This window comes from Microbacterium sp. NPDC079176, from assembly GCF_040686675.1.
Taxonomy (GTDB): Bacteria; Actinomycetota; Actinomycetes; order Actinomycetales; family Microbacteriaceae; genus Microbacterium.
In genome coordinates this window covers 128919-240451 of sequence record NZ_JBFBLM010000005.1, presented here as the reverse complement: position 1 = coordinate 240451, position 111533 = coordinate 128919, and the positions used below count along the sequence as shown (strand labels likewise).

The 111533-nt window shown below is 69.0% G+C and carries 112 protein-coding genes and 1 tRNA gene (2 of these 113 cut by a window edge); 52 read left to right on the top strand and 61 right to left on the bottom strand.

Features of this window, described 5'->3' with window-relative positions; translation table 11 throughout:
• The 3 genes from AB0P11_RS14190 to AB0P11_RS14180 form a co-directional block, all read right to left on the bottom strand.
• A protein-coding gene (locus tag AB0P11_RS14190) for a serine hydrolase (RefSeq protein WP_363522581.1) crosses the window boundary here: on the bottom strand, positions 1-305 show its 5' portion. Its footprint begins 619 nt before the window's first position; the window shows 305 of its 924 coding nt (coding positions 1-305); its start codon is at positions 303-305; its stop codon lies beyond the left edge, outside the window.
• Between the two features lie 179 nt (positions 306-484).
• Positions 485-2449, bottom strand: coding sequence for a M13-type metalloendopeptidase (locus AB0P11_RS14185; protein WP_363522579.1), 1965 nt, complete (start codon positions 2447-2449; stop codon positions 485-487).
• Positions 2450-2491: 42 nt separating this feature from the next.
• Positions 2492-3052 (bottom strand): DUF1992 domain-containing protein, encoded by a 561-nt coding sequence (locus tag AB0P11_RS14180; protein WP_072592016.1) that lies wholly within the window; start codon positions 3050-3052, stop codon positions 2492-2494.
• 112 nt (positions 3053-3164) lie between these two features.
• Here AB0P11_RS14180 and AB0P11_RS14175 point away from each other — a divergent pair, with 112 nt between their 5' ends.
• On the top strand, positions 3165-4484 hold the full coding sequence (locus AB0P11_RS14175) for an MATE family efflux transporter (protein WP_072592017.1): 1320 nt from the start codon (positions 3165-3167) through the stop codon (positions 4482-4484).
• Between the two features lie 74 nt (positions 4485-4558).
• Here the strand turns inward: AB0P11_RS14175 and AB0P11_RS14170 are convergent, their stop codons facing one another.
• On the bottom strand, positions 4559-5026 hold the full coding sequence (locus AB0P11_RS14170; RefSeq protein ID WP_363522576.1) for a VOC family protein: 468 nt from the start codon (positions 5024-5026) through the stop codon (positions 4559-4561).
• A 71-nt stretch (positions 5027-5097) separates the two neighbouring features.
• Positions 5098-5757 (bottom strand): TrmH family RNA methyltransferase, encoded by a 660-nt coding sequence (locus AB0P11_RS14165; protein ID WP_053098015.1) that lies wholly within the window; start codon positions 5755-5757, stop codon positions 5098-5100.
• Positions 5758-5826: 69 nt separating this feature from the next.
• Between AB0P11_RS14165 and AB0P11_RS14160 the strand changes: the two genes are divergently transcribed.
• Complete coding sequence (locus AB0P11_RS14160; protein WP_363522574.1) at positions 5827-7116, top strand: Nramp family divalent metal transporter; 1290 nt, start codon at positions 5827-5829, stop codon at positions 7114-7116.
• A gap of 99 nt (positions 7117-7215) precedes the next feature.
• Here the strand turns inward: AB0P11_RS14160 and AB0P11_RS14155 are convergent, their stop codons facing one another.
• Complete coding sequence (locus AB0P11_RS14155; protein WP_363522572.1) at positions 7216-9777, bottom strand: rhamnogalacturonan lyase; 2562 nt, start codon at positions 9775-9777, stop codon at positions 7216-7218.
• Between the two features lie 158 nt (positions 9778-9935).
• Between AB0P11_RS14155 and AB0P11_RS14150 the strand changes: the two genes are divergently transcribed.
• From AB0P11_RS14150 to AB0P11_RS14130, 5 genes are read left to right on the top strand one after another with little or no spacing between them, the layout of a single operon-like run.
• Entirely contained in the window at positions 9936-10238 is a 303-nt protein-coding gene (locus AB0P11_RS14150; protein ID WP_053098017.1) for a hypothetical protein, read from the top strand.
• Positions 10239-10252: 14 nt separating this feature from the next.
• Positions 10253-10885, top strand: a complete 633-nt coding sequence (locus AB0P11_RS14145; protein WP_230101043.1) for a metal-dependent transcriptional regulator — start codon at positions 10253-10255, stop codon at positions 10883-10885.
• Between the two features lie 55 nt (positions 10886-10940).
• Positions 10941-11750, top strand: coding sequence for an HAD-IIA family hydrolase (locus tag AB0P11_RS14140; protein ID WP_053098019.1), 810 nt, complete (start codon positions 10941-10943; stop codon positions 11748-11750).
• A gap of 1 nt (position 11751) precedes the next feature.
• A complete protein-coding gene (locus AB0P11_RS14135) occupies positions 11752-12321 on the top strand; it encodes a YdeI/OmpD-associated family protein (RefSeq protein WP_053098020.1) in 570 nt (189 codons plus the stop codon).
• A complete protein-coding gene (locus AB0P11_RS14130) occupies positions 12318-12485 on the top strand; it encodes a hypothetical protein (protein ID WP_171821950.1) in 168 nt (55 codons plus the stop codon). The genes AB0P11_RS14135 and AB0P11_RS14130 overlap by 4 nt, the downstream gene beginning before the upstream one ends.
• Before the next feature lie 18 nt (positions 12486-12503).
• Here the strand turns inward: AB0P11_RS14130 and AB0P11_RS14125 are convergent, their stop codons facing one another.
• Positions 12504-13661, bottom strand: coding sequence for an anhydro-N-acetylmuramic acid kinase (locus AB0P11_RS14125; RefSeq protein WP_072592020.1), 1158 nt, complete (start codon positions 13659-13661; stop codon positions 12504-12506).
• A 201-nt stretch (positions 13662-13862) separates the two neighbouring features.
• Here AB0P11_RS14125 and AB0P11_RS14120 point away from each other — a divergent pair, with 201 nt between their 5' ends.
• The gene (locus AB0P11_RS14120) at positions 13863-14246 is read left to right on the top strand and encodes an apolipoprotein A1/A4/E family protein (RefSeq protein ID WP_230101041.1); all 384 of its coding nucleotides are present in this window, start codon (positions 13863-13865) and stop codon (positions 14244-14246) included.
• Positions 14247-14265: 19 nt separating this feature from the next.
• Here AB0P11_RS14120 and AB0P11_RS14115 read toward each other — a convergent pair whose 3' ends face one another.
• Together AB0P11_RS14115 and pyrE are read right to left on the bottom strand one after the other, a co-directional pair.
• Positions 14266-15168 (bottom strand): ROK family protein, encoded by a 903-nt coding sequence (locus AB0P11_RS14115; protein ID WP_056280396.1) that lies wholly within the window; start codon positions 15166-15168, stop codon positions 14266-14268.
• The gene (gene pyrE, locus AB0P11_RS14110) at positions 15165-15725 is read right to left on the bottom strand and encodes an orotate phosphoribosyltransferase (RefSeq protein WP_053098023.1); all 561 of its coding nucleotides are present in this window, start codon (positions 15723-15725) and stop codon (positions 15165-15167) included. The genes AB0P11_RS14115 and pyrE overlap by 4 nt, the downstream gene beginning before the upstream one ends.
• 37 nt (positions 15726-15762) lie before the next feature.
• Between pyrE and AB0P11_RS14105 the strand changes: the two genes are divergently transcribed.
• Positions 15763-16608 carry an exodeoxyribonuclease III gene (locus AB0P11_RS14105; RefSeq protein WP_230101040.1) on the top strand — a complete coding sequence of 282 codons (846 nt, stop codon included), beginning with the start codon at positions 15763-15765 and terminating at the stop codon, positions 16606-16608.
• Positions 16609-16612: 4 nt separating this feature from the next.
• Positions 16613-17428: an HAD family hydrolase gene (locus tag AB0P11_RS14100; RefSeq protein ID WP_363522567.1), complete on the top strand. Its 816-nt coding sequence runs from the start codon at positions 16613-16615 to the stop codon at positions 17426-17428.
• A gap of 53 nt (positions 17429-17481) precedes the next feature.
• Here the strand turns inward: AB0P11_RS14100 and AB0P11_RS14095 are convergent, their stop codons facing one another.
• The 5 genes from AB0P11_RS14095 to AB0P11_RS14075 form a co-directional block, all read right to left on the bottom strand.
• Positions 17482-19182: an AIPR family protein gene (locus AB0P11_RS14095; protein WP_363522565.1), complete on the bottom strand. Its 1701-nt coding sequence runs from the start codon at positions 19180-19182 to the stop codon at positions 17482-17484.
• Between the two features lie 101 nt (positions 19183-19283).
• Positions 19284-19910: a dihydrofolate reductase family protein gene (locus AB0P11_RS14090; RefSeq protein WP_363522563.1), complete on the bottom strand. Its 627-nt coding sequence runs from the start codon at positions 19908-19910 to the stop codon at positions 19284-19286.
• A gap of 34 nt (positions 19911-19944) precedes the next feature.
• On the bottom strand, positions 19945-20256 hold the full coding sequence (locus tag AB0P11_RS14085; protein ID WP_056280383.1) for a helix-turn-helix domain-containing protein: 312 nt from the start codon (positions 20254-20256) through the stop codon (positions 19945-19947).
• On the bottom strand, positions 20253-20657 hold the full coding sequence (locus AB0P11_RS14080; protein WP_053098028.1) for a VOC family protein: 405 nt from the start codon (positions 20655-20657) through the stop codon (positions 20253-20255). Before AB0P11_RS14080 ends, AB0P11_RS14085 begins: the two co-directional genes overlap by 4 nt.
• Positions 20658-20688: 31 nt before the next feature.
• Positions 20689-21867, bottom strand: coding sequence for an MFS transporter (locus AB0P11_RS14075; RefSeq protein ID WP_363522560.1), 1179 nt, complete (start codon positions 21865-21867; stop codon positions 20689-20691).
• Between the two features lie 103 nt (positions 21868-21970).
• On the opposite strand from AB0P11_RS14075, the gene AB0P11_RS14070 reads away from it, so the two are divergent.
• From AB0P11_RS14070 to AB0P11_RS14045, 6 genes are all read left to right on the top strand, one after another.
• Complete coding sequence (locus AB0P11_RS14070; RefSeq protein ID WP_363522558.1) at positions 21971-23260, top strand: sensor histidine kinase; 1290 nt, start codon at positions 21971-21973, stop codon at positions 23258-23260.
• Positions 23257-23955, top strand: coding sequence for a response regulator transcription factor (locus tag AB0P11_RS14065; protein WP_053098030.1), 699 nt, complete (start codon positions 23257-23259; stop codon positions 23953-23955). The genes AB0P11_RS14070 and AB0P11_RS14065 overlap by 4 nt, the downstream gene beginning before the upstream one ends.
• A 26-nt stretch (positions 23956-23981) precedes the next feature.
• Entirely contained in the window at positions 23982-25154 is a 1173-nt protein-coding gene (locus AB0P11_RS14060) for a benzoate/H(+) symporter BenE family transporter (RefSeq protein ID WP_230101035.1), read from the top strand.
• 34 nt (positions 25155-25188) lie between these two features.
• Positions 25189-26406: a hypothetical protein gene (locus tag AB0P11_RS14055; RefSeq protein ID WP_363522555.1), complete on the top strand. Its 1218-nt coding sequence runs from the start codon at positions 25189-25191 to the stop codon at positions 26404-26406.
• Positions 26407-26521: 115 nt separating this feature from the next.
• Positions 26522-27418: an ATP-binding cassette domain-containing protein gene (locus tag AB0P11_RS14050; RefSeq protein ID WP_363522553.1), complete on the top strand. Its 897-nt coding sequence runs from the start codon at positions 26522-26524 to the stop codon at positions 27416-27418.
• Between the two features lie 47 nt (positions 27419-27465).
• Positions 27466-28521 carry an ABC transporter permease gene (locus AB0P11_RS14045; RefSeq protein WP_363522730.1) on the top strand — a complete coding sequence of 352 codons (1056 nt, stop codon included), beginning with the start codon at positions 27466-27468 and terminating at the stop codon, positions 28519-28521.
• Positions 28522-28611: 90 nt separating this feature from the next.
• On the opposite strand, the gene AB0P11_RS14040 is transcribed toward AB0P11_RS14045, so the two are convergent.
• Positions 28612-32094 carry a bifunctional proline dehydrogenase/L-glutamate gamma-semialdehyde dehydrogenase gene (locus tag AB0P11_RS14040; protein ID WP_363522551.1) on the bottom strand — a complete coding sequence of 1161 codons (3483 nt, stop codon included), beginning with the start codon at positions 32092-32094 and terminating at the stop codon, positions 28612-28614.
• A 149-nt stretch (positions 32095-32243) separates the two neighbouring features.
• Here AB0P11_RS14040 and AB0P11_RS14035 point away from each other — a divergent pair, with 149 nt between their 5' ends.
• The gene (locus AB0P11_RS14035) at positions 32244-33152 is read left to right on the top strand and encodes a LysR substrate-binding domain-containing protein (protein ID WP_053098034.1); all 909 of its coding nucleotides are present in this window, start codon (positions 32244-32246) and stop codon (positions 33150-33152) included.
• 119 nt (positions 33153-33271) lie between these two features.
• On the top strand, positions 33272-33859 hold the full coding sequence (locus AB0P11_RS14030) for a nitroreductase family protein (RefSeq protein WP_053098035.1): 588 nt from the start codon (positions 33272-33274) through the stop codon (positions 33857-33859).
• Positions 33860-33953: 94 nt separating this feature from the next.
• On the opposite strand, the gene AB0P11_RS14025 is transcribed toward AB0P11_RS14030, so the two are convergent.
• Positions 33954-36176 carry an AAA family ATPase gene (locus tag AB0P11_RS14025; RefSeq protein WP_363522548.1) on the bottom strand — a complete coding sequence of 741 codons (2223 nt, stop codon included), beginning with the start codon at positions 36174-36176 and terminating at the stop codon, positions 33954-33956.
• Between the two features lie 64 nt (positions 36177-36240).
• Positions 36241-37455, bottom strand: a complete 1215-nt coding sequence (gene coaBC, locus AB0P11_RS14020; RefSeq protein WP_363522546.1) for a bifunctional phosphopantothenoylcysteine decarboxylase/phosphopantothenate--cysteine ligase CoaBC — start codon at positions 37453-37455, stop codon at positions 36241-36243.
• 68 nt (positions 37456-37523) lie between these two features.
• Between coaBC and AB0P11_RS14015 the strand changes: the two genes are divergently transcribed.
• Complete coding sequence (locus AB0P11_RS14015; protein ID WP_363522544.1) at positions 37524-38225, top strand: NRDE family protein; 702 nt, start codon at positions 37524-37526, stop codon at positions 38223-38225.
• Positions 38226-38281: 56 nt separating this feature from the next.
• Here AB0P11_RS14015 and AB0P11_RS14010 read toward each other — a convergent pair whose 3' ends face one another.
• A complete protein-coding gene (locus tag AB0P11_RS14010) occupies positions 38282-39256 on the bottom strand; it encodes a helix-turn-helix domain-containing protein (RefSeq protein WP_363522728.1) in 975 nt (324 codons plus the stop codon).
• Positions 39257-39346: 90 nt separating this feature from the next.
• Here AB0P11_RS14010 and AB0P11_RS14005 point away from each other — a divergent pair, with 90 nt between their 5' ends.
• The 3 genes from AB0P11_RS14005 to AB0P11_RS13995 are packed head-to-tail and all read left to right on the top strand — an operon-like array spanning position 39347 to position 40651.
• Positions 39347-39508 (top strand): hypothetical protein, encoded by a 162-nt coding sequence (locus AB0P11_RS14005; RefSeq protein ID WP_171821952.1) that lies wholly within the window; start codon positions 39347-39349, stop codon positions 39506-39508.
• Positions 39509-39559: 51 nt separating this feature from the next.
• A complete protein-coding gene (locus tag AB0P11_RS14000) occupies positions 39560-40126 on the top strand; it encodes a hypothetical protein (protein ID WP_363522542.1) in 567 nt (188 codons plus the stop codon).
• A gap of 15 nt (positions 40127-40141) precedes the next feature.
• Positions 40142-40651 carry a hypothetical protein gene (locus tag AB0P11_RS13995; protein ID WP_363522540.1) on the top strand — a complete coding sequence of 170 codons (510 nt, stop codon included), beginning with the start codon at positions 40142-40144 and terminating at the stop codon, positions 40649-40651.
• On the opposite strand, the gene AB0P11_RS13990 is transcribed toward AB0P11_RS13995, so the two are convergent.
• Together AB0P11_RS13990 and AB0P11_RS13985 are read right to left on the bottom strand one after the other, a co-directional pair.
• Positions 40636-41880 carry a glycosyltransferase family 4 protein gene (locus AB0P11_RS13990; protein WP_363522538.1) on the bottom strand — a complete coding sequence of 415 codons (1245 nt, stop codon included), beginning with the start codon at positions 41878-41880 and terminating at the stop codon, positions 40636-40638. The genes AB0P11_RS13995 and AB0P11_RS13990 overlap by 16 nt on opposite strands.
• Positions 41877-43103: a glycosyltransferase gene (locus AB0P11_RS13985; RefSeq protein ID WP_053098039.1), complete on the bottom strand. Its 1227-nt coding sequence runs from the start codon at positions 43101-43103 to the stop codon at positions 41877-41879. The genes AB0P11_RS13990 and AB0P11_RS13985 overlap by 4 nt, the downstream gene beginning before the upstream one ends.
• Positions 43104-43224: 121 nt before the next feature.
• Here AB0P11_RS13985 and AB0P11_RS13980 point away from each other — a divergent pair, with 121 nt between their 5' ends.
• Positions 43225-43815: a hypothetical protein gene (locus AB0P11_RS13980; protein ID WP_053098040.1), complete on the top strand. Its 591-nt coding sequence runs from the start codon at positions 43225-43227 to the stop codon at positions 43813-43815.
• A gap of 117 nt (positions 43816-43932) precedes the next feature.
• Here the strand turns inward: AB0P11_RS13980 and AB0P11_RS13975 are convergent, their stop codons facing one another.
• On the bottom strand, positions 43933-45456 hold the full coding sequence (locus tag AB0P11_RS13975; RefSeq protein WP_363522535.1) for a DUF222 domain-containing protein: 1524 nt from the start codon (positions 45454-45456) through the stop codon (positions 43933-43935).
• Between the two features lie 163 nt (positions 45457-45619).
• Between AB0P11_RS13975 and AB0P11_RS13970 the strand changes: the two genes are divergently transcribed.
• Entirely contained in the window at positions 45620-46147 is a 528-nt protein-coding gene (locus tag AB0P11_RS13970) for a MarR family transcriptional regulator (RefSeq protein ID WP_363522533.1), read from the top strand.
• Positions 46144-46800, top strand: a complete 657-nt coding sequence (locus AB0P11_RS13965) for a hypothetical protein (RefSeq protein WP_363522531.1) — start codon at positions 46144-46146, stop codon at positions 46798-46800. The genes AB0P11_RS13970 and AB0P11_RS13965 overlap by 4 nt, the downstream gene beginning before the upstream one ends.
• Before the next feature lie 22 nt (positions 46801-46822).
• On the opposite strand, the gene AB0P11_RS13960 is transcribed toward AB0P11_RS13965, so the two are convergent.
• The 3 genes from AB0P11_RS13960 to AB0P11_RS13950 all read right to left on the bottom strand — a co-directional run bounded on the left by AB0P11_RS13960 (position 46823) and on the right by AB0P11_RS13950 (position 50916).
• Positions 46823-47233: a hypothetical protein gene (locus tag AB0P11_RS13960; RefSeq protein ID WP_230100949.1), complete on the bottom strand. Its 411-nt coding sequence runs from the start codon at positions 47231-47233 to the stop codon at positions 46823-46825.
• 69 nt (positions 47234-47302) lie between these two features.
• Positions 47303-47797, bottom strand: a complete 495-nt coding sequence (locus AB0P11_RS13955) for a hypothetical protein (RefSeq protein WP_072592039.1) — start codon at positions 47795-47797, stop codon at positions 47303-47305.
• A gap of 125 nt (positions 47798-47922) precedes the next feature.
• A complete protein-coding gene (locus AB0P11_RS13950; RefSeq protein ID WP_230100948.1) occupies positions 47923-50916 on the bottom strand; it encodes a glycoside hydrolase family 38 C-terminal domain-containing protein in 2994 nt (997 codons plus the stop codon).
• A 189-nt stretch (positions 50917-51105) separates the two neighbouring features.
• Between AB0P11_RS13950 and AB0P11_RS13945 the strand changes: the two genes are divergently transcribed.
• Positions 51106-52137 carry a LacI family DNA-binding transcriptional regulator gene (locus AB0P11_RS13945; protein ID WP_053098044.1) on the top strand — a complete coding sequence of 344 codons (1032 nt, stop codon included), beginning with the start codon at positions 51106-51108 and terminating at the stop codon, positions 52135-52137.
• A 30-nt stretch (positions 52138-52167) separates the two neighbouring features.
• Here AB0P11_RS13945 and AB0P11_RS13940 read toward each other — a convergent pair whose 3' ends face one another.
• A complete protein-coding gene (locus AB0P11_RS13940; RefSeq protein ID WP_053098045.1) occupies positions 52168-53478 on the bottom strand; it encodes a hypothetical protein in 1311 nt (436 codons plus the stop codon).
• A 212-nt stretch (positions 53479-53690) separates the two neighbouring features.
• On the opposite strand from AB0P11_RS13940, the gene AB0P11_RS13935 reads away from it, so the two are divergent.
• The 4 genes from AB0P11_RS13935 to AB0P11_RS13920 are packed head-to-tail and all read left to right on the top strand — an operon-like array spanning position 53691 to position 60147.
• On the top strand, positions 53691-54992 hold the full coding sequence (locus AB0P11_RS13935; protein ID WP_285363450.1) for an extracellular solute-binding protein: 1302 nt from the start codon (positions 53691-53693) through the stop codon (positions 54990-54992).
• A 42-nt stretch (positions 54993-55034) separates the two neighbouring features.
• On the top strand, positions 55035-55922 hold the full coding sequence (locus AB0P11_RS13930) for a sugar ABC transporter permease (RefSeq protein WP_230100945.1): 888 nt from the start codon (positions 55035-55037) through the stop codon (positions 55920-55922).
• Entirely contained in the window at positions 55919-56854 is a 936-nt protein-coding gene (locus AB0P11_RS13925; protein WP_363522527.1) for a carbohydrate ABC transporter permease, read from the top strand. The genes AB0P11_RS13930 and AB0P11_RS13925 overlap by 4 nt, the downstream gene beginning before the upstream one ends.
• On the top strand, positions 56851-60147 hold the full coding sequence (locus tag AB0P11_RS13920; RefSeq protein WP_363522525.1) for a GH92 family glycosyl hydrolase: 3297 nt from the start codon (positions 56851-56853) through the stop codon (positions 60145-60147). The genes AB0P11_RS13925 and AB0P11_RS13920 overlap by 4 nt, the downstream gene beginning before the upstream one ends.
• A gap of 19 nt (positions 60148-60166) precedes the next feature.
• Here AB0P11_RS13920 and AB0P11_RS13915 read toward each other — a convergent pair whose 3' ends face one another.
• The 8 genes from AB0P11_RS13915 to AB0P11_RS13880 all read right to left on the bottom strand — a co-directional run bounded on the left by AB0P11_RS13915 (position 60167) and on the right by AB0P11_RS13880 (position 70166).
• On the bottom strand, positions 60167-61375 hold the full coding sequence (locus AB0P11_RS13915) for an endo-beta-N-acetylglucosaminidase H (protein ID WP_363522523.1): 1209 nt from the start codon (positions 61373-61375) through the stop codon (positions 60167-60169).
• Between the two features lie 152 nt (positions 61376-61527).
• Complete coding sequence (locus tag AB0P11_RS13910) at positions 61528-63159, bottom strand: fucose isomerase (protein ID WP_053098049.1); 1632 nt, start codon at positions 63157-63159, stop codon at positions 61528-61530.
• Between the two features lie 89 nt (positions 63160-63248).
• Positions 63249-64250, bottom strand: a complete 1002-nt coding sequence (locus tag AB0P11_RS13905; RefSeq protein ID WP_363522521.1) for a LacI family DNA-binding transcriptional regulator — start codon at positions 64248-64250, stop codon at positions 63249-63251.
• 55 nt (positions 64251-64305) lie between these two features.
• Positions 64306-66003 carry a long-chain-fatty-acid--CoA ligase gene (locus tag AB0P11_RS13900; RefSeq protein ID WP_363522519.1) on the bottom strand — a complete coding sequence of 566 codons (1698 nt, stop codon included), beginning with the start codon at positions 66001-66003 and terminating at the stop codon, positions 64306-64308.
• Positions 66004-66066: 63 nt separating this feature from the next.
• Complete coding sequence (locus AB0P11_RS13895) at positions 66067-66936, bottom strand: dihydrodipicolinate synthase family protein (protein ID WP_053098052.1); 870 nt, start codon at positions 66934-66936, stop codon at positions 66067-66069.
• On the bottom strand, positions 66933-68588 hold the full coding sequence (locus tag AB0P11_RS13890; RefSeq protein WP_363522516.1) for a tripartite tricarboxylate transporter permease: 1656 nt from the start codon (positions 68586-68588) through the stop codon (positions 66933-66935). The genes AB0P11_RS13895 and AB0P11_RS13890 overlap by 4 nt, the downstream gene beginning before the upstream one ends.
• Positions 68585-69121 (bottom strand): tripartite tricarboxylate transporter TctB family protein, encoded by a 537-nt coding sequence (locus AB0P11_RS13885; RefSeq protein ID WP_056275260.1) that lies wholly within the window; start codon positions 69119-69121, stop codon positions 68585-68587. Before AB0P11_RS13885 ends, AB0P11_RS13890 begins: the two co-directional genes overlap by 4 nt.
• A gap of 76 nt (positions 69122-69197) precedes the next feature.
• Complete coding sequence (locus AB0P11_RS13880; protein WP_053098055.1) at positions 69198-70166, bottom strand: tripartite tricarboxylate transporter substrate binding protein; 969 nt, start codon at positions 70164-70166, stop codon at positions 69198-69200.
• Positions 70167-70329: 163 nt separating this feature from the next.
• On the opposite strand from AB0P11_RS13880, the gene AB0P11_RS13875 reads away from it, so the two are divergent.
• From AB0P11_RS13875 to AB0P11_RS13860, 4 genes are read left to right on the top strand one after another with little or no spacing between them, the layout of a single operon-like run.
• Positions 70330-71490, top strand: a complete 1161-nt coding sequence (locus AB0P11_RS13875) for a GAF domain-containing SpoIIE family protein phosphatase (protein ID WP_082586440.1) — start codon at positions 70330-70332, stop codon at positions 71488-71490.
• A complete protein-coding gene (locus tag AB0P11_RS13870) occupies positions 71487-73448 on the top strand; it encodes a glycosyltransferase family 2 protein (protein ID WP_363522513.1) in 1962 nt (653 codons plus the stop codon). Before AB0P11_RS13875 ends, AB0P11_RS13870 begins: the two co-directional genes overlap by 4 nt.
• Positions 73432-73764: an STAS domain-containing protein gene (locus AB0P11_RS13865; protein ID WP_053098057.1), complete on the top strand. Its 333-nt coding sequence runs from the start codon at positions 73432-73434 to the stop codon at positions 73762-73764. Before AB0P11_RS13870 ends, AB0P11_RS13865 begins: the two co-directional genes overlap by 17 nt.
• Positions 73754-74188 carry an ATP-binding protein gene (locus AB0P11_RS13860; RefSeq protein ID WP_053098058.1) on the top strand — a complete coding sequence of 145 codons (435 nt, stop codon included), beginning with the start codon at positions 73754-73756 and terminating at the stop codon, positions 74186-74188. Before AB0P11_RS13865 ends, AB0P11_RS13860 begins: the two co-directional genes overlap by 11 nt.
• A 51-nt stretch (positions 74189-74239) precedes the next feature.
• Here AB0P11_RS13860 and AB0P11_RS13855 read toward each other — a convergent pair whose 3' ends face one another.
• Both AB0P11_RS13855 and AB0P11_RS13850 read right to left on the bottom strand, forming a co-directional pair.
• Positions 74240-74905: a GntR family transcriptional regulator gene (locus AB0P11_RS13855; protein WP_053098059.1), complete on the bottom strand. Its 666-nt coding sequence runs from the start codon at positions 74903-74905 to the stop codon at positions 74240-74242.
• 73 nt (positions 74906-74978) lie between these two features.
• A complete protein-coding gene (locus AB0P11_RS13850) occupies positions 74979-75419 on the bottom strand; it encodes a DoxX family protein (RefSeq protein ID WP_363522510.1) in 441 nt (146 codons plus the stop codon).
• Positions 75420-75626: 207 nt separating this feature from the next.
• Between AB0P11_RS13850 and AB0P11_RS13845 the strand changes: the two genes are divergently transcribed.
• On the top strand, positions 75627-76271 hold the full coding sequence (locus tag AB0P11_RS13845) for a Pr6Pr family membrane protein (protein WP_230100937.1): 645 nt from the start codon (positions 75627-75629) through the stop codon (positions 76269-76271).
• Positions 76272-76334: 63 nt separating this feature from the next.
• Here the strand turns inward: AB0P11_RS13845 and AB0P11_RS13840 are convergent, their stop codons facing one another.
• From AB0P11_RS13840 to dnaK, 5 genes are all read right to left on the bottom strand, one after another.
• On the bottom strand, positions 76335-77756 hold the full coding sequence (locus tag AB0P11_RS13840) for an FAD-dependent oxidoreductase (RefSeq protein ID WP_363522508.1): 1422 nt from the start codon (positions 77754-77756) through the stop codon (positions 76335-76337).
• Positions 77757-77829: 73 nt separating this feature from the next.
• Positions 77830-78261 carry a MerR family transcriptional regulator gene (locus tag AB0P11_RS13835; RefSeq protein ID WP_053098063.1) on the bottom strand — a complete coding sequence of 144 codons (432 nt, stop codon included), beginning with the start codon at positions 78259-78261 and terminating at the stop codon, positions 77830-77832.
• 56 nt (positions 78262-78317) lie between these two features.
• A complete protein-coding gene (locus AB0P11_RS13830; protein ID WP_053098064.1) occupies positions 78318-79307 on the bottom strand; it encodes a DnaJ C-terminal domain-containing protein in 990 nt (329 codons plus the stop codon).
• 7 nt (positions 79308-79314) lie between these two features.
• Entirely contained in the window at positions 79315-79956 is a 642-nt protein-coding gene (locus AB0P11_RS13825) for a nucleotide exchange factor GrpE (protein WP_053098065.1), read from the bottom strand.
• Between the two features lie 2 nt (positions 79957-79958).
• Positions 79959-81821 (bottom strand): molecular chaperone DnaK, encoded by a 1863-nt coding sequence (gene dnaK, locus AB0P11_RS13820; RefSeq protein ID WP_053098066.1) that lies wholly within the window; start codon positions 81819-81821, stop codon positions 79959-79961.
• Between the two features lie 220 nt (positions 81822-82041).
• Between dnaK and AB0P11_RS13815 the strand changes: the two genes are divergently transcribed.
• Genes AB0P11_RS13815 through AB0P11_RS13800 form a run of 4 tightly spaced genes read left to right on the top strand, consistent with a single transcriptional unit; the run spans position 82042 to position 85237 of the window.
• The gene (locus AB0P11_RS13815; protein ID WP_056275282.1) at positions 82042-82767 is read left to right on the top strand and encodes a CbiX/SirB N-terminal domain-containing protein; all 726 of its coding nucleotides are present in this window, start codon (positions 82042-82044) and stop codon (positions 82765-82767) included.
• Positions 82764-83522, top strand: coding sequence for a uroporphyrinogen-III C-methyltransferase (gene cobA / locus AB0P11_RS13810; RefSeq protein WP_072592053.1), 759 nt, complete (start codon positions 82764-82766; stop codon positions 83520-83522). Before AB0P11_RS13815 ends, cobA begins: the two co-directional genes overlap by 4 nt.
• Before the next feature lie 34 nt (positions 83523-83556).
• On the top strand, positions 83557-84516 hold the full coding sequence (locus AB0P11_RS13805) for an NAD(P)/FAD-dependent oxidoreductase (protein ID WP_363522503.1): 960 nt from the start codon (positions 83557-83559) through the stop codon (positions 84514-84516).
• A 34-nt stretch (positions 84517-84550) separates the two neighbouring features.
• On the top strand, positions 84551-85237 hold the full coding sequence (locus tag AB0P11_RS13800; protein WP_056275289.1) for a hypothetical protein: 687 nt from the start codon (positions 84551-84553) through the stop codon (positions 85235-85237).
• A 13-nt stretch (positions 85238-85250) separates the two neighbouring features.
• Here the strand turns inward: AB0P11_RS13800 and AB0P11_RS13795 are convergent, their stop codons facing one another.
• Complete coding sequence (locus AB0P11_RS13795; protein WP_363522501.1) at positions 85251-85712, bottom strand: DUF3817 domain-containing protein; 462 nt, start codon at positions 85710-85712, stop codon at positions 85251-85253.
• 71 nt (positions 85713-85783) lie between these two features.
• Here AB0P11_RS13795 and AB0P11_RS13790 point away from each other — a divergent pair, with 71 nt between their 5' ends.
• On the top strand, positions 85784-86701 hold the full coding sequence (locus AB0P11_RS13790) for an AraC family transcriptional regulator (protein ID WP_363522499.1): 918 nt from the start codon (positions 85784-85786) through the stop codon (positions 86699-86701).
• A 36-nt stretch (positions 86702-86737) separates the two neighbouring features.
• Here AB0P11_RS13790 and AB0P11_RS13785 read toward each other — a convergent pair whose 3' ends face one another.
• Positions 86738-87940, bottom strand: coding sequence for an MFS transporter (locus tag AB0P11_RS13785; protein WP_072592056.1), 1203 nt, complete (start codon positions 87938-87940; stop codon positions 86738-86740).
• Between the two features lie 257 nt (positions 87941-88197).
• Here AB0P11_RS13785 and AB0P11_RS13780 point away from each other — a divergent pair, with 257 nt between their 5' ends.
• The 3 genes from AB0P11_RS13780 to AB0P11_RS13770 all read left to right on the top strand — a co-directional run bounded on the left by AB0P11_RS13780 (position 88198) and on the right by AB0P11_RS13770 (position 91539).
• Complete coding sequence (locus AB0P11_RS13780; protein ID WP_363522496.1) at positions 88198-89088, top strand: RIO1 family regulatory kinase/ATPase; 891 nt, start codon at positions 88198-88200, stop codon at positions 89086-89088.
• A gap of 72 nt (positions 89089-89160) precedes the next feature.
• Positions 89161-90573, top strand: a complete 1413-nt coding sequence (locus tag AB0P11_RS13775; protein WP_053098073.1) for an MFS transporter — start codon at positions 89161-89163, stop codon at positions 90571-90573.
• 45 nt (positions 90574-90618) lie between these two features.
• Positions 90619-91539 (top strand): cation diffusion facilitator family transporter, encoded by a 921-nt coding sequence (locus AB0P11_RS13770; RefSeq protein ID WP_363522494.1) that lies wholly within the window; start codon positions 90619-90621, stop codon positions 91537-91539.
• A gap of 24 nt (positions 91540-91563) precedes the next feature.
• Here the strand turns inward: AB0P11_RS13770 and AB0P11_RS13765 are convergent, their stop codons facing one another.
• Both AB0P11_RS13765 and AB0P11_RS13760 read right to left on the bottom strand, forming a co-directional pair.
• Positions 91564-93042: a DUF222 domain-containing protein gene (locus AB0P11_RS13765; protein WP_363522492.1), complete on the bottom strand. Its 1479-nt coding sequence runs from the start codon at positions 93040-93042 to the stop codon at positions 91564-91566.
• Between the two features lie 151 nt (positions 93043-93193).
• Positions 93194-93754, bottom strand: coding sequence for a MarR family winged helix-turn-helix transcriptional regulator (locus AB0P11_RS13760; RefSeq protein WP_072592060.1), 561 nt, complete (start codon positions 93752-93754; stop codon positions 93194-93196).
• 400 nt (positions 93755-94154) lie between these two features.
• Here AB0P11_RS13760 and AB0P11_RS13755 point away from each other — a divergent pair, with 400 nt between their 5' ends.
• A complete protein-coding gene (locus AB0P11_RS13755) occupies positions 94155-94841 on the top strand; it encodes a twin-arginine translocation signal domain-containing protein (RefSeq protein ID WP_363522726.1) in 687 nt (228 codons plus the stop codon).
• Positions 94842-94940: 99 nt separating this feature from the next.
• On the opposite strand, the gene AB0P11_RS13750 is transcribed toward AB0P11_RS13755, so the two are convergent.
• From AB0P11_RS13750 to dcd, 3 genes are read right to left on the bottom strand one after another with little or no spacing between them, the layout of a single operon-like run.
• On the bottom strand, positions 94941-95156 hold the full coding sequence (locus AB0P11_RS13750; protein WP_230100931.1) for a DUF2283 domain-containing protein: 216 nt from the start codon (positions 95154-95156) through the stop codon (positions 94941-94943).
• Positions 95149-95583 (bottom strand): hypothetical protein, encoded by a 435-nt coding sequence (locus AB0P11_RS13745; protein WP_363522489.1) that lies wholly within the window; start codon positions 95581-95583, stop codon positions 95149-95151. Before AB0P11_RS13745 ends, AB0P11_RS13750 begins: the two co-directional genes overlap by 8 nt.
• A gap of 1 nt (position 95584) precedes the next feature.
• A complete protein-coding gene (dcd, locus tag AB0P11_RS13740) occupies positions 95585-96190 on the bottom strand; it encodes a dCTP deaminase (RefSeq protein WP_042536862.1) in 606 nt (201 codons plus the stop codon).
• 93 nt (positions 96191-96283) lie between these two features.
• On the opposite strand from dcd, the gene AB0P11_RS13735 reads away from it, so the two are divergent.
• The 3 genes from AB0P11_RS13735 to AB0P11_RS13725 all read left to right on the top strand — a co-directional run bounded on the left by AB0P11_RS13735 (position 96284) and on the right by AB0P11_RS13725 (position 99232).
• Positions 96284-96357: transfer RNA gene (locus AB0P11_RS13735), tRNA-Gly, on the top strand.
• Positions 96358-96461: 104 nt separating this feature from the next.
• Positions 96462-98291, top strand: a complete 1830-nt coding sequence (locus AB0P11_RS13730; protein ID WP_363522487.1) for an AMP-dependent synthetase/ligase — start codon at positions 96462-96464, stop codon at positions 98289-98291.
• A gap of 17 nt (positions 98292-98308) precedes the next feature.
• Entirely contained in the window at positions 98309-99232 is a 924-nt protein-coding gene (locus tag AB0P11_RS13725) for a DUF1295 domain-containing protein (protein ID WP_056275326.1), read from the top strand.
• A 36-nt stretch (positions 99233-99268) separates the two neighbouring features.
• Here the strand turns inward: AB0P11_RS13725 and AB0P11_RS13720 are convergent, their stop codons facing one another.
• The 5 genes from AB0P11_RS13720 to AB0P11_RS13700 form a co-directional block, all read right to left on the bottom strand.
• Positions 99269-100102: an anti-sigma factor gene (locus AB0P11_RS13720; RefSeq protein ID WP_363522485.1), complete on the bottom strand. Its 834-nt coding sequence runs from the start codon at positions 100100-100102 to the stop codon at positions 99269-99271.
• Positions 100086-100646 (bottom strand): sigma-70 family RNA polymerase sigma factor, encoded by a 561-nt coding sequence (locus AB0P11_RS13715; protein WP_150115128.1) that lies wholly within the window; start codon positions 100644-100646, stop codon positions 100086-100088. The genes AB0P11_RS13720 and AB0P11_RS13715 overlap by 17 nt, the downstream gene beginning before the upstream one ends.
• 33 nt (positions 100647-100679) lie before the next feature.
• On the bottom strand, positions 100680-101345 hold the full coding sequence (locus AB0P11_RS13710; protein ID WP_320489088.1) for a class F sortase: 666 nt from the start codon (positions 101343-101345) through the stop codon (positions 100680-100682).
• Positions 101345-102172 (bottom strand): DUF4397 domain-containing protein, encoded by an 828-nt coding sequence (locus tag AB0P11_RS13705; protein ID WP_053098083.1) that lies wholly within the window; start codon positions 102170-102172, stop codon positions 101345-101347. The genes AB0P11_RS13710 and AB0P11_RS13705 overlap by 1 nt, the downstream gene beginning before the upstream one ends.
• Before the next feature lie 122 nt (positions 102173-102294).
• Positions 102295-102921: a stage II sporulation protein M gene (locus AB0P11_RS13700; RefSeq protein WP_157557453.1), complete on the bottom strand. Its 627-nt coding sequence runs from the start codon at positions 102919-102921 to the stop codon at positions 102295-102297.
• A 94-nt stretch (positions 102922-103015) separates the two neighbouring features.
• Between AB0P11_RS13700 and AB0P11_RS13695 the strand changes: the two genes are divergently transcribed.
• Positions 103016-103618, top strand: a complete 603-nt coding sequence (locus tag AB0P11_RS13695) for a TetR/AcrR family transcriptional regulator (protein WP_053099284.1) — start codon at positions 103016-103018, stop codon at positions 103616-103618.
• Positions 103619-103625: 7 nt separating this feature from the next.
• On the opposite strand, the gene AB0P11_RS13690 is transcribed toward AB0P11_RS13695, so the two are convergent.
• Positions 103626-103943: a DUF2277 domain-containing protein gene (locus AB0P11_RS13690; RefSeq protein ID WP_053098085.1), complete on the bottom strand. Its 318-nt coding sequence runs from the start codon at positions 103941-103943 to the stop codon at positions 103626-103628.
• 102 nt (positions 103944-104045) lie between these two features.
• Positions 104046-104873 carry a LuxR C-terminal-related transcriptional regulator gene (locus tag AB0P11_RS13685; RefSeq protein ID WP_053099285.1) on the bottom strand — a complete coding sequence of 276 codons (828 nt, stop codon included), beginning with the start codon at positions 104871-104873 and terminating at the stop codon, positions 104046-104048.
• 94 nt (positions 104874-104967) lie between these two features.
• Here AB0P11_RS13685 and hxlB point away from each other — a divergent pair, with 94 nt between their 5' ends.
• Both hxlB and hxlA read left to right on the top strand, forming a co-directional pair.
• Complete coding sequence (gene hxlB, locus AB0P11_RS13680; protein ID WP_363522481.1) at positions 104968-105549, top strand: 6-phospho-3-hexuloisomerase; 582 nt, start codon at positions 104968-104970, stop codon at positions 105547-105549.
• A gap of 46 nt (positions 105550-105595) precedes the next feature.
• Complete coding sequence (gene hxlA, locus AB0P11_RS13675; protein ID WP_053098088.1) at positions 105596-106219, top strand: 3-hexulose-6-phosphate synthase; 624 nt, start codon at positions 105596-105598, stop codon at positions 106217-106219.
• A 75-nt stretch (positions 106220-106294) separates the two neighbouring features.
• Here the strand turns inward: hxlA and AB0P11_RS13670 are convergent, their stop codons facing one another.
• On the bottom strand, positions 106295-107125 hold the full coding sequence (locus AB0P11_RS13670; protein ID WP_363522479.1) for a methyltransferase domain-containing protein: 831 nt from the start codon (positions 107123-107125) through the stop codon (positions 106295-106297).
• Positions 107126-107215: 90 nt separating this feature from the next.
• On the opposite strand from AB0P11_RS13670, the gene AB0P11_RS13665 reads away from it, so the two are divergent.
• Positions 107216-107917 (top strand): helix-turn-helix domain-containing protein, encoded by a 702-nt coding sequence (locus tag AB0P11_RS13665; protein WP_363522477.1) that lies wholly within the window; start codon positions 107216-107218, stop codon positions 107915-107917.
• Here AB0P11_RS13665 and AB0P11_RS13660 read toward each other — a convergent pair.
• Positions 107914-108120, bottom strand: a complete 207-nt coding sequence (locus tag AB0P11_RS13660; protein WP_056275342.1) for a hypothetical protein — start codon at positions 108118-108120, stop codon at positions 107914-107916. The genes AB0P11_RS13665 and AB0P11_RS13660 overlap by 4 nt on opposite strands.
• Before the next feature lie 42 nt (positions 108121-108162).
• Here AB0P11_RS13660 and AB0P11_RS13655 point away from each other — a divergent pair, with 42 nt between their 5' ends.
• Positions 108163-109059 carry an SDR family NAD(P)-dependent oxidoreductase gene (locus tag AB0P11_RS13655; RefSeq protein ID WP_363522724.1) on the top strand — a complete coding sequence of 299 codons (897 nt, stop codon included), beginning with the start codon at positions 108163-108165 and terminating at the stop codon, positions 109057-109059.
• Between the two features lie 4 nt (positions 109060-109063).
• Here the strand turns inward: AB0P11_RS13655 and AB0P11_RS13650 are convergent, their stop codons facing one another.
• The 5 genes from AB0P11_RS13650 to AB0P11_RS13630 all read right to left on the bottom strand — a co-directional run.
• The gene (locus AB0P11_RS13650) at positions 109064-109927 is read right to left on the bottom strand and encodes a hypothetical protein (protein WP_363522475.1); all 864 of its coding nucleotides are present in this window, start codon (positions 109925-109927) and stop codon (positions 109064-109066) included.
• Positions 109928-110014: 87 nt separating this feature from the next.
• Positions 110015-110188 (bottom strand): CsbD family protein, encoded by a 174-nt coding sequence (locus AB0P11_RS13645; protein WP_363522473.1) that lies wholly within the window; start codon positions 110186-110188, stop codon positions 110015-110017.
• 99 nt (positions 110189-110287) lie between these two features.
• Positions 110288-110500 carry a hypothetical protein gene (locus AB0P11_RS13640; protein ID WP_053098096.1) on the bottom strand — a complete coding sequence of 71 codons (213 nt, stop codon included), beginning with the start codon at positions 110498-110500 and terminating at the stop codon, positions 110288-110290.
• Positions 110501-110544: 44 nt separating this feature from the next.
• On the bottom strand, positions 110545-111159 hold the full coding sequence (locus AB0P11_RS13635) for a hypothetical protein (protein ID WP_363522471.1): 615 nt from the start codon (positions 111157-111159) through the stop codon (positions 110545-110547).
• Positions 111156-111533 carry the 3' portion of a DUF6286 domain-containing protein gene (locus tag AB0P11_RS13630; protein WP_053098098.1) on the bottom strand. 207 nt of this gene lie beyond the right edge of the window, so the window shows 378 of its 585 coding nt (coding positions 208-585); its start codon lies off the right edge, out of view — the gene reads right to left on this strand; its stop codon occupies positions 111156-111158. The genes AB0P11_RS13635 and AB0P11_RS13630 overlap by 4 nt, the downstream gene beginning before the upstream one ends.

Below are 111533 nucleotides of genomic sequence, written 5' to 3'. Positions count from 1 at the left end.
TCGAGCGGATCGAGCGTGCCCGCCTCGAACGCGGCCGCCACCTCGATCAGCAGGGGCACGACACCGAGTCCGGCGACCGGCATGGTCACATGGTCGTCGCCCGCGAGGACGTGCGTGTGGTTGTCGAGATCGACGACATGCACCGATACCTGGGCCCCGGCATCCGCCAGCTGTTCGAGCGCCCGCAAGGTCGAGGTGAACGACCTGCGCCCTGCGGCAGCACGGCGCGGCAAGCGTCGGCTGGTCCGCTGAGAGCGGCGCAGCGAGGCCAGTGGCGGGCCGTCGGCAGGCTCGGAAGCACCCACGCGTGATCCTTAACAGGGGGTTGGATTGGCGGGATGCTGCGGTGTCCATCCGCCGCAGCACGGATATCGTAACCCCGCCAGGTGAGGATGCCCTACATACTCCGGTATACGGTCATCAGAACGTCATCCGGCAGACAGCAGGGCACCCCGACCCGGCGCGATCGCCGAGGCCGGAGCGCTCACCAGATGGTCACGCGCGAGTCCTGCGGCAGCCACAGCGCGTCGGTCTCGGTCACGTCGAACGCCTCGTAGAACGCATCGATGTTGCGGACGATCTGGTTGCACCGGAACTCGTTCGGAGAGTGCGGATCGATCGTGAGCAGGCGCAGCGTCTCGGCGTCGCGGCTCTTCTGCTGCCAGACCTGCGCCCACGACAGCAGGAGGCGCTGCACGCCGGTGTAGCCGTCGATGACCGGCGCCTCGGCGCCGTCGAGTGCGATCTCGTACGCCTTGAGCGCGATGCCGAGACCGCCCAGGTCGCCGATGTTCTCACCGATCGTCAGCGCTCCGTTGACGTGGTGCTCGGCGGCGAGGCCCTCAGGCACGAGTTCGTCGTACTGCGCGATGAGGGCCTTGGTGCGCTGCTCGAACGCGGAGCGATCGGCATCCGTCCACCAGTCCTCGAGCTTGCCGTCACCGTCGTAACGGCTGCCCTGGTCGTCGAATCCGTGACCGATCTCGTGACCGATGACCGCGCCGATGCCGCCGTAGTTGGCGGCCGCGTCGCGCGACGCGTCGAAGAACGGGTACTGCAGGATCGCCGCCGGGAACACGATCTCGTTCATCGAGGGGTTGTAGTAGGCGTTGACCATCTGCGGCGGCATGTGCCATTCGTCACGGTCGATCGGCTTGCCGACCTTCGCGACGTTGCGGTCGTGCTCGAAGATCGCCGCACGGCGCACGTTGCCGAACAGGTCGGCGCGGTCGATCTCGAGGCTCGAGTAGTCGCGCCACACGGCAGGGTGCCCGATCTTCGGCGTGAAGGAGTCGAGCTTGGCGAGTGCGCGTTCGCGGGTCTCGGCCGTCATCCATTCGAGGTCGGTGATGCTCTGCCGGTAGGCCTCGATGAGGTTGCCGACGAGCTCATCCATCGCGGCCTTCGCCGTCGGCGGGTAGTGCCGCTCGACGTAGACCTTGCCGATCGCCTCGCTCAGCGCGCTCTCGGTCACCGAGACACCGCGCTTCCAGCGCTCGCGGATCGAGGGGACGCCGGTGAGCTCGGTGCCGTAGAACGAGAAGTTCTCCTGCACGAAGTCGTCGGTCAGATACGGAGCCGCGGCATGCACGACCTGGGCGCGCAGCCAGGCCTTCCACTCGTCGAGACGCTCGGCGGTCAGCAGCGACCCGAGGCCTTCGAGGAAGCTCGGCTGCGAGACCACGACCTCGGCGAACGCCTCGGGGCGACCGGGAGCGACGGCATCGCGCCACGGATCGAGGTCGACACCGGCGAGCTCCTGGATCTCGGCCCAGGTCTTCAGGTTGTACGTGGCGACGGCATCGCGGCTGCGCACGTTGTCCCAGTGGTGCCCGGCGAGCTCGGTCTCGAGGGCGATCGAGCGGTCGGCGGTGCCCGCGGCATCCGCGACTCCGGCGAGCGCGAGCAGTCGCTCGAGGTGCGCGCGGTATGCCGCCCGGGTCTCGGCGAAGGTGTCGAGCCGGAAGTAGCTCTCGTCCGGCAGCGACAGGCCCGACTGCACGACCACCGGGAGGTAGCGCTCCGGGTTGCCCGGGTCGCCGTCGACGTAGAACCCGATCAGGTGCGCCCGGCCGTCGCGATCGTAGGCGCCGACCGTACGCAGGAACGCGGGGACGCCGTCGATCGCGTCGATCTCGGCGAGCGTCTCGGCGAGGGGCGTCGCCCCGGCGGCGGCGATGCGCTCGGTGTCCATGAAGCTGGCGAACAGGTCGCCGATCTTGCGGGCGAGAGTGCCGGGCTCGGCATCCTGCGACTCCTCGATGATCGCCCTGACGTCCTTCTCCGCCTGCTCGGCCAGCAGATGGAAGGACCCCCACCGCGCCTTGTCGCCGGGGATCTCGGTGCGGGAGAGCCAGGCGCCGTTGACATGGCGGTAGAGGTCGTCCTGCGGGCGGATGTCGGAGCTGAACTCGGAGGTCTCAAGGCCAGAGGGGAGCACGTCGGTCATGCCGACCAGCCTATGCGTCGCTCCGACATTCGGGGGGATGGGTCACGCCCTGCGCCGGAGGCCGAACCGTCGTCGCCGGGGCCGCTCCGGCGTCTCCGCAGCACGCGCCGCGAAGCGCGCCGCGCGTCGCTCGGCCCACGCCGCCACCTCTGCGTCGATGTCGCGTGGACTCGTCACGACAGGCGGACCGCCCTGCAGCTGGCGTCGGGCCTCGAGCACCCGACCGTTGAAGTCCTCGAGCACCGACCGCACGTCGGCCTCGCGACCGAGCAGGTCGAGCTGGTCGTCGAGCTCGCGATCCTCGGTGCGCAACAGGATCGCCGGCGGACCGAGACCCGTCAGGTTCTCCTGCTCGATCTTGCGTCGGATCCACCAGTCGGGGTCGTGGTGCGTTCCGAGTCCCTCGAGGGGCTTGCCCGCACCGGGGAGATCGTCGAAATCGCCCCGGCGGATCGCGACCTGGATCGCCGTCTCGATGAAGGCGGCTCGATCCGTCGCTGCGGCGATGCCCGGCTCTGCACCGGACTCGCTGTCGTCCTCGCCGTCCCCCCGGCTTCGCTGCCGCGCACGGTACCGCGCCGCGGCCTCCCGTGGATCCGTCATGATGCACCTCCGTCGCATCCTGGTCCTTCCAGGGTACGACCGCACCGGATCCGGAGGGCGGAGCGGGCGTGCTGCACCGCCTGCTGTCCGCGCCAGCCCATAGGCTCGGAGGATGACCGAGCGCACTCTCAACCGCGAGATCCTGCGCCTCGCCGTCCCCGCGCTCGGCGCCCTGATCGCAGAACCGGCGTTCCTCATCGTCGACGCGGCGCTGGTCGGACATCTCGGCACGACGCCGCTCGCGGGCCTGGGCATCGCGGGTGCGGTGCTGCAGACGATCGTCGGACTCATGGTCTTCCTCGCCTACTCGACGACCCCGGCGGTGGCCCGACTGTTCGGCGCCGGCAGACCGGGCGAGGCCGTCTCGGTCGGGATCAACGGCATGTGGCTCGCCCTCGCGATCGGGGCCGTGCTCGCCGCCGCAGGCGCGGCATCCTCCCCCTGGCTGGTCTCGCTGTTCGGCGCGAGCGACGCCGTGGCCGCCGATGCCAACGCCTATCTCGTCGTCTCGATGTGGGGGCTCCCGGCCATGCTCATCGTGTTCGCCGCGACCGGGCTGCTGCGCGGGATGCAGGACACCATGACTCCCCTGTGGATCGCCGGCCTCGGGTTCGGGGCCAACGCGCTGCTCAACGTGGTGTTCATCTACGGGCTGGGCTGGGGCATCGCCGGCTCGGCGGCCGGCACGGTCGTCGCCCAGTGGGGCATGGTCGGCGCATACGTCCTCGTGATCCGGCGGCTCGCGGCGAGGCATGACGCATCGTTGAAAGCCCGACGGGACGGCATGGGCAGCACAGCGCGCTCGGGCGGCTGGCTGTTCCTGCGCACCGTGAGCCTGCGCGTCGCTCTGCTCGCGACGGTCGCCGTCGCCACCGGCATCGGCACCGAGGAGCTCGCCGGATGGCAGATCGTCTTCACGATCTTCTCGGCGGCGGCATTCGCGCTCGACGCGCTGGCGATCGCGGCACAGGCGCTGATCGGCAAAGAGCTCGGTGCCGGCGACGAGCGACAGGTGCATCGGGTGCTGAAACGCACCGTGGCCTGGGGCGCGTGGTTCGGCGTCGTGGTCGGGGCTGTCATCGCTGCACTCTCCGGAGTCCTCGGGGTCGTGTTCACCGGCGACGCCGAGATCGCGGCGCTCGTGCAGCCGGCGCTGCTGATCCTCGCGCTCGCGCAGCCGATCGCCGGGGTGGTGTTCGTGCTCGACGGAGTGCTGATGGGGGCGAACGACGCGCGCTACCTCGCGATCGCCGGCGGGATCAATCTCGTGCCGTTCCTGCCGGCACTCTGGATCATCGCCGCGAGCGGAGTCGATGCGTCAGCGGGCCTCATCTGGCTCGCCATCGCCTTCTTCGGCATCTACCTGCTCGCTCGGCTGGGCACTCTCGGCTGGCGCGTGCGCTCGGGTCGCTGGGTCACCGCCGGCGTCTAGCACTGCACGATCGCTGCGACTCCGGACGTCTACACGTGTCCCGGAATCTCGGGAACTGAGGATGCCGCGAGGGATCAGGCGTTCTCGAGCTCGGCGATCACGATCTTCTTCATGTGCATGAGCGCCTGAATCTGCTCTGGCCTCTGCTGGAGCAGATCCAGACCGGCCGGCACGACCTGCCAGCTCACTCCGAACCTGTCCTTGCACCAGCCGCAGGCCTCCGAGTCCGGCACGGCCGAGAGGGCTTGCCAGTAGTGGTCGATCTCGGCCTGCTCCTCGCACCCGATCACGAAGGAGATCGACTCGTTGAACGCGAACTCGGGGCCTCCGTCGAGGCAGCCGAACGGCGAGCCGTTCAGGGTGAAGTCGCCGTTGAGGACCTTGCCGCTCATGCCCTCGAAATGTCGATCGAGCGATTCGTCGGGGTACAGGACCACCTGGTCGATCGACGAGTTCGGGAACACCGAGACGTAGTACTCCATCGCCTCCTGCGCCCGCCCGTCGAACCAGAGAAACGGGCGGATGGAACTGATCGCTGCCATGTCGACCTCCTCAGATCGGCACTCACGCTACGCCCGAGCAGGCATCGTGTCGAGAGGGTCCGACGCCGCCGTCAGCCCGCATGCCTCCGGCACCACTCGTACATGATCACCGCGGCGGCCGCGCTCGCGTTGATCGACCGGGTGGAGCCGTACTGCGTGATCTCGATGTGCGCGGATGCCGCGGCGAGCGCGGCATCCGAGAGACCCGGTCCCTCCTGACCGAACAGCAGCACGCAGCTCTGCGGCAGATCCGCGCGGTCGACGGGCACTGCGCCCTCGACGTTGTCGACGGCGACGATCGGCAGGCCTTCGGCGGTCGCCCAGGCGGTGAAGGCCTCGACGTCCTCATGGTGCACGACGTGCTGATAGCGGTCGGTGACCATGGCGCCCCGCTTGTTCCACCGGCGCCGGCCGATGATGTGCACGGTGTCGGCGAGGAACGCGTTGGCGCTGCGCACGATCGAGCCGATGTTCATGTCGTGCTGCCAGTTCTCGATGGCCACGTGGAACGGATGCCGCTTTGTGTCGAGGTCGGCGACGATCGCGTCCATCCGCCAGTAGCGGTAGCGATCGATCACGTTGCGCGTGTCTCCGACGGCCAGCAGCTCGGGGTCGTACTGCTCCCCCGCAGGCCACTCGACCTCGCCGCCGGGCCAGGGTCCGACCCCGTATCCGGGCTGGGCCGACGATCCGCCTGTCTCCGCTGCATCCGCGGGCGCCTGCTCATCCATCCAGCCAGGCTATCCGGCGCATCCGCAACAGCGATTTAGGTACACCGAAATATCCGCTACGATTTCGGCATGCCGAAAAATGCTGTCGTCGAGAAGGGGCCGACGCCCACCCGCGCCACCGCGCCCCGCAGCCTCTGGCTCCTCGGACCCGCGCTGGTCGCCGGCGTCGCGTATCTCGATCCGGGCAACGTCGCGAGCAACATGACCGCCGGCGCGCAGTATGGGTACCTGCTGGTCTGGGTCGTGGTGGCGGGCAACGTGATGGCCTGGCTGATCCAGTACCTGTCGGCGAAGCTCGGCGTCGTCACGGGGCAGAGTCTCCCCGAGGTGCTGGGTGCGCGCCTCACGAAGCCGTGGGCCCGTCGGGCCTACTGGCTGCAGGCCGAGCTCGTCGCGATGGCGACAGATCTGGCCGAGGTCATCGGCGGCGCGGTCGCCCTCTACCTGCTGTTCGACATCCCGCTGCTGCTCGGAGGGATCATCACCGGCGCCGTGTCGATGGTCCTGCTGACGGTGCAGAGCCGCCGCGGCGCTCGGCCCTTCGAGTTCGTGATCATCGGGCTCATGGTGATCATCGCGGTCGGCTTCGTCGCCGGGCTCTTCATCGCACCGCCGGATGCCGCGAGCATCGTCGGTGGCCTGGTGCCCCGTTTCGAGGGCACCGGATCGGTGCTCCTCGCCGCCTCCATCCTCGGCGCGACGATCATGCCGCACGCGATCTACGCGCACTCCTCGCTCACTCGCGATCGGTTCGGTGCCGCCGCGGCGCACGGGCCGACGGAGACTGCGCGAACCGAGACCTCGCGCATCCGTCGCCTGCTCACGGCGACCCGCTGGGACGTCTCGATCGCGATGGTGATCGCGGGCACCGTCAACCTCGGCATCCTGCTGCTCGCGGCCGCCAACCTGGCAGGTGTCGAGGGGACGGATTCGCTCGAAGGCGCCCATGCCGCGCTCGCCGCGGGACTCGGGCCTGTCGTCGCGACCTTCTTCGCGATCGGGCTGCTGGCCTCCGGTCTCGCCTCGACATCCGTCGGTGCCTACGCGGGAGCGGAGATCATGCACGGCCTGTTGCACGTGCGCATCCCGCTTCTCGCGCGTCGACTCGTGACCCTGATCCCCGCGCTGGTGATCCTCGGCATCGGCTTCGATCCCACGCTGGCGCTGGTGCTCAGCCAGGTCGTCCTCTCATTCGGCATCCCGTTCGCGCTGATCCCCCTCGTCGCGCTCACCGCGCAGCGTCGCACGCTCGGCGTCTGGGCGAATCGCACCTGGACGACGGCGGCGGGCATCGTGGCATCCGTTCTGCTCATCGCGCTCAATGGCGCCCTGCTCTGGTTGGTGCTGACGGGCGCCTGAGCGACCGGCCTCGCGCGCGCAGCACGACCCTTGCGCGCAGAACCGCCCCGAGCCGGCACGGGAAGAGTCGACTCGGGGCGGCGTCCTGTCACCGCGCCGTCAGCGAGAGCGGAGAGTCTCGGTCCACTGCGAGGTCGCGCCGTCGGCGATGCGCCATCCGGGCTCGGGGACGGCGACGACGGTCACCTCTCCCGTCACCTTCACCTTGCCGCCCCGCGCCTCGCCCCTCTCGCCGTTCACGTAGTAGCTGATGCCTGTCACGTTCTTCGGCACCTTCACCTCGTCGCGGGAGGTGCCCGGCTTGTCGGTGAAGGTCGGAGCCTTCGGAGTCGTCGGCGCTGTCACCACCGGCACCTGCGACCAGTCGATGTCGCTCGCCAGGTAGTACGAGGTGTACGCGGGCTGGTTGTAGGTGGTCTGCTGACGCGCGGTCTCGGCCCGGTACTGCACGTCGTGCATCAGGGTCGTGAGCTTGTGCGCCGTCGGCTCGGTCGTCGTGAAGAACCGCAGCGCGCTCGAGTCCGCGGTGCGCACGAGCAGCTCCTCACGCCAGTCCCCCAGCACATCGGCGACGAGCGACGGGTTGCCTTTCGTGCCGTTGTTCGTGAGCGTTCCGGTCGCGGTGACCAGCGTCCCGCGGGTCCAGTCGTCGATGGTCGGCGTCTGGGCGCCGCTGCCGTTCACGAGCTGCGTCGTCAGGTCGCCCGCCCAGCGGATCGACATGTTGGTGCCTGGCGTCTCCGGCTGCAGCACCTCGCCGGTCGCGCTCAGGAGTCCGCTGCCCTCGGTGCCGCCTGGCATGCTCGACCACACCTCGATACCCGGCACGTCGGGACGCACGTCGCCGATCATGGCGCGACCGGTGTCGCGACCCGAGTACGCCCCGAACAGGGACTCTCCGGTCGCGGCATCACGCATCACCGACCCGTACGGTGCGCTCGTCGCACCCTCGTGGGCCGTCCAGATCTCGAGGCCGGGGCGGCTGGGGTCGATATCGGTCACGTGCATGGCGTCGCCATGGCCCAGGCGCACGGTCGCCCCGGGATCGGCGCTGCCCTCGGGGAGCACGTCGAACGAGCTGTACAGCAGGCTGCCGTCGTCGTCGATCGTCGCCGATCCGTAGACGAGTTCCTGCTTTCCGTCGGCATCCACGTCGGCGAAGCTCAGCGAGTGATCGCCCTGCGTCGTGATCGTGCCGAACTCGGGGTCGGTGCCGTCACGGCCGTGCGGGGAGTCGTTGAACGGGTTCGTCATCGGCACGTGGCCGCTGTCGACGTCCCACCGCTCCGTGAGGCGCTTGCCGTCCCAGTCGAAGGCCGTGACGGTCGTGCGCGTGTAGTACCCGCGAGCGAAGACGGCCGACGGATGCTGCCCGTCGAGGTATCCGACGCCGGCGAGGAAGCGGTCGACGCGGTTCGCCGGCTCGATGCGCGACATCGCGTAGTCACCCCACAGCAGTCCGTCGTCTCCTCGCTCGGTCGGATACGGGATGGTCTGCAGCTCCTTGCCGGTCGCGCTGTCGAAGACCGTGAGGTACTCGGGTCCGTCGACGATGAAGCCCTCGAACTCCCGCAGCAGGTTGCGCGCGCTGCGGCTCGGCGCGTACACGTCGATGAAGGTGGTCGCCAGTTCCTGCGCGGCCTCCGGCGAGAGCGGGTAGTCGTGCGTCACGGGCATGCCCCACGCCTCTTCGAGAGTGGCCGGCCACTGGCCCGACACGACCTCCTCGCGGTCACTCCAACCGAGGAACATCTCGACCAGACGCTGCTCGTAGTCCGCGGCACTCAGGCGGTAGTCGTCGTCGTTCGAGTACCCGGCCTTGCGGTCGTCCTTGGGGAGAGTGATGTACGACTCGCTCGCGACCGAGCCGTCGTCGGCATACTGCACCGACTTCGTGCCGGGCGCCGTCTTCAGCATGGTCTCGGACCGGCCGTCGCCGTCGAAGTCGTAGACGAGGAACTGCGTGTAGTGCGCTCCGGCGCGGATGTTCACGCCGAGGTCCAGGCGATTCAGCAGCGTTCCGTCGAGCTCGTAGGTGTCGAGATAAACCGGCCCGGTGTAGCCGCGCTGCGAGACGTCCTTCGAGTTCGAGGGGTCCCACTTCACGACGTACTCGTACTGCCCGTCGCCGTCGACGTCACCGACCGAGACATCGTTCGCCGAGTAGGTGTAGGCCTCGCCCTTCGGCGTCACCCCGTCGGCCGGCTTCTGCAGGGGCAGGTCGTGGTGACCGTCGGCCCAGGCGGTGACGGATGCCGACGCGGATGCCGTCAGCTCGATGCCGCTCACGATCGGGACGACGGAGTACTCCGAGGTGGCGGAGCCGCCGGCATCCGCGTAGTTCGTGCTGTCGGTGACCGTGGCGACCTTCGCCCCGTCGCGATAGACGGCGAAGTCGGGGCCGGCGAGGCCGGTCTCGGTCGCGCCCGTCGTCTCGGTCGCAAGGAGTCGCCAACTGAGGAAGACGCCCTCGGCGGTCGAGACGGCGACGAGTCCGCGGTCGAGCGACTCGAGTTGCGGTGCCGGGGTGCCGTGATCGTGGCGACCCGCGGCCGGGGCTGCGGGTGACGCCGCTGCCGCGCTCTGCGCACCACCCGCGACGAGGCAGCCGGCGGCGGCCACCGCCACGACGGCGCGGAATGATCGGTGTCGGATGTTCATCATCGAAATCCATCTCTGGGCCTGCAGCCCGCTCGGATAGCGTTTTCCCGTGCCCGGTCGAAGCTACCCGCCGCGCTCCTCTCGCGTCAAGGAATCGGGCCCGATTGACACGATTCACAGCGTCCACGGCGCCCTCGCCAGGCGATTAGGCTCGAAGGATGTCTGCCGAACCCGCGCGCCGCACCGTCCGCATCCTCACGTGGACCGGCATCGCGACCGGCGTGATCGGAGGCCTCCTCGTCGCCTTCCCGACCGTGCTTCCGTTCGGCGGCCCGTGGGTGCAGCTGGCGCTGGGCATCGCGACGCTGGTGCTGGCCTTCCGCGCCCGCAAGATCGGCATCGCCGAGATCGAGGGGTTCGACGGCCGCCTCTCGCTCTTCGCCGCTCTGCTCGGCTTCCTCATCGTGTTCTTCGCCGGCCAGGTCGCCTTCGGCATCCTCGTCGACGTCGCGAACCCCTGATCTAGGCTGGACGAGTGGCATCCCCCGCAGCAGACGACTACCTGAAGACCGTCTACGCGCACACCGAGTGGCAGGACGCGCCGATCACCCCGTCGGTGCTCGCGGCGAAGCTCGGCATCGCTCCGTCTTCGGTGACCGAGATGGTCAAGAAGCTCGCCGCCGCGGGCCTCGTCTCGCACGTGCCCTACGGTGCGGTTCGGCTGACCGATGCCGGCACGCAGCGCGCCCTGGCCATGGTGCGACGCCACCGCCTGATCGAGACCTGGCTGGTGCAGGAGTTCGGCTACGGCTGGGACGAGGTGCACGACGAGGCCGAAGTGCTCGAGCACACGATCAGCGACCGCCTTCTCGAGGGCATCGACGCACGCCTCGGCCGGCCACGATTCGACCCGCACGGCGACGCGATCCCGGATGCCGCGGGCGTCGTCGAACGCGAGCCCTTCATCCTTCTCGCCGACGCGCCGGTGGGTCACGTCGGCCGCGTGCTGCGCGTCGACGACCGCGACCCCGAGCTGCTGCGCGCCCTCGAGGCGGCTGGCGTCGCCGTCGCGGCGAGCATCACGACCACGGACCGGGGCATCGAGCTCGACGGCGTCGAGACGACGCTTCCTGACGGCGCCGCAGAGGTGGTCTGGCTCAGCGCCTGACAGCCTCGCCACAACCTGACACCTGCCCGTAATCGCCGCCCCATAAGCTGTGCTCATGGCACACCGCGACAACATCGAATGCTGGCTGACCGACATGGACGGCGTGCTCGTGCATGAGAACGACGCCATTCCCGGCGCGTCCGAGCTGCTCGCCGGGTGGGAGCAGAACGACATCCCGTACCTCGTGCTGACGAACAACTCGATCTTCACGGCACGAGACCTGTCGGCCCGCCTCCGCGCCAGCGGACTCGTCGTGCCCGAGGAACGGATCTGGACCTCGGCGCTGGCCACCGCGGACTTCCTCGCGCAGCAGCTGCCGGGCGGTTCAGCTTTCGTGATCGGCGAGGCGGGCATCCTCACGGCCCTGCACGAGGCCGGGTTCATCATGACCGAGACGAATCCCGACTTCGTGGTCGTCGGCGAGACTCGCAACTACTCGTTCGAGGCGATCACCAAGGCGATCCGACTCATCATCAAGGGCGCGCGCTTCATCGTGACGAACCCCGATGCGACGGGCCCCTCGGCCGACGGAGTCATGCCGGCGACCGGCGCGATCGCGGCGCTCATCACCAAGGCGACGGGCAAGGAGCCGTATGTCGTCGGCAAGCCGAATCCGATGATGTTCCGCTCGGCGCTCAACAAGATCGGCGCGCACTCGAAGAAGACCGGCATGATCGGCGACCGGATGGACACCGACATCATCGCCGGCATCGAGGCGGGGCTGCACACCGTGCTCGTGATGACCGGCATCAGCGACGAGGCCGAGGTCGAGAAGTATCCGTTCCGGCCCGACGAGATCGTCGACTCGGTCGCCGACCTGCTGCCCACCGTCACCGAGTCGATTCCGACGCTCGACGAGGACTGACGTGGGCGCGCTCGACGAAGGAGAGCGGGTCGTCGCAGCGGATGCGTCCGCGTGGCGCGCCTGGCTCGAGGAGCATCATGAGCGCATCGCGGGAGTCTGGCTGCTGAGCGTTCGCGGCAACCGGGCCGGAGGTGTCGGATACGACGATGCCGTGCGTCAGGCTCTGTGCTTCGGATGGATCGACGGTCCGGTGCGCACCTTCGACGACCAGACGGTGGGCCAGTGGTTCTCACCCCGACGACGCGGCAGCGGATGGGCAGCGACGAACAAGGCGAGACTGATCGACCTCGAGGCCGCCGGACAGCTCGCACCGGCCGGCATCCGCGTACTCGAGTCCGCGAAGGCGGACGGGTCGTGGACCTTGCTCGACGGCCCGGAAGCCGGGATCGAGCCGCCCGAACTGACGGAGGCGCTGGATGCCCTGCCCGCCGCGCGGGCCCACTGGGACGCCTTTCCGAAGTCGGTCAAGAAGTTCGGCCTGACGCACATCGCGATGGCGAAGCGTGCCGAGACGCGGTCCGCTCGGATCGCCAAGATCGTGGCGGATGCCGCGGAGGGGAAACGCCCATGAACCAGTCCGACCTGCTGTTCCTGGTGATCTTCCTGATCCTCCTCAGCACGCTGACCGTGTGGGTGGTGCAGTTCTTCCGCTCACGACGTCGTGGAGGCGGCGGGGGCGATGGGCGCGCCGGCTGGTGGGAAGGCCCCTGGGACGACGACGACCGCAAGCGCTGAGCGCCCCCGATCCCTCGATCAGCGCAGCGTCAGGCTGCGCACTCTATCCACGGGCTCCGGCATCCGCAGCGGACCCGCACCGGGTGTGATGGTGCCGAGGATTCGGGCTTCCCGCGCTCCGGTGCCGCCGGGCGTCACGGCCGCGACGCCATGCAACGTGCACCATCCGATCAGCGCGAACAGGATCGCCTCCTTGCTGTCGACCGGGGCGCCGAGCTCGTCGGCGAGCACCACCTCGATGTCGGGGAGCGCCTCACGCAGACCCTGCATGATGAGCGGGTTGTGGCACCCGCCACCCGAGACAGCCAGGAAGCGGATGCCGGCGGTGCGGATGTCGTGTGCGACGGTGCGGACCGTGAGCTCGGTGAGCGTGCGGATCAGGTCGGCCGGCGCGATGCCGGGTCGCATGCGGTCGACGTGCGCACGCACATAGTCGAGGTGAAAATGCTCCTTGCCCGTGCTCTTGGGCGCGGGCAGGGCGTAGTACGGGTCGGCGAGCAGCTCGGCGAGCAGCACGTCGTCGACGGTGCCGGTGCGAGCGATCGCGGCATCCGCGTCGTAGCCTCGGTCGTTCAGCCCCTCGGCGACGACCACCGCGTCGACCAGTGCATTCGCCGGGCCGATGTCGTAGGCCGACAGACCGTCGGGACCGACCACGGTCACGTTCGCGATGCCGCCGAGGTTCACCGCCGCCGAGACTCCCGCCCGACCGCGCAGCAGCAGCTCATCGAGGAACGACACGAGCGGTGCACCGTGGCCGCCCGCAGTGATGTCACGGATGCGCACGTCCGACACCACGGGTGCGCCGACCCGCTCGGCGATCCACGCCGGCTGCCCGATCTGCAGGGTGCCGAGCGCGTGGCCGTCGGCGACCCAGTGGAAGACGGTCTGGCCGTGCGTGCACACGGCATCCACTCCCCCGACGACGTCGGATGCCGTGGCGGCGACCTCGGCGAAGGCCTGGCCGATCAGGGTGTCGAGCTCGCAGACCTCGGCGAACGTCGTGGGCGCCGGAGGCAGCGCCGCGACGAGTCGGGCCCGCAGGTCGGGGGCGTACGGCACGCTGTCTTCGTGCAGCACCGTGCCGCGCAGCGCTCCGTCGCTCTCTGCGAAGTCCACGACCGTGACGTCGATGCCGTCGTGTGAGGTGCCCGAGAGCAGTCCGAGTACGCGCATGCGTGTTCCTTCCGTCGCCTGCTACGAGCGTAGGCCGGTTTTGTTAGGGGGGCGAACGGAAAGCATCGATCTTTTCTGCACGATCATCTTCTGGACCGCGTTCTCCCCCGTGCCCGAAGGATGACCCGCACCGCCGACGGCTCCGGTCGTCGCCCGCGTAGCATTCTGCGAGACCCCACCCGCCACCCCCAGAATGGGAGCATGTTCGTGTCCGCCGAGATCATCACGATCGTCATCAGCGCCGTCGGCCTCCTGCTGGCTCTGGGCGGCACCATGTTCGCGGGCTTCGCCTGGTGCATCCGCCGATCCGACTCCCTCCGCACCGATCTCGTCGGCGTCGAGACGTCGCTCGGTACGCGTATCGACGGAGTGGAACAGAGGCTCACGGCACGCATCGACGGCGTCGAAGAGAAACTCACCGCACGCATCGACGGAGTCGAACAGAGGCTCACGGCACGCATCGACGGCGTCGAAGAGAAACTCACCGCACGCATCGACGGAATCGCCGCCGACGTCACCGAACTCAAGGTCGCGGTGGCCCGACTCGAAGGGCCGCAGCGTCACCTGATCGTCGCGGGGCGCTGATTCCCCGGTGACCGACAGGTCAGCGTAGGACGAGCGCCGCGGCGCCGATGAGCGGCCCCTCGTCGCCGAGTCCCGAGCGCACGACCCGGGTACGCCGCGAGTACTCGTGCGCGGCACTGGCCGTGAGCGCCTGCTGCACGAGGTCGATGTAGTCGGCGGACACGCGAGAGAACCCGCCGCCGATCGCGACCATGTCGAGGTCGACGAGGGTCGCGGCATCCGCGAGCGCTTCTCCGACCGCCTTCGCCGACCGCTCGATGGCCGCGCGGGCGACGGCGTCGCCCGCGGCGGCATCCCGAGCCAGGTCCTCGCCGGTGGCTCCGGTCCAGCCCTGTTGCTGAGCCCAGGCGGCGCTCGCGGGCCCCGAGGCGATCTCCTCGAGGGTGAGCCCGCCTTCGCGACGCACCTGTCCGAGATGCCCGGCATTGCCGGTGGCTCCGGGAATGTACGCGCCGTTGACGACGAACCCTCCGCCGACGCCGGTCGAGACGACGATCGACAGCGAGGCGCCGGCATCCTGCGTGGCGCCGAGCCAGGATTCCGCCAGGGCGAGCGCGCCACCGTCATGGCCGAGGACGGTCGGAACCTCGCGGCCGAGCGCAGCGGATGCCGCCGAGCGCACCGACTCCGCAAGACCGAAGCCCCGCGCGAGCGGCATGTTCACCGGCATGATCGCTCCGGCGGCACGGTCGATGGGTCCGGCGCTTCCGGCACCGGCGCCCACGAGGTCGGCATCCGCCGGCACAGCGGCCAAAGCGTGGGTCACGATCGAGATCACCGCGTCGTTCAGCGACTCGAGCGTCGCCTGGCGCCCGGTCGCCTGTCGCGAGCGGCTGCCGCCGACGAGCACACCGTGCTCGTCCACGAGCGCGGCCTCCATCTTCGTGCCGCCGACGTCGACGGCCAGCGCGTAGCGGGTCACTGGGGGTCGAGTCCGAGGTCGTCGAGGTCGAAGGCGGCACGCCATTCGAGGCCCTCGGCTTCGATCGCGGCCTGGGCGCCCGTCTTGCGGTCGACGATCACGGCGACAGCGACGATCTCGGCCCCTTCCTTGCGCAGCGCCTCGACGGCCTTGAGCGCGGACTGCCCGGTGGTCGAGGTGTCTTCGAGCACGACGACGCGCTTGCCGGCGACGTCTGCACCCTCGATCTGGCGACCGCGGCCGTGGTCCTTCGGCTCCTTGCGCACGACGAACGCGTCGAGCGGCTTGTCGGCGGCGACCGAGGCGTGCAGCACCGAGTTCGCGATGGGGTCGGCGCCGAGGGTCAGGCCGCCGACCGCCACGACGTCGAGGTCGCCGATGAGGTCGAGCATGATGCGACCGATCGCCGGTGCCGCGCGGTGGTCGAGCGTGAGCTTGCGCATGTCGACGTAGTACGTCGCCTTCTTGCCGCTCGAGAGCGTGAAGTCTCCGTGGAACACCGCCTCGTCCTTGATCAGGTCGAGAAGGGTCTGGCGGTCTGCGTCGAGTGCGGTCACGGCATCCAGTGTAGGAGGCAAGGCCTAGGCTTGACGCATGCGCTTGGCTACCTGGAACGTCAACTCCATCCGCACCCGTGTCACCCGCACCGTCGAGTTCGCCGTCCGAGAGGACATCGACGTGCTGGCGATGCAGGAGATCAAGTGCAAACCCGAGCAGTTCCCCTACGGGCCGTTCGAAGAGGCCGGCTACCACGTCGAGGTCCACGGCCTGAATCAATGGAACGGCGTCGCGATCGCCAGCCGCCTGCCGATCACCGACGTCCGCACGTCTTTCGACGGCATGCCGGGCTTCGCCAAAGGACACGAGGGACCGGATGCACCGCTCGAAGCACGTGCGCTCGGCGTGCTCGTCGACGGTGTGCGCGTGTGGAGCCTGTACGTGCCGAACGGCCGCTCGCTCGACGACCCGCACTACGCCTACAAGCTGCACTGGCTCGAGGAGCTGAAGAAGTCCACGGCGGCAGAGCTCTCGGCGAACCCCGAACTGCCGCTCGCTCTGGTGGGCGACTTCAACATCATCCCGTTCGACGCCGACAACGGCGACCCCGACATCGTCGAGGGCGTCTCGACGCACGTCTCGCCGCAGGAGCGTCAGGCCTTCTTCGCTCTCGCCGACGCGGGCCTGACCGATGTCGTCCGCCCACTGCTTCCCGAGGGCTACACCTACTGGGACTACCAGCGTCTGAAGTTCCCTCGCAACGAGGGCATCCGCATCGACTTCATCCTCGGCTCGAAGACACTCGCCGAGGCGGTCACCGGAGCGTCGATCCACCGCGAAGAGCGCAAGGGCGAGCAGCCCAGTGACCACGTTCCCGTGGTCGTCGAGTTCGACCTCGGCGGGGCCGAGGAAGACGACGACCTGCCGATGATCTTCTCCTGAGACTGTGACCGTCCGCCTGATCGCGACCGATCTCGACGGGACACTGCTCGACTCCTCGGCATCGGTCACGCGGCGCACCCGCGCGGCCCTCGACGCGGCGCGCGCCCGTGGCATCCACGTCGTCCCGGTGACCGCTCGCCAGCCGATAGGTCTACGCGCGCTCGCGGACGGCGCGGGCTTCGACGGCTGGGCGCTGTGCAGCAACGGCGCCTACGCGACGCATCTCGTCGATGGACGGATGCTGTTCGCGGAAGAGCTTCCGGCAGAGACGATCCGCACCCTGGCCGAGGCGCTGCGCGCCAGCATCCCCGGACTGCTGTTCGCGAGCGTGCGTGAGGGCGGCGAGACGTTCGTCGCGCAGCACGGCTATGCCGAGATCGCCGATCTCGCCGACCACAAACGCGATCCACGCACGATGGGCGGCGTCGAACTCGATCATGTGCTGGCCGCACCCAGCCTCAAGCTCGTGATCCGGCACCCAGAACTCACCCCGACGGCGTTGTTCGACGCGCTGCGCGACCTCGGGCTGACCGGTTTCGAGGCGACGCTCTCAGGCGCCCCGTTCGTCGAGGTCACGGCCGAGGGCGTGACCAAAGCCACCGGGCTCGCGCGCCTCTGCGAGCACCTCGAGATCGACCGCCGCGATGTGATCGCTTTCGGCGACGCCCTCAACGACGTCGAGATGCTGCGCTGGGCCGGCCACGGTGTGGCGATGGCCGGCGCGACGGACGTCGTGCAGGACGCCGCGGATGAGACGACCACCTCGAACGACGACGACGGGGTGGCGAGGGTGATCGAGCGGGTGCTCGGGATCGGCTGATCTGACCTTCTCGCCCCCCTCGGCTGCGCAACGGCTATGACTCGAAGTCGAACCTAAGAAGTCGAGGACGATCTGGCCTCCATTTTCTGACCAATCATCTCTTGACTCGCCTGAAGAAGCTCCTGCACTCGGGCCTGATTCTTGAAGACGTTACCCGGGTACGCGTTTGCTGGGAACACCACTACGAGCGCTGCCAGCAGTAGCTCAGCCGTTTCCGCGATCCCGTCGATGATTGTTGAAAGTTCCGTGGCCGGGTCCGCGAGCGCTTTCGTTCCGATCCCGCGCATCACGATGTGGGCGATAACACGCCTTGCGTGAACGGCAACTCCTGCCTCAACACCTTCAGCGTCGGACTGCATCGAGTCCAGAACGCGGTCAACCTCAGCGGTAATGGCCACCGCGCGCGAGAGCACCAGCGGGTCGGTCGAAGGATTGAACAGCGCCGAATAGACCGGGCCTTCGGAGAAAAGACGAGAGACCTCTCGCTTGGCGATAATCGCGTAGCTTAGCTTGGGGTGCGCACATGCTAGCGCCACAGCCGCATCACGAATCTCGATGACTTTAGAACGGTCATTGGACCGCGGTACCTCTGCTGAGCGTACGATGTACTCAAAACCCAGAACCTGCAGTTCTCGGGCGAGCCTATGCTGTTGCTCGTCGAGAAACGCGAAGTCTTGGCTCGACACTTCATTCTGGGTGTTAGCGAAGCGAGTTACCTGCTGAGCGAGGCCCTGCTCAGTCTCCGGAACTTCGATACAGCGGACAATTACGTATGCAGCTCCCAGGTTCGCTTCCGCGTCGGTATTGAGCGCCGAACCGAGGGTTGAAACAGTTTGTGCTCCGTTGACGACGCTAGCTCCGGTGAGCTTGAAGTAGCCAACGTCTCGGCTCAAGGCGCCGCCAAGCGCGAGGTCGATCGATCGAGCCAGAATCGTGATTCCGTTGTTGTAGTACGAGAAGTTTTCGGGCTCATCCTGAATCGTTGTCAGGATCCCATCATTGATATCTGATCGTGGAATGACTACGCGAATATTGTCGGCGAACAAATCCGTGCCGTGCTCGTCAAACCAGGCCGCCACCTGTGCCGCACTGACACGGCCGTAGTACATCTTCTGAGGCTCGGCGGCCTTGCCCCAGTCAAGGATCTGAAGCTCGAGGTCCACTGTGGGTCGGTCTCCATCAGCGATCGCATTGAACAAATCGGACTGGCCGAGATGCTTGTGTGATGCCATCGGCTCAGTGCCTGGCAGATCGTTGAGAGACTCCAGAAGCTCCGTTATAGGTTGAGTCACTTCTGCGCTGAGCGACTCAGACGCCGTCGTCGCCGTAACGAGGCGAATTCTTGCGCCAGGCGTCTTGAGTAGCGTCTGAATCGCGTTACGCGTGGACTCCGTTGCATGAACAGGCTGATCTTCGACCTTCATTCCCAACAAGGCGCGCACTCCCTGAAGAAACTTAAGTACATCGCCGAGCGCCATCGATCCGGTGCCATCCTGTCGCCACTTAGATTGCACGAAGACGACCTCCTTGGTGGCAGTGTTGACCCCAACCGCGTCGATACCGCGATCTTCGCCACCATCGGTGACTTCGACGATTGCGGAAGCTCCGTCGGCTTCTCCGAGAATCAGTTCGATCGACCAGTAGGCCAGCAGACGAGACAGGTTATTGACATTCGTGATAGAAGAATCCCAGTGGTCCTCCTCGTGGATATCACGAATATATGTCTCTATCTGGCTCACATGAAACTGACTCACGAGACCTGCCCCCAACAGTTAGCCGAAACAACACCGCGATCTTGTGTCTCCGAACATAGAGGATCCCGCGCGGGGACGGAAGTCGCCCCTCTGCTACCGTTTCAGTCCTCGAAGGTGCCGACCTCGGGCACCCGATCCGTCCGCCCGTAGCGCAGCAGCAGCACTCCGCTGTCGTCGGCGACCGGCGCCTCGAGCAGCCGCAGCACCGCCGGCTCAGTGCCGTCGTCGAAGACCTTCTTGCCCGTGCCGAGGAGGATCGGATACACCCATAGGTTGAGCTCGTCGAACAGACCCTCGGCCAGCAGCGAGTGCGCGAGGTCGATGCTGCCGATCACGTGCACCTCGTCGTGCCGCTCGCGCATCGCGGCGATCTCCGCGGCGAGATCGTCACCGACGCGCTCGCTGCCCTTCCATGACAGATCGAGGTCGGCATCCCGTGTCGCCACATACTTCGGGACCCGATCGAAGAGCCTGCCGATCTCCCCCGACGGACCGTCGGTGTGATGTGGCCAGTACGCGGCGAAGATGTCGTACGTGCGGCGCCCGAGCAGCAGCGCATCGAGTCCCTGCATCCCCCGCTGCACCTGGGGCCCCATCCCCGACGACGGATACCCTGCCTGCCAACCGCTGAACTCGAAGCCTCCGGACGGATCCTCGTCGATGCCGCCCGGCCCTTGCGCGACGCCGTCGAGGGTCATGAAGAGGTCGATCAGAATGCGTCCGGTCATCAGAGTGCTCCTTCGCACGAGAGGGCGGCGATGTTCACAGTATGCGCTCGTTCTGCTCGGCGGGTGCCGGCACCTCCGCGCCCCAGCGGCCGAGAGCCTCGATCGCCTCCCGCAATGCGACGCCTCGCTCGGTGAGGGCATAGGCGCGCGTGTTGTGCCGCAGGGGCAGTCGCCGCAGCACTCCGGCCGCTTCGAGCTCGCGCAGACGTGTCGCGAGGATGTTCGTCGGAGCTCCGAGCTCACGCTGCAGATCGCCGTATCTCTGCGGCCCGTCGAGCAGCTTCTCGACGATGAGAAGGGCCCAGCGGGCACCGACGACGTCGAGGGCTGCGGCGAGGTCGCTCACGCGCCCGGATCGGCGTCCGGCTTCATCCAGAACGGCGAGTAGTGATAGCCGTCCGGATCGTCGAACTGGCGCTGATACATGAAGGGGTAGTCGTCGGTGTCGCCGATCCGACCGCCAGCGGCAGCCGCGCGGTCGACGAGTTCGTCGACCGCCTCACGACTGTCGAGGTCGAACGAGACAGTGACCTTCGAGGGGGTGTCAGGGCCGCCGATCACGTCTTCCGTGCCGCCGACGCTCGCATACATCTCGCGGCTGCCGAGCATCACGTACTGCTCGGGCGCGATCATGAAGCACGACACATTGTGATCGGACATCTCGGCGTTGAGGGTCCAGCCGAGAGCGGTGTAGAACGCGGTGGCCCGGTCGACGCTCTCGACGGGGCAGGTGATGAAGAGGCTCATGCACCAACACTTGCAAAATACAAGTGACGCGTCAAGAGCTTCTGCGGTCCCGCCGCAATCCCACCAGCGCGAGCACTCCGGCTCCGGCCGTGAGCGCGGCCACCGCCGCGAGACCGACGCCGGGGACGGATGCCGTCGCCACGGCGCCCGCCACGAGAGGACCACCCGCATCTCCCAGCTCGCGTCCGAGTTCGGCGCTGCCCATCGTGCGGCCCATCCGCTCCGGCGGGGTCGATGCGGCCAGGTGCGAGAACGCGATCGGCGTCGCGACCCCGACGCCGATGCCGACCAGCAGCGCGGTGACGACGAGCGCGGCCGGAGTCCGAGTGACCGCGGCGAGCGCGATGCCGGCCGCGATCAGCGCCAGGCCGCCGACGGCGCCTGTGCGCACCGAGATGCGCCCGCGGTCATGCGCGGCGCCCACGAACGGCTGAGCCACGCTCGACGCGATCGCGAGCACGGTCACGATGGCCATGCTCCAGACGATGTCGAGCCCGGCCTGCCGCCCGAGCAGCGGGAGGAATCCGACGGCGACCGCCAGGGCGCCGGTCGTCGCCGCCAGCACCAGGGTCGGGACGAGGAATCCGGGCGCGATCAGCTCTCGACCGAGATCGACGAGCGTGACTCGCTTGCGGGGCAGCACGGCGACCCGTGGCACCGCTGCAGCGACCCACAGTGCAGCGCCGAGACCGAGCACGGCGAGCGCCCAGAACAGCGCGGGCAGGCCGCCCCAGACCACGAGCACGGCGCCGATCAGCGGACCGAGCGCGTAGCCGAGACTCTTCCACGAGCCGTAGCGACCGAAGTACTTCCCGCGGGTGGCATCGTCGGTGAGCCGGGCGACGGCAGCCGACGACGACGGCGAGAAGGCTGATGCCGCCGCACCCTGCCCGAATCGACCGATGACGAGTCCGAGCATGCCGGGAACCACGGCGCCGACGACCGAGAACGCCGAGAACGCGAGGAGGCCGCCGATGATGACAGGGCGCACGCCCACCCGGTCGCTCAGCGCGCCGAACAGCGGCTTGAGCAGCACCTCGGCGAGGTCGTAGAGCGCCAGCGTGAGCCCGAACGCGAGCAGCGTCCACCCGATGTCCTCGGTCTCCGCGCCCAGCGCCGCCGCGATGCCGTGGGCCCCGAAAGCGGTGGTGAATCCGGCGAGGTACAGCGGGGCGAGGCGGGGCTTCGCGGTGTGCGGAGTCGAGGTCACGCTCGATTCTCGCAGGATCGCGTGTCTGCACGTCACCACGGCCCCGCCACGATCCCCCGTGCGGGGGATGCCGCCGCATCCGCCCCGGCTCTACGGTAAGAGGATGCCTGCAGCGCCGTTCACCCGCATCCCCAGCGTCCGCGAGCAGCGCAGCGACCTCGTGCTCGCGGCGGTCATGTTCGTCGGCGCCGTCCTCAGCGCCGCTCTCTCGACCGTGGCCGACATCTACGGCGACACCCGGGCAGAACCGTGGACGGCTCTCGTCTACGCGGTCGCGGTCACCGCACCGCTGGCGGTGCGTCGGCGCTGGCCGGCCCCGGTCGCGATCGCCGTGTCGCTGGCATACTTCCTCGCCATCTCGTTCCAGGTGCCCGAGATCTATGTCGGCAACATCGCCATGTTCGTGTCGCTGTATACGGTCGGCGCCTGGATGAACAACCGCCGGGCCGCGATGATCGTGCGCATCGGCATCATCCTGGGCATGTTCGTCTGGCTGATCATCACGATGTACCGCGAAGCCATCGAAGAGGCGGCGAAGGCCGAGGTCGCGGCGGGACTCCTGTCTCCGTACCTCGCGTTCATGCTCATCCAGCTGCTGCTGAACGTGCTGTACTTCGGCGGCGCCTACTACTTCGGCGAGCGCTCCTGGCACGCCGCACGCGAACGCGCGGTGCTCGAGCAGCGCACGGCCGAACTCGAGCAGGAGCGCGAGGTGACCGCGGCGCAGGCCGTCGCCCTCGACCGCGTGCGCATCGCCCGAGAGCTGCATGACGTGGTCGCCCATCACGTGTCGGTCATGGGCGTGCAGGCGGGCGCCGCTCGTCTCGTGATCGATCAGGACCCTGCGAAGACCACGAGCATCCTCAGCGGCATCGAGGACTCCGCGCGCGATGCGATCCACGAGCTGCGGCAGTTGCTCGAGACGCTGCGCACACCCGGTGGCGAGACGGCGGATGCCGCGTCGACCGTGACGCTCGACGACATCCGCTCGTTGGTCGACGCGTCGTCGGAGGCGGGGCTGCCCACCGACTATGCGGTGATCGGCACCCCGAGGCCCGTGCCCTCGGTCGTGTCCGTGAACCTGTATCGCATCACCCAGGAGTCGCTCACGAATGCTCGGCGTCATGCCGGCGTCGGCGCGACCGCCGATGTGCGCGTGCGCTACGACGATGACGGGGTCGAGGTCGAGATCGTCAACACCGGTCGCGCCGTGGCCGTGCTTCGCCCCGGACTCGGTCAGCTGGGCATGCGCGAACGCGCCGCGGCATCCGGTGGCACGCTCGACGTCGCTCCTCGCGCGGCGGGAGGTCTGCGGGTGCGGGCTCGAGTTCCGCTCACCGGCGCCGGCGGCGCGCAGGCCGCGTCGCCGATCGAGACGGGTGTCTCCTCATGAGCGGGTCCGACGCACCCATCCGCGTCCTGCTCGTCGACGATCACGCGATGCTGCGCGCCGGATTCCGGACGATCCTCGACACGCAACCCGACATCACGGTGGTCGGCGAGGCGGCGACCGGCGCCGACGCCGTGGCGCAGGCATCCGCTCTGCGCCCCGACGTCATCACGATGGACGTGCAGATGCCCGACATGGACGGCATCGAGGCCACTCGGCGGATCGTCGCCGACCCGGAGGTCGGCGCGGCCATCGCGATCGTCACGACGTTCGATCGCGACGACTACCTCTATCAGGCGCTGGACGCCGGTGCGAGTGGCTTCCTGCTCAAGAACGCCGGCGCCGAGGATCTCATCGCCGCGGTGCGGGCCCTCGCCGCGGGCGACGGGATGCTGGCACCCGAGGTCACACGACGCGTACTGGCTCGGTTCACGACGGCCCCCGGACCGGCATCCGCACCGGCATCCGCCTCCGTGCCGTCGCAGGTCGCAGCGACCGTGCTCGCCGACCCGCTCACCGACCGTGAGGCGGAGGTGCTCGTGCTGCTGGCCGATGCGCGCAGCAACGCCGAGATCGCGAGCGCCCTGTTCATCGGAGAGGCGACGGTGAAGACGCACGTGTCGCGCATCCTGCAGAAGCTCGGCGCGCGCGACCGCGTGCAGGCCGTCGTCCTCGCGCACCGGATGGGATTGGCGTGACCTCGACACGCGATAGCCTCTGACCCATGCCGACCGCCGCGCCCCTCTCCCGACCGATCCTGGCCGGGGTGGTCACCGCGCTGGTCGGGTTCACGAGCTCGTTCGCCGTGGTGCTCACGGGCCTCAGCGCCGTCGGAGCGACCCCCGAGCAGGCCGCCAGCGGGCTGCTCGCGGTCAGTCTCACGATGGGGCTCGCCTGCGTCGTCCTCGCCTGGCGATATCGGATGCCGATCACCGTCGCCTGGTCGACTCCCGGCGCCGCCCTCCTCGCCGCCACCGGAGCAGTGGACGGCGGATGGTCGGCAGCGGTCGGCGCGTTCCTCGTCACGGCCGCGCTCATCCTGCTCACGGCGCTGTGGCCCGCTCTCGGCACCCTGATCGCCCGCATCCCTCCGTCCATCGCGCAGGCCATGCTCGCCGGAGTGCTCCTGCCCCTCTGTCTCGCACCGATCACCGGACTCGTCGCGAATCCGTGGGGCGTGGTTCCCGTGGTGATCACGTGGTTGGCCTTCGCGCGTCTCGCGCCGCGGTGGGCCGTGCCGCTCGCCTTCGTCGCGGCAGCAGTCGTGGTGGCCGTCTCGTTGGTGCAGGAGAGCACGGCAGTGGATGCCGGACTCCTCGTCCCCCGGATCGAGCTGACCGCCCCCACGTTCACGGTCGGCGCTCTGGTCGGGGTGGCGCTGCCGCTGTTCATCGTGACGATGGCCTCGCAGAACGTGCCGGGCATCGCCATCATGCGCAGCTTCGGCTACGAGGTCCCCTGGCGTCCGGCGATGCTCGTCACGGGTGTCGGCACCGCGATCGGCGCGACGGCAGGCGGCCATGCGATCAACCTCGCGGCGATCAGCGCGGCCCTCGCCGCTTCACCCGACGCCGATCCCGACCCACGGCGCCGGTGGGTCGCCGGTGTCTCGACCGGCGTCTCGTACCTCGTGCTCGGCGGCTTCTCGGCAGCGTTCGCCGCGCTGGTGCTGCTCGCTCCCGACGCAGTCATCCCGGCTGTCGCGGGGCTCGCGCTGTTCGCCGCCTTCGGGTCGTCGGTGCAGCAGGCGATCGACGACCACGGCGAGCGCATCCCCGCCGTGGTGACCTTCCTGGTGGCGGCATCCGGCATCGCGGTGCTGGGCGTCAGCGCCGCATTCTGGGCTCTCGTGGCCGGACTCCTCGTGCGCACCGCTCTGCACGCCGGCCGTCGCTGACGCTGCGGAGAAGGCGCTCGGCTACCGTGGACGCGTGACAGTTCCCACGCCCGCTCCTGTGCCGTCGGCCGGTGCTCCCGCCGGGTCCTTCGACGCCCGCGCCCTGCTCGATCCGGTGAATCCCGCCGAGGTCGACGCGTTCGCACGCGACCAGCGCACCGCTCATCCCACGTCGGCCGCACGGATCATCGCCTGGGTCGGCGTCGGATTCGCGCTGCTCTGCATCGTTCCCATCTTCGGGATCATGATCCTCGGCCTCGGCTATGCGGTCGGTCAGGAGGCGGGGGTCGCCGTCGCCGCGCTCATCGGGCTCGTGCTTCTCGCCGGCATCGTCGTCGGCGTCGTGATGCTCGTGCGCCGCAGCATCCGCCTGCGCAACATCACTCGCTTCCGCCTCGCGCGATTCGCCCGGGCCAATGCCATGAGCTATCTCGACCGCATCGACGAGCCGCCCCTGCCCGGCATGATCTTCTCGTCGGGCTCGAGTCGGATGTCGACCGACGTGCTGCGCGGCGTGGAGCCGCGTTTCGTCGAGTTCGGCAACTACCAGTACACGACCAGCAACGGCAAGCAGTCGACGACGCATCGCTGGGGATACGTCGCGGTCAAACTCGACGTGCCGCTGCCGAACATCGTGCTCGACGCGCTCGGCAACAACACGCTCGGCAGCACGCTCGCTGGCGCCTTCAGTAGCGACCAGCGCCTCTCACTAGAGGGCGACTTCGACCGCTACTTCTCGCTCTACTGCCCGACGGGCTATGAGGTCGATGCGCTCTACCTGTTCACCCCCGATGTGATGGCGCGCTTCATCGACCACGCCGCGCAGCTCGACGTCGAGATCGTCGACGACTGGCTCTTCCTCTATGCACGACGCGATGTCTCGACCCTCGACCCGGCCACCTGGGCATGGCTGTTCGGAGCCGTCGGGGCGCTTCTCACGAAGCTCGACCAGTGGGCGCGCTGGCGCGATGACCGGCTGCGGCTCACGCAGCATCCGGGATCCCCGGCAGCACTGCAGAGTCCCGGGCAGATTCCAGGGCAGCATCCGGGCCCCTATCCGGGAGCTCCCGCCCTGCCGTTCGCTGCGCCCGCGGGGCTGCTCACTCCCCCGCCGCCGGGCGTCGCCCTGCCCGGTCAGCGCCTCCGGCGACGCAGCCCCTGGCTGATCGTCGGGATCATCGTCGGCGTCATGTTCGTCGTGACCATGGCCCCGTTCGCCCTCGGTATCCTCTCGGTGCTCTTCCTGCGTTGACGCGGGCTCTCCCCCGCACGGCGGACCGCCGTCGCCTCCCGCGCTGCGCAACTCCACCCGCAGATCCGTCACGCGGGGGATGCCGCGGTCCCGCACCGCGCCATAGCGTGAGGGCATGACCACAGGAAAGCTCGTACTCACCGGCATCACCAAGAGCTACGGCTCTCGGCGCGTGCTCGACGACGTCTCGTTCGAGGTGGCGCCGGGGCGCCTCACCGGGTTCGTCGGCGGCAACGGCGCCGGCAAGACCACGACCATGCGCATCGTCCTCGGGCTGCTCGGCTCCGACGGGGGCACCGTCGCACTCGACGGTCGGCCGCTGTCGAGCGCCGACCGGCGCCACTTCGGCTACATGCCCGAAGAGCGCGGCCTCTACCCGAAGATGAAGGTGCTCGAGCAGATCGTCTACCTCGCCCGCCTGCACGGCTTCAGCAAGGCGGATGCCGAGTCGCGCGCGACCGCGCTGCTCACCGAGCTGGGACTCGGCGAGCGCCTGGGAGACACGATCGAGTCGCTGTCGCTCGGCAACCAGCAGCGCGCGCAGATCGCCGCCGCCCTCGTGCACGACCCCGAGGTGCTCATCCTCGACGAGCCGTTCTCGGGCCTCGACCCGCTCGCGGTCGACGTCGTCGCGTCGGTGCTCCAGGCGAGCGCCGCCAAGGGCGCGTCGATCCTGTTCTCCTCGCACCAGCTCGATGTGGTCGAGCGGCTCTGCGACGACCTGGTGATCCTCGCCGGCGGCACGATCCGCGCGGCCGGCTCGCGCGACGGGCTGCGCGCTCAGCACGCCGGCGACCGCTACGAGCTGGTCTCCGCCGGGGATGCCGGCTGGCTGCGCGCCGAGCCCGGCGTGACCGTGATCGATTTCGAGGGCGGCTACGCCCTGTTCGACGCCGAAGACGCCGACACCGCGCAGCGCGTGCTGCGCACCGCCGTCGAACGCGGAGACGTCGCGAGCTTCGCCCCCAAGCATCCGTCCCTCGCCCAGATCTTCAAGGAGGTCATCCAGTGAGCACCTCGAACACCACCGGGTCTGCAGGCTCGCCCTCGCAGGCATCGATGATCTGGCTCGTCGCCGAGCGGGAGATCGGGTCGAAGCTGCGCAGCAAGGCGTTCCTGATCTCCACCGGAATCCTGCTGTTGCTCGCCCTCGCCGGGATCGTGATCGGGGGCTTCGCGAGCAAGAACACCGATGCGATGCCCGTCGCAGTGACCTCCGAGACGGCATCCGAGGTGTCGGCTCTCCCCGCGGTCGAGATCACCGAGGTCGCCGACCAGGCCTCGGCCGAAGAGCTCGTGCGATCGGAGAAGGTCGACGCCGCGGTGCTCCCCGGCGACGGACCGACCGGGGTGACGATCATCGCTCTCAAGGACGCCCCGACCAGCCTCGTGTCGGCGCTGTCGCAGGCACCCGACATCGAGATCCTCGAACCGGCCACGACGAACCCGCTGCTGCGGTACTTCATCGCGATCGCGTTCGGAGTCGTCTTCATGGGTGCGGCGGCGACCTTCGGCGGCACCATCGCGCAGAGCGTCGTGGAGGAGAAGCAGACCCGCGTGGTCGAGATCCTGCTGTCGACCATCTCGGCCCGCACGCTGCTGGCGGGCAAGGTGATCGGCAACACGATCCTCGCGATGGGTCAGATCCTCGCCCTCGCCGCGGTCGCCACCATCGGTCTCATAGCGACGGGTCAACGCGAGGTGCTGTCGACCCTCGGCGCCCCGATCATCTGGTTCGCCGTGTTCTTCCTCTTCGGCTTCATCCTGCTGGCGGCTCTGTTCGCCGCTGCCGCATCGATGGTCTCGCGTCAGGAGGACATCGGCTCGACCACCACCCCGATCACGATGCTGATCATGGCGCCGTACATCCTGGTCATCTTCTTCAACGACAACCCGCTGGTGCTGACGATCATGTCGTACGTGCCGTTCTCGGCTCCGGTCGGCATGCCGATGCGGCTGTTCGTCGGCGAGGCGCAGTGGTGGGAGCCGCTGCTCAGCCTCGTGATCCTGCTCGCCAGCTGCGTCGCGGCGATCATGATCGGCGCGAAGATCTACGAGAACTCGCTGCTGCGCATGGGGTCGCGGGTCAAGCTCGGCGAGGCGCTGCGCGGCTGAGGTCGCTCGGACGCCCCTCCATCGACGAGGCCCCACCCCGCAGACGTCTGCAGGGTGGGGCCTCGTCGTTCAGACGGTCACAGTCCGGGATTAGATCAGGCCCTCCGACAGGGTCGTCGGGTTGCCGAACCGGTGGTTCGTGATCGAGACGGCCTGCTCGTGCAGGAACGGCAGCATCTCGACGCGACCCGCACCCGTCACGGCGTGCGACCAGACGGCGACATCAGGCGTGCCACCGAGGGCCTCGAACAGGGCCGACGCATCGCCGCCCACCAGGCGCACGCGCTGCCAGGTGTGCTCGGCCTTCGCCGCGGCCTTCGCGTAGCGCTTGACCCAGGCGGCGTCGTTCTCGATCTTCGGAGTCACGCCCTGCGCGCGCAGCGCCTTCTCGACGCGAGACGGCAGAGCGGATGCCGACACCGTGAACGGGCTGCCGCTGCGCAGCGCAGAGGCGATCACGCGGATGCCGTCGGCGAGCGACGCCGCCTCGGCGATGCGCACGTCGACGGCGACCGGGCGGTACCGGAACACGTTGCGCTCGACACCGAGACCGGACTTGTCGCTCACGGCGCCGAACTCGTCGACCCAGGCACGCTCGTCGGACGCGGCGGCGCGATGCAGCCACTCGATCTCGACGGCGCCGAGGTCTGCACCCGCAGCGGCGAGCACGCCCTCGACGGCCGAGTTCACGGCGGCGCCGGGCGCTGCGGCGGGAAGTTCGGCCGGGGCCCAGTCTCCGAGGCCGAACAGGTAGTTCGGGCCACCGGCCTTCGCGCCGGCACCGACCGCGGAGCGCTTCCAGCCGCCGAACGGCTGACGCTGCACGATCGCGCCGGTGATGCCGCGGTTGACGTAGAGGTTGCCGGCCTCGACCTCGTCGAGCCAGGTGGCGACCTCATCGGAGTCGAGCGAGTGGATGCCGGCGGTGAGGCCGTAGTCGACGGCATTCTGCAGACGGATCGCCTCGTCGAGGTCCTTCGCGCGCATGATGCCGAGCACGGGTCCGAAGAACTCCGTCAGGTGCGTGGTCGAACTCGGAGCGACGCCGATCTTGACGCCGGGAGTCCACTGACGCCCCTCGTCGTCGAGCTTCTTCGGCTCGACGAGCCAGCGCTCGCCCTTTTCGAGAGTCGTCAGCGCCGTGAGCAGCTTGCCGTTCGCCGGCTCGATGATCGGTCCCATCTGAGTCGCCGGGTCGTCGGGCAGGCCGACGCGCATCGAGGTGACGGCGTCGACCAGCTGACGCTCGAAGCGCTGCGAGTCGGCGACCGAGCCCACGAGGATCGCGAGCGATGCCGCCGAGCACTTCTGCCCCGCGTGGCCGAACGCACTGCGGGCGACGTCGGCGGCCGCGAGGTCGAGGTCGGCCGACGGCGTCACGATGATCGCGTTCTTGCCGCTGGTCTCGGCGAGCAGCGGCAGGTCGGAGCGGAACGAGCGGAACAGCTGCGCCGTCTCGTAGGCACCGGTGAGGATGACCCGGTCGACCTCGGGGCTGGCGACGAGACGCGTTCCGAGATCGCGGTTCGCGAGATCGACGAGGGCGAGCAGGTCACGCGGCACACCGGCCGCCCACAGCGCCTCCACCATGACCGCGCCGCAGCGCTGCGTGAGCTTGGCGGGCTTGATGATCACACCGGAGCCCGAGGCGAGACCGGCGAGCACTCCACCGGCGGGGATCGCGACCGGGAAGTTCCACGGCGGCGTCACGACGGTGACCTTGGACGGGACGAACTCCGCACCCGAGACGTTCTCGAGGTCGAGGGCACGCTCGGCGTAGTAGTGCGCGAAGTCGATCGCCTCCGAGACCTCCGGGTCGGCCTCGGCGATGGTCTTGCCCGCCTCGTGGGCCATGATCTCGATCAGCTGGCCGCGACGGGCTGCGAGCTCGTCGCCCGCGCGGTGCAGCACGGCCGCCCGCTCGGCGGCCGGCAGGGCGGCCCACCGCACGGCGGCGGCGGATGCGGCGGCGAAGATGCCGTCGAGCTCGTCGGTCGTCTCGACCTTGGCGAGAGCGATCGAGTCGAGACCCAGTGTCGACTCCAGCGACCGCGCCAGGATCTCGCGACCCCAGGTGCGGTTCGCGGCGATCGCCGGGTCGCTGTCGGGCTGGTTCTCGAAACCGGTGGTCACCTCACCGCCGGCACCCGCGGCGGCCTCGGCCGCACGGTCCTGCACGCGGTTCGACGAGGGCACGGAGCGGTCGGCCTCGAGACCGGCCAGGGAGCGCTCGAAGCGCTCACGCTCGCGAGTGAGCAGTGCGGGGTCCGATGCCAGCTCGAACACGGCCGACATGAAGTTCTCCGGGCTCGCGTTCTCCTCGAGGCGGCGCACGAGGTACGCGATGGCCACGTCGAACTCGGCCGGGTTCACCACGGGCGTGTAGAGCAGCAGCTGACCGACGTCCTTGCGGACGGCCTCGGCCTGACCCGTCGCCATGCCGAGGAGCATCTCGTACTCGACGGCATCCGTCACCCCGCGGGCCTGCGCCAGCAGCCAGGTGTATGCGATGTCGAAGAGGTTGTGTCCCGCGACGCCGATGCGCACGGCATCCAGTCGCTCGGGCGTCATCGACCAGTCGAGCACCCGCTTGTAGTTCGTGTCGGAATCCTGCTTGGTGCCGTAGGTGGCGAGCGGCCAGCCGTGCACCGCCGAGTCGACGTGCTCCATGGCGAGGTTCGCGCCCTTGACGACGCGCACCTTGATCGGCGCACCGCCCTTCGCGCGGCGAGCCGAGGCCCACTCCTGGAGATGCTGCATCGCGCCGAGCGCATCGGGCAGGTAGGCCTGCAGCACGATCCCGGCCTCGAGCTTCTCGAGCCCGGGCTGGTCGAGGATGCTGGTGAACGCCGCGATCGTCAGGTCGAGGTCGCGGAACTCCTCCATGTCGAGGTTGATGAACTTGGTCTTGCCGGCGGCCTCCGAGGTCGCGGCGAGCTCGTACAGCGGGGTGAGCTTCTCGACGACGTCGGCCACGGCCTCGTCGAACGACCACATCGACAGCTGGCTGACGACGCTCGACACCTTGATCGACACGTAGTCCACGTCCTTGCGGGCGAGGAAGTCGTAGGTGCCCTGCAGGCGGCGGCCGGCCTCACGCTCGCCGAGCACCGCCTCGCCGAGGAGGTTGAGGTTCAGGCGGTTGCCGCTCTTGCGCAGCTTCGCGATCGCCGGGCCGAGCTTCGACGGCGTCGCGTCGAGCACGAGGTGCCCGACCATCGCGCGCAGCACGCGGCGCGAGATCGGCACGACGACGCCGGGCAGCTTCGGCGCCCAGAAGCCGCCGGTCTTGATCGCGGCGCGGAGGTAGCCGGGCAGCAGCGAGGGCGTGATGTCCGAGAGGTCGGCGAGAGCGCGGCCGGCGACACTGAGGTCTTCCGGGCGCATCACGCCGTCGACGAAGCCGACCGTGAAGGCGAGTCCGTTCGGGTCCTTGAGAACCTCGGAGAGACGCTGCGCTGCGGGCTCGACGGGGTGCGTCTCGCTCTCGGTGAGCCAACGCTGCACGAGGGCGGCGACCTCGTCGGTGCTCGGCGTGGTGTCGGGGGTGGTGGTGTCGGCGACGACAGTCATCGGGGTGAGCCTTCCAGGGGGATCGCACACCCGGGAACGTGTGCGGCTCGATCATTGTCAGCCTCGCTGGTAGGCTACGTCTATCAACCGATTCGGGACCATTCTGTTCAGTCGGAGTGAACGATGGGGACGACTCCGAAAGGCTCAGGATGCTCGACGTCAACCGACTGCGGATGCTGGTCGAACTGTCTCGTCGCGGCACGCTCTCGGCCGTCGCCGATGCGCTCTCGTACAGCAAGGCTTCGGTGTCGCAGCAGCTCAGCGCCCTCGAACGAGACGTCGGCGTCCCGCTGCTCCGCCGGGTGGGGCGCGGCGTGCAGTTCACCCCGCAGGGCACCGTGCTCGTGGCCGAGGCGATCGGCATCCTCGATCAGCTCGAACACGCCGAGGTGGCGGTCGCCGAGTCGCTCACCGAGGTGACCGGCACCGTGCACATCGCGGTCTTCCAATCGACGGCGCACTCCCTGCTCCCCGGGGCGCTCAACGCGCTGCGCGAGCAGCATCCGGCCCTGCGCGTCGAGGTCACCGAGAGCGATCCCGAGACCGGGCTCGTCGGCGTCTCGAGCCGCGACTTCGACCTGATCCTCGCCGAGCAGTACCCCGGTCGCACCCGCCCGATCCACGCCGATCTCGATCGGGTGGTGCTCGTGCACGACTCCATCACGCTGGCCAGGAAGCCGGGGACCCGGGATGCCGAGGACGCCGTCGCCGCGCTCTGGTCGACCAGGGATGCGCCGTGGGTGCTCGAACCCGCAGGCACGGCGTCGCGAGCCTGGGCCGAGCAGCTGTGCCGCACCGCCGGCTTCGAGCCCGACGTGCGCTTCGAGGTCGCCGATCTCACGGCGCACGTGCGTCTGATCCGCGCCGGTCTCGCCGTCGGACTCCTTCCCGAGCTCGTGTGGGCCGGCGAGGCACCGACCGTCGCGCTCACGCCGCTGCCCGATGAGCCACGTCGGGAGATCTTCTCCTCCGCTCGTCGGGTATCGGCCGCAGCGCCGTCGATCCGTGCGGTGCGGCGAGCTCTCGCCTCCGCCGCATCCCGCAACCTGCTGGACTGAGCGCGGATCGTCCCCCGACGTCATCTCGCGTCATCGGGAATATGCGTTCACATACATCTGTTGAGACCCTCGTACCCGGACGAAGGAGTCCGATCGACTCCTTTTCGAAAGGCACTTCCGTGAGCACTCCCGTGATCGACCGCACCGCCCCCACCGAGCACCCCGTCCTCGACGTCCTCGCCGGGCGCTGGAGCCCCCGCGCCTACGACGCCGAGACCACGATCGACGACGCCAAGCTGAACGCCGCCCTCGAGGCCGCACGCTGGTCGCCGTCGGCCTACAACCTGCAGCCGTGGCGGTTCATCGTCGCTCGCCGCGGCACCGCACTGTTCGACCAGGTCGTCGACTCGCTGGTCGAGTTCAACCAGCTCTGGGCCTCGAAGGCCTCGGCGCTCGTCGTCGCGATCGCCGAGACCGAGTCCGAAGAGGGCAAGGCGATCAGCCACGCGGTCTACGACCTCGGCCAGGCCGTCGCGCACTTCTCGGTGCAGGCCCACCACGAGGGTCTTCTCGTGCACCAGATGAGCGGCTTCGACCCCGAGGTCATCCGCGAGTTCGCCGACCTGTCGCCGCGATTCTCCGCCCTCACCGTCATCGCTGTCGGTGAGCTCGGTGACGCCGCCGGTCTTCCTGAAGGACTCCAGCAGGGCGAGGTCGCCCCGCGCGTGCGTCGCCCGATCGACGAGACCGTCATCCTCAGCGCCTGACGCATCGCCCACGGGCGACACACAAGAGGGGCGGATGCCATGGCATCCGCCCCTCTTGTCATGCCCGGGGGTGACCGAGGCACATGGCCGGGTCCTACTCGTCGAGCAGCTCGGCGTCGATCACATCGTCGTCGTCGGATCCGAGATCGGGCTCGGGTTCGGGTGACGTCGACGTGAGCATGAGCCCGCTGCCGTCGACCGCGACGTCGACCCTGACCAGGTCGCCGTCGTGCACGCCGCCCGAGAGCAACGCCGTGGCCAGCTTGTTCTGCACCTCGGTCTGGATGAGACGCCGCAGCGGCCGGGCGCCGAACATCGGGTCGTAGCCGCGCTCGGCGAGCCACGACCGCGCGTCGGGCGTGACCGCCAGAGTGAGTCGCCGATCGCGCAGGCGGTCGTGCAGCTGGTCGATCGACAGCTCGACGATCTGCGCCAGGTCGTCCTGACTGAGCGCGGAGAACATCACGATGTCGTCGAGACGGTTGAGGAACTCGGGCCGGAACGCCTGGTGCACGAGCGCCATCACCTGCTCGCGCTTCTCAACGGGCGACAGCGTCGGATCGATGAGGATCGGCGAACCGAGGTTCGAGGTGAGGATCAGGATGACGTTCGAGAAGTCGACCGTGCGGCCCTGTCCGTCGGTCAGTCGACCGTCGTCGAGAACCTGCAGCAGCACGTCGAAGACCTCGGGGTGCGCCTTCTCGACCTCGTCGAGCAGTACGACGCTGTAGGGACGCCGTCGCACCGCCTCGGTCAGCTGACCGCCCTGCTCATAGCCCACGTACCCGGGAGGGGCTCCGACGAGCCGGGAGACGGAGTGCTTCTCGCCGTACTCCGACATGTCGATGCGCACCATGGCGCGCTCGTCGTCGAACAGGAAGTCGGCCAGGGCCTTCGCCAGCTCGGTCTTTCCGACACCGGTCGGGCCGAGGAACAGGAACGATCCGGTCGGGCGACCGGGGTCGCTGATGCCCGCACGCGAGCGCCGTACGGCATCGGAGACGGCCTTCACGGCATCCTTCTGTCCGATCAGGCGCTTGCCGAGCTCGGATTCGAGGTGCAGCAGTCGCTCGCTCTCACCCTGCAGCAGTCGTCCGACGGGGATGCCGGTCCATGCGGCGATCACGGCGGCGATGTCCTCGTCGGTGACCTGCTCGTTGACCATACGACCCTCGGTCGACACCGTCGCCTCGGCCTGCTCGGCCTCGGCGATGTCGCGTTCGAGGCGCTTGATCGTCTCGTACTCGAGCTTCGAGGCGCGCGTGTAGTCGGCCTCCCGCATCGCGAGGTCGCGCTGGGTGATCGCATCGTCGAGCTGCTTCTTCAGGTCGCCGACACGGTTGAGGCCCTGGCGCTCGCGCGCCCAGCGGGCTTCGAGCTCGGCGAGCTGCGCCTCCATGCCCACGAGCTGCTCGCGGAGGGCCGCGAGCCGCTCTTTCGACGCGGCGTCCTTCTCGCGCTTGAGCGCCAGCTCTTCGAGCTTCATGCGGTCGACCTGACGCTTCAGCTGGTCGATCTCGACCGGCGACGAATCGATCTCCATCTTGAGCCGCGACATCGACTCGTCGATCAGGTCGATCGCCTTGTCGGGAAGCTGCCTGGCCGGCAGGTACCGGTTCGACAGTGCCGCGGCGGCGACCAGCGCGCTGTCGGCGATCGTCACCCCGTGGTGCGCTTCGTAGCGGCCCTTGAGCCCCCGGAGGATCGCGATGGTGTCCTCGACCGTGGGCTCGCCGACGTAGACCTGCTGGAAGCGACGCTCGAGAGCGGCGTCCTTCTCGATGAACTCGCGGTACTCGTTGAGAGTCGTCGCGCCGATCAGCCGCAACTCGCCCCTGGCCAGCATCGGCTTGAGCATGTTCGACGCCGCGACCGAGCCTTCGCCGCCGCCCGCGCCCATGAGCACGTGCAACTCGTCGATGAAGGTGATGATCTGCCCGTCGGATTCGGTGATCTCCTTGAGGACGCTCTTCAGCCGCTCCTCGAACTGGCCACGGTACATCGCCCCGGCGACGAGGGCCGAGATGTCGAGCGACACGAGCTCCTTGTCCTTGAGCGACTCGGCGACGTCACCCGCCACGATGCGCTGGGCGAGCCCCTCGACGACGGCCGTCTTGCCGACGCCGGGCTCGCCGATCAGCACGGGGTTGTTCTTCGTGCGACGGGTGAGCACCTGGCTGACTCGACGGATCTCGCTGTCTCGCCCGATCACGGGGTCGAGCTTGCCCTGTCGGGCACGGTCGGTCAGATTGATACCGAACTGCTGGAGGGCGGACTGCTGGTCATCGTTCTGGGGACTGCTCTGCGGGCTTGGCATGTGTTCCTCCTGGGGGGACTCCTTCGGGTCGGCATCCACAAAGTTGAGTGGATGTGACTCAAGTTTAGCGCATTCTGCGCGCGGCATCCAGGATCACGCGGGCGACCTCGCGCTTCGACCCCGCGGCGGATGCCACGACCTCACCTCCCGCCCCGACGATCTCGAGCGCGTTGTCGCGCTTCTCGAAGCCGTGATCGGCGTTCGCGAGGTTCACCGCGAGCAGGTCGACGCCCTTGCGCTCACGCTTGCGGCGAGCGCGCTCGCGACGTTCGTCCGCGTCCTCCGACGTCTCGGCCGCGAAGGCGACGATGGTCTGCCCCTGCGGCGCACGGCCGTCGGCGCGGGATGCCGCGAGCGCGGCGACCACGTCCTCGTTCTCGACCAGGTCGAGGTGCGTGAGAACGCCCTGCTCCTTCGTGAGCTTGTGCTCCGACACCGTCGCGGGGCGGTAGTCGGCGACGGCGGCGGCCATGATCACGATGTCGGCAGCCCCGGCGGCATCCTTCATCGCGTCGGCGAGCTCGGCCGCGGTCCCGACCGGGACGACCCTGACGGACGGATGCCGGGCATCGGCCAGCACATCCGCTGAGATGTTGGCGGCGACCAGCGTGACGTTCGCGCCGCGGGCTGCGGCGTCCACCGCGAGCGCGATGCCCTGTCGGCCGCTCGACCGGTTGCCGAGGAAGCGCACGGGATCGATCGGCTCCCTGGTGCCGCCCGCGGACACGACCACCGCCAGCCCGTCGAGGTCACGCGGCGCGAGGAGCGCGACGGCCGCCTCGAAGATCTGCTCCGGCTCCGACATGCGGCCGGGCCCGCTGTCGCCCCCGGCGAGCTCGCCGTCGGACGGGCCGACCAGATGCACTCCGCGCGACCTCAGGGTCGCGATGTTCGCCTGCGTGGCGGCGTTGCGCCACATCTCGGCGTGCATGGCCGGCGCGATGAGCACCGGAGCCTCGGTTGCGAGCAGCGTGGTGCCGAGCAGATCGTCCGCGATGCCCGCGGTGATCTTCGCGATCGAGTTCGCCGTCGCGGGGGCGACGATCACCAGGTCGGCGTTCTGGCCCAGTGCGACATGACGCACCCGCGCGACGTCGTCATGCACGCTCGTCGTGACCGGATGCCGGCTCAGAGCCTCCCACGTCGGGGTGCCGACGAATCGCAGGGCGTCCTCGGTCGGAACGACGGTCACCTCGTGTCCGGCCTTCGTCAGCAGACGCACCAGGTGCACTGTCTTGTATGCGGCGATGCCACCCGTAACCCCGACGACGATGTTCACGGTTCGATTCTGCCCCAGCATCCGACGTCGCGGGCCCGGGGCTGCGACGCGCTTCTAGACTGGATCCCGTGTGCACCGTGGTGATCGATGTGGCCGGATCCGAGACCGCGCGACTGCTCGCGGTGCGCGATGAAGACCCGCAACGGGAGTGGGATGCCCTCGGTGAATGGTGGCCGGACGCCTACCCCGGGGTCTCGGGCATCCGCGACCGGCGTGCCGGTGGCGCGTGGCTCGCGGTGAATGCGGCGGACAGACGACTCGCGGTGCTGCTGAACCGCGCCGACGTCGTGGATCTCGCGGCAGACGTCGCCGTCTCTCGCGGTTCGCTCGCCCTCGAATCGGTCATGGGGCGGTCCCCGGTGGCTCCGCTTCCCATGCACGGCTTCAACCTGCTCGAGGTTCGGCCGGAGGGAGCGCGCGTGCTGAGCTGGGACGGCGCGGAGCTGCGCGAGACACCGCTCGGCGACGGCATCCACATGATCGCGCACGACGACCTCGACGACCTCGGCACTCCCCGGATCGCGGCGTGGCTGCCGGAGTTCCGGGCGCTCGGGCCCGCGGCCGACAGCGGCGACTGGACCGGCGACTGGACGACCCTGCTCGCCTCGTCGGCGCGGTTGGACCCGGAGGACGATCGGGCGATCATCCGCAACAACCGTCCGCACGGCTACCCGACCCAGTCGCTGCTGTACTGCTCCGCCGCGGTCACCCCCGACAGCGTCGACGTCGACTATCGCGCGCTTCCCAGCCCCGGCCACTGGGACCACTGAGCAGCGTGCGGCGCTGAGCGCAGCGTGCGGCGCAGCTGCGTCGCACGGTGCCGCGCTCAGGCCGCAGACGACTCGCCGTCGTCGGCGCACGAGAAGCGCGCACGGTAGGCCGTCGGAGTGGTGCCGAGCACCCGCGAGAAGTTCTGCCGCAGCACGGCCGCCGACCCGAAGCCGCACTCGTCGGCGATCTGCTCGAGCGACAGATCGCTGCGCTCGAGCATCCGCTGGGCGTGCAGCACACGCTGCCGCGCCAGCCAGGCCGCCGGAGTCGCGCCGTACTCCGCCTTGAACCGTCGGGCGAACGTGCGGGGAGACATGAGCGCGCGGGCCGCGAGCTGGTCGACGCCGAGGTCGTCGCGGATGTGCGCGACGGCCCAGTCCGCGACGGCGGCGAGCGAATCGTTCTGCGCGACGGGGATCGGACGGTCGATGAACTGCGCCTGGCCTCCGTCGCGCTGCGGCGGCACGACCATGCGACGGGCGATGCGGTTGGTGAGCTCGGCCCCGAGCTCGATCCGCAGCAGGTGCAGGCAGGCGTCGATGCCCGCCGCCGTGCCTGCGCTCGTGATGATGCGGTCGTCCTGCACGAAGAGCACGTCGGGGTCGATGTCGATCTCGGGATACATCTCGGCCATCACGTCGGAGTACATCCAGTGCGTGGTCGCCCGACGCCCGTCGAGCACTCCGGCGGCGCCGAGGATGAAGGATCCGCTGCAGATCGTCAGCACCCAGGCGCCGCGCGCGACCGCGTCGCGGGCGACCTCGAGGAGCAGCGGGTCGATCTGCGTCCAGTACTCCCGGGGAACCGGACACAGGATGACGAGGTCCGCTTCGTAGGCGAACGACAGGTCGTGCTCGACGTTGATCGAGAAGCCGAGCTTCGACTGCACGACACCGGGGTGCGGAGCGACGACCCGGAAGTCGAAGTTCGGGACCCCGTCGTTCGACCGGTCCAGTCCGAACGCCTCGCAGGCGAGGCCGAACTCGAACGGCGCGAATCCGTCTTGGACGACGCAGGCGACGGTCTTCATCATGGCGCTCTCCCGGTTTGGCAGTTTTCCTACGTGCAGAGTCTATTCTGCCACTCGTGGCAGATCAACAGTGATCGTAGCGTTTCTGCCATGTTCCTCATCATCGCACTCATAGCCCTCGCCGTGTGGGCTCTCGTGTCCACGGTCATCGAACTCCGCCGCGACGGATACCGACGCGTTCCCACCGACTGGTCCCGCGTCGCCGATCGAGACGCGCTCGACCGAGCGGAGACCGGGCGCGTCTATCGCTGAACCGGAGCGGAATCTCCCCGCGCGCCGGCATGCGCGGCTACGCTCGTGTGCATGAGCGAGCCCCAGCAGCCTCCCGCGCAGCCACACGGAACTCCCCCGGACTACGCGGGCTCGCACTATCCGGCGCAGCCGGTACCGCAGCCGACACCGCAGCCGACACCGCAGCCGCCGCAACCGCAGCACGCGCCGCACGACGGCCAGCCGCACGCCGGACAGCCCTACCCCGGACAGCAGCATGCCGGACAGCCCTATGCCGGACAAACATATGCCGGACAGCCGTACCCGGGCGAGCAGCGTCCGTCCCAGCCAGGAGCAGGCCTCGGGCGCACCGCCTTCCTCCTCGCTCTGGTCTCGCTCACGATCGGGCTTGTCGTCACGCTGTCGTACCCTCTGATGTTCCGGATGACGGGCGACCCCTTCGCGATCGGCGCGTTCTCGGCGATCGGCAACGGACTCGTGCTGGTCGTCGCCGTCGTCGGACTCATCCTCGGTCTGATGTCGGTGCGACGACCGGGGCCGAAGATCCTCGCCGGCATCGCGATCGGCGTCACCGCATCGCAGCTCGTCGGAATCGTCATCTCGTGGGTGTCGAATCTCTTCTACGCACTTCCCTTCTGACCGTCCGGAGAATCGATGAGCGACCAGCAGCAGAACCCAGACGCCCCCCAGGATTCGGGCAGGCCGTACACGCAGCCAGGCCAGCCGCACGCGCAACCCGGCCAGCCCTATGCGCAACCCGGCCAGCCCTACGCGCAACCCGGCCAGCCCTCCGGACAGCCCGCCCAGCCCTACGGAGTCGCGACGCCGCCGTACGCATCAGGGCAGACAGCACCGCGGCCCGGGAGCCTCGGTCGCACCGCGTTGATCGTGGCGGTGAGTGCCGCGGCCGTGGGGCTCTTCTTCCAGATCGTCACCCCGTTCATGTACATGAGCGTCGGCTACCAGTTCGTCGATCTGCTGTCGAACCTCGTGAATCTCATCGTGCTGGCCGGCGCGGGTGCCGGTCTGGTGCTGGGACTCATCACGCTTCGGCGCCCGGCACCTCACCTGCTCGCGGCGATCGCGATCGGCGTGGGCGGCAGCGCCGTCGTCGGCACCCTCGTCTCGTGGGTGTCGAACCTGTTCTACTACTTCGGGTTCTGAGTGCGAGACTCGGCCGCGAGCACGCGGTCGTAGACCTCGATCATCGCGGCGGTGCGCGACGACTGACGGAACGACTCCGAGACTTCGCGCATGGGCTGAGGTGCGGTGCCGGCAGCGATGTCGGATGCCGCGCGGCGCAGCGTCTCGACGAGACCCGCCCGTCGCTGGTCCTCGGTGCCTGACGCACCCGGGACAGCCCAGAGACCGCCACCCAGTTCTGCGGCGATGTCGGGGTCGCTGATCACAGACGGCGTGCCGAGCGTCGCCGCTTCGAACGGCGTCATCCCCTGCGTCTCGAAGCCGATCGAGGTCTGCACGAGCGCGTCAGCGGCGGCGATTCGCGCCAGCGTGTCGGGGTAGCTGAGCTTGCCGGCGAATCGGACCGTCGGCAGGTCCTCGACGATCTTCTCGGCCGCGGCTCGCTGGGCGCCTCCGCCGATGATCTCGAGATCGGCATCGACTCCCGATTCGACGAAGGCCTCGAGGAAGGGGAGCAGTCGCTTCTCGGGGCTCATGCGCCCGAGCCAGACGAAACGGGGGCGCCCCGGTTCACGCTCGCCGGGCGCGGCGGCGAGGGTCGCGTCGCGGATGTCGTCGTCGATGCCGTTCCACACCACATCGACCGGACTGAATACCCCATGCTCTTCGAGGCGTCGGGCGAAGTGGGTCGACGGTGCTGTGACCGCTGACGCGCCGCCGGCGATTCCACGCAGGAACGCCCAGCCGTCACTGCCGCCGATCGTCGGCACCACCCCCGCGAGCGCCCGGCGCCGCCAGATGTTCAATGCAGAGAGCACCGGTCCATGCAGCGGGGTGACCGCGGCGATCCCCACGTCCACGCGGTTGTGCATGGTGTGCACGACGGGAATGCCGTGTCGAGCCGCATATCGGTGCCCGATGAACGCACCCCAGAAGTCCGCCTGGACATGCACGAGATCCACGGGCGGTCGATGCGTCAGCGCCCGATCGAGGAAGCGATCCGTGCGGCGTCCGGGCCAGCTCATCGAATACTCGCGGTCGACGGTGATCGGCACCGACGGCAGGTCGAGGTTCGAGGGATCGGTGCCGCGTGCAGCCCGCGATCCGTGCATCTTCGGTGCCACGACGGTCACGGTGTGGCCTGCGCGCTCGAGGAACTCGCGCTGCAGCCGCATCGACACCTGCGCCCCGCCGAGCGAGTCGAGGTGCTGATCGCCGAAGAAGACGATGTGCATGGCGGGTGCCGTCACTCGGGCAGGGGCTCGTCGCGGTACAGCGCCTCGAAGGTGTCGAGCGTGCGGTTGATGTCGTGGATCGCGACGCCGTCGAGAGATGCCTGCTGCATGCGGGCGTACTCCCCGGGTGACGCGGTCAGCACATCGGTGAGCCGCGCCGCCAGGGCATCGGCATTGCCCGGTTCGAACAGGTAGCCGTTCTCGCCGTCGTGCACGAGGTGCGGCAGTGCGACGGCATCCGCTGCGACGATCGGGAGCGCGGAGGCCATGGCTTCCATCGTCGCGATCGACTGCAGCTCGGCGATCGAGGCGATCGTGAAGACGGAGGCACGCGAGAGCAGCGCCCGCAGTTCCTCATCGCTGGTGCGTCCGTGGAACGTCACGCGGTCGGCGAGGCCGAGCTGGTGCGAGAGATTCTCGAGCTGCTTGCGCTGGTCCCCGCCGCCGACGATGTCGAACGTGGCGTGCAGTGCGGGGTCGAGCTTCGTCATCGCCTGCAGGATGACCTCGACCTGCTTCTCGGCGGTCAGTCGGCCGACGAAGATGATGCGATTCGCGTCACGGGGTGCGACGACCGGCGTGTACTGGGTGCGGTCGATGCCGCAGCTGACGGGAATGACGTTCTCGACGGCGACGGTGCGCTCGAGGAAGTCGGCTGCTCGACGCGTCGGCGTCGTGATCGCGCGGGTCAGCGCGAAGGTGCGCTTCGCGTCTCCCCACGCCCACCGCAGCACGAGATCGTCGATGAACTTCGGCATCGTGGTGTGGTCGAGGATGTTCTCGGCCATCACATGGTTCGTCGCGATCACCGGGATGCCCCGCTCGTGGGCGATGCGCGAGAGGCCGCGACCGATCACGATGTGCGACTGGATGTGCACGACGTCGGGCTGCACGTCGTCGATGATCTTGCGGGCGTAGTGCTTCACGCGCCACGGCCAGACGAAGCGGAGCCAGTCGTGCGGAGCCCAGCGCACCGAGGGCAGTCGGTGAAGAGTCATCGGCTCGCCCTCGATGACCTCCGTCCGCGCGGGCGTGCGGCGGTAGACCAGGTTCGGGGCGACGACATGCACGTCATGGCCGCGCTGCACGAGACCGGCGGCGAGGCGCTCGGCGAAGCGCGCGGCGCCGTTGATGTCGGGCGCGAAGGTGTCGCATCCGATCAGGATGCGCAGTGGACGGGGTCCCGTGTGGGGAGCGACGTCGGAAGCACTCGTCGGATCGGAGGTAGAGGAGGACATTCTGCCTTACGGTACGGCGGCCAGGGGAGCCCGATCGGGCGCTCGCCACTCTACCCGAGGGGCTTGTTCGAGCTGCTGAGGCATACCGGCATCCCTCAGCCTCACCCCCTACCGTGGAGGCATGCGACTGACTGCCGACGCCGACCCGCAACTGTGGATCCCCGTGACGGATTCGCTCGGATGGAGGGGTCGCCGGCACCGCAAGGCGGCAATCCGGATGCTGTTGGGGCAGGTGAACTCGGCGATCGGCGCCACGCAGCGTCCGGGCTCGCGGCTCGGCGCCTGGGCGATGAGCCAGGCGGCGCCGATGCTGATGCGCCGGGCGGACGGGCGCGTGCTCGTCTGGACCTGGAAGGCGGACCCTGAGCTGGTCGTGGCGATGGCGACCGCGCAGGCGCTGACTCCCGAAGTCCGGATCGCCCGCGCCTCGATGCCGATGGACTACGACGACACCCAGTCCTTCTCGAGCCGCTGGCTGGGCACGGGAGAGAAGCTCGTCGTGGCGATGCCGCCGTCCCCTGCATCTCCGCCGTTCGTCACCTACACCTGGGACACCGGCACGCACCTGGTGACGTTGACCGCGATGTGCAGCGACCGCGAACGCTTCGGCACGCTCGACGGTGCGCTCGATGACCTCGCGCGCAGCATCCGGGTCGCCGATGAGGTCACGGGCGGCGAATCTCCCGAGGTGCTCCGCCTCGGACCCGCCTGAGCTCGATTCTCCCGCCCGAGCGGCGGTTGCCAGAGTTCGATCGCGGGACCTTCCCCGGTCGTGGATGTGGGCGAAGGTGCCGCATTCGGCTGTTCTTCTCCGGTCAACGCCGTCAGGTCAGACCCGCATAAGGGCAGCTCGAACGTGCACGTTCCGCAGGACGCTGAGCCTCGGTGTGCGCCATCGTTCGTCGGGATCCCACCATCCCGGTCCCCGCACCTGCGGGACCCCGTCGTCCATGCGGATCTCCCACCCGGACGCGCCGAGGCTTCGGTGGTGCCACCAGCACAACGGGACCCCGTTATCCGTGTGAGTCGGACCATGCCTGGCATGCTCCACGACATGGTGGATCTCGCACCACGATGCCGGAACGTGGCACCCGGGGATGAGGCATTCTTTGTCGCGGGCGATGATCGCCCGGCGTTGGTGCACCGTGAACACCCGGTCGGTGGTCGTGATCCCGATGATCCTGCCCTCATCCACCAGCACCCGTTGAATCGTCCCCGCGCATCCGACGTGCGCGGCGACGGAGACCGGGACGTGGGCACCGGATCCGGCGACCGTCGCCCACCCACCGTTTCCGCCCATTCCGCCCACGAGATCCTTCGCGTCGACGTTCACGACCAGGACCGGCGCGGAACCCCCGAGGGTGGGCATGTCGCTGTGTCGCGCGGCGATCCCGAACACCATCGCGAGAGCGTCGTGACGCTTCTGCGCCGCGGTGCGGTCATCGAGCACACGCCGCGGATCCGAGTTGAACGGATCCGTATCGTCACCGTCTGCACCAGCACCCGCACCAGCACCCGCACCCGCACCCGCACCCGCACCCGCACCAGCGTCGGCGCCCTCGCTCGGGGCGAAGTGCACTCCGGGCATGGGCGGGCCATCACCTTTGGGGTTGAGGATCGCGTCCAGGATCAGCTGCAGCTGCGCCGCGACCTCTGGGGTCAGATACCCGCGGATCGCGTGCACGCCGTCCGTGAGACGACCGATCGTGATGCCCCGCCGGCGCCGGGAGTCCTCATCCTTGGGTTCTTCCCCATCGGGGTCGAACATCGACGCGAGATCCTCGGCAAGAGCTTTCAAGTCCTGCGGGGTCGGCGCCGGACCCGGCTCATCAGCCTCCAGGCCCTCATCATCAGCGTCGACCACGACGCCGTGGCCGCGAGCACACCCCGCCAACGCGACATCCGCCGCCAACCGCTGATCCACCGTCAGCCGATCCCACACCTTCTCGATCGGCCCCGTCGCCGCGAGAAACCCGGCCACCCCGACCACCCCATCCAGCAACGCGAGACGCAACTCCGACCACCGGGCCGGCATCCTCTCCCCCGCCAGACTCACCGGCCTCCGCACCAGATCGACGACCCTGTCGACCCGGGACGCGCCCCGCACATCCACCGACACCGTCCGCTGCAACAGCTCATTCAGCCCACGACACCCCGCCGAATGCGGAAAATCCGCCGCGTCGCCCGTCGCGATCGTCTCCACGATCACGGCCTCCGCGCGGCGGAAGACAGCACCCGCACCCTGCAGAACAGTCACCCGATCCGCATCGGACAACCCCGCCAGCGCGTCATCGGACAGCACCGTGTCGAGGTCGGCGATGACCCGATCCAGAAGCTCCGCAGTGCTGTTCATACCCCCAGTCAACCCCGGGCCACCGACATTCGAGACCCGAAACCACCTCGAATTACCCCAGATCAGATCCGTATTCCAATCTCCCGGAATGGCACAGCGCAGGGTGCACGCCATCAGGCAACGCCTATTGTGAACAAAGGTAACAATGTAATTGGGTAACCACATGGAACCCCTCTTCGTCGACCGCCTCCTTCAGATCGCCGACCTGTTCCAGAAGGACATGGCCCGCGCGTTCGCCGGCACGGATCTCACACCGACCCGTGTGCACCTCCTGTGGGTCCTGCAGCACACCGGTCCGTCGACGCAGCAGACCCTCGCCACCCTCTGCGGGGTGACACCCCGCAACATCACCGCTCTCGTGGACGCACTCGAGGGCTCAGGTCACGTCCGTCGCACCCCCCATCCCTCCGACCGCCGCGCCGTGCTGGTCGAGCTCACCTCGACCGCCCTCGAGACCATGTCGCAGATGCAGGAGGAGCACGCGCAGCTCAATGAGACGCTGCTGAACGCGATCGCCCCCGACGACCGCGCCGCGGTCGAGCGTGGCCTGACAGCCGTCGCCGCGCATCTCGAGAACCTCGTCACCTCCGCGGCGAGCGCGCACGCCCCCGCACCCGCACCCACACCCACACCGGTGCCGGCACCGACACCGACACCGACACCGACACCGACACCGGAGGGCACGCCATGACCGAGCATCTGCAGACGACCGCTCCGAGCCCGACCCCGATCGCGCGCATCCTCACCTTCCTCCATCGCGCATGGGTCGCCGAGCTTCGCGTCTACTCGAGCATCGCGCGGGCGATCGCCCGCCGTCCCGCAGTCCCGAAGGGCGGCACGGGGATCGGCTATCACCGTCCCGTGCTCACCGTGCTGTTCATCTTCATCGGCCTCTCCGCTGTCGAGATCCCGATCCTCGACCTGATCGTGCATCAGTGGCCCGCCGTGCGGAGCACTCTGCTGGTGCTCGGGATCTGGGGCGTCACCTGGATGGTCGGTCTACTGTGCGCGATGCTCATGCGCCCGCACGCCGTGGGGCCCGACGGCGTCCGGGTGCGCAGCGGACTCGAGCTGGACGTGCCGATCGGCTGGGCCGACATCGCGTCGATCGCGATCAGTCGTCGCGTCGATGAGCCCAAGCAGCCGCGGGTCATCGGTTCGGAGTACGCCGAGCGGATGCAGGACGAGACCAACATCGAGATCGAACTCGAACGCCCCGTCGCGATCCGGCTCCCCGGCCTCGCGCCGAAGGGCGGGACTCATCAGGTCGACCGCATCCGCCTGTGGGCCGACGACCCGCGCGCGTTCCTCGACGCCGCCCGCCCGTTCCTCGTCGCGGCCTGAACGAGGCCTGATCGCGGCGCGGTCAGTCCAACCCGCGGTCCGCGAGCCACTGCTTCGCGACGAGTACCGGAGCCCGCACCAGCCAGGCGTCCGCGATGATCTCCGCCAGCCGGTCGCGCTCGACCGCATCGAGCTTCACCAGCACACCGGGGTACCCGTCGAAGTGCGGAATGGAGAACAGCCCTTCGGGCTCTGCGGCGAGCAATGCCGCCTTCTCATCGAGGCTGCCGACTCGCACGCCCAGCACGGGCCCCTCCGGCCATTCGAGCCCGAGGTCGGCGAGCTGCCGCAGATCGACCTTGCTCGGCCCACGCACCCAGGCGATCTGACCGCTCGCCAGGCGCCAGGAGGGCTCGCCGGTGTGTCCACCCACACGCTCGGTCACACCGGGGAGCGCGAGAGCGATCTCACGGACATCATCGACGGTCGCCATCCGCCCATCGTCCTCCCGTGAGGCGGCCGCCACAATGGCCGCATCCGCTCGCCGCCCCTCGGGTGGCGTTCAGCGCGAGTCGCGCTTCGCCTGTCGACGCGCACCCTGGGCGCGACTCGAGGCGTCTCGCTTCACACCACCGGTGGTCTGCTGGTGCTCCCGCATCCGCCCCGCTCCTGCGCCCTCATCGAAGGGCGCCTCGGAGCCCGGTCCACTCCATCTGCCCTCACGGGCGCGGGCCAGCCTCTCGTCCTTGAGCTCCTCCGCCTGCTCATGAGCCACGCGAGCGAGTTCTGCGCTGACGATCGAGAGCGCCTCCTCGAACACATAGGCCCGGCCGCGGGCCTTGTCCGACCCGGCGGCTGCGGCACCTCGACCGCCCGCCTGCTCGACGCGCTCCGCCGCACCGCGCCGATAGTTCGTCGTGTGCTTGTTGCGGGCCCGCCTGACCCGTTTGTGCAGGGCGAGCAGGCCGTCCTCGTCGAGTTCCGCCAGTCGCTCAGGCTCGAGCTCGCGGATGAGGTCGCGCTCCTTGTCCTTCAGAACCCACAGGTACTGATCCATGTCGTACTCCTTCGGTCGGGGCTCCCCATCGGCCACTCGTGTAACCGAGTATCCGCTCGGGGATCCCCGCCCGCCATGGGTTCTTGCGCGGAGGACGCCGGTCGGAGGACATCCTCACGGCTGCCTCACCGCACGATGCGCAGCGTCCGCACCTCGAACGGCCGCAGGCGCAGCTCTCCGCCGACGCGCGGGTCGTCGATCGCATCCTCGATCAGCGAGACCTCACGGATCTCCCTGTGCTCGAAGTCGGCGACCAGCGAACCGACGGCGCGGCGACCGAGCGCCTCGTAGAGACGGACGATGACGTCACCGGAGCCATCGTCCGCGAGCTTCACGCCCGACACCACGATGCCGTCGCCGTCGACGGATACGAGAGGCGCGACTTCGCGCTCGCCGTGCACGACCGTGGGCGCGGTGTTGAGTCGGATGCCCTCGGTCGTCGCGATCGCCGCATCCGCTCCGATCACCAAGCCGATCGTGATCTCGTGGTGCCCGTGATCGGTGTCGGGATCGGGAAACCGCGGTGCGCGCAACAGCGAGAGCCGCACGGTGGTCGCGACCGCGTCGTCCGAGACCTCGCGCGAGGTGTCGTACCCGTAGATCGAGTCGTTCACGAGCGCTACGCCGAAGTCCTGCTCGCGCACCAGCACGAAACGGTGCATCGAGGTCTCGAACTTCGCAGCCTCCCAGCTGGTGTTCGTGTGCGTCACCCGCGACTGGTAGCCGAACTGCGTCTCGGCCTCGGTGTGCGTGGCCTGGATGTCGAGCGGGAACGCCAGCTTGAGCAGCTTCTCGGTCTCGTGCCAGTCCACGTCGTTGCGCAACAGCACGGTGCGCTCGCCCGGCGCGAGCGTGATGGTCTGCTCGATCGTCGACTCCGAGAACGCCCGGGTCACGATGACGGTCGCGACCCCGTCGACGACGGATGCCGAGATCGACGCGACCGCGGTGAGGTCGTCGACGCTGTTGCGGTAGTAGCGATCGATGTCCCAGGCGTCCCACATGTTCGGGAAGTCCTGGTGCAGCTGGAACAGGTTCGCCGCCCGCCCCTCGGCCACCGCCTCTCGGCCCGACGCCTTGTCCACCGCCGAGACGATGAGTCCCTCGGCGGAGATCAGCACGGAGACCAGCTCGTTCTCGAGCCGCCAGCCGCCGTCTTCTCCTGCGAGCAGGACGGATGCCGGGGCCGGCGCCTCGACGAAGCCGGCGCCGAGGGCACGACCGCCGCCGACCGAGGTCGGCACGAACCGCAGCTCGCGCTCGCCTTCTCCCGCGAGGGAGCGGCGCGCGGCGTCGGCGAGCGCCTGCGCATCGGCGAGCACGCGCGAGAGGACCTCGACGGCCTCACGATGCACCCAGGCGATCGAGGTGCCGGGCAGGATGTCGTGGAACTCGTGCAGCAGCACCGTCTCCCACAGGCGGTCGAATTCGGCCTGGGGATATGCGGCGCCGGTGCGCACGGCATCCGTCGCCGCCCACAGCTCCGCCTCGACGAGTGCGTGCTCGCACCACCGGTGCAGCGCCTTGGTGGCGTGCTGGCTGGTGAGCGTTCCGCGGTGGAGTTCGAGATAGAGCTCGCCGACCCATACGGCCGGGTTCGGCAGCTCGGCCCTGGCCGCCTCGAAGAAGGTGTCGGGGTGCTCCCAGACGACCCGCGCGCTGCCTTCGAGGTTCTCGAGGCGCTTCGCCTTGCCGGTCATCTCGCGCGTGGTGCCACCGCCCCCGTCGCCCCAGCCCACCGGTGCGATCGACCGCGACGTCACGCGGTTCTCCTTGAACTGACGAGATGCCTTGGCGACTTCCATGCCGCTCAGCTGCGAGTTGTACGTGTCCATCGACGGGAAGTGCGTGAACACCTGCGAGCCGTCGATGCCCTCCCAGAGGAAGCTGTGGTGCGGGAACACGTTCTGCTGATTCCACGAGATCTTCTGCGTGAAGAACCACTCGAACCCGGCCCGGCGCATGAGCTGCGGCAGCGCGGGCGAGTATCCGAAGCTGTCCGGCAGCCAGACGCCCTTCGAGCGGATGCCGAACTCGCGTTCGAAGAACCGCTGACCGAACGAGAACTGGCGCACGAGCGACTCGCCGGACGGCATCACGGTGTCGGATTCGACCCACATGCCGCCGAGCGGCAGGAATCGCCCGTCCGCGACCGCGGCCTTGACCCGGGAGTAGACCTCGGGCCGGTGCTCCTTGAGCCATGCGTACTGCTGCGCGCTCGACATCCCGTAGAGGAAGTCGGGCTGCTCGTCGATCAGCGTCGCCATCGACGACGTGGTGCGGGCGACCTTGCGGATCGTCTCGCGCACCGGCCACAGCCAGGCCGAGTCGATGTGCGCATGTCCGATCGCCGAGATGCGGTGGGCGCTGGCCTCGGCGGGCGCCGCGAGCGCGGGCGCCAGTCGAGCTCGGGCATCGGCTGCGGTCTCGACGATGTGCTGCAGGTCGAGCACGTCGAGGGCGTCGTCCATCGCCTGCAGGATCTGCATCCGTCGCGGCGAGGTCGCCGGCAGCTCGGCCTGGAGCTCGAACAGGACCTCGAGGTCGAGGGACAGCTCGAACACCTCCTGTTCGAAGACGGCGAGGTCGATGCGGCGGGTGCGATAGAGCGGTTCGCGGGAGGACGTGCGGATGTCGCCCTCCTGCGTCGGCAGGAAGGGGTGGTAGTCGAGCAGAACCGGGTTGGCGGCCGCCTCGAGGTAGAGCTCGACCGGCTCGTCGCCGTGCGCGGTCTCGGTGATCGGCAGCCACTGATTGCGTGGGTTGATGCTCTTCACCGGCGTTCCGTCCGGCCGGTAGACGAGCGCCTCGCACTGGAAGCCGGGCATGTTGATGTCGAACCCGAGGTCGATGACGGCCTCGACCCGACGGCCCGCCCAGTCGGCGGGGACTGCGCCGGTGATCTTGAACCAGGTCGTCGACCAGGCAGGACCCCACATGCTCGGCACGGATGCCGGGGCGAAGTCCAGTGCGAGCCCGTCGGCGGGACTGATCGGCTCTCCGGGGATCTGGTTGACCTCGACGGTGAGGGGGACGGCGGCCGAGTGGACGGCCGGGCGGATGCGCTCGTCGAGCACCCTCTTGACGCGGCCGACGGTGAGCGAGGTGTCGTCATGCATGTATCTGGTTCTCCGGGCTCGACGGTGAGTGGTGCATATGCGTTGTGCGCGACTGGAGCCCGATTCTCGGGCAGGTGCCGACAATGCTATCGGATTTACTAAAGCGATCTAGTGAATCTCGCACCGAGCGTGTCAGACCCCTGTCGTGCGGCTACCGAGCGGCTAAACCGATCAAGTAGTGTGAGGCCCATGACCTCGGCCAAACGCGTCACCATCGCGGACATCGCGCGCATGGCCGGAGTCTCGCCCGGAGCAGTCTCGTTCGCGCTCAACGGACGCCCGGGGGTGAGCGACGAGACGCGCCAGCGGATCCTCGCGATCGTCGAGGAGAACCACTGGCAGCCGAGCTCGGCGGCACGCGCCCTCGTGGGAGCCCGTGCCAACACGGTCGGCTTCGCGCTCGCACGCCCCGCCCGTTCGCTGGGCTCCGAGGCTTTCTTCACCGACCTCATCGCGGGCATCGAATCCCGGCTGTCGGAGAGCAAGGTCAGCCTGCAGCTGCGGCTGGTCACCGACATCGCCGAGGAGATGGAGGTGCATCGGCAGTGGCGCTCGTCGAACCAGGTCGACGGCATCATCCTCATCGACCCCCGCGACGACGACCCGCGCAGCGACCGGATCGCAGCCCTCGACGCCCGCGCCGTGTTGATCGGCTCCAAGCCCTCACCCGACGGAGCGGTGCCGAGCGTCTGGATCGCCGACGACGAGGTGGCCGAGACCCTCTTCTCGTACCTCGCCGCGCTCGGACACACCCGCATCGCCTACGTGGCGGGTCCCGCCGAACTCGAGCACACCCGGCTGCGTGCCGAGGTGCTCGATCGCATGGCTGCGGACGGCGTCTCGAGCGAAGTGATCACGACGGACTTCTCCCCCGCACGCGCATCCGCGGTCACGCGATCGCTGCTCTCCGCGAGGCCCCGCCCGACGGCGATCGTGTACGACAACGATGTGATGGCCGTCGCCGGCCTCCGCGTCGCTCAGGAGATGGGCCGCGCGGTGCCCCGCGACGTGTCGATCGCCTCCTTCGACGACTCCGTCATCGCCGGCCTGATCAATCCGTCGATCACCGCGATGACCCGCGACACGTTCGAGCTCGGCGAGCAGGCCGCGACACTGCTGCTGCAGCAGATCGTCGCCGGGACCAACCTCCCGAGCGCGCAGGGCCCGACGCCGACGCTCACCGCCCGCGAGAGCACCGCCCCGCCGACGGCCGCGTCCTGACGGAGCCCTTCGGCCGCTACGGCGTCGCGCTCAGCCGCTGACGACGGTGTTGACGGAGCCGTAGGGGTCGACACCGCTCGTCGACAGATCAGGACGGATGAGGTGACGGATGCCGCGCGCGGCGAGCGCCGCGTCGTCGCGCACCGTCTGAGACGTCACGAAGGCGGGGTCGAGCCCGCGCTCGCAGGCATCCACCCACGCCTGGAACACGGCACCGCCCGGGCTCAGCGCCGCCCGGCTCACCGGCACCTCGCGCTCGTCGACGTCGACGACGATGGCCGTCTCCCGCTCCGGCGTGGCCGCCCGTTCGCGCAGTTCGGGGATCAGCTCGGCGAACCGGCGGCCGATCGGCTTGGCCGCACCGCTCTGATCGACCAGGCCCAGCGAGTACTCCAGTTCGGGGAAGTCGCCGAGCTCCCGGCTCACATCGTGCGAGCACCACCAGGTCACGCCCCAGAGGTTCTCGGTGCGCACCGCGGATCGCAGGGTCGCCTCGAGGAATCCGGGCATCTCGCGCTCGTCGAGGCAGTTCGACGGAGCGCCGACCTCCTGCAGCCAGACCGGTCGATCCCGATCCGTCGCGAAGGCGCGCGAGAGCTCGATGAGGTACTCGGCGTGGCGGTCGGAGGCGACCGAACGGCCGCCGTAGCGCTGAGCCGTGCCGTTGAAGATCCAGGAGTGGATGGTGGTCATCTCGCCCAGCCGAGACGCGTGCGCGGGGGTGAAGCCGTGCCCGTCCATGTACCAGACCGCGTCGTACTCGCTGTGCACGTGCGAGAGACCGGGGGCCGCACCCTCGGCCGCGGAGAGCAGCGACTCGATCCAGTGCCCTGCCTCGTCGATCGTCACGGGCCACGGGGACGGGTGCGTGTGCGCCGAGAACTGATTCGTCTCGTTGCCGAGCGTCAGGCCGAGGAAGTTCGGCGCATCGCGCAGCGCACCGGCCAGCGTCTGAACGAGGTCGACCTGCCCGCTGAGCGCCTTCGGATCGGTGAACATGTTGCGGTCGTGCCAGGTGTACAACCATGACGGGACGAAGTCGAAGCTCGACAGGTGCCCCTGGATCACGTCGACGCTGACGTCGAGCCCGAACTCGGCGCCGATGTCGACCATCGAGCGGACGTCGTCGATCGCCTTCGGGCGGATCAGAGTACGGTTCGGCTGCAGCACCGTCCACAACGGGAAGACCCGGACGTGATCGAGACCGAGCTCGGCGAGCGCCGCGAAGTCCCTGCGCACATCGTCGGGGGTGAAGTCGAGCCAGGAGTGCATCCAGTCCTTCGACGGCGTGTAGTTCGCCCCGAATCTCAGGCGAGCATCGAGAGCGCGGCGCTGCGTCATGTGTCCGGACCTTTCCGACAGAGCCCTCCGACGAGGACGTGGTCGCACCACTATAACGCTTGAGCAACGGACCGCTACCCGGAATACCGCGGCCCGCCGATGCACGCAGTCCCGAGACCTTGACAGCGACGGGATCGGATGGTTTCATCTGCTAAAGCGTTGTAGTCCGCTGGACGGACACCGCCAATCGCCCGCCTCGAGGAAGAAGCACGATGAAAGTTCCCGCACGCATTGTCGCTCTGGCAACATTCACGATCGGCGCCATGGCGCTCGCCGGCTGCACCGGAGGCGGTGCCACATCCGGTGCCGACGGACCGATCGACACCTCCGGCGAGCTGAGCGGGACGATCCAGTTCCAGACCTGGTCGCTGAAGAACGAGAAGTTCACGCCCTACTTCGAAGACCTGATCGACGCGTTCGAGAAGGAGCACCCGGACGTCACGGTCGAGTGGCTCGACCAGCCGGGCGACGGCTACCAGGAGAAGATCCTGAGCCAGGCGAACGCCGACACGCTGCCCGACGTGCTGAACCTGCCGCCGGACATCGCCTACCCGCTCGTCGCCGCCGGCAAGCTCGTCGACCTCGAGACGGCCGACCCCGACCTGAAGTCGGCATACAACACCGGCGCATGGGACGCCTACAGCCAGTACCCGGGTGTCGAGGGCACGTACGGTCTGCCCTGGTACCTGTCCAGCGACGCATCATGGTGGAACCTCGCTCAGCTCGCCCCCTACGGCGTCACCGAGGAGAACCTCCCGACGACGGTCGACGAGCTGCTCACCCTCGCGAAGGACGTCGCGACCGAGTCCGGCGGCAAGGTCCAGCTGCTGTCATCGATCCCGGCACTCGACACGTTCACGTCGGCCGGCATGGAGGTCATCAACGACGACGGCGAGTTCGACTTCAACACCGACGAGGCCGCGGCCATCATCGAGAAGTACGCCGACGCGTACGCGGCCGGAGCCATGCCGGCCGAGGCGCTGACCGGCGACTACGGCGGAAACGCCGAGGCGTACATCCAGGAGAAGGTGGCCTTCACGACCGGTGGCACTGGTTTCACGACCGACCTCGCGAAGGACGCGCCCGCGCTGCTCGAGAACACGGTCGCCACGCAGCGACTGGGCATCCCGCCGCTCTACGTGCAGGGACTGAACGTCTCGGCCGACTCCGACAACAAGGAGGCCGCCCTCGCGTTCGCCGAGTTCGCGACGAACGAGGAGAACCAGGTCGCGTTCTCATCTCTCGCGGTCGGCACCGCTCCCGGCACCTCCGCGGGCGGCGACGCCGTCGTCGAGAACATCTCCTCGTCGATCACCGACGAGAAGCAGCTCTCCGCGATCGACACCGTGTTCACGGCCATGGAAGACGCCAAGGCGATCCCGTTCCAGTGGACCTCCGACATGGCGACGTACATGACCCAGCAGATCGCGCTCGCCGTCAACGGCGAGGCCGACGCGCAGGAGCAGCTCGACAAGATCGTCGAGTACGCCAACGCGAACCGCGTGGACCAGTAAGCCATGAGCGCGCACACCAGCATCCGGAGCCGGAGGACGACCATGCGATCGCACCGGTGGTTCACACCCTGGCTGCTCCTCGGCCCCGCCGTCGTCTGGGTGCTGGTGTTCGCGCTCTGGCCGTTCCTCAACACCGTCTTCCTGAGCTTCACGGACGCACGTCCTCTGCGGACCCCCGAGTTCGTCGGCGCCGCGAACTACGAGCGGATGTTCGGCGACGAGATGTTCTGGAACGCCCTCACCACGTGCATCATCTACGTGGTCGTCTGCGTGCCGCTGCTCACGATCCTTCCCCTGCTGCTCGCCCTGCTCGTGCAGAAGAAGCTGCCGGGCATCGCGTTCTTCCGCACCACCTTCTACTTCCCCGTCATCGCATCGGTCGTCGTCGTCGCGCTGATCTGGACCTGGCTGTTCGACAGCCGCGGCATCATCAACCAGACGCTCGAGTTCCTCGGCCTCGTCGACAAGCCCATGGCGTTCCTCGTCGACCGGTGGCTGCTGCTCGGCTGCGCGATCCTGCTCACGGTGTGGAAGGGTCTGGGCTACTACATGGTCGTGTACCTCGCCGCGCTCGGCAATGTCGGCAAGGAGCTGCACGAGGCGGCCATGCTCGACGGCGCCGGCTCGTTCCGTCGCTTCCTGTCGGTGACGATCCCGTCGGTGCGCGGAGCGATGCTCCTCATCGCGGTGCTCATCGCCGTCTCGGCGATGAGAGTGTTCGCCGAGCTCGACGTGCTCTCCAAGAGCACGGGAGGTCCCGGTGGATACGACATGTCGCTGGTCATGCTGATCCGCCAGGTCGGCTCCGGCCTGAACGGCAACATCGGCTACGCCTCGGCGATCAGCGTCGCGCTGTTCCTCCTCACCCTCATCCCGCTGGCCGCGATCGCCTTCATGAATCGCGAGAAGAAGGCGAAGGTCTCCGCATGAGCACCCTCACTCCGCCCCGCATCGACGACGACCGTCGCCCTGACGATCAGCCGGCTGCGACCACGCGCGAACCCATCTTCCGCCGCCGCGGTTCCGGCGACTTCAGCAAGCCGACGCTCGGCGGGCTCATCGGCCGCTATGCGCTGCTGCTGCTCGTGCTGGTGCTCGTCATCGGCCCGTTCCTCTGGCAGCTCTCGACGTCGTTCAAGGGTCCGCAGGAGAACATCTACTCGTTCCCGCCCAACCTGATCCCCCGCGAGCCGACGCTGCAGAACTACGCCACGGTCGCCGAGATCGTGCCGGTGTACCTCTACGCCTGGCACTCGCTGCTCGTCTCGGTGGGCACCGTCGTCAGCAACGTGGTGCTTTCGACCTTCGCCGGCTACGCCCTCGGATGCATGCGGTTCCGCGGCAAGTGGATCGTCATGGCCATCCTGCTCTCGACCCTGCTCTTCCCCGGCGAGGTCACGGTGACGAGCAACTTCCTCACCATCCGCTCGCTCGGCCTCGCCGACACCCTGTGGGGCGTGTTCCTGCCCGGCGCCATCAGCGCGATGAACGTGCTGCTCGTCGCCACCGCCTGCCGCATGATCCCGAAGGACGTGCTGGACGCCGCGACGGTCGACGGAGCGACGACCTGGCAGCGCATCCGTCACATCGTGTGGCCCAACATCCGCGGCATGGTCTCGGTGGTCGCGATCTTCGCCTTCATCGGCGCCTGGGACGACTACCTCTGGCCCCTCATCGTGCTCTCCGATCCGTCGAAGTACACGCTCACCGTCGGCATGGCCTACCTCAACAGCAGCTTCTCGGTCGATCCGCGCCTCATCGCGGCGGGCACCATGATCGCCCTCGTGCCGATCGTCATCATGTTCTCGTTCACGCAGCGGTTCTTCTTCAAGGGCGTGCAGGAGGGCGCGGTCAAGGGGTGAGCGACGCCCAGCTCACGCCCGCCGACGGACCCGCTGATCCTCCGTCGTCCCGCCCTCACTCCGGCGTGTTCCGCGGTGACGTGTTCGCCTACTCGTTCGATCCGTCAGCGGGCGAACAGCGGATCGATGTTCCCGGATTCGCGGACGTCGCGATCAGCCCCGACACTCTGCTGCACTGGGCGTTCTACGCAGCCGGCGATGCGGCGACCCTGGCTCCGCATGCCGCCCTCGCGGTGACCGTCGATGTCCGCGGGGACGGCGGCGCGCGGCTCGGCGAGACAGCCGCCGTGCGTGACCGGTACGACTTCGCCATGACCGCCGATGCCCAGTTCGCGGCGCGCTGGAGCATGCCCGAGCAGTGGAACGCCGACACCGTGTCGCTGGCGCCGATGCTCTCCGGCTCGGCCCCGCGCACCTCCGCCACCGTCGAGCTGGTGCTCGGCAGCGGATCCCTGGCGGGGATGAGCGGACTGCCGCCGCTCGTCACGGGATTCGTGCAGGTCATGGTCGAGGAGCAGGTCGAGCAGCAGCATGCCGTCGCCGACCCGCCACCGGTCGAGCGAGTGGACACTCGTCGCGGCAGCCACTCGGGCCCGCGCTTCTCGCGTGGCAACACCATCCCCGCCGTCGCCGTGCCGCACGGCTTCACCTTCGTCACCGCGGCGACCGATGCCTCGGACACGCGCTGGCCGTATCGGCCGAGCATCCACGACGATCCACCCGGGCGACGCCTCGAGGCCCTGCAGTTCTCGCACCAGCCGAGTCCGTGGATCGGCGACCGCTCGGTGCTCCAGCTCATGCCGTTCGACGGGCATCCGGCCTCCGAGCGCGCCGCGCGCCGCCGGTGGATCGCCCCGGGCACCGAGCGAGCCCGCCCCCACGAGTACGCCGCCGATCTCGGTGATGGTCTGCGCGTGGAGATGACCGCGACGTCGCACACTGCCGCCTTCCGCGTGCATGGCGCAGACACTGACGCGATCGTCGGCTTCGTGATCGATCAGCCCACCGATGACGGCGAACTGCACTGGACCGACGGCGGTGGCTTCGAGGGGTGGACGCCCGAGGGCTCCGAGGACTGGGGCAACTCTCCCCGCTGCTACTTCGCGGGCGCCGTGCTTCATGGCGAGGGCGACCCTGCGACGAGTCTGCGCGGCGCCCTCGACGACGACGGACGGGCGCGGGTCGCGGGCTACGTCGCCGGCGACGGGTCGCTCGAGGTGCGCGTGGCCGTGTCATTCCTGTCGGTGGAGCAGGCCAGGCGCAGTCTCGAGATCGAGTGTCCTCTAGGCATCGCATATGACGAGTTGCGAGCGGAAGCCGCAGCCTCCTGGAACCGGGTGCTGGGCCGCGTGACGATCCCGCCGCTCGACGCATCCGAGACCCCGTATCGCCGATTGGCCGACGAGGAGAATCGGAACCGGATCGCCGCCGCATTGCATCGGATGCATCTGTATCCGAACTCCGCCGCCGAGAATGCCGGCACTGCAGAGGCGCCGCGGCATCGCTTCGCCGACGTGTTCGCCCCACGCGCGCCGTTCGGGGAGAGTGAGACGAGCGCGCCGATCGTCGACGGCGAGCTCATCGTGAACAACGGCTATTGGGACACCTATCGCACCGAGTGGCCGGCGCTCGCGCTGCTCGATCCCTCGCTGACCGGCAGACTGCTCGACGGCCAGCTCGAGCAGTACCGTCGCGGAGGGTGGATGGCGCGGTGGAGCGCGCCCGGATATGTCGACAGCATGGTCGGCACCTCCAGCGACCAGATCTTCGCCGATGCCGCCCGGTGGGGCGTGGCGTTCGACCGGGAAGAGGCGTTCGAGAGCGGATGGCGCAACGCCTGCGAACCCGGGCCCGATGCTCGGCGCGGCCGCAAGGGCATCGCACGCGGACGCTTCACCGGCTACATCTCGTCCGAGGTGCCGGAGGGCATGAGCTGGACCGTCGAGAACGCGGTGAGCGACGCGGCGCTGGGCCGGTTCGCCGAGCAGCTGGCCCTCGAGGCCGAACGCGCAGCCGCTCCCGGCTCCGACCGCGATGCCGCTCGCTACCGCTCGTTCGCCCGCTATTTCGCCAACCGAGCACGGTCGTATCGCACACTCTTCGACTCGGAATCCGGGTTCCTCCGCGGCAGGGATGCCGACGGCGACCACGCCCCCGAGTTCGACCCGCGCACCTGGGGAGGCGACAACGTCGAGACGAACGCCTGGGGCATGTCGGTGGGCGCCGTGCACGACGGCGCCGCCCTCGCCGCGCTGCACGGCGGACGTGGGGCATTCGCACAGCACCTCGACGCGCTCTTCGCCGAGCCGGAGACCGCCGACGAGCGATTCGGCGGGGCGTACGGCACCGTCATCCACGAGCAGCGGGAGGCGCGGGCCCTGCGTTCGGGCATGTGCGCGATCTCGAATCAGCCCGCCCATCACATCCCCTTCATGTACGCGTTCAGCGACCGGCCGCGGCGAGCCGGCGCGATCGTGCACGAGCTGGCCGGGCGTCTCTTCGCAGGCGCCCACATCGGACAGGGCTTCCCCGGCGACGAGGACAACGGCGAGATGAGCGCCTGGTGGCTGTGGGCCGCGCTCGGTCTCTATCCGCTCGAGCTCGCGTCCGGCGTGCTGAGGATCGGCTCGCCCCTCTTCGACGACATCCGCGTCGATCGCGCGGACGGCCGCTCGCTGCGCATCCGCTCTCATCGCCGCGAGCCGGGAGCGCACGTGCTGCAGCGTGCCCGACTCGACGGGGTCGACCTGCCCAGGGCCGAACTTCGCGTCGACGCCCTCGCCGGGGATGCGCTCGCCGGGGACGCCCTCGTCGGGGACGTCGAGCTCGAACTGGTCTTCGGAACCGAGCCCGCTGATGCTCTCGAGACGGGTGAGCGGATGACGGACGAGATCGCGCCCTGGTGCCGCGATCTCACGGCAGACACAGGAGACGTCATCGCGTCGGCATCCGTCATCGATGCGGACCGCCTGTTCGACGACGGCGACCCGAGCGGTTCAAGCGGCGTCGTCCTGGCGGCGGGCGAATGGGCAGGATGGCGTTTCGCCGAGCCGCGCGCGGTCTCCGATCTCACAGTGACGATGGCCACCGGCGCCCCCTCGTCTCGGCTGCGATGGGAGGTCCTCGACGCGGACGGATGCTGGGCGGCGGCTCCGACCACCTACGACGCGGAACTCCCGGCCGATCGCACGACCCCGTTCGAGCTGGTGTCGCGCGTCGTGACCCCGGCGATCCGCCTGCGAGCGGATGCCGAGGTCACGATCCGTCAGATCGAGGTCTTCGACCTCGGGTGATGGCCTCGAGCGCGCGTCGTCACTTCGACAGGACGAACGAGAGCTCGGTGACGTTGCCGGCGACGTCGACCACCTGCAGCGTGTTCTCCCCCACGACCGCACCGAAGACACCGGGCTTCACGAAGTTCAGGTCGCTCCACGCGTCGTCCGAGAGGTCCTTGACGACCCCGTTCACGGAGAGCCGGTCGATCTTGCCTTCGTCGAAGAGCTTGTAGCTCACGCGCTGGTAGCTGCCGTGGGTCTCGACCTTGGTGAATCGCGCGCCGTCCTTGATCGTGACGGTCGGCGAGGTGGTGTCGCGAGGCGCCGCCCGGTACTCCGTCGCCTCGCCCTTCAGCGCCTCGGTGATGCCCGAGAGATAGGCCGACTGATCGGTCGCGGTGAGATTGTAGGCGACATAGACGCCGTAGCCGTCGGCGACCGTGCGGGTCGCGAAGTCCTCCGCCGTCGCGGCGCTCGTGTTCGAGAGGTCGATCGCCGCTGCCCCGAGTCGGGTGCGGTCCTCCAGCCCAGGGACGGTGGGCGCGTCATAGGTCGGGTAGTACGGGTTCCAGGCGTAGTCGAGCACGCCGGCCGCGTCGAACAGCGTGAAGTCGGTCGTCGTGTAGCTCGGACCGATCGCATACAGGCTGATGATCTTGTCGGGTCCGAGACGGTCGCGCAGCGCCGTGGCCAGCCATCCGAACGACTGCGGGTTGGGCTGCGGGGTGCCGTTCGCCCCGTATTCGGTCCACTCGTCGTCGAAGTCGATGCCGTCGAGACCATAGGTCGTCACGGCGTCGGCGAGCTGCGCGGCGAATGCATCCGCCTGCGCATAGGAGGTGAAGTTCGCGAATCCCGCACCCTGATGGTTGCCGAGCACCGAGAGCAGCACCTTGGTGCCGTTCTCCTGCACCGGACGGATCTGCGTCTCGGCGTCGTCGAGCGTCTCGGTGACCCGCTCGTTGAGGTGCAGGTACGCCTTCTCGCCGTCGTAGTTGATGTTGGCGGCGAAGATCATGGCCATGTCGATGGCGGCGTCTCCGGACTCGGCAAGGGTGTAGTCGGCGACGTTGGCTAAATCGTTCGAGTTCACCTCGACGTACACGGCGAGCTGTGGGTCGACCGGCTCGGTCGTGTCGGCGGCGGCACCCGTGGTTCCGGCGAGCATGCCGGCAGCAGCGGTGGCGAGCACTCCGAGACCGGCGATGCCCTTTCGGAACCGGTGATTCCTGACGTTCTGGTTCATGACTGATCGTCTCCTTCGGCGTCGTTGTCGAATCCGGTCGCGCCGTCGCGACCTGTCGCCGACTATAGCGCTTAAGTGATGTGACGGGAAGGCAGAGAAGAAGGGGCGGATGCCGCAGCATCCGCCCCTTCTCGACCGCCTGGACCCCTCGCTCAGATGGTCACATCTCCGACGAGATTGACCTGGATGCCCATGCCCGCGAACATCGCGGCCTTCGCGATCAGCGCCTTGTCGGCCGTCTCGGCGTCGGGCGCGTAGACGAGCTGCGCGTGGTTGGCCTTGTGGCGGGCCATGAACTGGTCGCGCGAGATGCCGTGCAGCACGACGTGCGCGATCGGCCACTCCGGGTTCGTGGCATCCTTGCGTCGCTGCGTCTCCTCCGCAGGCAGCTCCACCACGGAGGCGCGGAAGATGTCGGCCTGCAGGATGCCGTCGGCGATGAACACGCGCGACAGCACGATCTCGCCCGGCTTCGAGACGCCGTTGATCGTGGCGCCGCCCGCAGGGAAGAAGACGTGGCCCTGTCGCCAGCCCTCGGCGTTCTGCCATCCGCCGAGATGCGAGGCGGGCACCGAGCCCGAGATCTCGTAGACCCAGACGAACTCTCCGTCGAAGTCCTCGCCCCAGCGCACGTCGTGCAGGGTGTTGTCGGGCACCAGACCCATGGCGCGCCAGACGCGGTCGGTGACGAGGGCGTCGACTGCCACCCCCTCGTCAGCCTCGTTGAAGTGCGGGAAGGCCCGGCCGTCGTGCAGCACGCGCGAACCGTCGCGAGAGGTGACGGGAGGGCGCTCGGTCGAATTCAGGATGCCCTCGGCGAGGTCCGATGCAGGGACGAGGTCCTTCAGGCCCTGCTGGTACTGGATGCCGACAGCGTCGAGCCCGAAATCGTCGGCGATGCGGAGTGCGGCGATATACATCTTCAGCTGCCACTGCACCTGCTCACGGGTCAGCTCGGTGGCGGCATCCTCGCCGTAGCGGAAGGTCATGCCGGCGTCGATCAGCCAGTCGTAGGCGGCATCCGCCTCATCCTCGCCGACCTCGAGCATCTCGGCGTACAGTGCGGACTGCGAGAGGCGCTCCTTGTAGATGCCCGTCTGGTTGAGCAGCTCGTCGTCGAAGATCGCGTTGTACATGCCCATGCAGCCCTCGTCGAAGACGCCGATGATGGCCTTCTCGGCGCGCAGCTCGGCGGCGAGCGCCTCACCCAGCTGCTTCTCGGGGCTGTCCGGCAGCTCGGGCAGAGGACGCACATGCGAGGCGTCATGGGTGATCGACCCGGTCTCCGTCCACTCCCTGATGCCGCTCGTGAACCAGTCGTCGGTGAAGTCGACCGACCAGATCGTGGAATAGGGCTTGCCCATCTTGGTGAGGCCGGCGTTGAGGCCGAGGAGTCCGACCAGGCCGGGCCAGTCCCCGGCGAAGTTCGCGACCGTGAGGATCGGCCCCTCGTGGGTGCGCAGTCCTGCGAGCACGTGGTGCGAGTACTGCCACACGGCCTCGGCGACGATCAGCGGAGCATCCGTCGGGATGTTCTTGAAGACCTCGAGGCCCATGCGCTGGCTCGAGATGAAGCCGTGGCCGGTCTCGGGATCGACGTCGTTGGCTCGGACGACGCTCCAGCCGAGCTGTTCGAAGACGCCGGTGACGCCCGCTTCGAGTTCGACCTGCACGGGCCAGCCGCCCGTGTTCGCGGCTTCGCGCAGGTCGCCGGAGGCGATCAGGTACGCGGTCTTCGGCGCGGACACCGGTCGGGATGCCGTCGTCGGCAGGGTATAGGTCATGACTCGCGTCCTCCTTGATCGCACGTGTCCTGCAACTGTACGTGAAATCGGTTTCAGCACGCAAGCAGTAGGACCGAGCGTCGTCTGCGTCAGTGTGTGGCGGTCGCGGTCGCGCCCGCGCGGGCGGGCTGGACCTCGGCCGGCAGCACCACGGTGCGCGACGGACCACCGGCCCCACCGATGCGCTCGAGCAGCATCCGCGCCGCCCGGACTCCCATCTCGCGTGCCGGGAGGCGCACGACGGTCACCGCTGTGGGCGAGAGGGTGGTGAACGGCAGCGAGCCGATCACCGCCACGCCGACCCGCGGCGGGGTCAGGCCGTGCTCCGTCAGCACCTGGATCGCACCGACGCCGATCAGGTTGTTCCCCGCCACCACCGCGTCCGGCGGCTCCGGGAGCGCGAGCAGCTCTTCCATGGCGCCCCTGCCTCCGTCGACGCGGAAGGTCGCGAAGCGCAGCAGCTCATCGGCATCGACCTCGGGGGCGCGCGCCGCGAGCGCAGACCGCCAGCCGGCAGCGCGCTCTGCGGCCGTGTCGATCCCCTCCGGACCGCCGATGTACGCGACCCTCCGGAATCCGGCGGCGAGCAGCGCCTCGGTGGCCGATGCCCCGGCCTCGCGATTGGCCATGACCACACCGTCGACGTCGTAGACCGTATGCCGATCGACGGCGACGACGGGGCGCCCCGTGTCGAGGATGCCGTCGAGCCTCGTGCGTTCGGACGCGGGGGCGATGATCACGCCCGACATGTGCTCGGAGACCGCGATCTGGAGGTAGGTCGTCTCCTTCTCGGGCTGCGAGTCGGAGTTGCAGAGCACGACCGAGTATCCGGCCTCGGACGCGACGTCCTCGACGCCTCTGGCCATCTCGGTGAAGTAGGGGTTCTCGATGTCGGGGATCACCAACCCGATGACCTCGGACCTCTGCCGCCGCAGATTGCGAGCCGTGCGGTTGGGCGTGAAACGCAGCTGCTCGGCGGCCCGGCGCACCGCCTCGACCTTCGCGGCGGAGACGCTGGTGCCGTTGAACACCCGCGAGACGGTGGCGGGCGAGACCTGCGCGAGTCGAGCGACATCGTAGATCGTGGCCATCGGCACACTGTAACCGGTTTCAGGTCGGCACGGAGAGTTCGTCTGCGCCGGCGCGTCAGTCGGCCAGCATCCGATCCCGCACCTGCCTGCGCAGGACCTTTCCGATGAGCGAGCGGGGCAGCTCGTCGACGACCGTGATGCGCTTGGGCACCTTGTAGGGCGTCAGCCGCGTGCGGCAGAAGTCGCGCAGCGCACCGGTGTCGAGCACAGCTCCCTCGCGGAGCACGACCGCAGCGGCGATCTCCTCTCCCCCGCTCGACCGCGGAAGGCCGACGACCGCGGCCGCGACCACGTCCGGGTGCGCTTCGAGCGCGTCCTCGACCTCACTGGGCGACACGTTGAAGCCGCCCGTGATGATGAGCTCCTTGAGGCGGTCGACGATCGTGACGAAGCCGTCGACCGAGACCTCGGCGATGTCGCCTGTGCGCAGCCATCCGTCAGACAGCAGGACATCGGCGGTGTCGCCGGGACGGCGCCAGTACCCCTGGAAGACCTGCGGGCCGCGGATGAGCAGCTCGCCTCGTTCGCCGACGGGCAGGTCGACGTCGGTGTCGGCGGGGTCGACGACGCGGATCTCGGTGCTCGGGAAGGGCACTCCGACCGTGCCAGGGCGCCTGCTCCTGCCCATCGGGTTGCCGAGCGCGACGGGCGAGCTCTCGGTCATGCCATAGCCCTCGACGAGCAGACCGCCGGTGGCCTCCTCCCACCGCTGCACTGTCGCGACGGGAAGGCTCATCGCCCCGGAGATGGCGAATCGGACGGTCGAGAGGTCGATGGTCCCCCGCGATGCGGCTCGGGCGAGCTGGTCATAGATCGGCGGGACCGCGGGCAGGAACGTGGGCGGACTGGTGCGGGCCGCCTTCGTGACCAGGCCGAGGTCGAACGTCGGGAAGAGCACCAGCTTCGCGCCGATGCTCATCGCGAAGGTCAGGCACAGCGTCATGCCGTAGGCGTGGAACAGCGGCAGCACGCCGTAGAACGTCTCCTCGCCGTCGACCAGACCGGGCACCCATGCCTGGCCCTGCATCGCGTTGGCGCGCAGGTTCGCGTGAGTGAGGACCGCGCCTTTGGGCGTGCCCGTGGTTCCGCTCGTGTACTGCAGCAGGGCTGTGTCGTCGAGCGTCGGGCCGGCGACCTTGCGCGAGAGCGGCCGATGGTCGACCAGCTTCTTCCAGGCCTCTGCTCGCCGTGTCCGCGGGGTGGCCGTCAGCTTCGCGCGCGCCGCGCGCGCCTTCGGGATGGGCAGGCGCAGCAGCATCCGCTGAGCGGCGGGCATCGCCTCGGTGAGGTCGACGCTCACGATGTGCTCGACTCGCAGATCGGAGGGGAACTCGGCGATCGTGTCGACCGTCTTGTCCCAGACGATCGCGACCTTCGCTCCGTGATCCTCGAACTGGTGCCGCAGCTCCCTCGCCGTGTAGAGCGGGTTGTGCTCGACGACGATCGCTCCCAGGCGCAGCGCCGCGTAGAACGCCACGACGTGCTGCGGGCAGTTCGGCAGGACGAGGGCGACCCGGTCGCCCTTGTGCACGCCCAGGCGCCTCAGCCCCTCGGCAGCGCGTGCGATCTGGTCGCCGAGCTCGCGGTAGGTCGTGACCGCACCGAAGAACTCGAGCGCCGGTCGACGAGCGAAAGCGGCGATGCTCGCCGACATCATCTCCGGCAGCGTCTGCGTCGGAGCGTCGATCTCGGCGGGCACACCGTCCGCGTAGGAGTCGAGCCATGGCCGGGATTCATACGGGGAGTCGGACATGGGTCCATCCTGCCCCGACCGGCTGTGAGCCGGCCCGCCCCACGCGGCGCGAGATGCGAGCGGCTAGCTGTGCGCCGCCACCACCTGCGCGACGGCGCGACGCTCGTCGTCCGTCGGCTCGGCGATCGCCATGCGGCAGTGGGTGTCGACCACATCGAGCACGCGGTAGGCCTCTTTCATCCGCGCCATGTCGCCGCCGATGAGCGACACGACATCGTCGACCGCGGCCTGCGCGACCGCGATGGCGTCGGCATCGCCGGAACGGCCGGCGTCGGCCAGGGCACGGAAGGGCTTCGGGGTGACCGAGGAGACGCCCGAGACGACACCCTGGGCACCCACCTGCACGGCCGCGATCAGGTCGCGGTCGGCGCCGGTGTAGAGGTCGAAGTCGGCGGGCACCGCGGCCCTGTAGGCGGCGATGTCGTCGAGCGACAGCTCGCTGATCTTCGCGCCCACGATGTTCGGCAGCGCGGCAAGCCGCGTCAGCAGCTCGACCGACACCGGATTCCCGCTGCGCGCGGGATAGATGTAGACGTAGAGACGACCATCGCCGATCGCGCTCGACAGGGCCTCGTAGTACTCGAAGATCGACTCGTCCGTGGCCTTGAGGTAGTAAGGGGTGAGGGCGGCGAATTCGGTCGCACCCAGTCCCTTCGCGATCTCGACGAGACGCAGCGCCTCGAAGGTGCTCGGCTGGCCGACGTGCACGACGACGCGCATGCGGTCCTTCAGCTCGGCCAGCGCGGCCTCGACGATCGCCGCGAACTCGGTCGCGTCGACGGCAGGGAACTCGCCCGTGGTGCCGAGGACGAAGGCGCCCTCGTTGCCCGATTCGGCGACGAAGCGGAAGATCGCTCGCGATCCCTCGAGGTCGAGTGCGCCGTCGCTGTGGAAGGCTGTGGGCACGGCGGTGAGGATGTCGTAGCGGGTCACTTCTCGTTCTCCTTGGAGTTCTTACGGGTCTTGCGCGGGCGCCTCGTGGCGGCCGGGACGCTGCGGACGGTCGACGTGAGCAGGTCGGGGTCGGCGGCGAGCTCGCCGTGCGCCTTCTCGATCTGCTCCCGGCTCTCGGCATCGAGGATCGAGTCCTCGAGTGAGCCGCGCTCGGCACGGGGTGTGCGGGCCGCGCGGATCGCCGGCATGACGATCGAGAGCACGGCGAGCGCGAGCAGCACGATCGCGATCGGACTGACGACCTCGAAGAACGGCCGCGTGGGCAGGATCGCCAGCGTGCGAGCCAGGTTCTCCTCGGCCAGGGGGCCGAGCAGCAGGCCGAGCACGATCGGCCCGGCCGGCACCTGCACCCGCTTGAGCAGCACTCCGATGACACCGAACACGAGCATCGTGACGACGGTCGACAGGCTGTTCGAGGTGGCGTATGTGCCGATGATGCAGAAGATCAGGATGCCGCTCCACAGGTAGGGCTGCGGCACATCGAGCAGCTTCACCATGCCCTTCATGCGCACGAGGCTCAGCCCGAGGGAGAGCAGGGTCGCGACGAGCATGATGCCCACGATCGAGACGACGAGGTCGGGGCGGTTGGTGAACAGCGTGGGTCCGGGGGTGATGCCCCAGATGATCATCGACCCGATCATCACCGCCATCACCGAGTCGCCGGGGATGCCGAGGGCCATCGTGGTCGTGAGGGAGCCGCCGAGCGTGGCGCTGGACGCGGTGTCGGATGCCGCGACGCCCTCGATCGAGCCCTTGCCGAACATCTCGGGGTGCTTCGATGCCTTGCGGGCTCGTTCCCATCCGATCAGACCGGCGATGTCGCCACCGGCTGCCGGGATGAGCCCGACCCCGAGACCGACGGCGCCGCCGACCGCGGTGGCTCGACCGCTCTGCTTCAGCTCGGCGCGATTCGGCCACCAGCGGCCGAGGCTCGAGATCGGGCGCACGTGCGACTTGCGATACGTGAGCAGCTGGTCGAAGAGCTCGGCGATGCCGAAGAGTCCGATGATCACGGCGATGAAGTTGACGCCCTCGACCAGCTCGAGCACTCCGAAGGTGAATCGCTGGTCCGCCGTGGCGGCATACGTTCCGACGGTGCCGAGCATGAGGCCGAAGAGACCCGCGAGGATGCCCTTGAGCATCGACTTCGACGAGATCCCGATCATGATCGCGATGCCGAAGACGACGAGCGCGAACAGCTCGGGCGACTTGAAGTAGTCGCGGGCGAAGCTGGCGATCGGCACGGCGGCGACGGCGAAGAGCACGAGGGAGGCGAGGATGCCGACGGCCGAGACGATCGCCGAGATCGTCAGCGCGAGACCGGCTCGCCCCTGCTTCGCCATCGGATAGCCGTCGAGAGTCGTCGCGATCGACGCGGGAGTGCCGGGGGTGTTGATGAGGATCGACGGCACGCGGTCGCCGAAGTTCGCGGCGACGTAGATCGTCAGCAGCACCGCGAGGCCCTGCACGGGCTCCAGCGTGAGCGTGAATCCTGCGGCGAGAGCGACCGCCATGGTCGCGGTGATGCCGGGGAAGGCGCCGACCATGAAGCCGAGCAGCAGCCCGACGAGCATGTACAGCAGGATCGAGATGTCGAGGAGCGAGTTCAGCCCCTCCATGAGCGCGTTCACAGCGGGATCCTCAGGAGCATGCCGAACACCACGTAGACGAACGCGGTGACGGAGACGGAGTAGATGATCAGGCTCAACCACCGGCGGTGCCCGTAGAGGAGCATGAGAGCGGCCATCAGCACGGCGGCGGCGATCGGGAAGACCTCGATGCGGTAGCCGAAGAGGATGACGGATCCGAGCGACCACACCGCGATGAAGGCCCCGGCGATCAGCAGGGTGGCGATGACGCGGACCACGCCGCCCGGCTGGATGCGGTCGAGGTCTTCGCGGCCGGGAGCGGGACGGGTGATCGCCAGAGCCAGGATCACGAGCGAGACGACGACCGCCGTGACCGCGAGGACCATGGGCCAGAAGCGCGCGTCGATCTGTCCGGGCAGTGCCTCTCGGCGCAGCGGGATCTGCGTGGCCAGGAAGAGATAGCCGGCGCTGAACGCCAGGGCGACGGCGCCGAAGACGATCTCGAGCGGTCGCGAGGGCGGTGCCCCCTGGTGCGCGTCCTGCTCGATCGCAGGAGTGACATCGGCGTGGGACATGGTGCTCCTTCCCTGGTCTGACGTGCGGCGACGGACTGCGGGGCCGGCGTGCGGCCGACCCCGCAGTCGGAGCCGGTCAGCCCAGGAGGTCCTTGAACAGGTCGAACTGCTCGTTCACGAACGTCGTCCACTCGGCCGAGTCGCGGTAGACCACGAGGTTGCCGGCATCCTTCTGGAACTGCTGGTAGGTGTCGGACTCGACGGCCTCCTTGACGGCGGCCTCGAGCTCGCTCTTCACGTCATCCGGCAGGCCCTTCGGGGCGTAGATGCCGCCCCAGCCGCCGAAGACCACGTCTTCGCCGATTGCCTCGTCGGCTGTCGGCACGTCCTCGGCGTCGGGGTGACGCTCGTCGTTGAGGACTGCGAGGATGCGCACGGCCTCGCCCTGCGCGAGAGCCTCGCCCAGGCCGGACACGGCGGCGACGGTCTCACCGGAGGCGGCGGCGGCGACGGCCGTCGCTCCACCGTCGTAGGGAACCGGCGTGAACGCGGCGCCGGTCGCGTCGCCGAGGCCGATCGTCGCGGCCTCCCAGATGGAACCCGCGCCGGAGTTGGCGACGGTCACGGCGCCGGCCTCGGCCTGGGCGACCAGGTCTTCCAGAGTCTCGATGCCGCTGTTCGCGCCGACCGTGACGACACCGGGGGCGAGCATGATCTGGCCCAGCAGGTCGAAGTCCTCGGGCAGCACGTTCGCGCTCTGCGTGGTGTTGAGCATCGCGATCTCGACCGGGGCGAACCCGATGACGTAGCCGTCCGGATCCTGCGATCCGACGTATTCCATCGCGAGAGCTCCTGCCGCACCCGGCATGTTCTCGGGGATCACGCTGACGCCGAGGATGCCCTCGAGCTCGGTCGCGAGGGCACGCGACGACAGGTCGGATCCACCGCCCGGGTTCGCCTGGATGATCAGACGGATGTCATTCTCGGGAAAGGCGGATTCCGCGTCTTCACCCTCTTCGACCTTCGTGCAGGCCGACAGGACGAGAGCGGTGGCGGCGACGGCCGCGAGAGCGGCGGCGGCCCGGGTGATGCGCTTGCGGGGCATCTTTGCTCCTCTACGTGGGTCGACCTTGTTGTCGACCCCCTGACCGTATCAGTGTTGACTGTTAACAGTCAACACTGATACCGGTATACAACTCTCCGCCACCGCCTGTCATCCGCGCCCCGGCAGGTGCGAGTATGAGAGCAGCTACGAGGGGAGCGGAGCAATGTTCGATGAACGCAGACGCCAGCAGGCACTGGAGGAACTCGGGATCCTGGACACACCACGGGATGAACGAGTGGATCGGGTCGCCAGGCTGGCTCAGCAGATGTTCGGTATGCCGATGGTGAGCGTCTCGCTCCTGGACGGCGACCGCCAGTGGCGCAAGTCGGAGATCGGACTCGGCGGGCGAGAGGCGCCCCGACAGGATTCGTTCTGCGACTACACGGTCGGCCAGGACCGCACGGTGGTGATCGAGGATGCCAGCGCGACCGAGAACTTCGCGGCGAATCCGTTCGTGGTCGGTGATCCGCACCTCCGGTTCTACGCCGGGCACCCGCTGCACGCACCCGGCGGCGAACCGGTGGGAACGCTGTGCGTCCTCGACACCGAGCCGCACACCTTCTCGGAGGCGCAGCGCGACCTGCTGCGCGACCTCGCCTTCTGGGTGCAGACCGAGCTCGCGGCCGACGCCGAGCTCGATCAGGCCACTCTGATCCAGAGCGCGCTGCGACCGCACTCGCTCCCCACCATCGCCGGCTACACGATCGCGGGCGGGGGCGCCTCGCGTGGCCGCCTGGCGGGTGACTTCTACGACCTCCGCCTCCACGGCGGCGCGCTGCGCATCACCCTCGCCGACGCGATGGGCAAGGGCACGGGTCCCGCCATCGTCGCCGCGGGCGTGCGCGCCTCACTGCGCACCGCTCCCGAGCGCAGCATCGCCGAGGCCGTCGCCGACGCCGACCGGCTGCTCGAGGAGGACCTCTCCGATACGACGATGTTCGTGACGGCGGTCCACGCCGAGCTGCAGCCCGAGACCGGCGATCTCGAGGTGATCGACGCCGGGCACAGCCTCGCGTTCATCCTCCGAGCCGACGGCTCGTGGGAGCACCTTCGCTCGACCGGCCTCCCCCTGGGGATGGGCGCCGCCCTTCCGGACCAGGATGCTCGGGAGTCCCGGAGCACGCGCCTCGAACCCGGAGACGCCTTCGTGTGCTGCAGCGACGGCCTGCTCGACGTGCTCGACGCCGATGACCCGTTCGCCCACGTGGCCCGCGTGCTCGACGCGCTCGGTCCCGATGGGGCGATCAACGAGGCGCTGCAGCTCATCTCGGACGATCGAGCGACCGACGACATCACCGTGGTCGTGGTGCGGCGCGACGCATGACCGCCCGCTTCGCCGCGATCCGCATCATCGCGGTGCTGTCGGTGCTGCTCGGTGTGAACTACGTCGCGTGGCGCTGGCTCGAATCGGTGAACTGGTCGGCGTGGTGGATCGCCGTGCCCCTGGTGATCGCAGAGACCTACAGCCTGATCGACACCTTCCTCTTCTGTCTCACGATGTGGCGGGCCAAAGAGCGGCCGGCTCCCGTGTCGCCGCCTCAGGGCACGGTCGACGTGTTCATCGCGACGTACAACGAGCCGATCGAGCTCGTGATGACGACCGCCCGAGCAGCGCGCGGGATCGCCTATCCGCACACCACCTGGATCCTCGACGACGGTGCCCGACCCGAGCTCGAGCGGGCCGCCCGCGACGCCGACATCGGCTACCTCACCCGCTCCGACGACTGGATGGGCAAGCCCCGTCACGCGAAGGCGGGCAACCTCAACAGCGCGCTCTTCGAGACCGACGGAGAGTTCCTCCTCATCCTCGACGCGGATCAGATCCCCGATCCGCTGATCCTGCACCGCACGCTCGGGTACTTCGCCGACGACCCGGAGGTCGCCGTGGTGCAGACCCCGCAGTGGTTCGTCAACGTCGACGAGGCCGATCCGCTCGGCAGCCAGGCGCCGCTGTTCTACGGCCCGATCCAGCAGGGCAAGGACGGCTGGAACGCGGCGTTCTTCTGCGGATCGAACGCCGTGCTCCGTCGCGACGCCCTGATGCAGCTCGGCATCATCGGCTACGTGCGCGAGGTGACGGACACCGCGGCTCGCGCGCTACGCACCTCCGAGACCCTGGTCGAGAAGGAGATGCGCTCGGCATCCGATCCCGAACTCCGTCGCGAGCTTTTCGCACTGCACGTGACGATCGGCCAGAGCCGTCGTGATCTCGCCGGCGGGGCGCCCGTGCGCGAGGTCGCCGACGCGGTGCTGGCTGCGGTGCACAACGCCTCGGTGATCCTGGTCGCCAAGGATCTCGCCGGCATCAGATCCGACCTCGCGGAGCTGGGCTCCCTGCCGATCGCCCACGATGCGCAACTCGACGCGATCGTCGTCGACGAGGCGGGCCTGACGGCGCTCGCCCAGTCGGATCTGTCGCCGATCACTGCTCTCGACGCCGTACGAGCGCTGCTCGACGCTCTCCGCCTCGACCGCGGCGACGAGGCGCAGCCGATCCTTCCGCTCGCCACGATCTCGGTCACGGAGGACATGGCCACCGCGATGCAGCTGCACTCGCTCGGCTGGCGCAGCGTCTACCACCACGAGATCCTGGCGAAGGGCCTCGCGCCCGAGGATCTGCGGACGATGCTGACGCAGCGCCTGCGCTGGGCACAGGGCACGCTGCAGGTGATGCTGCGCGACAACCCGCTCGCGAAGCGCGGACTGTCGATCGGGCAGCGGCTGATGTACTTCGCCACGATGTGGAGCTATCTCTCGGGGTTCGCCGCCGTGATCTATCTCACGGCGCCGGTCGTCTACCTGGTGTTCGGCGTGCTTCCCGTGACCGCCTGGTCGGTCGACTTCTTCGTGCGGTTCCTGCCCTACTTCCTCGTCAACCAGCTGCTGTTCCTCGTGGTCGCCAAGGGGCTGAGAACCTGGCGCGGGCAGCAGTATTCGCTCGCGCTGTTCCCGGTCTGGATCCGCGCATGCTGGACGGCGTTCGCGAACGTGGTCTTCGGCCGCCCCCTGTCGTTCGCCGTGACGCGCAAGGACGGACGGGATCCGCGAGGAGTGCCGTGGCGCGAGATCTGGCCGCAGCTGACCGCGATGGTCGTGCTCAGCGTGGCGCTCGTGATCGGCATCACCCGCGTCGTCATCGGAACGGGCGACGGCACCGGCACCCTGGTCAACACGGTGTGGGTGCTGTACGACCTCGTCGTGCTCAGCGCCATCATCCAAGCCGCCCGCTACCGCGGACCGGCCCGAACCCTCGAGGAGGAGAACCATGGATCTCAGCACTGACATCAGGGACGGCTTCGCCGTGATCTCCCTGTCCGGACGCCTCACGGCGACGGGAGCACCGCTGCTCCGCAAGGCGGTGAACGACCTCGTGGCCGGAGGCGAGTCGAGGATCGTGATCGACATGGCCGACCTGCAGTTCGTCGATTCGTCGGGGCTGGGAGCCCTCGTCGGCGGTCTGAAGAGCGCCAGGGTCGCCGGCGGCGATCTGCGCATCGCGGCAGTGCCCGAGGCGGTGCGGACGGTGCTGCACCTGACGAATCTCGACCGCGTGCTGCTCGACCACCCGACACCCGAGACGGCGTTCGATGGGCGTTGAGGAGCGCCGGGCGCACGTCGCGGGCCTCGCCGGCCCCGCCTTCGTCGAGCACGTCCTCGACGCCCTGGACGCCCTCTGGGAGTCCGCCCCGCATGTGGCGCCCGAGGACCGCACGCTGTTCGCACTGGCGGTCAGCGAGGTGTCGACGAACATCGCCACGCACGCTGACGCGCAGGGCGAGCCGGATGTCGGCATCACCGTCGAGGTCGACATCGAGGTCGGCGCCGACGACCTCGTCGCGACCTTCGTCGACACGGCCGATCCGGCCAGGATCGACTGGGATGCGGTCACGATGCCCGGCGTCGACAGCGAGAGCGGACGCGGCCTCGCCCTGTCGAGCGCTGTGCTCGACGATTTCGAGCACAGCGGCGATGCGACCGGCAACACCTGGGTGCTGCGTCGTCGCCTGACGCCTCCCGCCTGATCCGGACGGAGATCTGTCGGAGACCGTCAGAGATCCGACGCGCAGGCGCCGTCAGGCGGGTCGGTCGGCGAGCTCGCTGAGCATCCGGTCGCGTGCGCCGTCGAGGTGGGCCGTGAGCACCGCCGCAGCCTCGTCGGGGCTGCCGGAGCGCATCACCTCCATGAGCTTCATGTGGTCGTCGGACGACTCGTGGAGGTCGTCGTCGTGGTTGATGGTCACCTCGAGGAGCGACGCGAAGGTCGGCAGGTACTGACTCCACGCGCCCTGCAGACGCGGATGGTCGGCGAGGACGTAGATCTCGGAGTGGAACTCGAGGTCGGCGGCGACGAAGGCGGCGTGATCGCCCCTGTCTGCGGCCTGACTCATGCGATCGACCGCAGCCGCCATCGATGCCCAGCGCTCGTCGTCCTCCACCCTCATGGCGCGCGACAGCGCGAGCTGCTCGAGGGCGCCGCGCAGACTGTAGAGCTGATCCACGTCGTCCTGCGAGAGCCCGGTGATGTACACGCCCCGAGGGCGCTGCACTTCGACGAGCTTCTCGAAGCTGAGCTGGGTGAGGGCGTCGCGGATCGGCCCCCTGCTCACCGAGAACTCCTCGGCGAGGGCCTCCTCGGTGATGCGCGCGCCGGGCGAGAGCTCGCCGCGCACGATGCGCTGACGCAGGACCTGCGCCACCTGCGCGCCGAGGGACTCTCCGCGCTTGACGGTCTGTGTCACGGTGACCTCCTGTTAACTGTTGACAGGATACACACCGACGGGGGAACGCCCCGTGGGGCGCTCCCCCGCACGCTCAGCTGAGCCAGGCGGGAACCCGACCGCGCAGGAGGGCGCCGTCGAGCGAGAAGCGGCCCGCACCGGTGAACGCGAGCGCAAGGGCCGCGACGCCGAGAACCGCGACGAACTCGTAGCCGCCCTCGCCGACCCAGAGGCCCGCCGGAAGGTGCACCGCGAACAGGGCCACGATCATGTCGATCGCGAGCAGGATGCCGACGGGGCGCGTGAAGAGTCCCAGCGCCAGCAGGATGCCGCCGATCAGCTCGATGAAGGCGACGACCGGAGCCGCGATCTCGGGCAGAGGGATGCCCATGCCCGCGAAGCTGCCGATGGTTCCGGGGAGGGTGTACTCGAAGATCTTCTGCGCTCCGTGAGCGGCGAAGACGGCGCCGACCACGACGCGGAGGACGAGCAGTCCCAGCGAGGCGGCGGCAGAGGGGCGGGTGGTGTTCGTCATGAGGAGGTGTTCCTTCGTGGCAGGACACCGCGCGCCAGGCGCGGAGCAGGGGCGATCCCTGCATCCACGCTATGAAGACGACTTTTCCGTCTCCTGTACGAGTCGCGGGGCAGACTGCCGCCGCGTTCTCTTCCGTAGACTCGCCGGATGGCATGATGCGCGATATACGGGAACATCGGGCACAGCCGGAAAGGGGCAGAGGCGAAGGTGAGGGCACGATCGGTGTTCGGCGTGCTGCGCCTGACGACAGCAGCCGTCTGCACCGTCGCCCTCGTGCACCGCCTCTTCTGGGGTCTGAGCTCGCGGACGATCGCCGGCGAGAACTTCTTCGCCTATCTCACCGTGCAGTCCAACTGCGCCCTCGTGGTCGTGCTGCTGATCGGCACGGTGCTCGCCTTCATCCGGGCGACGGACCCCCGCTGGTTCACCGTGGCTCTGGCCCTCGTGCTCACCTGGACCATCACGGCAGGGCTCGCCTTCGCGCTCATCGTCTGGCAGGCGGGTCTGCGCGGCATCCGCGTCGACGTGCCCTGGTCGGACCAGGTGCTGCACTTCTACCTGCCGGCCTGCACCGCCCTCGCCTGGGTGCTCACCCCCGGGCACCGCGGGGTGCCGTGGTGGGTGGTGCCGACGGCACTCACCTTCCCGCTCGCCTGGGGCGGCGTCACCATGTGGCGCGGACCGTCGGTGGGCTGGTACCCGTATTACTTCCTCGACCCGCGGCAGGTGTCCGGCCCGCCCGAGTTCCTGATCACCAGCGCAGTGGCCCTGGCGATCTTCGCTCTCGTCGCGACGGTGATCGTGCTCGTCAGCAGGATGCGACGGCGCGGCCACGAGCGGCCGGAGGTCTGAGCGCGCTCGTGCCGGCAGGATCAGGCTCGCGTGATCAGGCAGGGGGCGAGCAGGCTCGTGCGATCAGGCAGGGGCGCTGAGGAAGGGCGCGAGCGAGGCGATCGCGGCCTCGACCGCCTTCTGGTCGTTCAGCTCGGCGAATGTGCCCGCCGCTTCTCCGCCGACGATGCCCACCACGACGTTCTCGCCGGTGGCCGGTGCGAGGTTGATCCACGTGCGGATCAGCGCATCGCCGCCGACCACATGCCAGAGCGTGGCGGCGGAGGCACCCGCTGCATCGGCGCCGTCCTCGGGCTCGGGCTCGGGCTCGGGCTCGGGCTCGGCCACGATCAACGGATCCTCGAAGCGCAGCCACACCGTCTCGATGCGCCCCATGCCGAGTTCGGCGATCGCTCCGCGGTGACCGAAGGGCAATGCGGGAGAGAACTGCAGGCCCTCGCTCTTCAGCACACCGAGCGGCACCGTGATCAGCACGCGGTCGAACGACAGCGATTCGCCCGAGGCGATGCCGAGGCTGACTCCCGCTTCGTCGTAGGCGACGCGACTGACCGGCGACGAGAGGCTCAGCTTCGCACCCTCGAGCAGCCCCTCGATCGCCGGGGTGAGGTCGCCGAGTGGCGCCAGCATCTCGTCGACCGGCAGTCGCGGGGGGAACCACGTCGAGACATCGGACGCATCGGCGCCGGCACTGGCGGCCACCGAGGCGAGCAGTGCTGCCAGCCCCGGCTCCTCGAGGTCGGCACCCGCCGCCGCGAGCGCGTCGTCGAGAGACGCGTCGGTCAGGCCCTGCTGGGTAGTCGCTATGGCGGCCTGCACCGGCTCGATCGGCACCGGCTCGACGTCGCCGTCGGTCGACCGCCACAGCGAGCCGGTGACCGGAACCGTGCGGATGTCGAGGGCGTTGAGAGCGTCGAGCAGGACGTCGTCGGAGGACCCGAGCAGCCAGCCGCCCAGCTGAGCGGGGAACGGCCAGGCCTTGTCGTCGACCACGGACTGGACGCGTCCGCCGACGCGGTCGCGGGCCTCGAACACCGTGACCTGCAGCCCCTCGGCGACGAGGCGAGCTGCGGCGGCCGCACCCGCGAGTCCTGCACCGACGATCGCCACACGCTCACCGCTGTCGGCCGCGCGGAGGAGCTGATCGGCGGCCCGGTCTCCAGATCGGAGCGCAGCCGCGATCGTGCCCGGCGCGTCGACATCCGTCGCCTCGCCGGAGATGAACAGGCGGTCGTCGATCGGCTCGGCCAGCGCCTCGCGGGCACTGGCCTGCGTGCCGACGGGAGTGAAGCTCGCGGCGCCCAGCGCGAACGGGTCGGTCGTCCAGGAGCTGCGGGCGAACGCCGCGGGCGTGATCGACCCGGCGGTCGGCTTCGGAGTCGGCGAGCGATCGGGCGTGGGAGACGGCGCCGGCTCGGGCGTGCAGGAGGCCAGCAGGACTCCCAGGACACCGGCTCCGGCGCCGATCAGCAGTGTGCGACGCGTCATCCTCATCGTGTCGCAACGATACCGCGCGCGGGTGGACGACGCGTGCCGGCTGCACCCTGCGAGCCGCGAGCTGTCAGCCCCGGCCGCTGCCCGGATGCCAGAGCACGACCTCGGCCGATCGACGCATGCGGCGACCACTGGGCATCGGGATGACACCGGCGGATCCTGCTGCGAAGACGCGCATGCCCGGGCGGTTCTCACGCTCGGCGCGCAGAGCGGCGTCGAGTTCGGCGACGCGGCGGCGCAGCATCCGGTTCTCGTCTTCGAGGTCGAGAAGGCGTGCGATCGCAGGAAGGCTGACGCCTTCCGACGACAGCTGAGCGACTTCGCGGAGCTGCTCGATGTTGCGGGTCGAATATCGGCGTGAGCCGCCGGACGTCCGGCCGGGCACGACGAGCCCGATGCGGTCGTACTGTCGCAGGGTCTGCGGGTGCAGCCCCGAGAGCTGGGCGGCGACGGCGATCGCGAACACCGGGGTGTCGGCATCCATGTGCTGGTCAGCCATGTTCCCTCACCTCTTCCTCGGTGTTCGCGTTCGTCATCATCAGGTGTTGCGGTTCTCTAGCGGCGGGCCTTGGCCATCAGGTCTGCCCGCGGATTCTCCGAGGGCTCGAGCGCCTGGAACTTCTCCAGCGCCTCCCGAGCGGCTTCATCGAGGTGCGACGGCACCGCGATCTGCAGCTCGGCGAGCAGGTCGCCGGTGCCCTTCGAGGTCGTGACCCCACGCCCCTTGACGCGCAGAACGCGTCCGGACGGCGTACCGGGCGCGACACGGAGCTTGACCGTGTCGCCGCTCAGAGTGGGAACCTCGATGGTCGCGCCGAGGGCGGCCTCCGTAAAGGTCACCGGCACGATGACGCGCAGGTTCAGCCCCTCACGGGTGAAGACGGGATGCGGTCGCACAGCGATCTGGACCACCACGTCGCCGCTCTCGCCACCGTCGGGCGAGGGACGCCCGCGGCCGCGCAGCCTGATCTTCTGACCGTCGGCGACGCCCGCGGGGATCTTGACCTTGAACGGCTTGCCGTCTTCGCCCTGCAGGGTGATCGTCTCGCCCTGCACGGCCGTCACGAAGTCGAGCGTGGTGCGCGCCGTGACGTCGGCCCCCTTCTGGGGTCCGCCGAAACCGCGGTATCCGCCGGAGGTCTGCCCGAACCGACCGGAGCCGAACGAGCCGCCCTGACCCTGGTTGAACATCGCGAAGATGTCCTCGAAGTCGGCGGACTGCTGCTGCCCGCGCCCCTGCTGCCCGAACCGGCTGAAGACGTCTTCGAAGCCGCCCGCGCCCGCGCCGCTCGCCGTGAAGCGTGCGCCCGAGCCCATCGCGCGGATCTCGTCGTACTCCTTGCGCTGTTCGGCGTCAGAGAGCACGGAGTACGCCTCGCTGACCTCTTTGAACTTCGCCTCCGCCTTCTCATCACCCTGATTGGAATCGGGGTGATACTTGCGAGCGAGCTTGCGGTACGTCTTCTTGAGATCAGCGTCGCTGACGTCCTTCGTGACCCCGAGGGTCTTGTAGAAGTCCTTGTCGAACCAGTCCTGGCTAGCCATCGATCACCTACTCTGCGGGTACGGCGACGACGACCTTCGCGGGACGCAGCTCGACGTCACCGAGGCGGTAACCCACCTCGACGACCTCGAGCACCGTGGTCTTGTCGGCGCCCGGGGTGGGCTGCTGGAAGATCGCCTCGTGACGCTGCGGGTCGAATTCCTCGCCCTTCTCGCCGTACGAGACGACACCGAGACGCTCGACGACCGCGCGCACCTTGCCGGCGATGACGGCGAAGGGAGTCCCCTCGACCAGGTCACCGTGCTGCGCGGCGCGGTCGAGATCGTCGAGCACGGGGATGAGGCCCTTGGCGGCCTCGCCCTTCGCTCGCTCGATCTCGACCTGGCGCTGCTCTTCGGTGCGGCGGCGGTAGTTGGCGTATTCGGCCTGGAGGCGCTTGAGGTCGTTCAGCAGCGTCGACTCCAGGTCGGCGAGCACAGCATCCTCTGCTGCGGCCTCGCCGGTCTGGGTGGCGCCGAGGATGTCATCGACCGTCAGATCGTCGGGGGCGCCGTCGACCGGCGTCTCGTCGGATCCTTCTGCGGCCGCGGCCTCGCGCGAGTCGGGATTCTGCGGCGCGGGGCCGGATGCCTGAGCATCCGACCCCTCGCTGCGAACCTCGTCGTCACCTTCGAAGTTCTTGTCCGTCATGATTACTTCTTCTCGTCCTCGTCGTCGACGACCTCGGCGTCGATGACGTCCTCGTCGGAGGAGGTGTCATCGGCCGGAGCCTCGCCCGCGGCGTCGGCGCTCGGAGCGCCCTCTGCCTGGGACTGTGCGTAGATGGCCTCGCCGATCTTGCCCTGCGACTGGTTCAGCTTGTCGAACGCGGTCTTCACGGCCTCGTCGTCGTCGCCGGCCAGAGCCGTCTTCAGAGCGTCGACGTCGGCCTTGACCTCGGTCTTGACATCTTCGGGCAGCTTCTCGTCGTTCTCGGTGATCAGCTTGTCGATCGAGTACGCGAGCGTCTCGGCCTGGTTGCGGACCTCGGCGGCCTCGCGGCGTGCCTTGTCTTCAGCCGCGTGCTCCTCGGCCTCGCGCACCATGCGCTCGATGTCCTCCTTCGACAGCGACGAGCCGCCGGAGATGACGATCGACTTCTCCGTGCCCGTGCCCTTGTCCTTGGCGGACACGTGCACGATGCCGTTGGCGTCGATGTCGAACGTCACCTCGATCTGCGGGATGCCGCGGGGAGCCGGGGCGATCCCGGTGAGCTCGAACGTTCCCAGCGGCTTGTTGTCGCGGGTGAAGTCGCGCTCGCCCTGGAAGACCTGGATCGCGACGGACGGCTGGTTGTCGTCTGCCGTGGTGAAGGTCTCGCTGCGCTTGGTCGGGATGGCCGTGTTGCGCTCGATGAGCTTGGTCATCATGCCGCCCTTGGTCTCGATTCCGAGGCTGAGGGGCGTGACGTCGATGAGCAGCACGTCCTTGCGCTCACCCTTGAGGACACCGGCCTGGAGGGCTGCGCCCACGGCGACGACCTCATCGGGGTTGACGCCCTTGTTGGCCTCCTTGCCGGTCTCGCGCTTGACGAGCTCGGCGACGGCGGGCATACGGGTCGATCCACCCACGAGCACGATGTGATCGATGTCGGCGACCTTGATGCCGGCTTCGCGGATGACATCCTCGAACGGCTTCTTGGTGCGGTCGAGGAGGTCCTTGGTGAGGTCCTCGAACTTCGCGCGGGTGATGGTCTCGGAGAGCGAGACGGGACCCGACTCGGTCAGCGACAGGTAGGGCAGGTTGATGCTGGTGCTGGTCGAGGAGGAGAGCTCCTTCTTGGCCTGCTCAGCCGCCTCCTTGAGACGCTGCAGCGCGATCTTGTCGCCCGAGACGTCGACGCCCGTGGTCTCCTTGAACTGCTTGATCAGGTGGTCGACGAGACGCTGGTCCCAGTCGTCACCGCCGAGGCGGTTGTCACCCGCGGTGGAGCGCACCTGGATCGTCGAGAAGTCGTCGTCCTTGCCCACCTCGAGGAGCGAGACGTCGAAGGTTCCGCCACCCAGGTCGAAGACCAGGATGAGCTCGTCTTCCTTGCCCTTGTCGAGGCCGTAGGCGAGGGCTGCGGCGGTCGGCTCGTTGATGATGCGCAGGACGTTGAGGCCCGCGATCTCACCGGCCTCCTTGGTGGCCTGACGCTCGGCGTCGTTGAAGTACGCGGGGACGGTGATGACGGCATCCGTCACCGTGTCGCCCAGGTAGGACTCGGCGTCGCGCTTGAGCTTCTGGAGGATGCGCGCGGAGATCTCCTGCGGCGTCCACTTCTTGCCGTCGACGTCGAACGTCCAGTCGGTGCCGACGTGACGCTTGACGGATGCGATGGTGCGATCGACGTTCGTGACGGCCTGGCGCTTCGCGGTCTCGCCGACGAGCACCTCGCCGTCCTTCGTGAATGCGACGACCGAGGGGGTGGTGCGGAAGCCCTCGGCGTTGGCGATGACCTTGGGCTCGCCACCTTCGAGGACACTGACGACGGAGTTCGTCGTACCGAGGTCGATTCCAACAGCACGTGCCATGTGATTCTCCTTTGTTGCTGAGGTTGATGTGGGTCTGGAAATCCGGGGCGATCAGGGAAACCTGAGTCGCGATGACTCAACTGTACTCCGACCTCCCGAGGCTGTCAAATGAAGTTGATACGACCCGGCTCAACTTTGCGACCAGGCGCGCACATTCGCGCCCGAGGCGCCGCGAGATCCTCGAAACACCGTCGTCACACGGCTCGCCTACAGTCTCACCATGAGCCGCCCCATCCTGCTCGCCGTCTCGCACGGCACCTCGGATGCCGAGGGTGCCCGGGCGATCGCCGACCTGGTCGATGCGGTCGCCGCCGCGCTTCCCGACGTCGAGGTGCGCAGCGCCTTCGTCGACGTGCAGCAGCCCGATGCCGCCGACCTCCTTCCGACGATCGAGGGGCCGGTCGTGATCGTGCCGCTGCTGCTGTCGCGCGGCTTCCACGTGCACCACGACCTGCACGGGATGGCGGCGAAGAAGCCGGACGCCGTCGTCAGCGACGCGATGGGACCCGACCCCCGGCTCGCCGAGGTGCTCGCGGATCGACTCGCGGCAGCAGGTGCGGCCTCCGCCACGTCCGCCGACGCGGCACGGCTCGAGCCGGTGATCCTCGCGGTGGCGGGCTCTCGCGACCCCGCGTCGGTGACGGATGCCGAGGCCATGGCCTCCCTGCTCTCGCTGCGACTCGGCGCGAAGGTCGAGCTCGCCTATCTCGCGGCCCGGCAGCCCGACCTGCCCTCATCGATCGCCGCGCACCCCGACGCGGTCGTCTCGACCTATCTGCTCGCGCAGGGCTTCTTCTTCGACCTCACGATCAGGCAGACCGCAGGACGCTCCGTCACCGCGCCCCTGCTCGACGGCGTGACGGTGCCGCAGCCGCTGATCGACCTCGTCATCGCCCGATACGACGAGGCGGCGGCTCGACTGCCCGCCACTGCCGCACGGGCATGACCCCGGACACGCCCTCCCGGGTCGGCACGGTCACGCTGGTCGGTGCCGGACCCGGCGACGCGGGCCTGCTGACTCTGCGCGGTCTGCGTGCGCTGCAGCAGGCCGATGTGATCGTGGCCGACCGTCTCGGAGCCCGGGCCGTGCTCGCGCAGCTCGCCGAGGACGGAGTCCTGCTGGATGCCGAGGTGGTCGACGTCGGCAAGCTCCCCGGTCACCACCCGGTGCCGCAGGACGGCATCAACGCACTGCTCGTCTCGCTGGCCAGGGACGGGCGCCGCGTGGTGCGGCTCAAGGGCGGCGATCCGTTCGTCTTCGGCCGCGGTCGCGAGGAGCAGCTGTTCTGCGAGGCGGCCGGCATTCCCGTCGAGGTGGTCGCCGGCGTGACGAGCGCGGTCGCGGTGCCCGGCCTCGCCGGCATCCCGCTGACGCAGCGCGGAATCGCCGAGACGTTCACCGTCGCGAGCGCACATGATCAGATCGTCGCCCTCGGTGGCGGACGCGACCACACCGTCGTGCTGCTGATGGGCGTGAACACGCTCGGCCATTCCGCGCACGTGCTCGCGGCCGGCGAGCGCGGCGGGGACTGCCCCGTGGCGATCATCGAGGACGGGTTCGGCGCACGTCAGCGCGTCACCGTCGGCACGCTCGCGACGATCGCGCATCTCGCCGCCGAGCGGCAGGTGCGCTCCCCCGCGGTCGTGGTCGTCGGCGACGTCGTCATGCTCGGCCCGCACGCCGAGGCCCCCGCGAGTTAGGCGACCCTCAGCTCCGAGGTGGCAGACTGAAGACGTGCGAATTGCTGAGGCGGACACCTACGACGTGCTCGTGATCGGCGGTGGCCCCGCCGGCCTCTCCGCCGCCCTGAATCTCGGCCGTTCGCTCATGCGGGTGCTCGTGGTCGACGCCGATCGCCCGCGCAACGCCGCCACGCTGAACTCCCACGGCTTCCTCACCCGTGACGGAGTCGCCCCGCACGAGCTGCGTCGCATGGCCCGCGAAGAGCTCTCCGCCTACCCGAACATCGAGGTGCGGACACGCGTCAGGGTGCTCGAACTCCGCAGGACGGATGCAGATGCGGATGCCGATGCGGCCGGCGGGTTCGCGGCATCCGTGGGGCGCAAGGATCCCACCGACGTGGTGACCGCCCGGACCGTGCTGCTCGCGACGGGCCTGCGCGAGACCCTCCCCGACGTCCCCAACCTCCGCGGGTTCTACGGCATCAGCCTGTTCAGCTGCGCCGCCTGCGACGCGTGGGAGCTGCGCGGCCGACGACTCGCTCTCATCGGCGAGACCCCCGACATCGCCGAGCGAGCCCGCCTCATCGCGCGCTGGACCGAGGATCTCACGATCTTCACCCTCGGAGCCGACACCGTCAGCCCCGCCGAAGAGGCCGAGCTCGCCGCCTCCGGAGTGGCCGTGCAGCGGCATCCCATCGCCGAGCTCGTCGGCGACCGCGGCCGCATCGAGGCGATCAGACTGACCGACGGCACCGTCGTCGCGGTCGAGGGCGGCTTCGTGCGCCCCGAGTGGGAGACCGATCTGTCGTTCCTCCGCGGCTTCGCACCTGCCATCGACCACGACGGGCACCTCGTCACCGACCGGTCGGGGCGCACCGACGTCCCGGGGCTCTACGCCGCCGGCGATGCGGCGATCCCCGGCCCTCAGCAGCTGATCGTCGCCGCGGGGGCGGGCGCGAGGGTCGCGTCCGTGATCGTGCATGACGCGGTCGGGATCGCGACAGCGCACTGACTCGGTGCCCGCAGCGAGGGCTAGGCTGACCGGCATGACGCGCATCTCGCAGGTCTCGCCGCTCGTCCGCCTCGCCGCCGCCTCGGTGGTCGCGCTGGCCGTGCTGCCGCTCAGCGGGTGCCTGTATGCGCAGATCCCGGTGAACGTCCCCGACGGCGACGGACCCGATCCCTCCCCGACCGCGATCCCGTCCGAGCAGCCCTCCGACGAGCCCTCCGGCGATCTGCCGTCGTCGATGACCTTCGCAGACGGCGCAGACATCCCGGCGAGCGCCTACATCCAGTGGGGAGACGGCTTCGTCGTCGACGACGGCTGGAAGATCGTCAAGCCGGACGACGGCAACGGAGGCTGGACCTACGGCACGGTCGACGACACGTGCACCGCGCAGTTCTGGCAGGGGCTCATCCCCGACGTGCCGACCGTGGCCGGCGATGACAGCGTGAGCTCCGATGCGATGCTCGCCGTCATCCTGGGCGAGGCGGATGCCGCCGCGATCACCCCGCTGTCGACCACCGGAGGCTTCAGCTACCAGGTCGGCGGCAATGCCGAGGTCGAGAACCGGCAGGTCCTCGGGCAGGAGGCCGACCGTCAGTGGGCGATGGCGGCGCGCGCCTTCACCGCGACCGGGGTCGGACTCTACGTCATCGTCGACTGCACCGGTGGCGACATCGACGCGACGATGGCCGAGGTGATCGACAAGAACGCCGTCGTCATCTCGTGAGCCGGGCCTCGGCTCACTTGCCGCCGGGCGGGCCGACCAGCAGCAGGATCACGTACAGCGCGACGATGCCGACGGCGAGCAGGATCGCGAGCACCCACGGGCGACGCAGGAACCAGCGCATGAGGCGGTCGTACCAGCGCGCGTCGCGCGGGTCGTCGGCCTGCTCCAGGCGCCAGTCGCCGGCCAGCCGCCCGGTGCGGTGCAGCCAGATCTCCATCGGGATGGTCGCGTAGGGCACGATCGCACTCGCCACGGCGAGGATCGCGACGCCGAGGTGCCAGCGCTGGTTGAGCGCGACGAGCACGGCCGTCGCCGCATAGGCGAGGAACACGAACCCGTGGATGCCACCGCCCACCGTCACGACGATGCCCGGCGCACCGGCGGCACGGGCGATGATCGCCGAGATCAGAAGGGTCCAGGTGATCGCCTCCGCGATCGCGAGAACTCGGAACAGGCGGTCGGGTGTGCGGAACACGGGACTCCTCGGGTGGGGGGTTCCTTCAGCGTATCCGGAATAGCTATGAGGGCCCGGGCGTTGCCGAAGGCATGGTGACCGTCGACTCCGCAGCCCTCGGGCAGGTGCTCGACGCCGTCGACCTCCGCGTCGGTGTCGCCCGTCGCGTCGCACTCGCCACCGGCGGCATCCTGCCGATCCCCTCAGGTGCCGCCACCCTCGTGTACATCGCATCGGGTTCGGTGCACGGGCACCCCCCGCTGACCACCGGATGCCGCCTCGACGTCGACGACGCGGCCCAGCTCGTCGCGGTGGACGATCGCCCGCTGAGCGCGAACCTGGTCGCCGGAGACGCGTTCCTGACGCTCGGCCGCGCCGCGATCGCCCTCGAAGCCGACGGGACGGCCGACCTGGTGGTCGTCGACCTGGAGTTCTCGGACAGCGCCTCGATGATCGCCGCGCTTCTTCCCGATCCGATCACCGTCATGTCGTTCGCCGCGCTCGAGCCGGCGGCGGCCGCGCTCGCCGGCAGCATGGGCCCCTCCGACCCCGCCGCCTGCCCCTCGCGTCAGGGCGATCCCGTGATCTGCCGGATGATGGCTCAGACCGTTCTGCTCTCGGTCATCCGTGCCTGGGCGGCGAACGGCTGCGCGCCCGCCGGCTGGCCCTCGGTGTCGAACGATCCGTTCCTCGACCGGGTGGTCGAGGCGATCCACGAGCAGCCCGGACGCGACTGGACGGTCGAGCGCCTCGCGAACGTCGGCGCGATGTCTCGGTCGGTGTTCGCCGAGCGGTTCCGCAGCGCGATCGGACGCTCACCCGCCGACTACGTCACCGAGGTGCGCGTCGACGCGGCGAAGCGGATGCTGAGCGAGGGCCGGTCGATCAGCGAGATCTCTCGCGAGTTGGGCTACGCCTCGGATGAGGGTTTCAGCCGTGCGTTCCGCCGCCGCACGGGGATGCCCCCCTCCGCCTGGCGGGCATCGCAGCTCACCGCCGTTCCGGCCTGAGCCCGGCGACCGCCCTGCCGGGCACGGCGAGACGGCTCAGAGCCGCGCCGCCGCGGTGCTCATCCGGTTCGACGCACCGAACAGCACGGCGCCGAGCAGCAGAGCCGCCGCGCCCACGACGTAGACGACCTCGACGCTCAGCGTGTCGACGAGCAGGCCGCCGACACCGGCGGCGATCGTGATGGCCCCCTGGAACCCGACGACCACGAGGCTGCCCCCGGCCTCGAGGCGATCGGGGGTGCGGTGGCCGACCCAGGTGTTGATCACGAGCAGCCAGGACGAGAAGAAGAACCCCCAGACGAGCACGACGATCGCGATGCCGAGGACCGATCCCGACAGGAAGATCATCGACAGCACCGAGGCCGCGATCACGAGCGGCGCGAAGACGGCGAAGAAGGCGAACGTGCGGTCGATGAAGAACCCGAGACCGAGGTTGCCGGCGAGACCGCCGACGCCGAAGAGCGCGAGCAGCAGGATGATCGTCGAGCCGTCGACCTCGGGGATGCGCTCGAGAGCCAGTCGCACGTACGTGTAGGCAAGGAAGTGCCCGAGCACCACGAGCACGTGTCCGACCATGCCGAGCGCGATGCCGGGGCGGCGAACCGTGTCGACCAGGAGTCGGATGCTGGACGCCTGCTCAGCCGGCACCGAGGGCAGCACGAATCTCAGCGCGACGGCCAGCAGCACCATGAGCACACCGGCGATCGCGAACACCGTCTGCCAGTCGACGATCTCGCTGAGCATCACGCCCAGCGGCACTCCGGCGACGGTCGCGAGCGAGACGCCCGCGGACGTGAACATGACCCCCCTGCCGAGGTGCTCCGGGCCGGCGAGGCGCACGGCGACCGTGATCGACATCGCCCAGAACGCGCTGATCGCGGCCCCGAGCAGGAATCGGGCGAGGAGGACGATGATCAGGTTGGGCGCGACGGCGACGATGAGGTTCGACACCGCTGCGGCGAGCGCCATCCAGACGAGCAGCGATCGACGGTCGAGGCGGGGGAAGATGAGTCCCACCGTCGGTGCGACGATCAGGCCGACGAGAGCGGTGACCGTGACGGTCTGTCCCGCCTGACCGGGGGTCACGCCGAGCGCATCGGCCATCTCGGTGAGCACGCCGTTCGGCAGGAACTCCGCCGTGACGAGCAGGAAGCCCATCAGCATGAGCACGATGAGCCCGCCGTAGCGGATGCTCTCGGTGCGGGCGGTCGTCACGGGCACGGGCGCGGTCGTCGTCATGGCTCCACACTCGCAGCGCTGCGGCCCCTCCGCCCGACGCGGCGTCCACGGCATCCGACCATTCGTCCGGATCGGGTCTGGACACCGGTCGGCTCCGCACCCTAGGCTTGACGACGCACCGGGGTTCTCCCGGAAGGCCAGAGCGAGAGGAGTGGATGACATGACCACCGTCTCTGTCGTGCCCTTCGCCGACATCCTTCCTCTCGAGGCCTCCCGCTCCTGATCCGCGCGTGGCCTCCCTCTTCAGGAGCCACACCGTGTCTGATCTGTTCGCTTCTTCCGAAGCATCCTCTTCCCGTCTCTCCGGTGCGTCGACCTTCGACGCCTCCCCCTTCGAATCCGTCCCGACGTTCGCCGATGTCGAGCCCGGCGACGGCCAGCGCTGGACCACCTGGCCGGCGATCACCCCCTCTGAACGTGGGCCGCTGCCGTGGCCGGCCTGGGTGGTGACGAGCGCGGGCGCGCTCGACACCGAACTCGGCATCCTGAAGACCGGCAAGGAGGCCGACGTGTTCCTGCTCGAACGGGCGGTGCCGGATGACCCCGCCCAGCGCACATTGCTCGCCGCCAAGCGCTACCGCGACACCGATCACAGCAGCTTCCACCGCTCGGGCGTCTACACCGAGGGCCGCAGCACCAGGAACACCCGCGACACCAGGGCGCTCGCGAAGAAGAGCGATCACGGCCGGGCGGTCGCCGCCCTGCAGTGGTCGTTCGCGGAGTTCGATGCGCTGTGCCGCATGTGGGAGCTCGGCGCGCCGGTCCCCTACCCCGTGCAGGTCAACGGCACCGAGCTGCTGATGGAGTTCATCGGCGACGCGAGCGGGGTCGCGGCACCTCGCCTGGCGGCGGTGCGCAGCGACCGGGGCGAGCTGGCCGGTCTGTACGACCAGATCGTCGACCTGATGCGGATCTTCGCTGCGGCGGGCTTCGCCCACGGCGACCTCTCGGCGTACAACCTGCTCGTGCACGACGGCCGGGTGCGGGTGATCGACCTGCCGCAGATCGTGGACATCATCGCGAACCCGCGAGGCCTGGATCTCCTGCACCGCGACTGCGTCAACATCTGCGACTGGTTCACCCGCCGCCGTGTCGAACGCGACCCCGAAGAGCTGTTCGCCGAGCTGCTCGCCGCGTCCTACGCGTGAGGGCGGCGCGCCTCGCACCGGCACCCGGCGCGCCGTCACCGTCCGTTCACCCCGCGCCGCCAGACTTCGAGCATGAGCGATTCCCCGCAGAGCGGCGCGGTGCCCGAGCCCGCTGCGACGGCCAACAGCGGCGCGGTCGGCGTGATCGGCCTCGACCTGCGCGGCGAGACACCGGCCCCGAAGAAGCAGGTCTACTCGTGGGCGCTGTGGGATTGGGCGACGCAGCCTTTCAACACCGTCATCCTGACCTTCATCTTCACGGCCCTGTACCTCACGACCGAGGCTTTCCTGCCGGCGTCGATCGCGGGCCTCGACGCCAAGGATCCGATCCGCGAAGCCGCTGAGGCCGATCTCGCCTCGGGGCTCGGCCTCGGGTCGACGATCGCCGGCATCGCGATCCTCCTGATCGCGCCGGTGCTCGGTCAGCGAGCGGATGCCGCGGGGCGCCAGAAGCTCTGGCTCGGGATCGGCACCGGCGCGCTCGTCGCCTGCATGTTCGGCCTGTGGTTCGTCGAGCCGACGCCCGCGCTGTTCTGGCTGGGCGTCGCACTGATCTCGGCCGGCTCCGTGTTCGGCGAGATCGCTGCCGTGAACTCGAACGCGATGCTCGTCGGCATCGCGAACCCCAAGACCGTGGGCCGCATCTCGGGGCTCGGATGGGGGTTCGGCTACATCGGCGGGATCATCGCTCTCGTCCTGGTCGTCATCTTCTATATGCTCGACTGGTTCGGCCTGCCGGAGGACGGCGGGCTGCCCTTCCGCATCATCGCCGTCGGCTGCGCGATCTGGGCGATCGTCTTCTCGATCCCGATCTTCCTCAACGTGCCGGAGCCGTCGCTCGGGCGCCCCGAGCGCAAGGTCGGCTTCTTCGCCTCCTACGGACTTCTCGTGAAGGACGTCGTCGGCCTCTACCGCAACCCCGAGACCCGTCAGACGTTCTGGTTCCTGCTGTCGAGCGCGGTGTTCCGCGACGGACTCGGCGGCGTCTTCGCCTTCGGAGCCGTCATCGCCAGCCAGGTGTTCGACTTCGCCTTCCTCGATCTCGTGATCTTCGGCATCGCCGCGAACCTCATCGCGGGCGTCTCGACGATCATCGCCGGCCGCTACGACGACCGCTTCGGGCCGAAGCGCATCATCCTCATCTCGCTCGCCTCGATGGTGATCGCGGGGCTCGCCGTCTTCTTCCTCGTGGATGCGGGCACGGTCGTGTTCTGGATCGGCGGCCTGTTGCTCTGCGCATTCGTCGGTCCCGCGCAGGCGGCATCCCGGTCGTTCCTCGCCCGCATCACCCCGGCCGGGCGCGAGGGCGAGATCTTCGGCCTCTACGCCACGACCGGGCGGGCGGCGAGCTGGATGGCATCCGGTGCGTGGACGCTGCTGATCGTGCTCTCGGGGTCGACGTCGTACGGCATCCTGGGCATCGTGCTGGTGCTGATCGCCGGGTTCCTCCTGCTGCTGCCGGTGAAGGCGACACAGCGGGCCTGATCCGATGGCCCGCGGACGTCGCAGCCCCGGGAGTAGCCTGACCGCGTGACGGTCATCATCGCTTTCCTCGCCAACATCCTCGTCGCGATCGCCAAGACGGTCGCGGCCGTGATCACCTCTTCCGCGTCGATGGTCGCCGAAGCCGCGCACTCGTGGGCGGATGCCGGCAACGAGGTCTTCCTCCTGATCGCCGACCGTCGCGGTGCGCGGGCGAAGGATGCCCGGCATCCGCTGGGCTACGGGCGCGCGGCGTTCGTCTGGTCGTTGATCGCGGCGTTCGGCATCTTCACCGCCGGCTCGATCGTGTCGATCATGCATGGTGTCCAAGAGCTGTCCGAGACCGGCCCGGTCGAGAGCCCGACCGTCGCGTACACCGTGCTCGGCATCGCATTCGTGCTCGAGGGCGCGTCGTTCACGCAGGCGATGGTGAAGTCTCGGCGGTTGGCACGCGAGCGCGGATCGTCGACGTGGGACTACGTGCTCGACACCAGCGACACGACGCTGCGGGCGGTGTTCTTCGAGGACCTGGCGGCTCTGATCGGCCTCGTGATCGCGGCCGGCGCGATCGCGATGCACCAGGTCACCGGCGTCGCCGCATGGGATGCGATCGGGTCGATCCTCGTCGGCATCCTGCTGGGTGTCGTGGCGGTCATCCTCATCAGGCGCAACATCGCGTTTCTGGTGGGCTCCAACGCGTCGCCCGCGCTGCGTGATCGAGTCGGGCGGGCGCTGCTCTCGTCTCCGCAGATCCAGCGGCTCACGTATCTGCACATCGAGTACGTGGGCCCGAACCGCCTGTTCATCGTCGCCGAGGTCGACCTGACCGGTGACGCGCGCGAGCACGATGTGGCTCGAAGCCTGCGCGCGATCGAGCAGCAGATCGAGGCGCACGACGTCGTCGAGACGGTGGTGCTGTCTCTATCGGTCGACGACGAGGAGTCTCTCGAGTTCGGGGCAGCTGTCTGAGTTCATCCGGCACACGCGAAGAGTTCATCCGGCACGCGCGAAGACGGGCGGCCGCCGCGTTCTGCCCTGCGCCGAGGCGCTGAGTCTTGGGGTGCGCCATTGCTGTGCGGGGTCCCACCACCTCGGCCCTCGCACCTGCGGAATGCCGTCATTCATCCGGATCTCCCACCCGGACGTTCCCAGACTCCGGTGGTGCCACCAGCACAACGGCACCCCGTTGTCGGTGTGCGTCGGCCCGCCCCTGGCGTGTTCGGTGACGTGTTGGATCTCGCACCAGGATGCCGGGACATGGCACCCGGGGATGAGGCATTCTCTGTCGCGGGCGATGATCGCGCGACGTTGATGCACGGTGAACACCCGATCGGTCGTCGTGATCCCGACGATCCGACCCTCGTCGAGGAGAACTCGCTGGATGGTGCCGGAGCATCCGACGTGGGAGGCGACACTTAGAGGCAGTTGGCCCCGCGCACCGCTGACGCTCGCACGCCCGGTGCCGTTCACGAGGTCGTTCGCATCCACCGTCACGACCAGCACCGGTGCGGCGCCTCCGAGTGCGGGCATGTCTCGATGACGGGCGGCGATCGCCAATGCCGCGGCGAGAGCATCATGACGCTTCTGCGCCGGCGTGCGGTCATCGATGACGGCACGCGGATCGGAGTTGTACGGATCCTCGTCGCCGTCTGCCGCATCGCCGTCTTCCGCGTCACCGCGATCGGCCGCGGGCGTGAACGCGACGCCGGGCATCGGCGGCCCGTCCCCTTTGGGGTTGTTCAGCGCATCGAGGATCAGCTCCAACTGCGCGGCGACCTCGGGCGTCAGGTATCCCTTGATCGACCGCAGCCCGTCTCGCACCCGCCCGAGGGTTATCCCCCGACGCCGGGCAGGCTCATCACCCGGCCCGTCTCCATCAGGGTCGAGCAGCGCGACCAGCGTCTCAGCAAGCAGCTTCAGCTCATCGAGTGTGGGCGCCGGGCCACGGACCTCCCCGTCGGGGCCCGCCTCGGCGTCAGGTCTGATGCCGCGAGCCGCGCGAGCGAGACACGTGTCGGCGTCGAGCCGATCAGCGGCACCGATGCGATGCGACACCTTCTCGATCGGCTCTGTCGCGGCGAGCATCCCCGCGACTCCGATCACCCCATCGAGCAGCGCCTCCCGCAGCGCCGGCCAGCGAGCAGGCAGCCGATCGCCGGACACCAGATTCACGTCCCGGCGGACCAGAGCGACCACCTTGCCGACGCGCGTCGCCTCTCGCACGTCTGTCAGCAGGGTGCGCTGCAGCAGTTCGTTCTGAGTGCGGCACCCCGTGGCATGCGGGAAGTCCACCGCATCCCCTGCGGCGATCGTCTCGACCACCACGGCTTCGACCCGCCGGAACGCCGCGCTCGCAGCCTGCAGCACCTCGACCCGTTCTGCATCCGTAAGCCCCGCGAGCGCGTCGTCGGACAGCACCTGATCGAGGTCGGAGACGACCTGATCGAGAAGGGCACGAGTGCGGGATGACATGACTCCATCACACACGGGGCCACCGACATTCGAGCCCTGAAGTCAGCCTCTTTTCGGCCAGGTCAGAAGCATATTCCGGAACACTGGACATGCATTCCGGGACACCGGCGAGCGCCTACCCACACCGACCGCCAGTACCGCCACGCGCCAGTCAGTTCTCCCAGTTGTCGGCGAGCTTGTTCAGCAGCGTCGCGAGCTGATCGCGCTCCTCATCCGTGAATGCGGCGAGCGCCTTGCCGAGCGCCTCCCGCCGCTCGCCGCGCATGCCCCGAGCGACCTTGCGCCCTTCGTCCGTCAACGCGATGCGCGTGCGCCGCGCGTCGTCGGGGTCGGCCTCGCGGCGCACGAAACCGTGAGCGACCCCCTGTTGCACGAGCCGCGAGGCCCGGGGCTGATCGACTCCGATCGCCGCGCCGAGATCACTGACGCTGAGAGGAGCGGATGCCGCGGCGAGCGCCTCGAGCATCCGCATCCGCGCCGGGCCGCCGAAGCGTCCGGACGGGTCGTTCGCCCACGGCGGCATGCCGGGGTGCACAGGGTGCCCGCGTCCGTGACTCCCCTGCTCGAAGTGGTCAGGGTGGGGTCCGCCGTGCCAGCCGTGCGGCCCGCCCATCCCTCGCGATCCGCGACCACGGTCGCCGGGGCGCCTTCCGCGAAGGCGCGACAGGGCGCGGGCGATGGCCTCGGCGGGGTCGTTCTCTGCGGCGCTCACAGATCGATTTTACATGCGACTTGACATGGATCTGCACTACATGTCACACTACATATACATGCATAGTGACAAGCACATGCTCCATGACATCTAAGGACTCCACCCATGAACACCTCTGACACTCAGAACACAGACAGCACCTCCCGCCCCTTCGGCTATTGGCTGAAGGCCGTCGACCGCCTGATGGCGGCCGAGTTCGACTCCGCTTTCGACGGCGAGCATGCAAGCCGCCGCGACTGGCGGATGCTGAACATCATCGACGGCACCGCGCCGGCCCGCCGCCCCCTCAACGCACACAAGCTGCACAGCCTGGTCGAGCGCGGCTGGGTCGTCGCCGACACCGACAGCGACCGCGGCTGGACGCTCACCGACGACGGCCGCGCGGCGAAAGACCGCCTCAGTGCCGTCGTCGACGGCATCCGCGCCAAGGTCACCGACGCGGTCGGGCCCGAAGACCTCGAGACCACACTGGCCACGCTCGAGCAGATCGCTCGCGCGTTCGGTTGGGACGAGCAGACGCCGCTTCCTCGTGGACGCGGCCGTCGCCGCGGCTTCGGCCGCCACGGTTTCGGACCCGGATTCGCCCCGGGGCGCGGTTTCGGCCGCCACCACCGACACTCGTTCGGACGCGATCACGGTGTCGCACCCGACTTCGCGTCCGAGCACGAGCACGACCACGAATCGGATGCCGAGTTCCGCCGCCGCGAGTGCGGTCACCGCGGACACCCGGGCCACGACCGCTTCGCGGACGCACGCCGCTCACACCGCGGCCACCACGGCCACCCGCGTGACATCGCGGAAGACCGTGACCACCGCCCTGGTGGTCACGGTCACGGTGGCTTCGGAGACGTACGCCACGGCGAGCACCGCGTCGCCCGCGCGGCGCAGCACGCCTACGAGCGCGGCTTCGACGCCGGCTTCTCCCGCGGCCGCGACGCCTGAGGCGTCACACCCGCATCCGCTGCACCCAGAACGCCCCGTTCGCTTCGGCGCACGGGGCGTTCCCGCGCGTCGGAACCGCACCCCGAGGCAGCTCACGCCAGGAGAACAGCGCCGACCCCGTCGCGAGCCGCGGAGAGGCGCCTAGCGCAGAGCGGGCAGAACGACCTCGTCGACGAGCTGCACCACCGCATCCGATTCGAGTGCGCGCCGCCGCAGGCTGACGCTGCCGAACGCCGCGCGAAGGTCAGGCGCCCGGTTCTTCCGGGTGGAGCAACCGGGAGGCACCGAGAATCTCGATGCCGAGCAGGTGGCCGTCGCGATCGAAGTCGAGAAACAGCTCACCGGAGATGTCGTCAGGCAGGTTCACCGCGACGGTTCTCGCGACCTCGCCATCCGCGATCGCCGCGCCCACCGTCACGTACGCGGCGTCGACCTCAGGGTCGCGTCGCAGCTCACCCACGCCACAGAGTCGCGGCGGCGGCGGCGACATCCGGGGCACCCGCCGACTGCGCGAACGACACCGTCGTGCCGAGGTAGACCGCACCGGCGATCGCCGCCGCGAGCAGCACGATGAGGAATCCGAAGATCACCGCCGACAGCGCGCGGTATCCCCCGGATGTCGGCACCTCAGGTGCCACCGACGGCTGCGCCCAGTCGTCGGCCACCGGCGCCGGCTGATCGCCCGTGAGGATCGCCGGCTTGGGCCGCGACCGGCGAGTGCTGGGAAGCATCGCCTCGGGCGGAGGCGGCGGAATGACGGCATCCGGAATCTCGGACTCCGCGGGAGGCGGCGAGATCACCGCATCCGGAAACTCGGACTCGGGCGGAGGCAGCGGAATGACAGCATCCTCCGGTCGGATGTACGGATCTCTGCTGTCACTGCTCATCTCAGCCCCCTACGGCTCCGACGTCGGTCGTGCCGACGTCCGTCTTGTGGAAGTTCTGGAACGAGCGGGATGCGGTCGGCCCGCGCTGCCCCTGGTAGCGGTTGCCGTACGGGCCCGAACCGTACGGGTTCTCGGCCGGCGACGTCAGCCGGAAGAAGCACAGCTGACCGATCTTCATTCCGGGCCACAGCTTGATGGGCAGCGTCGCGACATTCGCGAGCTCGAGCGTCACGTGCCCCGTGAACCCGGGGTCGATGAAGCCGGCGGTCGAGTGCGTGATCAGCCCCAGGCGACCGAGCGACGACTTGCCCTCGAGGCGAGCCGCGATGTCATCGGCCAGGGAGACCTGCTCGAACGTGGCACCGAGCGCGAACTCGCCCGGGTGCAGGATGAACGGCTCGTCGGGGTCGACCTCGATCAGCCGAGTCAGCTCCGGCTGATCGACCGACGGGTCGATGAACGGGTACTTGTGATTGTCGAAGAGACGGAAGTAGCGGTCGAGGCGCACGTCGATGCTCGACGGCTGGATCATCTCCGGCTCGTGCGGATCCAGACCGATGTGGCCGGAGGCGAGTTCTGCTCTGATGTCGCGGTCGCTGAGAAGCACGGCCCCAGCCTAGTTGGCACACGCCGCCGACACTTTGGCCATGACGGATCAGGCGGGTAGGCTTGCGTTCACCTGCTTCTCGAATGCAGGTGCGGGGCTGTAGTTCAATGGCAGAACTTCTGCTTCCCAAGCAGATAGCGCGGGTTCGATTCCCGTCAGCCCCTCCACAGGACCCCCGGCTCGCCCGGGGGTTTTCTCTTGCCATCCGTTTCCTCCTCCGCTCCGAACAGGAGCAGATGGGCCCGTTCTCGTGCGCCCGAGAGGAGTTCCGATGCTCGAATCGTCGACCCCGCCGCTCGCCGACCTCGACGGGTACCGCAACGTCACCGACCTGCTGGTCGCGCGAGTCACCGCAGCTCCCGACCACGTCGCCTTCGAGGTCAAGGGAGCGAATGTCGGTGACGCGTGGCGCCCGATCACGACCCGTGAGTTCCTCGGCCAGGTGCGCGCTCTGGCCAAGGGCTTCATCGCCCAGGGCGTGCGGGCCGGTGATGCCATCGCGATCATGGCTCCGACTCGTTACGAGTGGGCCGTCGCCGACCTCGCCGCCTGGTACGCCGGCGCTGTCGTCGTGCCGATCTACGAGACGTCCTCGCCCACGCAGGTGAACGCGATCATCGCGGACGCGGATGTGCGTCTGGCCATCGGCGGCACCTCGATGCACGCGGTGCTGCTGCAGTCCGCCCTCACCCACACGGAGCGGATCACGCTCGGCGCCTGGACGATGGATGCCGCAGTGTCCGGCACGCTCTCCGATCTGGTGGCGCGGGGCACCGCCGTCACCGACGAGGAGCTCGAGGCCCGCAGGGCGTCCGCCACGCAGGACGACCCCGCCACCATCGTCTACACCTCGGGCACCACGGGCGAGCCGAAGGGGGTCGTGCTCACGCACCGGAACTTCCTCGGGCAGGTGCTCAACATCGCCGCCGCCTACCGCGAGATCGTGAACGAGCAGGGCAACACCGTCATCTTCCTGCCCCTGGCCCACGTGCTCGCGCGCGGCCTGCAGCTGATCTGCCTCGCCAGCGGGATGCGCATCGCGCATCTGTCCGACCCGTCGACCGTCGTCGCGACCCTTGACACACTGCGCCCGACGTTCCTCGTCGTCGTGCCGCGCGTGCTGCAGAAGATCGAGGCGGCAGCCGCCGCCAAGGCGTCCGATAAGGGTCTCACCGCCGTGTGGGAGAAGGCTCGGGCGACGGCGATCGCGTGGGGCCGGCGTGCCGAGCGGGTCGACGCGGGCCTCACCCCCGGAACGAGCCTCGGGCTGCGCCTGCGTCACCGCCTCTACGACGCCGTCTTCTACCGCCGCCTCCGCGCTGTGATGGGCGGGCGGGTCGACTACATCCTCTCCGGCGGAGCAGCGCTCGACTCGGAGCTGTCGCTCTTCTTCCGCGGCATCGGCGTCCCTGTCATCGAGGGCTACGGCCTGACCGAGACGACCGCGCCCCTCACCGGCAACCTGCCCGGTCGCATCGCGTCGGGCAGCGTCGGCTCGCCGCTTCCGGGACTCACGGTGCGCATCAGCGACGAAGGAGAGGTGCTGGCCCGCGGGCTCGGCGTCTTCAGCGGCTACCGCAACCCCGCGCACGACGACGGCGCCTTCATCGACGGATTCTTCCGGACGGGCGACCTCGGGCGCCTCGACAACCAGGGCAGGTTGATCCTCGACGGCCGCCTCAAGGACGTGATCGTGACGTCGAACGGCAAGACGATCGTGCCGACCCGCTGGGAGAGCGTCGTCGAGGCGGATCCGCTGGTCTCGCACGCGGTGATGGTCGGCGAGGGGAAGCCGTATCTCTCGGCGCTCCTCGTGCTCGACCCCGAGCAGACCCGGGCATGGGCGGATGCCGAAGGCCTCAGCATCCCTCTCCTCGCCGAGACCGACATCCGCGCCGTGACCGAACCGACGCTGCGCGCCCGCCTGCAGCGCACCGTCGACGCCGCCAACGCGCTCGTCGCTCGCAGCGAGCAGGTGCGCCGTTTCAGCGTCGTGTTCGCCGACCTCGACGACCGCGGACTCGTCACCCCGACCATGAAGCTCAAGCGGAGCGTCGTGCTGCATCGCGCAGCCCTCACCGTCGAAGACCTCTACCTCTGACAACCGGAAAGAACACCATGTCCTCCCCCACTTCCTCCGCACCGAAGTCATCCCGGTCCTCGCTGATCGCGATCATCGTCGCCCTCGTCATCGGCGCCCTCGTCGCACTCGCCGGCAGCCAGGGCGGCGCGACCGTCGGCGGCATCCCGCTGTTCGCCATCGCCGTCGCCGCGGCCTTCGCGATCCAGATCCTCGCCTTCATCCCCGCGATGCTGCTGCGCACCGAGCGGTTCTTCGACCTCACCGGCAGCCTCACCTTCCTCGCCATCTCCGTGGCCCTCGTGCTGATGACGCCCATGCCCGATGCCCGCAGCTGGATTCTCGCGGCGATGGTGATCCTGTGGGCGGCACGCCTCGGATCGTTCCTCGCGATGCGCGTGCACAAGGCCGGATCCGACGGCCGCTTCGACGAGATCAAGGGATCGCCGGTGCGCTTCCTGCAGGTGTGGGTGATCCAGGGCGCGTGGGTGTCGATCACGGCGGCAGCGGCGTGGATCGCGATCAGCACGGATGCCGCCTCGCGAGCGCCCATCGGATGGCTGACCGTCGTGGGCATCATCGTGTGGGTGGCCGGGATGACCGTCGAGATCGTCGCCGACGCGCAGAAGTCCGCTTTCCGCGCCGACCCGCGTCACAAGGACGAGTTCATCCGCACCGGACTGTGGTCGCGTTCGCGCCACCCCAACTACTTCGGCGAGATCGTGATCTGGGTCGGCGTCTTCCTCACCGCCGCGCCCGTGCTCGGCGGATGGCAGTGGGTCGCGATCCTCTCGCCGCTCTTCGTCATCCTGCTGCTCACGCGCGTGAGCGGCATCCCGCTGCTCGAGGCTCGCGCCGAGAAGAAGTGGGGCGACCGCGCCGACTACATCGAGTACCGCGAGAGCACGCCCTCGCTGATCCCGCGGCTCACGCGGCCCGTGGTCCGCGAGCACGCGGCGTAAGAGCGCCGTCGCGCGAGGGGCGCTCGCGAGCGCCTCTCACGCGAAGTCGAGCTCGCCGCGCACGATCGAGTCGCCCGAGTGCGCAGGATCGCCGTCGACCGGCTCGAAGGAGATGTCGACCAGGCGGTACTCGTCGAGGTCCACACTGTCGGGGACGCGGAACGTGCCCGACGAGTCGTCGAGCACCCCGAGGCTGATCAGCGCCTGTCCGTCCTCGCGGATCAGCCACACCTCGCGGTAGTCGCCGGCGACGAGCTCGTCGCCGTCGAGGGTCACCGTCAACGTGCGCCGGCCGTCGCCGTCGTCGTCGATCCGGGCCTGTCCCTCCGCATCGGGGTGGTCGGGGAACGCGGCGAGCTCGGCCGAGGCGATCACGGCAGAGGAGGGCGTGAGGGTGCGGGCGATCCAGACTCCGGCGCCGATCGCGACGACGAGCGCCATCGACGCGGCGAGGATCCACATGGTGGCCGACGAGCGGCGGCGTGGACGGACACGAGACCGGTGTCGCGGCGCAACCGCTTCCGCAGCATCCGCCTCAATCGCTGTCGCCGGACCGGCCGCCGGGACCGGTGCCGATGCAGCCGGTGCCGATGCGGACTCCGACTCCGGCGGGTGGACGTCGGATGCCGGGTCGGCAGCAACCGCCGAGGTCAGCCCGAGTTCGCCGTGGATCCTCGACCAGACGTCGGCGGGCGGGGATTCCAGGTCGCCCTCGACGACGCTGGAGCGCGCCACGAGCGCCACCCGCGACATCGCAGCGACCTCGGCGGCACAGTTCTCGCACTCGACGAGGTGTTCCATGTCGGCGTCGGATCCGGCCGGTTCGCCCATCGCGATCAGGGCGATCTTCTCGTCATCGAGATGTGACACGGTTCACCTCCAATCGGTCGCGCATGCGGGCAAGGCTTCGGCGGATATGGCTCTTCACGGTGCCGAGCGGCATCCCCATTCTGCGTGAGATCTCTTCGTGGGTCAGGTCATCGTAGAAGGCCAGTCGCATGACGGCCTGTGCATCCGGCGCGAGCTGCTGGAGCTCGCTCGAGAGCAGCAGCGTCTCGGACAGATCGATCGATTCGGAGACGAGGGCGTCGGGCGGAGTGAGTCGTTCCATCTCGGCCTGCAGCTGCTGCACCTTGGCGCGCGCCTCGAACGTGTCGGCGATCCGGCGCCGCGCGATCGTGATCAGCCAGGTCGACAGTCGCGCCTTCGACGAGTCGTATCCGGCACGCGAGTTCCACGCCGACACGAAGGTGCGCTGGGTGACGTCCTCGGCATCCCCCCGATCGCCGAGCGAGCGCAGTGCCAGGGTGAAGACGACCGGCGACCACCGCCGGTAGAGCTCCGCGAGCGCCTGCTCGTCGCCCGCGACGAAGCGCCGGTCGAGCGCCGCTTCGGCTTCGGTGGTCTCATCCACCCGGAGTCTCCTCTCCATGGTGATCACCCCGCCTCATCGCGGGACCGCCACCGCGACCACGTTATCGCGGTAGTGCCCGGTCTGGCTGTCGAAAGGTCCGCCGCACGTGACCAGCACCAGGGCCGAGGGGCCACCACGCTGGAAGAGCTCGTCGGTCGGCAGTGCCGCCTTCTCGTAGTAGGTCAGCGACTGCACCACGAACTCGCGGCTGGTGCCGTCGGCCGCCGTGATGCGGATGGTCTCGCCGGCGGGCACGTCCCGCAGACGAGCGAGCGGTCCGATCGGATAGTCGATCGCGTCGACGTGCGCTGCGATCAGAATCCGGCCGCTCGTGCTCGTGGCATCCGCTCCGTATCGATACCAGCCGGCGATGGCCGGGTCGACGGGCAGTTCCATCTGTCCGGTGTCGGCCACCCCGACGTCCGTCACCGGCATGTCGATGGCGAGCGACGGGATGGCCAGACCCACGGGAGCGACGGATGCGGTCGGGGTGGGGAGAGCACCCGGCCGCACGGCGACGTCTCTCGTGGGAGTGGGAGGGACGGGCGATGGAGTCGTGGGGGGCGACTCCGTGGAAGGAGGGAGATCCGCGCCCGCCCCTCCCGGTGTGCATGCCACGAGGCACGCCGCGGTGACCAGGGCGCCGAGCGTCATGATGACGCGGCGCAGACGGGCCGTCCGCAGCGTGCCTCGGAGCATCAGCGCACCGTCTGGCGGCGACGGACGATCAGGCCCGCACCCACGGCGGTCGCGATCGCGAGGGCGACGAGACCCGCCGAGAGGAGGGCGTTCGCCGAGGCATCCTGCTCAGCGAGGTAGCCCGCGGTGCCGGAGGGCACTCCGTCGGGGTTCGAGTGGAGTCCCGAGATCGTCTGTGCGGCGATCGCGAGGTTGCCGTCTTCGGCACTGCCCCACGCGTAGACGATCGTGTTGACGCCCTCTTCGATCGCGACGTCTGCCGGACCGATGACCGGGTCGGTCGTGCCGGTCAGAGCGACGGCCGCCGACACGGTGCCCGCGGGGAGGTCGAGCTTGGCCTCGTTCGGGTTCGTGAGGTTCTCGATCACGGGCGATCCGCCCGCGAGGATGTCGACCGCGGGCGCCGCGGCGGTGTGGCGCACGGTGAGTCGCCCCTGGCCGGGAGCCGTCTGCGAGATGTCGTTGGTGAAGAGGTTGAGACCGGGTTCGCCCGCTTCGGTCAGGTGGGCCACGGCGGTGTAGTTCCCGCCCGCTTCGAGAGCGAGGGTCGCCGGGCCGAGGATGGGCGCGCTGGCGTCGGCGGCATCGGGAGCGGTGAGCGCCACCTCGTACGAACCGGCGGGCAGCTCGAGCGGTCCGGCGAGGTCTCCCGGCGCGAAGTCGTCGAGGGTGAGCTCGCCGTTCACGTACACGTCGACGGGGGTGTCGGGGATCGCGTGCAGCACCGAGAGCTGTGCGGCCTGGGTGGTGGCGGCGCCGGCCGGCATGGCCAGACCGAGAGCGGTGATCATTCCGACGGCGAGGCCGGCGGCGACTGTCTTGCGCATCTGTTCCTCCTGTACCCGGACCGCCCTGTGCGGCCCTTCATAGGAGTTGTTCTCCGGGAGCGCCGGGTTTGGATGCACCTGGATGAAGATTTCTCAGATCGCCATGTCGATGTCCGTTCCGGCTATCCGAGCAGCCACTGCTGCAGGGGGTACACGAAGTAGAGCAGCGAGAAGGCCTCGTAGAGCGCCCCGATGATGAGCAGCGCGAGGGCGGGGAGGCTCAGCCAGCCGATGTGCTGGAGTCCGCGCAGGTAGGCCGCGCGTCGATTCCGCGCACCGATCGCCTGTGGGCGAACCCAGTACCGGCCCAGCAGGAACGCGCCCAGCAGCAGGAGGATGTAGGCCTGCAGCTCGATCACGAGAGTCAGCGAATGCGGGATCAGCGCGACCCACCCCTCCGGCGTCGTCGGCACGAGGGTCACTCCGGTCGTCACCGACCAGACCGCGAACGTCGCGAGTCCGAGGAACGGCACGACGAGCGAGGGCAGCAGGATCGTGAGGGCGCCGAGCCGCAGGGTGTTGACCGCCAGGATCGTCAGCGCGAAGAGCCAGGGGCTGCTGAGCAGAGAGGTGACGAGGCTCGCTGTGCCGTCGTCCTCCAGCGCCTGGGCGCGGCCGGCGACCAGGTCGGGGAAGAGCAGCCCGAGGATGAATCCGATCGCGAAGGTGCCGTAGGCGAGCGCATTGAGAAGCGCGTAGACGCGGAGGTTCGAGCGGATGATCTGGAAAGGCCTGCGGATGAGTGTCATGGGTGCTCCCGTCGATGGACTAACACGGTGTGTTAGTGAGGGACGCACGCCACGCTAACACACTGTGTCACCGGGGGTCGTGGAGAATGGGATGATGACCGCCGACCCGAGCATGCTGCCGACGAAGGACCGCATCCTGCACGCGGCACTCACGATGTTCGGCGAATCACGCGGCGCGAAGCTCAGCGTCCGCGCGGTCGCAGCGCGGGCCGGTGTGAGCACCGGGTCGTTGCGGTTCCATTTCCCGACGCAGCGGGCGCTGCTCGACGAGGTCCTCCGCGTGGTCTACGAGGTGATCGCACCGGACGACCCGATCCATGACGAGTCGCTGACGGCGAAGGGGCGGCTCCTCGCATGTCTGAGGCAGGTGCTCGCTCCGTCAGGCGTCGGGGCGCAGGCACGCGAGGCAGCCACGATCCTGCACCGGACCTTCATCGAACCCGAGCTCACGGACGAACTCCGTGATGCCTACCTGGCCATCGAGCGCGAAGGGCAGCGGAGGGTCGAGCACTGGCTGTCCGTCCTCGAAGACGAAGGCTCACTCCCGGCAGGAGACAACGCCACGCGCGCGCGTTTCCTCAACTCCGTCCTCGCCGGCCTGGCCCTCGAACGGGCGCTCCCCTCGGACGAGTCGATCCTCGAATCCGAGACGAACACGCTCACGATGGCGGTCGATGCCGTGTTCCGCGACGACTAGCGAGGGCTCAGTCCGCTGCCGCCTTCGCCGCGCGCTTGGCCTCTTGGAAGACCCGGATCGCCTCGTACCGCTCGGCTGAGCGAGCCTGTCGCTTCTCGCGCTGCTCGTCGCGGTCCTTCGGGGGTGCGGTCGTGACGAGGTCATCGAGCAGATGTCGCACCGACTTCTCGATCTCAGCGACAGCACGGTCGAACACCTCCCTGTTGGCGCGGGAGGGGGCGTTGGCACCCGAGATCTTGCGCACGAACTGCACTGCGGCCTCATGGCATTCGTCATCGGTGGCCGGTGGGGCGAGGTTGTTCAGAGGAACGATGTTGCGGCACATGCCTGCCAGGGTAGAGCGCTGAGCGCCGGAGTCAAGAGGCATCGGACCGACGACTTCCCCACCTATCCTTCCGAGCAGGCACAGCCCCACCCGAAGGGGTGGTCAGCCGCGCACGATGGCCGCGAGCTCGGCGCGTGACGCCGCCCCGGATTTGCGCAGCAGGTTCGACACGTGGAACTTCACCGTGTTCTCGCTCACGTTCAGCGTCTCGGCTATCTCGCGGTTGCGGCGCCCCGCCGACACCAGTCGCAGCACATCGCGCTCTCGCGGGCTGGCGTCGATCGCATCCGGCAGATCGCCCGGCTCGGCCGGTGGATCGAGAGGAAGGCGGATGCCGACCTCCGACCCCCATCCGGGTGTCGAGGCCACCGACAGGTCGCCTGACAGCGCAGAGACCTGCTCGGCGATCGGGCGAAGTGCGTCGTCGTGCGTCGTCAGGTCTCCTCGGCCGTCGTCGCGGATCGCGATCAGCAGGTTCAATCCGTCGCAGTCCCATTGGATGCGCACGCGTCGCGTCTCTCCGCGGTCGACGATCGCCAGCACGGTGCTTCTCACGATCGAGCGCGCAGAGTGGGCGATCACCCCGGGGAGCGCGCGACCGTTGGCCGGGGGCTCGACGAACTGCACGTCGAGTTCGCTGTATCGCACGAGCGGGCGCAGATCGCCGCGCAGACGCTCGAAGGCGCCCGTCACCGGCTCGAGTCCTGCTCCCTGCTCATCGTTGTGCGTCCGCAGTCCGACCAGTGCACCGGCGGCGACATCGACCGCGATCGTGCGTGCCGCCCGGTCGTCGAGCCGCTGCGAGCGCAGCGTCGCGAGCAGGGATTCGAGGGTGAGGGCGTAGCGGTCCCGCTGCTCGGCGAGGGCGAGCGCGTGGTCTGCGGCCAGTCGGCGTGATCCCGCCGGCCCAGCATGCTCTTCGATGCTCATGATCACCTACTCTATTCGCCCCTCTCCCTTCGGGTAGGTGGAACGGTCCCGAGGCGGGAGCGCCCGAAGGTCGCGCGATCGCAAGAGTGGAGACATGCCTCTCACCGCCACGATGTCGCCCGGCGCCGCCATCTCCCTCATCGCCAACGAGCTGCTCCGCGTCGCGGAGCGCACCAGCGTCGCGAACGCGCATCAGCTCATCGATCTGGCAGACCTCGTCGTCGATGCCCGGCGCGTCTTCGTGCTCGGAGCCGGCCGCTCAGGGCTCGCCCTGCGAATGACCGCGATGCGCCTCATGCACCTGGGACTCGACGTGCACGTGGTGGGCGACACCACCACTCCGGCAATCGAGGCCGACGACCTGCTGCTGACGGCGAGCGGGTCGGGAACGACGGAATCGATCGTGCGAGCCGCGCAGCGCGCCTCGTCGGTCGGGGCGCGCATCGGCGCGCTCACGACCGCCGCGACGTCGCCCCTGTCAGAGCTCGCCGACGTCGTCGTGCGGGTGCCTGCCGCCCAGAAGCAGGACCGCACGGCCGACGCCTCGCACCAGTACGCGGCGAGCCTGTTCGAGCAGGCGGTCGTCGTCATCGGCGACGGGCTCTTCCACGCCCTCTGGCAGCGCCAGGGCACCAGCGCCGACGACCTCTGGCCGCGCCACGCGAACCTCGAATGAGCGGCTGCCGCCCCACCATCCACCCCGCAGAACGAACGGAACACCCATGAAACTGCAGTTCGCCATCGACACGCTCAGCACCGAGAAGGCCCTCGAGCTCGCCGCCGCCGCGGCCGCGCACGTCGACATCCTCGAGCTCGGCACCCCGCTGATCAAGAGCGAAGGCCTCTCGGCGATCACCGCCCTGAAGAGCGCCCACCCCGACAAGGTGATCTTCGCCGACCTCAAGACCATGGATGCCGGTGAACTCGAGGCCGACATCGCCTTCGGCGCGGGTGCGGATCTCGTGACGGTGCTCGGCGTGGCCGACGACAGCACGATCACCGGCGCGGTGAAGGCCGCGAAGAAGCACGGCAAGGGCATCGTCGTGGATCTGATCGGCGTCGCCGACAAGCCCGCCCGCGCGCAGCAGGTCATCGGCCTCGGTGCCGAGTTCGTCGAGATGCACGCGGGTCTCGACGAGCAGGCGCAGGACGGCTACTCGCTCGACAGCCTGCTCACCGACGGCACCGCATCCGGCGTCGCCTTCTCCGTCGCGGGCGGCGTCAACGCCTCGAGCATCGCCGCCGTCCAGGCATCCGGGGCGCAGGTCGCCGTCGCGGGCAGCGCGATCTACAGCGCCGAGAACGTCGGAGACGCCGCCGCCGAGCTGCGCGCCGCGATCAGCTGACGACCGCACAGAGAGGGGCCGACCGGCGATGCCCGGTCGGCCCCTTCGTGCGTCGAACGCCCCGACGGCGCCGCTCTAGACGACGCGGGCCGTCACGAGCAGGTACTCCCACGGCATCCGACCGTCCTCGAGGTGACGATCGCCGAGGTCGGCGAGCGCATCATCCAGCTCTGCTCGCCGCTGTTGGTCGTCGCCGATACCTCGGTACGCCGCCGCGGTCGGGCCGTAGAAGTCCCGGAAGAAGTCCCGGAACTCCGCACCCGACGCGAACCTGTCGACCGACAGCTGCCGACGCTGCGTCGACAGCTCGGCTACGCGGTCTCCGAGGAGGGCGCGCACGTGCTCCTCGTCACCCCAGAGCGGCGGCGGCTGCACACCGGCAGGCGGCGCGGGGACGAACTGCTTGAGCGTGGCGAACAGCTGTCCGACGAACCCCTCCGGCGTCCAGTTGATCAACGCCAGCCGTCCATCGGCGCGCACCACCCGCGTCAGCTCGCCGGCCGCCACCTCGTGATGCGGCGCGAACATGACGCCGACGCACGAGAGCACGGCATCGAAAGAGTCGTCTGCATAGGGCAGCGCCTCGGCATCCGCCTCCTCGAAGGCGAGTTCGACGCCCTGCCGTGCAGCATCCTGCCTGCCGATCTCGAGCAGCTCGGGCGTGAGGTCGCTCGCGACCACGGATGCGCCGGTGCGCGCAGCTTCGATCGACGCGTTGCCGGTGCCGGCGGCGACGTCGAGCACGCGATCGCCCGGCCCGATGCGGCTCTCGGCGACGAGCACCCGACCGAGTTCGGGGATCACTTCGCGCGCGACGGCCGAATAGTCGCCGAGCGCCCAGACGACTCTGTGCTTCGCCTTCAGCGCGCGGTCGGCGTCGGCCTGGAGGTCGGTGGTGGTGTTCATGGTGGGCTCCTCTGCCTTGTGATCCTCACGCTACGAACCCCGCGCAGACCGCTCTAGTATCCGATCTGTACCGGGTCTATCGTGAGGTCCGTGGGCGCCCCCTACTATCAGTTCTGCCCCGTCGCCAAGGCGATGGAGCTGCTGGACGAGCGGTGGACGATGCTCCTGCTGCGTGAGCTTCTGCTCGGCACCGAGCACTTCAACGAGCTGCGCCGCGGCCTCCCCCGCATGTCGCCGACGCTGCTGTCCCATCGACTCGACCAGCTGCAGCGTGCCGGCCTCATCGAGCGGATCGCCCAGGGTGCTGACGTCCGCTACGTGCTCACCGTCGCGGGTGCCGAATTGCGTCCGGTCGTCGAGCAGCTCTCGGCGTGGGGGGTGCGCTGGATCGGCGAGCTCGGAGACGCCGACCTCGACCCCAAGCTGCTGCTGTGGGACATGCACCGCAATGTCGATCACGGCAGCGTCCCCGATGCGCGCACGGTGATCGCACTGCATTTCACGGACGCGAGTCCGGCGCAGCGCCGGTGGTGGCTGGTGATCCACGACGGCGAGGCCGACGTGTGCGACGCCGACCCCGGGTACGACGTGTCGGTCGAGGTGCGCTGCACGCTCCGAGCGCTGACCCGGTTCTGGCGCGGGGACATCGAATGGACGACGCTGCTGCTCGCCGAGGACGCCACCGCGACCGGCCCGAGCGACCTGCGGCGAGCGCTGCCGTCGTGGTTCATCCGCCCGGGATATGCCGCGGTGCCGCGGGTGGGTGCGACGGTGGGGGCGGGCCGGGTCTAGACGGTCGGACGGATGCCGGCGAGCATGATGTCGAGGAAGAGCTGCCTGTCTCCCGCCTCCCCGATGCGCACCGCGTGCTCGATTCCGCACACGAGATGCTCGATCTGCACGATGGACAGATCGGGTCGGATGATCTTCTCGTCGCGCGCCCTCTGAAGCACCCCGTCGAATGCGGCGAAGATCTCGATCTTCATGTCGCGCACGGACTGTTCCTCATCGTCGGGTGAGAGCAGACCGGACGCACGATCGTCGTCACGGGCGCGACCGCGGGCATCGGCTACTTCGCGGCGGAGCAGCTCGCCGCGGCGGGCGCCGACGTGGTGCTCGCGTCGCGATCCGAATCGAAGCTGCACCTCGCCGAGGCATCCATCCGCGGCCAGGTGCCCGGAGCCTCCGTGCGGAGCGTGCTGATCGACCTCGCCTCGCTCGACTCGGTGTCTCGCGCGGCCGACGAGCTGCGCGAGCTGCCCCGCCTCGACGGAGTCCTCCTCAACGGCGGCGCTATGACGGGCTGGCGCGGTGCCCCCACGTCCGACGGCCTCCCCCCGATTCTGGGAACGCACGTGATCTCGAACGTCCGGCTGCTCGCCGGCATCCTGCCGTCCTTGATCGCCACCGGAGAGGCGGAGGGCGTCGCCAGCCGCATCGTGCACACGTCGACCGGCTTCGTGTCGCAGTTCCGGCTCGACGTGGATGACGTCAGGGCGACCCCGCGCAGCGCCATCGCGGCCTACACGAAGGCCAAGACGGTGACCGAGGTGTTCGCCTTCGAGCTCGACCGCCGCCTGCGCGCCGCTGACCTTCCCGTCGCCTCGCTCGTGGTGCGTCCCGGAGTGGGCGTCGACGCCAAGACGCCCGAGCGCACCGGCATCCACGACGCCTCGACCCCGTACCGGCGCAACCCCTACACGCCCTGGGCTCAGGGAAAGGACACCGCCGCCTGGGCTGCGGTGCGCGCGCTCGCGGATCCCGCCGCGCAGGGCGGCGAGTACTACGCGCCCGCGGGGCGGCTTCGCGGACTTCCCCTGCGAGTCGAGCCGCTCGCCCGCACCCACACCCCTCCTGCTGAACTCGTGCAGAGCGTATGGGACCAGCTCGAAGAACTCGCGGGCGTCCACTTGTCGCTGCCGATCCGGCGTTGACCCGCTACTCCTCGCCGCTGTCGAGGAATACTCCGACACGGCCGCCGTCGAGCACGAACTGCAGCGCCACGCCTGACGGGAAGCGCTCGGCGAGCTCGTCGGGGGTCTCGGAGTCGAACGGCACCGCGACGGTCGGCGGGAATGCACCCACGCCGCACGCCGCGTACCGTTGGCCCTCGAAACTCCAGGACGTCTCGGTGAAGTCACGCACATCGGGCAGCTGGTCGTTCCTGACGACATTGAGACAGACGTTCTCCGAGGAACGCTCTCCCGAGTCGGCGTACCACCCGGGCGTCAGGAAGACCGTCAGGCCGGAGAACTCGGCCGATGCGGCATCCTTCTCCGCGCCGAACCACCCCGGCGCGATCACGCCGGATCGCGTGAGCTCGAGCGTCTCGATCTGCGGCGCACCGGCAGACGACGACACGGGAGGGACCACGGCGAAGGCGTAGGCGATCGACGCCGCGAGCGCGGCCGACGCCGCCACGGAGGCCACCCACAGCGGTGCTCGCCACCTCGCCAGGCGCCCCGGCCACCCGGTCACCCCGTGCGGGGCCGCGGGTGCGACCGATTCGTCCCACGTGGACTCGTCGTCCAGTCGGTCGAACAGGTCACCGCTCTCGCGCGATGCATCGGCCGAGGGATGCACCACCCGCAGCTCGGCGCGCTCCGAGTCGGCAACGGAGTCCAGAACGGGCGCTGAGCCAGCGGCCTGGGATGCCGCCGCGCCCCCGGTCGACGCCGCGCTGCGCGAGGATTCGAGCTCCTCGAGTCGGCGGACCGCGGACGGGTCGCTCGCGATGTCAGCACGCGGACCGTAGGCACGAGCCCGTAGCTCGCGAAGCTCGTCATCAGCGGCAGCATCCATCCCCGGCATCGTCTCACGGCATCCTCGCCGCGCACAGCAACGGGCGGATGGAGCGTGACACCGCTCCATCCGCCCGCGCCGGGGGTCTTACTTCTTGAATGCGTCCTTGACGTCCTCGCCGGCCTTCTTCGCGTCGGCCTTGACCTGGTCGGCCTTGCCTTCGGCGGCGAGCTTGTCGTTGTCGGTCGCGTTGCCGATCGCTTCCTTCGCCTTGCCGGCGATGTCCTGAGCGGCGTTCTTGATCTTGTCATCGAGTCCCATGAGGAGCTCCTTTCGTGAGGGTGATCGTGACGGCGGGAGGATTCCCGTCGTCTTATCGCCGTTGCGTGTCGCGACCGACGATAAGTCTGTGGAGGGGGGTCAGCGGCGGACCTTGTCGAGTGCCTTCTCGGCCGCCTTCGCCGCCTTCTTGGCTGCCTTGGCGCGTTCCTTCTTCGCCTTCGGGTCGTTCCACATGCGCACCAGCTGGTGCCGCACGGACTCGCCCTTGTTCACCTGCACGGTCGCTGCCCGACTGCCCACGACGTAGGCGACGAAGGCGATGGCGCCGATGAGGAGGATCTTGTTTCGCATGGTGCTGTCCTGCTTCCTGGGGTGGTGGGGGCGAGGTCCGAGGTTCACGACAGACGTCGCTGGTCGTGCGCGAGCCGCGCCCGGAGGCCGGTGTGGATCGAGACGAAGGTCGCGCTCTCGCGGCCGGTCAGGGTGGCGAGGTTGGTGAGCAGCTTGTCGATGTGGTCGACCAGCTCACGCGGATCGGTGTTCTGCCGGGGCGTGACGGCCACATGCAGCACCGGCTCTCGACGGATGTCGTTCGCGGTGACCTGCGACGACAGGATCTCCGCTCTCCCGGCGAGGGAGTTCTTGACGGCATCCGACACGAACGACTCGGTGACCGTGACACGTCCGAGCGGGTTCTGTGCTCCGCTCGAGCGGAAGGCGGTCTTCGACCGGCGGCCCGAGATGCTGGTGAGGGCGACGATGAGCAGCACGATCACGATGACGATCGCGGCCACTGCGCCGATGCCGATCCACGAGAGGCTGCCGCCGGCGATGGCCGTGGCGGCGATCGCCTGGTCGAGCCACGAGCGGGCGTCCGTGCCGGCCGACGTCCAGATGTCGGTGGCGGTCGGCCAGCTCATGATGGCGATGCCGAGAGCGCCCAGTCCGAGGAAGAGCAGGCCGATGAGGAGCAGCAGGGTGCGGTTCAGCGCACGGTTGGTGTTGTTCACAGCTCGTCTTCCTTCTCGTGGGGGCGCTCGATGCGCACGCGAGTGCGGACGCTGCGGGTCAGCCGGTAGGTCTGCAGCTCTGCCTCCGTGGCCGACTGCACGGCGCCCTTGTCGAGGGGGATGCCGGCGCCGGGGCGCACGGTGACGTCGACACTGCGGTGGCCGACTCCGACGGTGATGCTCTCGCGAGCCAGGCCCGTCTCCTCCGAGAGGTGCTGGGCGAGCGCGCTGGCGATCACGCCGTTGTCGACGACGACCGCCCTGTCGCCCGCCTCGAGGGTGTGCCGTGACAGGCGACCCGGAGTGACGGCCAGCACGACGAGCACGACGCCGATCAGGGCGAGCACGACGCTGCCCGCGATCACGAGTCCGGC

Excerpts from the sequence above, each read along its gene's own strand:
- AB0P11_RS14185 (WP_363522579.1), bottom strand. The coding sequence starts at position 2,449 with ATGACCGACGTGCTCCCCTCTGGCCTTGAGACCTCCGAGTTCAGCTCC.
- AB0P11_RS14180 (WP_072592016.1), bottom strand. The coding sequence starts at position 3,052 with ATGACGGATCCACGGGAGGCCGCGGCGCGGTACCGTGCGCGGCAGCGA.
- AB0P11_RS14175 (WP_072592017.1), top strand. The coding sequence starts at position 3,165 with ATGACCGAGCGCACTCTCAACCGCGAGATCCTGCGCCTCGCCGTCCCC.
- AB0P11_RS14170 (WP_363522576.1), bottom strand. The coding sequence starts at position 5,026 with ATGGCAGCGATCAGTTCCATCCGCCCGTTTCTCTGGTTCGACGGGCGG.
- AB0P11_RS14165 (WP_053098015.1), bottom strand. The coding sequence starts at position 5,757 with ATGGATGAGCAGGCGCCCGCGGATGCAGCGGAGACAGGCGGATCGTCG.
- AB0P11_RS14160 (WP_363522574.1), top strand. The coding sequence starts at position 5,827 with ATGCCGAAAAATGCTGTCGTCGAGAAGGGGCCGACGCCCACCCGCGCC.
- AB0P11_RS14155 (WP_363522572.1), bottom strand. The coding sequence starts at position 9,777 with ATGAACATCCGACACCGATCATTCCGCGCCGTCGTGGCGGTGGCCGCC.
- AB0P11_RS14150 (WP_053098017.1), top strand. The coding sequence starts at position 9,936 with ATGTCTGCCGAACCCGCGCGCCGCACCGTCCGCATCCTCACGTGGACC.
- AB0P11_RS14140 (WP_053098019.1), top strand. The coding sequence starts at position 10,941 with ATGGCACACCGCGACAACATCGAATGCTGGCTGACCGACATGGACGGC.
- AB0P11_RS14130 (WP_171821950.1), top strand. The coding sequence starts at position 12,318 with ATGAACCAGTCCGACCTGCTGTTCCTGGTGATCTTCCTGATCCTCCTC.
- AB0P11_RS14125 (WP_072592020.1), bottom strand. The coding sequence starts at position 13,661 with ATGCGCGTACTCGGACTGCTCTCGGGCACCTCACACGACGGCATCGAC.
- AB0P11_RS14120 (WP_230101041.1), top strand. The coding sequence starts at position 13,863 with ATGTTCGTGTCCGCCGAGATCATCACGATCGTCATCAGCGCCGTCGGC.
- AB0P11_RS14105 (WP_230101040.1), top strand. The coding sequence starts at position 15,763 with ATGCGCTTGGCTACCTGGAACGTCAACTCCATCCGCACCCGTGTCACC.
- AB0P11_RS14090 (WP_363522563.1), bottom strand. The coding sequence starts at position 19,910 with ATGACCGGACGCATTCTGATCGACCTCTTCATGACCCTCGACGGCGTC.
- AB0P11_RS14080 (WP_053098028.1), bottom strand. The coding sequence starts at position 20,657 with ATGAGCCTCTTCATCACCTGCCCCGTCGAGAGCGTCGACCGGGCCACC.
- AB0P11_RS14070 (WP_363522558.1), top strand. The coding sequence starts at position 21,971 with ATGCCTGCAGCGCCGTTCACCCGCATCCCCAGCGTCCGCGAGCAGCGC.
- AB0P11_RS14065 (WP_053098030.1), top strand. The coding sequence starts at position 23,257 with ATGAGCGGGTCCGACGCACCCATCCGCGTCCTGCTCGTCGACGATCAC.
- AB0P11_RS14060 (WP_230101035.1), top strand. The coding sequence starts at position 23,982 with ATGCCGACCGCCGCGCCCCTCTCCCGACCGATCCTGGCCGGGGTGGTC.
- AB0P11_RS14050 (WP_363522553.1), top strand. The coding sequence starts at position 26,522 with ATGACCACAGGAAAGCTCGTACTCACCGGCATCACCAAGAGCTACGGC.
- AB0P11_RS14045 (WP_363522730.1), top strand. The coding sequence starts at position 27,466 with ATGATCTGGCTCGTCGCCGAGCGGGAGATCGGGTCGAAGCTGCGCAGC.
- AB0P11_RS14040 (WP_363522551.1), bottom strand. The coding sequence starts at position 32,094 with ATGACTGTCGTCGCCGACACCACCACCCCCGACACCACGCCGAGCACC.
- AB0P11_RS14035 (WP_053098034.1), top strand. The coding sequence starts at position 32,244 with ATGCTCGACGTCAACCGACTGCGGATGCTGGTCGAACTGTCTCGTCGC.
- AB0P11_RS14025 (WP_363522548.1), bottom strand. The coding sequence starts at position 36,176 with ATGCCAAGCCCGCAGAGCAGTCCCCAGAACGATGACCAGCAGTCCGCC.
- AB0P11_RS14010 (WP_363522728.1), bottom strand. The coding sequence starts at position 39,256 with ATGAAGACCGTCGCCTGCGTCGTCCAAGACGGATTCGCGCCGTTCGAG.
- AB0P11_RS14005 (WP_171821952.1), top strand. The coding sequence starts at position 39,347 with ATGTTCCTCATCATCGCACTCATAGCCCTCGCCGTGTGGGCTCTCGTG.
- AB0P11_RS14000 (WP_363522542.1), top strand. The coding sequence starts at position 39,560 with ATGAGCGAGCCCCAGCAGCCTCCCGCGCAGCCACACGGAACTCCCCCG.
- AB0P11_RS13995 (WP_363522540.1), top strand. The coding sequence starts at position 40,142 with ATGAGCGACCAGCAGCAGAACCCAGACGCCCCCCAGGATTCGGGCAGG.
- AB0P11_RS13985 (WP_053098039.1), bottom strand. The coding sequence starts at position 43,103 with ATGTCCTCCTCTACCTCCGATCCGACGAGTGCTTCCGACGTCGCTCCC.
- AB0P11_RS13980 (WP_053098040.1), top strand. The coding sequence starts at position 43,225 with ATGCGACTGACTGCCGACGCCGACCCGCAACTGTGGATCCCCGTGACG.
- AB0P11_RS13975 (WP_363522535.1), bottom strand. The coding sequence starts at position 45,456 with ATGAACAGCACTGCGGAGCTTCTGGATCGGGTCATCGCCGACCTCGAC.
- AB0P11_RS13970 (WP_363522533.1), top strand. The coding sequence starts at position 45,620 with ATGGAACCCCTCTTCGTCGACCGCCTCCTTCAGATCGCCGACCTGTTC.
- AB0P11_RS13965 (WP_363522531.1), top strand. The coding sequence starts at position 46,144 with ATGACCGAGCATCTGCAGACGACCGCTCCGAGCCCGACCCCGATCGCG.
- AB0P11_RS13960 (WP_230100949.1), bottom strand. The coding sequence starts at position 47,233 with ATGGCGACCGTCGATGATGTCCGTGAGATCGCTCTCGCGCTCCCCGGT.
- AB0P11_RS13955 (WP_072592039.1), bottom strand. The coding sequence starts at position 47,797 with ATGGATCAGTACCTGTGGGTTCTGAAGGACAAGGAGCGCGACCTCATC.
- AB0P11_RS13950 (WP_230100948.1), bottom strand. The coding sequence starts at position 50,916 with ATGCATGACGACACCTCGCTCACCGTCGGCCGCGTCAAGAGGGTGCTC.
- AB0P11_RS13945 (WP_053098044.1), top strand. The coding sequence starts at position 51,106 with ATGACCTCGGCCAAACGCGTCACCATCGCGGACATCGCGCGCATGGCC.
- AB0P11_RS13940 (WP_053098045.1), bottom strand. The coding sequence starts at position 53,478 with ATGACGCAGCGCCGCGCTCTCGATGCTCGCCTGAGATTCGGGGCGAAC.
- AB0P11_RS13935 (WP_285363450.1), top strand. The coding sequence starts at position 53,691 with ATGAAAGTTCCCGCACGCATTGTCGCTCTGGCAACATTCACGATCGGC.
- AB0P11_RS13930 (WP_230100945.1), top strand. The coding sequence starts at position 55,035 with ATGCGATCGCACCGGTGGTTCACACCCTGGCTGCTCCTCGGCCCCGCC.
- AB0P11_RS13925 (WP_363522527.1), top strand. The coding sequence starts at position 55,919 with ATGAGCACCCTCACTCCGCCCCGCATCGACGACGACCGTCGCCCTGAC.
- AB0P11_RS13915 (WP_363522523.1), bottom strand. The coding sequence starts at position 61,375 with ATGAACCAGAACGTCAGGAATCACCGGTTCCGAAAGGGCATCGCCGGT.
- AB0P11_RS13910 (WP_053098049.1), bottom strand. The coding sequence starts at position 63,159 with ATGACCTATACCCTGCCGACGACGGCATCCCGACCGGTGTCCGCGCCG.
- AB0P11_RS13905 (WP_363522521.1), bottom strand. The coding sequence starts at position 64,250 with ATGGCCACGATCTACGATGTCGCTCGACTCGCGCAGGTCTCGCCCGCC.
- AB0P11_RS13900 (WP_363522519.1), bottom strand. The coding sequence starts at position 66,003 with ATGTCCGACTCCCCGTATGAATCCCGGCCATGGCTCGACTCCTACGCG.
- AB0P11_RS13885 (WP_056275260.1), bottom strand. The coding sequence starts at position 69,121 with ATGTCCCACGCCGATGTCACTCCTGCGATCGAGCAGGACGCGCACCAG.
- AB0P11_RS13880 (WP_053098055.1), bottom strand. The coding sequence starts at position 70,166 with ATGCCCCGCAAGCGCATCACCCGGGCCGCCGCCGCTCTCGCGGCCGTC.
- AB0P11_RS13875 (WP_082586440.1), top strand. The coding sequence starts at position 70,330 with ATGTTCGATGAACGCAGACGCCAGCAGGCACTGGAGGAACTCGGGATC.
- AB0P11_RS13870 (WP_363522513.1), top strand. The coding sequence starts at position 71,487 with ATGACCGCCCGCTTCGCCGCGATCCGCATCATCGCGGTGCTGTCGGTG.
- AB0P11_RS13865 (WP_053098057.1), top strand. The coding sequence starts at position 73,432 with ATGGATCTCAGCACTGACATCAGGGACGGCTTCGCCGTGATCTCCCTG.
- AB0P11_RS13860 (WP_053098058.1), top strand. The coding sequence starts at position 73,754 with ATGGGCGTTGAGGAGCGCCGGGCGCACGTCGCGGGCCTCGCCGGCCCC.
- AB0P11_RS13850 (WP_363522510.1), bottom strand. The coding sequence starts at position 75,419 with ATGACGAACACCACCCGCCCCTCTGCCGCCGCCTCGCTGGGACTGCTC.
- AB0P11_RS13840 (WP_363522508.1), bottom strand. The coding sequence starts at position 77,756 with ATGACGCGTCGCACACTGCTGATCGGCGCCGGAGCCGGTGTCCTGGGA.
- AB0P11_RS13835 (WP_053098063.1), bottom strand. The coding sequence starts at position 78,261 with ATGGCTGACCAGCACATGGATGCCGACACCCCGGTGTTCGCGATCGCC.
- AB0P11_RS13830 (WP_053098064.1), bottom strand. The coding sequence starts at position 79,307 with ATGGCTAGCCAGGACTGGTTCGACAAGGACTTCTACAAGACCCTCGGG.
- AB0P11_RS13825 (WP_053098065.1), bottom strand. The coding sequence starts at position 79,956 with ATGACGGACAAGAACTTCGAAGGTGACGACGAGGTTCGCAGCGAGGGG.
- dnaK (WP_053098066.1), bottom strand. The coding sequence starts at position 81,821 with ATGGCACGTGCTGTTGGAATCGACCTCGGTACGACGAACTCCGTCGTC.
- AB0P11_RS13815 (WP_056275282.1), top strand. The coding sequence starts at position 82,042 with ATGAGCCGCCCCATCCTGCTCGCCGTCTCGCACGGCACCTCGGATGCC.
- cobA (WP_072592053.1), top strand. The coding sequence starts at position 82,764 with ATGACCCCGGACACGCCCTCCCGGGTCGGCACGGTCACGCTGGTCGGT.
- AB0P11_RS13800 (WP_056275289.1), top strand. The coding sequence starts at position 84,551 with ATGACGCGCATCTCGCAGGTCTCGCCGCTCGTCCGCCTCGCCGCCGCC.
- AB0P11_RS13790 (WP_363522499.1), top strand. The coding sequence starts at position 85,784 with ATGGTGACCGTCGACTCCGCAGCCCTCGGGCAGGTGCTCGACGCCGTC.
- AB0P11_RS13785 (WP_072592056.1), bottom strand. The coding sequence starts at position 87,940 with ATGACGACGACCGCGCCCGTGCCCGTGACGACCGCCCGCACCGAGAGC.
- AB0P11_RS13775 (WP_053098073.1), top strand. The coding sequence starts at position 89,161 with ATGAGCGATTCCCCGCAGAGCGGCGCGGTGCCCGAGCCCGCTGCGACG.
- AB0P11_RS13765 (WP_363522492.1), bottom strand. The coding sequence starts at position 93,042 with ATGTCATCCCGCACTCGTGCCCTTCTCGATCAGGTCGTCTCCGACCTC.
- AB0P11_RS13745 (WP_363522489.1), bottom strand. The coding sequence starts at position 95,583 with ATGAGCAGTGACAGCAGAGATCCGTACATCCGACCGGAGGATGCTGTC.
- AB0P11_RS13730 (WP_363522487.1), top strand. The coding sequence starts at position 96,462 with ATGCTCGAATCGTCGACCCCGCCGCTCGCCGACCTCGACGGGTACCGC.
- AB0P11_RS13725 (WP_056275326.1), top strand. The coding sequence starts at position 98,309 with ATGTCCTCCCCCACTTCCTCCGCACCGAAGTCATCCCGGTCCTCGCTG.
- AB0P11_RS13710 (WP_320489088.1), bottom strand. The coding sequence starts at position 101,345 with ATGCTCCGAGGCACGCTGCGGACGGCCCGTCTGCGCCGCGTCATCATG.
- AB0P11_RS13705 (WP_053098083.1), bottom strand. The coding sequence starts at position 102,172 with ATGCGCAAGACAGTCGCCGCCGGCCTCGCCGTCGGAATGATCACCGCT.
- AB0P11_RS13700 (WP_157557453.1), bottom strand. The coding sequence starts at position 102,921 with ATGACACTCATCCGCAGGCCTTTCCAGATCATCCGCTCGAACCTCCGC.
- AB0P11_RS13695 (WP_053099284.1), top strand. The coding sequence starts at position 103,016 with ATGACCGCCGACCCGAGCATGCTGCCGACGAAGGACCGCATCCTGCAC.
- AB0P11_RS13690 (WP_053098085.1), bottom strand. The coding sequence starts at position 103,943 with ATGTGCCGCAACATCGTTCCTCTGAACAACCTCGCCCCACCGGCCACC.
- AB0P11_RS13685 (WP_053099285.1), bottom strand. The coding sequence starts at position 104,873 with ATGAGCATCGAAGAGCATGCTGGGCCGGCGGGATCACGCCGACTGGCC.
- hxlB (WP_363522481.1), top strand. The coding sequence starts at position 104,968 with ATGCCTCTCACCGCCACGATGTCGCCCGGCGCCGCCATCTCCCTCATC.
- hxlA (WP_053098088.1), top strand. The coding sequence starts at position 105,596 with ATGAAACTGCAGTTCGCCATCGACACGCTCAGCACCGAGAAGGCCCTC.
- AB0P11_RS13670 (WP_363522479.1), bottom strand. The coding sequence starts at position 107,125 with ATGAACACCACCACCGACCTCCAGGCCGACGCCGACCGCGCGCTGAAG.
- AB0P11_RS13650 (WP_363522475.1), bottom strand. The coding sequence starts at position 109,927 with ATGGATGCTGCCGCTGATGACGAGCTTCGCGAGCTACGGGCTCGTGCC.
- AB0P11_RS13645 (WP_363522473.1), bottom strand. The coding sequence starts at position 110,188 with ATGGGACTCGATGACAAGATCAAGAACGCCGCTCAGGACATCGCCGGC.
- AB0P11_RS13640 (WP_053098096.1), bottom strand. The coding sequence starts at position 110,500 with ATGCGAAACAAGATCCTCCTCATCGGCGCCATCGCCTTCGTCGCCTAC.